Raw genomic sequence first — 111008 nt, forward strand, 5'->3', positions numbered from 1 at the left:
CGACGGCCTGCAGCCAGCCCGCGAGAGTGGAGCTCATGTCAGAACTTCTCCGGGTAGACCAGCGCGACGATGAGGTAGCCGACGAGGGCGACGGCCACGACCAGGCCGGTGATGTTCTCGGCGCTCACAGCTTCTCCACCCCCCGCGCGATCAGGGCGATGACGGCGAACACGGCGACCGTGACACCGACGTAGATGAGATCGGACATGGGCTCCACCAGCGTGGTTCGGGAGATGCCGCGGACGGGCCGGAGGGCCTCCGTGCGGCACCGGCGGGCGGCCGGCAGATGCAGCCAACCAGCCGTCAAGGGCGCGTTCAGGGGCCCTGACGCCCTCCATACGGGGGCGGGCCGGTCGTTGACGGGACCTTGACGCACGGGTGGTGGGACGACGAACGGCCCCGGACGGCGAGCTGCCGTCCGGGGCCGTACGCGTTCCCCCCGTCTCCTCCGCCGGTCACATCCGCATCCGCAGCCGGCAGACCACCGCGTCGGTGTGCCGGCGCAGGGCGCGGTCGATCACGGCGCCGCGGCGGTTCTGCAGCGCGCCCTGCCACCAGTGGGCGGGCTCGACCTCGGGGATCAGCACGGTGAGCCGGTCGTGGGCGTGCTCCTCGCCGAGCCGGTTGACGAAGGCGGCGATCGGCGGGCCGAGCCGCCGGTGGTCCTCCGGGATCTCCAGCAGGGGCACCCCCGGCTGCCACAGCTCCCAGTCCCGGCGCAGCGCCTCGGCGTCGGCCGGATCGTGCACCACGGTCACCGCGACCACCTCGTCGCCCAGCGACAGCGCCGCCGACAGCCCGTCCCGGGTCAGCCGGGTGATCGCCGTCACCGGGACCACCACCAGACTGCGCCGGCGGGTCACCGCGCCCGGCACCCGGCCGAGTTCCAGGCGTTCGCCGATCCGCCCGTAGCTGCGGTGGACCGCTTCGAACAGCACCACCAGCAGCGGCAGGGCCACCACGATGCCCCAGGCGCCCTCGGTGAACTTGGTGCCGGTCACCACGAGCGCGGCGACGCCGGTCAGCAGCGCCCCGAAGCCGTTCAGCGCGGCCTTGCCCCGCCAGCCGGCCGGGCGGTGCAGGTGCCAGTGCCGGACCATGCCGACCTGGCAGACGGTGAAGCCGACGAACACACCGATCGAGAACAGCGGCACCAGGCTGTTGACGTCGCCACCGGAGCCGACCAGCAGCGCGGCCGACACCGCGGCCAGGAACAGCACGCCGTACCGGTACACCTGGCGGTCGGCGCGCAGCGCGAAGACGTGCGGGAGGTGGTTGTCCCGGGCGAGCAGGTCCATCAGCACCGGCAGGCCGCCGAAGGAGGTGTTGGCGGCCAGGCCGAGCAGGACCACGGTGGCGAACTGGACGACGTAGAAGCCGATGCCGTGGCCCAGCGAGGCGTCGGCGAGCTGGGCGAGCACGGTGACGCCGTCGACCGGCTGGAGGTGGAAGCGGCCGATCAGCACGGCCAGACCGACCAGCATCACGCCGAGCAGCGCGCCGAGCACGACCTCGGTGTGCTGGGCCCGTCTCACCCGCGGGATCCGGAAGGAGGGGACGGCGTTGGCCACCGCCTCGACACCGGTCAGCGCCGAGCAGCCGGCCGCGAAGGCCTTGAGCAGCAGCAGCGCGCCCACCACGGTGGCGTTCCCGGCGAGCACCGAGGCGTGACCGGCGGCAGCCTCCGTACTGACCGGGGCGTCCCGGAACAGGCCGACCACGACGATCGCCAGGACGGCGAGCACGAACACGGCCGTCGGCGCCATGAACCAGCGCGCCGACTCGGCGATGCCGCGCAGGTTGACGGCGGTCACCAGGGCGAGCACGCCCAGGCAGAGCCAGACCCGGTCGTCGTACAGGCCCGGCACGGCCGAGGTCAGGGCGGCCACGCCGGCGGTCACCGAGACCGCGACGTTCAGGACGTAGTCGATCACCAGCGAGGCCGCCGCGGTCAGCGCCGTCCGACGGCCCAGATGGGCCTTGGCCACCGCGTAGGAACCGCCGCCGTCCGGGAAGGCCGCGATCACCTGCCGGTAGGAGGCCACCAGCACCCCGAGCAGCACGGCGATCGCCACCGTGACCGGCAGGGTGAAGCCCAGCCCGTACGAACCGGCGGCGGCCAGCACCAGCACGACCGACTCGGGGCCGTAAGCCACCGAGGCCATCGCGTCCAGCGACAGCGCCGCCAGCCCGCCGAGCGCACTCAGCCGGTGCCGCTCTCCACCCGCCCCGGTGTCCGGCGGTTCGGGCTCGGCCGTCACGGCCGGGGTGGAAGGGGCGCTGGGCATCGGACGGGACCTCCGCAGTCGGTAGTTCTCCGAATCCTGCGGTTCGCGCGCCCGGGCCCCGTCCGCCCCCTACGCGTTCCTGACGCCGCCACCACCGGCCTTGACGCGCCCTTGACGGGGCCGGGCGGCGGGAGGGGGCGTTGGCGGGGGTGGGTGAGCCGTTGTCCCGGCGGGCGCCGGTTGGGAAGACGATCAGCTCGAAGGACTCCCACCCCCGGCCTCCCACTCTGCTGCCTGCTGAACGTAATTGCAAGCAATGCGCAATAACTGTCGCACAGCGCCCGGAACGCACGAAAAGACCCCCGATCCGCGTTTCCGCAGATCGGGGGCCGTTTCTCCATCCGGTGGCTGGTGCAGGGTTCGAACCTGCGTAGCTTGCGCGACAGATTTACAGGCCGCTGACCAGGGGTGCTCTGACCTGCGGACTCTTGCTCGCGGCCCGGATCTGGTCCGCTACCGGTCCGGATCATGGTCCCGACGGCCCCCTGCCACCCCACCTTCGCGAGCACCCATAGGGCCGCGTCGGACAGCGCTCTCCGCTGCCCGACGCGGCCCTTCTGTGTTTCACCTCACGCCCCGCCGGCCGGACCGCCGACACCGAGGTCGCGCCGGGCCTCCGCGTGGTAGGCGTTCAGCAACTCGACCAGGACGGGGGTGGTCGACACCGCAGTGTGCTCGCGGGCGGCAATCTCGGACTCCCAGAGCGCGATGTTCACCGCCTTCGCCGCCTCCACGGCAGCCGGACTCGCGAGCAGCACGAGCGTCTCGAAGAGCGCCGATCGCTGGATCTCCGCCTGCTCCATCGTCGCCAGGAACTCCACCCGCACCGTCGAGCCCGCCTCAGCCTGCCTGGCCCGCTTGGCGACCGCGTCGATCTCCTTCACGCAGGTCGCGTACTGCACGTAGGTGTCGAGCTTCCGCTCATCCCACCGCGAGGCCATCAGCCGCTGGTGCTTGGTCCGCTCCGCCCACCCGGTTGCCACGAACGAGGTGAGCGCACCCAGCAAAACGCCCACCAGCGTGACGATCTGAGTAATCACTGCCCAGAACCTACCGAGCATGGCCAGTCTCGGGAAGAACTCCCTCGCATCCAGGTCGTCCTGGAAGTTCCCGGCTGCTGCCGGAGCCCATCCTGTGCCGCACGCCGCCACAGCCACACGCTCTGGAACAGATCATGCGGTCTGGCCCGGGCTGGGACGTAGTCCCAACCGGCCCATATAAGTCAGGTGGACGGAGGGCACATCAGTTGCATCTCAGCAGATCGCGGCTCACCTGACGGTCAGCCCAGGTTGACACGCCAGGGGTGTCGAGACCCCGGGTGAATTCGCCCGGGGCCCCGTCGTGCATCTACCCTATAAGGACTGCAAAACCCATTCGCTGACACATGAGTGAGTATCCGTCAGGAGGTCTGGCCGCAAGGTGCGGTCGGAATCACGGCGTCCGCTTGGACGGACGTCGCGATCCCGACCGCAAGGCGCGGCCGGGTCATCGCGAAGGGGTGGAGCATGACCGCGCTCAATCAGCAGCAGCCGGCAGATGAGGATCCGGATGCAGAGCCGAAGAACGCGGTGAGGCCCCACAGGGATGGGATGCGCCGACTGCTTGCCGTGTGGCGAGGGGTGAAGGTTGCGTACGACATCTGGCAGTTGCTCCAGGATCTATGGAGCTAGCTGCTTAGCACGATGGCCCAGCCGCTCCAACGGCCAGGCCATCGCTAGTGCGACTGTAGAGCCACACCTTGCTACGGAGGGTCCGTCTCGAAACCCCTGGTGTTCGTAGCACCAGGCGGGGCGGGCCCTTCTCTGCACATCCGCTTGTACTTTCACGGTGTCAAGCGTTGCGCTGCCATCGACGATACCAGGATTGATGTGTTTGATGTGGTATCGATCTTCCCGTCGGAACCGTAAATGCATCATTTACTCCGCCGACTTCGCGACCAGCCAAGATGCTGCCGAACGTCTCAACACCCAGCCCCTGGACAGGTCTTGAGGGGTCGCTCCCATCAACGCCAAGATGCTGAAGATCGACCCAGCGGCAGGTTAGGCACCGGGCGCCGACCTCCCTTACAGTGAGGGTGGGCTCGCCTTCAGATGCGAGGCCCAGCGCGAGAAAGTCGCCCGGCCCACTTTCCTAGGGCAAGCCGGACGACCTTCTTCAACCAGTCACTTGGGGCCTGGTCCTGCTACATGGGGCCGGGCCCCAAGTGGGTGTCAACGCCAAACACGGCCGCGACCAAGGCCACCACGATCTGCACGAGCAGGGTGACGGTCGTCGGAGCGAGCTGCGGCATCTTGCAGGACATGCGCTTGGTGACCGGGGCAGTGCCTACCGTCTTACGACGGCGGGAACGACGCGAGCGGGACAAGATGACCTCCACTGGCCAGGGGTGGCGGCCGTTCAAGCCGCCAGGGCACGGACATGAAGGTCCGTCCGACTCTGGTGACCCCGGAGGTTCTCTGCGCTTGCGTCAGATTGAGTTTACGATCGCGCACCCCGCCCACGGCAAGCTGATCATGCGACGTGACCACTAATACTGGGCACAGTGAGGACTGTAGCCACTAGTTCTAGGCCTTGCGGCTACACGCGTAGCTGCTCTACGCCCAGCGCTCTAGCTGGACGCAAGCGGTCCGGCCGTCCCATCCGCAAACACTCGATCAAGTCTCCAAACAGGCAGATCTTTCACCTGATCCAGGCTTGCTTGCCTCATTTCCGGGAGTCAGGCGAAGGACGAGCCAACATCGCCGATCAGACGAGGGCATCGGCGATGAGCTGCATCGAGTCCACGATCACCACTGCGCCGGCGGCAGCCAGCTTGATCCCCTTCCCCGGCTTGTTGGCGTAGCCGATCGTCGGGATACCGGCGGCCTCCCCGGCCTCGACGTCGCGGGCCGCGTCGCCGATGAAGATGCAGTGCTCCGGCCCGGCACCCGCGGCTTCCATCGCTTCGAGCAGGAGGCGCGGGTTCGGCTTCATGGACGAGGGGTCGCCCGGGGCGCGTCCGAAGACGCTGGCCACGTAGTCGCTGAGGCCATGAGCGGCGAGGTAAGCATCGATGGCCGCGCCCGCGTTGTTACTGACCACCGAGACCAGCCGACCGGAGAGGACAGCAGCGTGCAGAACCGATTCGCCGCCTGGGGTCGGGCGAGCGACCCGGACAGCTTCGATCTCCAGCATGGCCAGCGCGATGTCCGTGCTCGCCGTGAGGTCGGGGCGAGCGTCCGCGACCAGCCGGAGCAGGGCGAGCGGGTCGTTCTCCTCCCCCGCTCCGGCTGGGACCGGCTCGCCGGTGGCGAGCAGGCCCTCACGGAGTCGCCGCGCGACCTCCGGAGCAGGAAGACCGGCGAAGACCGAGCACACCGGGCCGTCGAAGTCGAGGAGCACGTGCTTCACCGGCCGCAGGACGTCAGCGAGTTGCTGAGGGGTGGCGATCATGGCTGCCGCTCGTACGCGATCGTGCTCCACACGCTGTCGAACCACATCTGGGCTTGCTGGACATACTGCGATCCGAGCGAGGCGTCGTCCGGGCCAGCGGCGTGGTGGAACAGGGTGGTGTCCTTGCCGGTGACGTCGTAGAAGGTGTGGGCGGTGTCGTCGATCGTCACAGTGCGCTCACGGAGCGGGTAGAAGCCGAAGAAGGCCTCCGAGCGGTTCAGGATGTACAACTTGAACAGACTGGACGCCCGGTGGACCTTGACCTGGACACTCGCCTTCTGGACCAGGCCCAACTCGGCCAGCATCTCCACCGAGTGCGCGATGCCGCCGGCGTTCGTCAGCGCGATGTTGCGGGCGCGCTGCCGGAGGGCGGCCTCGTCCTGGAGCCCGTCGACCAGGACCGGCACGGCCATCGGCGCCGTGGTGTCCGGCAGCAGCAGCCGGACTGTGATGGATTCCGGCGCCAGCCGGCCGGAGCGGACCTTGTCAAGCGGCTCCTGCAGCGCGTTGTGCAGCGTCTCGCTGGAGAACCCGGCGAAGTCGAGCGTCACTTGCTGCTGCTCGAAGGCGGCCTCCAGGTGCGGCCGCAACCCGACCGGCCGAGAGGTGCGCTCCCGCACGAAGGAGCCACTCCCCTGCCGGGTCACGATCAGCCCCTCGGTGCGGAGCAGGTCGAGCGCCTTGTCCACGGTCCCCCGCGCCACGCCGAAGTGCTTCGCCAGCTCAGGGCCGGAGGGCAGCTTGTCGCCGGTCTCGAAGCCCGGCTTCTTCGTGAGGATCGAGGCCCGCAGAGAGCTGCTGACCTGCTGATACGGGGGGCGCGAGTCATCCGGGTCTAGGGCCATCCCCCAATGCTAGGGGAGGTGCCCAACAGACGCGAGAAACCCAACTCTCTTGACCTGCCTAAGCAGGTTGCCTATGTTGTGTGTGTCGCACCAAGTGAGACAAGGGCGACACAGAGAGGCCTTCTTTGGGCTGCTCTGAGCTACACAAATGCGCCTATGGGGATAGGCGAAGGGGCCCGGGACAGATCGGGCCGAGGTCACCGCGCCTTGTCAGTCGGATGGCATGGACCGAGAGGTCCGCGTCTGCCTTGAAAGACGCACCCCCGCCAGTTCGCCGCCGAGCTCCTCGGCCCCGGACCGGCGCGGTCTCAGCGAACGAGTGTCTTTGGTCCCCGATCCGCGCCACCTGGGCGGATCGGCGGCCATGGCTGCTCGTGACGAGTAGCCGGCCCTGAACTCGGGGCCGCCGCGCTTTCCTTGGCCGGGCGCGCGGCAGCCCCTGGGGCCCACCTCCCACTGGAAGAGGTAGACCCGTGAAGTCGATTGTTGCAGGTCAACACGCCATGGACTCCGAGGAGTTCGCGGAGCTGGCGTTGGGCGTGGACGAGGAGCTGTTCGCCGGTGTGCCCGGCGAGTCGGTCGTCGAGCGCCAGGCGCGGTTGGACGTGGCATACGACGTCCTGGCGGACCTGCGCCGCGAGGACCTGGAGCTGGCCGCGTACGCCGAGCGGCTGGTGCGGATGGCGCCGGTGCCGCTGCGGCGCCCGGCGGTCATCCACCGCACGGCGAGCGTCGAGCGGGTGGCCGCGTGACGACCATGTCCGCACCGGCGGCCGTTTCAACTCCGACCGTCAGCACTTCAACCCCGCGGCCCGCCGCTTCAACCGCGTCGGCGACCGCCCCGAGCGCGCTCATGCTGGGCCTGACCGTCCTGGCCGCGCTCGGCGGCGCGGCGCTGGCCGGCATCGGTTTCAGCGGCTCCTACAGCGCGCTGAAGGAGCTCGGTTTCAGGCACAGCTTCGGAGACTTCAGCTACGCGTTCCCGGTCGGCGTGGACGCCGGGATCGTGGCCCTGCTCGCGATGGATCTGCACCTGATCCATAAGGGCACCCCGTGGCCGATGCTGCGACTGCTGGCCCACGGCTTCACCGCCGCGACGATCTACTTCAACGCCGCCTCCGCCGGGCCGCTGCTGAAGAACCCGACCGGCACCGCGATGCACGCCGTCATCCCGGTCATGTTCATCGCGGTGGTGGAGGCCGGACGGCGCCTGGTCATCCGGATCACCCAGGTCGAGGCCGGACACCAGCAGGACGGCGTGCCGCTGCATCGCTGGATCCTCGCCCCGTGGCCATCGTTCCGGATGTACCGGCGGATGCGCCTGAACGGCATCGCCTCCTACGACCGGGCGGTCGAGCTGGAGCGTGAACGGCTCGTCTACCGGGTGATGCTGGAGCGCGAGCACGACGGCGACTGGCGCAAGGCCCCCGCTGACCAGCGCCTTCCCCTCACCATGGAACGCTTCGGGCTTAGCGTGGACGAGGCCCTGGCCCTGCCCCTGGAAGCCGAGGAACGCGCCCGGCTGCGGGCCGAACGCAGGGCCGCGTTCGAGGCCGAGGTCACCGCTCGCACCGAGGCCCGGACCGCCGATGCCCGGATCTCCAGCCTGCGCACGGCAGGCCGCATCGAGGCGGCCGGGTACGAGGTCGGCGCCGAGACCGCCGCCGCCCGTGCTCAGGCTCAGGCCCGGACGCTGGCCGCCGGCCGGGAGGCTGAGGCCGCCGAACGGCTCGACCAGGCAGAGGAGGAGCTGAGGGCTGCCGCCGCCGAACAGGAGGCCGCCGAGGCCCGCCGACGCGCCGCTGAAACCGACCGTGCCGCCGCTGAAACGGAGCAGGCCGCTGCTGAAACGCGGCGTCGTGCCGCTGAAACAGACCGTGCGGCGGCCGCCGTCGAACGGGCCCAGGCCGAGGACGAACAGGCCGCCCAGGCCGCCCGCCTGAGCGCGGCTGAAACCGCCAAGGCTGCGGCTGAAAAGGAGGAGGCCGCCGCTGAAGCAGGCCGCCGCACGGCTGAAGCCGAGCGCGACGCGGCCGCCGCCAAACGCGCCCAGGCCGACACCGAAGAGGCCACCGAGGCGGCCCGGCTGCGTGCTGCCGAAGCCCGCCGACGCGCGGCTGAAGCCGAGCTGCACGCGGTTGAAGCGGAGGACGCGGCGAAACTGACCCCCGCCGCCCGCGCCACCCGGCGCGTCGCCCGGATGATCCTCGCGGCCGGCGGCAACCCCGAGGCCGTCAGCCTCCAGTCCATCGCCGAGGCCCTCGACGTCTCCCTCGCCACCGCCTCCGGGCGCCGGGCCGAGGCCGCCGAGCTGATCGCCTCCGGCTACATCCCGAACGCTGCCTGACCTGCTCGAAGGCCCCGCTCCACCACACCGCACACGGAGATCAGTGTCATGGACCTGACGAACCCTCCAGCCGTCATCCCCCCGATCACGCCCGAGGACCGCATCCGCGCCGCCGCCGGCGCCGACCGCGTGCTGACCGTCCAGGTCGGCAAGAGCGGCGGTGCGCGGTGAAGCCGATCACCACCCTGCCGCTGGTCGGCATCGTGCGCCGTGACGACCGTGACGGCATCTCCTACCGCGCTGCCGCCCCGGTGCCGCTCGATGTCGTCAGCGGCCTGGTCCGCGAGCCGTGGTGCAGCCGGATCGTGGTCACCGACGCCTCCGCCGACGGCCAGCGGCCCGCCGAGTTCCGCGCCATGTGCGTGTTCGAGAGCCAGCCGTTCGTCCTCACCGGCCTGATCGGAGCCCGCCAGTGAGCCTGCTCCGCCGCAAGGCCCAGCCCCAGCAGTCCGGGCAGCAGCGGCGTGCCAAGGCCGTTCGCGCGGCCGACCAGGCCGGGCACGCCGCCATGAACGCCAAGTCCCGCCGCACCACGGCCCTGGAGGCCAACCCCGTCCGCGCCTGGTGGCGCTCCTCCTGACCGCACGCCTTGGGCCCGGCTCCCCAAGCCGGGCCCCCTACCTGGGAGTTCCCGTGGGCTACATGCTGTGCCTGCTGTTCCTGGCGGTCGACTTCGCGATCACGGTCGTGTGCGTCCGCGAGCTGATCCGCCGGGGGTGGAAGTGAGCTACGACCAGATCCCCGAGCTGCCCGCCGACCACCACAAGGCCGTCGACTGGGCCCGGGTGAAGCGCGCGACGCGCCTGCAGCACCCGGTCCGCACCGCCACGACCCTGGGCGTCGGCGTCATCCTCGCGCCGTGGTGGACCGACCACGCCACCCTGCCGCTGATCTCCACCTACGGCCCGCCGGCCGCGTTCGGCCTGGCCTTCATGGCCTGCGTCTCCGGCTCCGTCGCCATCACCAGCGGCCGCCTCCGCCCGCTCGTCCGCCGCGCGGTGGCCGTCGCCCTGGTCGCCGCCGTCACCGGCACCCTCTTCGCCGCCCCCGTTCGCGAGCTCATCGCCGCCTGGATCCTGGAGAGCTGAGATGGACCTGATCGACTTCACCCACGTCGTCACCCGCGCCGGGGCCGCCATGGGCTTCGCCACCATGGCCGTGACCGGCATGACGCTCTACTACTCCAACGGCCGGACGCTGGCCGTGCTCAAGCGCCGCACCACCTGGCTGCCCTGGGCCGGACCCGCCGCCACCATGGTCCTGGCCAGCTCGGTGACCGGCGGCGTGATCGGCAAGATCTCCGGCGGGTTCACCGGCACCGGCAACAAGGCCGGGCAGGTCATCGGCCACCTCGGCATCGGCCAGGACGGCGCCGGCGCCGTCGACGTCTCCACCAGCGAGGTCCTGTCCTACTCCGGCTCCTGGATCGTCCTGGTCCTGGTCGTCGGCGTCGGCCTGTTCATCTACTTCGCCAAGAGCTGGAAGGAACGGGCCCTCGCCCTCTCCGGCGCCCTGACCGGCGCCACCTGGGGCATCGCCTCTTCCATCGGCGGCTGGGCCGCGATGCTCGGCGTCCCGCTGGTCTCCTGGATCGGGGAGCAGGTGATCGGCTGATGCCCGGACCCGCCATCGTCCGCACCCAGCGCGGCGCCCAGCACATCGCGCTGTTCCTCGCTCACTGGGCCGGCGGCCACACCGTGTCCGAGGAAGAGATCGTCCGGCGCATCGTCAAGGCCCGTCAGGAGGCCCACGCCAGCGCTGTGGCCGAGGCCAGCCGCCAGGCCACCGCCGCCCACAAGAAGGCCACCCGGCTCCGCCGGTCCGCGGCCGAGAACGGCGGCCTGGTCCCGGCCGACAGCGTCCGGCTCGCAACCGCGGAGTTCGAAGCCCGGCGCCACGACGCCGCCCGGGACGCCCTGGGCGAGTTCGAGGTGCCGGTGCTCGACCCCGGCCACGTTAAGCACCGGCGCCACCGGATCGCCGCCTGGCGGTGCGTCATACTCGCGTCGCCGGTCGCCGGGATATTGACCGCCTCCTGGATGATCAGCGGCAACGTGTTCCTGTTCAGCGTGCTCGGGGGAGTCGGCGTCTGCCTGGCGCGTGGGGACAAACCGTTCGCGCTGAACGTCCGGGCCGTGCCGGCCGAACTCATCGCCGAGACACCGCTGGTGCTGCCGGTCGCGTCGGTCACCCTGGTGAAGCCCGGGGAGGAGCCGACGGCGGAGTCGGCACCGGTCCCGGCCGACTCAGGGCAGTGGCGCGAGGAGCTCCGCCTCTACGTCGAGCACACCGTCGCCCACGCCGACCTCGAAGGCCGGGCGGGCGTCCACGTGGTCGACCTCCTCAACGGCCTCCAGGAATCGGGCCGCTACCTCGGCTTCACGAAGGCGAGCTTCCCCGCCAAGCTCCGCGACGCGGGCCTGCCCGTCACCGGGATCAGCATCAAGGGCGACAACCAGCTCGGCGTCAGGTACGACCAACTCACCAAAGCTCTCGGCCACTCCCCGCGGCTGCCCGCCCACCTGGTCCCCGACCTCACCCAGGACGAGCCTTCGATCGCGGGGGAGGGCCACCCCTTCCAGAGCCCCTCCCCCGCCGCTCGGCAGACCGCCTAGACGCACTAGACGCGCAGGTCAGCCGTCTAGCGACTACGTCTAGCCCCACATCTAGCCCATCCCCGGAAGGGGATGTGGATCACCACACGAGCGCGCCCGCCTCGGGCCCTGACTCTCCCCGCCAACCCGGCGACGCTCCCCGCCAGGGCCGCCCAACCGGGCTCCCCGAAGAAAGGCACCACTGTGTACGACGACTACGACGCCGCCGACTGGGCGCCGGGCGAGTGCGACCACTGCACCGGCGGTGAGCCCGTCGAAACCCCGCTCGGACTCATCTACTGCGCCTGCCAGATCGGCCAGGGTGCCACCCCCGAGAACTGCCTCTGCGGTCCCGAGGACGACTGACCGACGCAGCACGAAGCCCCGCAGCAACCGTCGACCTTGCAGGGTGACGGGCGGTTGCCGCGGGGCCAATCCGATCCCTCTCAGAGACCAGAGGACTCCAGCATGCCCGGAAACACCACCTCGCCGCAGCCCCGCTGCGAGGCCGCCCACCTCGGCGACGCCAGCCCCTGCGAGGGCCCGCGCGACGCCGTGACCGTTGTGGACCGCCACGGCGACGCCGCCAAGGCCTGCGTGCACCACGGCACCCGCCTGTACGCCAGCCTGGTCGGCCCCCGGGTCTACCCCGGCAGCGTCCCCGGCGCGGCCATCGAGGTCTACAACCGCGCCCAGACCACCTCCGCGTTCGCCTGGCTCGACCACCACCAGCTCCCCACGGAGGACGAGCGGTGACCGAGTACGCCCCGAACGTGATCCCGTTCCGGCCCGAGCCCGCCGAGGTCAAGGCCGCCGAGCAGGCCGTCATCGGCGCTGCCCTGCTCGATCCCGCCCAGATCCCCGCGCTCGCCGCCCAGCTCGGCGACCCGAGCGCGTTCTACCACCTGGCGCACGAGACGATCTGGCGCGCCATCATCCGCATGGCCGACGGCGAGCGGCCGGTGGACCCGGTGCTGCTGGCCGGTGTCCTGCGCGCCCAGGGTGACCTGGTCCGCGTCGGTGGGCCCGGCTACCTGCACACCTGCATCGAGGCCACCCCTACCGCCGCCAACGGCGACTACTACGCCGAGATCGTGCGCGTGGCCGCCGAGCGGCGCCGCATCAACACCGCCACCAGCCGCCTCGCTCACATGGCCGGCGACGACCAGGCCGACCTGGACGCCGTCCGCACTGCCGCGCTCGCCGCCCTGGCGGACCTCGCCTCCGGCGAGACCTGGCTCGACCCCGTGCCGCTCGGCTCCCACGGCGCCCTGCCCACCTTCCCCGTCCGCGCCCTGCCCAACTGGGTGGGCGCGTACGTGGAGGCGGTGGCTGAGTTCACCCAAACACCGGCCGACATGGCCGCCACCATGTCCCTGGCCGCGCTGTCGACCGCCGCCGGCGGCCGGGTGAACGTGGAGATCCGGCCCGGCTGGCGCGAGCAGTCGAACCTTTACCTGGTCTGCGCGATGCCGCCCGCCAGCCGCAAGTCCGACGTGTTCGCGTTCCTGACCGGCCCCGTCTACCGGGTCGAGGACGAGCTGCGGGCCGAGGCCCGGGCCCGGATCATCGAGGCCGAGACCGCCAAGGACGCCGCGCTGGCCGAGGTCGAGGCGCTCATGGCCAAGGCCCGCAAGAACCCCGACCTCGACCGCGTGCACCTGGTGGCCGAGATCTCCGCCGCCCGGATGCTGGCCGACGAGATCGTCGTCCCGCCGAGCCCGCGGCTGACCCTCTCCGGGGACATCACCCCCGAGACCGTCACCCACCAGCTCGGCGTCCACCGCTGCCTGGCCGCCCTCTCGCCCGAGGGCGACCTGTTCGACAGCATCGTGGGCCGCTACAGCAGCAAGCCGAACCTCGGGGTCTTCCTCCAGGCGCACAAGGGCGAGCGGCTCCAGGCGGACCGGATCACCCGCGAGCAGCCCACCGTCGACAAGCCCGCGCTCACCATCGGCGTCACCCCGCAGCCCGCCGTCCTCCAAGAGCTCGGCGCCGCTCCCGGCGCCCGGGACCGCGGTCTGCTCGCCCGCTTCCTGTACTCCCTCCCGCCCTCCAACCTCGGCTACCGCAAGATCCGTACGACCCCCGTTCCGGACGCCGTCGCCACCACCTACGACGTCCGGCTGTCCGCCCTTCTGCGCACCCTGACGGCCTTGGACGAGCCGGTCACCGTGACGATGACCGAGGCCGCCGACCTAGCCGTCGAGAAGCTGCAGGAGAAGTTCGAGGTCCAGCTCCGCCCGGACGAGCCACTCGCCCACATCAAGGACTGGGCCGGGAAGCTCGTCGGCCACATCGCCCGCATCGCGGTCCTCCTCCACCTCGCCGACCACGTCGCCAGCGACTGGCGCGCGCCCGTCGAGGCCGCCACCGTCGACCGCGCCGCCGAGATCGCCGAGTACTACACCGCCCACACCCTCGCCGTCTTCGACCTCATCGCCGCCGACCCCGCCACCGAGGACGCCCACGCCCTCCTCCAGTGGCTCCAGCGGCCGAAGAAGGACGGCACCCACCGGACCCACATCAAGGCCCACGACGCCGTCGCGTCGTCCCGGCGGTTCAAGAAGGTCCCCGACGTCGAACCCGCGCTCGCGCTCCTCGAACAGCACGGCTGGCTCCGCGCCGACCAGCCCCCTGCCAGCGGCCAGCGCGGCCGGCCTCAGGCCGTCACCTACCGTGTCCACCCGCTCCTGAGCGCCCCTGCGGACACGAGCCTGATCACGTAACCGTCAGGAACGTCAGGACAAACCCCTGGCCTGGAGAAACGCCACCAGACGAGCAGTCAGGGCATGTCAGGGCCGTCAGGAGATACCGGCTACCCCTGACAGCCCTGACAACGCCTGACGTCCGGCCAGGGGCCGTATCGGCAGGTCAGCGAGTTCCCCTGACATGCCTGACGCCTTCCGTCCTCCGCCATCAACCGCGAGAGGACTCGTAACACTCCGCAGCCATCCTCCGCACCCACAGCAGGAGACTTCGCCATGCCCAAGCGCGAACTGCTCAAGCTCCCCGTCGTCCTCGCCGAACTCGGCATGTCCCGTGCCGCCTTCTACCGGATGCGCGCCCGGGGCAAGGGTCCGCGCCTCATCAAGCTCCCCAACGGTCAGGTCCGGATCGACCGGGCCGACCTGGACGCGTGGCTCGACTCCTGTGAGGTGGCCGCCTGATGCCTACCTCCTACAAGGTCACGTTCTGGGAGCACCGCCACCGTCCCGACCGCCGCAAGCCGTGGCAGGTGCGGTGGACCGTGAACGGCCTGGAGTTCTCCGAGTCCTACCTCACGAAGACCCAGGCGGACGGACGGAAGGCCGAGCTGCTGATCGCGGCGGCCTCCCACCAGCCCTTCGACACCGAGACGGGTCTCCCACTCGCCGAGCTTCGCAAGCGCCAGCAGGAACAGAACTCGGTCACCTGGTACCAGCACGGCCGGAACTACGTCGAGGCCCGGTGGGACGGCGCCCCGGCCAAGACCCGGACGACGTGGGCGGACGCCTTGGCCAGCGTCACGTTCGAGCTGGTCAAGGCCAAGACCGGCATGCCGGACAAGCTGCTCGTCCGGCGCGCGCTGTACGGCTGGGCCTTCAACGTGAACCGGTGGACCGAGGAGCCGCCGGCCGACGTCGCCAAGGCCTTGACCTGGGTGGCGCGGAACTCCGTCGAGGTGTCCGAGCTGGCGGACCCGAAGATGGTCCGGCGCCTGCTCGCCGCCCTCTCGGTGAAGCTCGACGGCACCAAGGCCGCCGCCTCGACCATCCTCCGGAAGCGCCGCATTCTGAACCACGTCCTGGGCCGCGCGGTCGAGGACGGACTCCTGGCCGCCAACCCGCTGCCGTCGGTGCAGTGGCAACCGCCCCGTACCGAGGAGGAGGTCGATCCCGAGTACGTCATGAGCCCGGAGCAGGCCGCCGCGATGCTGGATGCCGTCGGCCGGCAGGGGCGACGCGGTCCGCGGCTGGTGGCGTTCTTCGGGTGCATGTACTACGCGGGCATGCGTCCGGGCGAGGTCGTCCACCTCCGCAAGGACCGGTGCGTTCTGCCGGCGGAGGGCTGGGGAAAGCTCAACCTCAACGGGAACAGCCCCCGTGTCGGGTCCTCCTGGACCGACAGCGGGGGCTCGCACGACCCTCGGGGCCTGAAGCACCGGGCGGAGTCGGCCACCAGGCCGGTCCCGATCCCGCCCGAGCTGGTGAAGCTGTTGCGAGAGCACATCGAGCTGTACGGCACGGCGCCGGACGGCCGGCTGTTCCGGACGTTCCGGAACGGCATGGTGCAGGAGAGCGGGTACGGCGTCGTCTGGGCCGCCGCGCGGGCCGAGGTGTTCAGCGAGGCCGAGCGGGCCACCCCGCTCGCCAAGCGTCCGTACGACGCCCGGCACGCCGGGATCTCGCTCTGGCTGGCCTCCGGCGTCCCCGTGGCCGAGTGCGCGCGGCGGGCGGGGCACAGCATCGCCGTTCTGCTCCGGGTCTATGCCAAGTGCATTCACGGTGACGAGGACCACGCCAACCGACTCATCACCGAGCGGCTCCAGCGGCGGGCCGAACGGCCGCCGACGGACGAGGCTCCGTGATCCTGGTCCGCCCCTGGTCCGGAACTGCTGGTCAGGGCTGGGATCCGGGCGAAACGAGGTGAGACAAACCACCCAAAACGACCATCCGGCGTGACCGGTGTTCGAACACAACGAAACAGCCCCTGATCTGCGTTTCCGCAGATCAGGGGCTGTTTTCTATCCTGTGGCTGGTGCAGGGTTCGAACCTGCGTAGCTTGCGCGACAGATTTACAGTCTGCTCCCTTTGGCCGCTCGGGCAACCAGCCAGGATTTTTCGCCTCCCGGGGCTCGCCCCGTTCGACTTGGTAAACCATACCTGATCCCCGGGGGTGCTCCGCCACTCGATAGATCACGCGACGATCAAGGACCGCGCGCGGCCGTCACGGGCGGGGCCGGGGTGGCGCTGGATAGGCTTGGGCGGCGGGCGCCCGGTGGGGCGGGCCGTGCCAGTGAAGCCACAGCATCAAGGAGACCAACACCCATGGCCGACTCCAGTTTCGACATCGTCTCGAAGGTCGAGTGGCAGGAGGTCGACAACGCGATCAACCAGACCTCCCGTGAGATCGCCACCCGCTTCGACTTCAAGGGCGTGGGCGGCGAGATCAGCCGCTCCGGCGAGAAGATCGAGATGAAGGCCAACGGCGAGGAGCGCGTGCGGGCCATCCTGGACGTGCTGCAGACGAAGTTCGTCAAGCGCGGCCTCTCGCTGAAGGCTCTGGACGCCGCCGAGCCGCAGCTGTCCGGCAAGGAGTACAAGATCTTCGCGAACATCAAGGAGGGCATCACCACGGAGGATGCCAAGAAGGTCGCGAAGATCATCCGGGATGAGGGCCCGAAGGGCGTCAAGGCTCAGGTCCAGGGCGACGAACTGCGCGTCAGCTCCAAGAGCCGCGACGACCTCCAGACCGTCCAGGCCCTACTCAAGGGCAAGGACCTGGACTTCGCGATCCAGTTCGTGAACTACCGCTAGTCGACCCGCCGCTCCCCCGTCCGCGGGGACGCGACGGTACGGCCCCGCTCCCGGGTTCCGGGGGCGGGGCCGTACGCGTCGGCGGGGCGGGCCTGGGCGGCGGCGGTCAGCGCCTGCGCCTGGATGCGCAGCGCGCCGAGCTGCTCCCGGAGGCCCGCGGATGCGGAGCCGGGAAGCCCGGACGCGGAGCCGGCGAGCGCGGGCGCGGCCGATGCGGTCATCGGCGGCGCCACGGGCTCCCGCTGCCCTCAGCCCGCCGCCCAGCCCGCGGTGCTGCGGTGTGCCCCCAGCCCTAGCGAGTCGAACTCGTCCACCCGCCCAGGCTCGACGTATCCGCCGAGCCACCGCAGGGCCCGGGAGATCGGGGTGCCCTCGGCCGGCGCAGGCTCGAACTCGCCGCTGGTGAGCGGGCCCAGGACGACCCGCCCGTCCGACCAGACGGCGGCGCGCTGGGTCCCGCTACCGCCGAAGTACTCAGCCTCGACGCAGGCGATCGGACCGGCCTTGGACCAGGCGGCGAGCCGGAGTTCGAAGCCGTCCGGGTGCCAGCCGAATCCCGCCCCGCCGCCGGGCTTCGGCACGGCGGCGTCGCCCTGGAGCGCGGACAGCACGGCGGAGGTGACCGGAATCAGTGCCAGCCCCTGCGCCAGCGGCACCACCCGGGCCGCCGGCACCTCCGCGGCCGCCACCGTCAGCAGCTCCACCATGCCTATCAGCGCCTGGAGTTCATACGACATGCCGGCCATGGTGTCCCACGCCACTGACAGTCGGCCCGGAATTTATGATTCCGTGCCCGGCCGGAGACCGTAGAGCAGGGTGAAGAGGGTCACGTCCACGGCGTCGTCGGCCGTACTCGGACCTTCCGCGGCCAGCTCGTCGAGGAGCTCCTTGAGCCGGGCCTGCAGCCGGGCCAGCCGCTCCGGTTCGAGCCGCAGCGCGAAGTCCGCGAACAGGCCGGACCGGGTGCCCGAACCGTCCTGTGGGCGGCCCAGGTCCAGCCGCCCGTCGGCGACGTGGGCGCGGAACTCGCCGCGGACCCGGTCGAGCGCGGCCAGCATGGCGTCGTACGCCTCGAAACGGGCCGGGGAGTCGGCGGTGAACATCTCCGGGGCGAGCCGGATGGAGTCCTGGGCGACCTGGTAACGGCTCTCCACGATGCCCGAGACCAGCCGGGTGCCCGCCACCAGGATCAGCCCGGCCTTCTCCAGCTGCTTGATGTGCCGGTAGAGCTTGGTCTGCGGTTCGCCGAGCCGGGCGGCGAGTTCCTTGGCGGTCAGCGGGCGGTCGGCGGCGGTCTTCAGCGCGCCGAGGATGGCGAGGCGCAGCGGGTCGGCCAGCGCTTTGAGCACCGCGACATCGCCCACCTGGCGCTCCTTGATCCAGGTGGTGGGCTGCTGTTGCTCGTCCCCGTCGACGGGTTCCCGTTCGTGCTCGGCCACGGGCCCACCCTCGCAGATCGACTGCTCCGCACGCAATCACTTCTCGGTGAGCGCTCACCCTTGCGCAATCAGTCACGCTGTCGGCATCATTCACTCAGACGTGAACAATTGCGGCGGCGCGAACGATGGGGGACGGAACATGACGGAGCACACCACGGCGACGGCCGAGCAGGCGGCCGACCGGACGGCAGAGCCCGTACCGGCGGATCCGCCACCGCCCGCACCGCTGCGGCGCAACCTGCGTTTCCAGGCCCTGTGGATCGGCCAGTCCTGCGCGACCCTCGGCATGCGCATCGGCGACACCGCCTTCCCCCTGCTGGTGCTCGCACTCACCGGCTCCTCCACCGCCGCCGGGGCCTTCGGCGCGGTGGAGATGACCACCACCCTGCTGCTCGGCGTCCACGGCGGCTCGATCGCCGACCGGCGGGACCGCCGCCGGGTGCTGCTCGTCGCCGACACCGCCCGGCTGCTGGCCCTCGCCAGCATCCCCGCCGCGCTGGCCCTCGGCCGGCCGTCCCTGGTCCACCTGCTGGTGGTCGCCGCCGTGGTCGGCGCGACCGTCGCCTACACCGGCCCGATCCGGATGCTGGCCCTGCGTTCGGTGGTCGCGCCGGAGCAGCTGCCGCAGGCGCTCGCCCAGGACGAGGCCCGGATGAGCGGCGCCGCACTGGCCGGACCGCCGCTGGCCGGGTTCCTGTTCGGGCTCGGCCGCTCGGTGCCCTTCCTCGGCGCCGCCTCCGCCTCGCTGGTCTCGTTGGTGTCCGCGCTGGTGGTGCGCTTCCCCAGCCCGGCCGCACCGCCGCAGCGGGAGAAGGGCGGCGCGCTGGCCGGCTTCCGCGTCCTCGCCGCCTCCCCGCTGCTGCGCCCCGCCCTGGCCGTGCTGCTGGTGATCAACCTGACCGGGGCCGCGTTGCTGCTGCCCGTCATGGTGCTGCTGCGCGAGCACGGCACCAGCAGCGGCGGCATCGGCCTGGCGCTGGCCGGCGAGGCGGTCGGGGCGCTGGCGGGAACGCTGCTGGTCTCCCGGCTGCACCGGCTGGCCGGCCCCGGCGTGCTGCTGCTGGCCGTGGCCTGGACCGCCGTGCCGGTGCCACTGGCGCCGCTGCTGCCCGGTGGGGCGGCCACCGTCTTCGTCGCCCTGTTCGCGGTCGGCGCGGGTGTCCCGTCCCTGCGGGTGATGCTCGACCTGTTGGTCTTCCGTCAGGTGCCGGACGAGCTGCGCGGCCGGGTGATCGCCGCGACCGTGACGCTGCTGACCGCCGGGATGCCCGCCGGGGCCTTCGCCGCCGGCCTGCTGCTGGACCACCTCTCCCCCGCCGTCGCCCTGGCCTCGATCGCCGGGGTACTCGCCGCCGCCCTGCTGCCCGCGACCGCGAGCCGCACGCTGCGCCGCGCCGCCTGGCCGGCTGCCGCGGCGACGGCACCCAGCTGACCGGCAATCACCCGCACGGCCGTACGCCGCATGCGGGAGACACGGCAACCGGGTGAACTGGCCGGGTACGGCCCGCCCCCGGCCTGCTTTCCCCCACCTCGTCCCGGCGGTGGCGTTCCCGCTGCCGACCGCACCGGTCTGCGCAGCCCGCAGGCCCGGGGGCGGTAGGCCGCCGGGTGGGTCGCCGTCGAGGCGCCGCCCCTTCGGCACTTCGCCAACACTCGTTGCCTGTAGTGCAGTTGGAATTTCGGAGACCATGGAGGGGCGTCGAAGGAAGCAGTCCGTCCGGCCCCGAGGAGGAAGAACCGTGCCCCGTCCGTTCACCACCGAGGACCACACCGCCCGGATGACCCGGGCCGCCGCCGAGGCCGCCGCCGCAGGACTGGCCGGCCTGGTGATCGCCCCCGGCCCCGACCTGACCTACCTGTGCGGCTACCAGCCCACCGCGATCACCGAGCGGCTCACCGCCCTCGTCCTCGTCGCCGGGCGCCGGCCCGCGCTGGTCGTCCCCAAGCTGGAGCGCCCGGATGCCGAGAAGGCGGTCGGCGCCCCGGCCGTCGACCTGCTCGACTGGTCCGACGGCGAGGATCCGTACGCCGCCGTCGGCCCGCTGTTCGACCCGGCCGGGCGGTACGGCATCTCCGACGACGCCTGGGCGATGCACCTGCTCGGCCTCCAGTCCGCCCTCCCCGGCGCCGCCTTCACCTCGCTCACCGAGACCCTGCCGATGCTGCGCGCGGTCAAGGACGCCGAGGAACTGGAACGCCTGGCCGCCGCCGGCGGCGCCGCGGACGCCGCCTACCGGGGCATCCTGGAGGTCGCCTTCGCCGGCCGCCGGGAGACCGACGTGGCCGCCGACCTCGGCGCGCTGCTCATCCATTACGGGCACAGCCAGGTCGACTTCACGGTGGTCGGCTCCGGCCCCAACGGCGCCGACCCGCACCACGAGGCCGGGGACCGGGTCATCCGGCCCGGCGACACCGTGGTGCTGGACTTCGGCGGGCTCAAGGACGGCTACGGCTCCGACACCACCCGCACCGTGCACGTCGGCCCGGACGCCCCGGACGAGGTGCGGAAGGTGCACGACCTGGTCCGGCTCGCCCAGCAGACCGCCTTCGAGGCGGTCCGCCCCGGAGTGAGCTGCCAGGAGATCGACCGGATCGCCCGCCGGGTGATCACCGAGGGCGGCTACGGCGAGTACTTCGTCCACCGCACCGGCCACGGCATCGGCATCACCACCCACGAGCCGCCGTACCTGGTCGAGGGCGAGGAGCGGCCGCTGGTACCCGGCATGTGCTTCTCGATCGAGCCGGGCGTCTACCTGCCGGGCCGGTTCGGGGTGCGGATCGAGGACATCGTGACCGTCACCGCGAACGGCGGGCGGCGCTTCAACAACACTCCGCACGAACTCTGCACCGTGGCCTGACCTGCCCGTCCTGCCCGTCCTGCCAGGCCACTCGCCTGACCCGTCCGCCCGCTTTGGGGACCTTTGACCAGATAGATTTGACCCAACCGTGGGATTTTCTTACGGGCCGGTCATAGTTCATCCAGAGTCCTTCAAGCTTCCGTTGCTAGTTTCGGTGAGCATGACGAAGCTGCTCAGTCCGGCCCCACCGTCCCCGGTGCGGGCCGGACGACTGCGCCCCGCGACCGCCCACGACCGCCGGACCGGCCTGTCGAGACTGCGGCTCCTGGCCTGGCCGGCCTACCTGACCGCCTTCGTCTGGTTCCTGGCCACCCAGGGCATGGCCTTCGCCAACGACGTGGTGTTCCTCTGGCTGATCGGCGCCCTGCTGACCGCCGCCGTCCACAGCGGCCACGGCCCGCGCGGCTTCCTGCTGGTGCTGCGCGACTGGGTCCCGGTGATGGCCGTGGTCTGGGTCTACTCCCTGCTGCGCGGCTACGGCGCCCACACCCCCTGGGCCCCGCACTGGCTGCCCCAGCTGCGCGCGGACGAGGTGCTCGGTTTCGGGGAGACCTGGACCGTACGGATCCAGCACGCGCTCTACACCCCGGGCTCACCGCACTGGTACGACTACGCGGCGACGGCCGTCTACCTCTCGCACTTCCTCGTGGTCTTCGTCCTGCTGGCCGTGCTCTGGCGGCGCGCCCACGAGCGCTTCCGGCAGCTGCTCGCCTGCTACTTCACCCTGACCTTCGCCGGCTTCGCCACCTACCTGCTCTACCCGGCCGACCCGCCGTGGCTGGTCGGCCAGCAGGGCAACATGCCGCCGCTGCACCGGGTGGTCTGGGAGACCATCTCCGCCATGGGCCTGCCGCAGGCCGACTCGCTGCTGGAGAACGGCAGCCAGTTCGCCAACGACGTCGCCGCGATGCCCTCGCTGCACTCCGCCTACCCGGCCATGCTGCTGTTCTTCTTCTGGCCGACCGCCGGGCCCAAGCTGCGGGCGCTGCTGGTCGCCTATCCGCTCGCGATGGCGTTCACCCTGGTCTACGGAGCCGAGCACTTCATCGTGGACGTCCTCGCCGGCTGGACGTACGCGGCCGTGGTGGTCTTCGGCCTGCGCCTGCTGGGCAACCGCCGTACGGCGCAGGTGGCGGCCAGGGCAGACTTGGCCGGGTGAAGCCGACTCCGCCACCGATGAAGCCGACCCCCGAACAGCTGCGGGCCGCCCAGGACACCACCATCCCGGACGTCACCGGCCCCGGGCTGCGGGTGCTGTTCTGCGGCATCAACCCGGGCCTGTGGTCCGGGGCCACCGGGCACCACTTCGCCCGCCCCGGCAACCGCTTCTGGCCCGCCCTGCACCGCTCCGGCTTCACCGAGCGCCAGTACCGCCCGGACGAGCAGGACGAACTGCCCGCCCTCGGCCTCGGCATCACCAACGTCGCCCCGCGCACCACCGCCAAGGCGGACGAACTCACCGCCGAGGAACTGCGCGCGGGCGGCGCGGCGCTGCGCGAACGGGTGCTGCGGCTGCGGCCCCGCGTCCTCGCGGTGCTCGGCATCGGCGCCTACCGGACGGCCTTCGGCAAGAGCCGGGCCTTGATCGGCCGCCAGCCGGAGGGCATCGGCGACACCGAGGTGTGGGTCCTGCCCAATCCGAGCGGCCTCAACGCCCACTACACCCCGGACGCTCTGGCCGCCGAGTTCCGCAAGCTCCGGGAGAGCGTCGAGGAGCAGGACGCGCCCACCGCGGGAGCCGGACCGGGCGGTCCTACAGCGGGGTGACGGCCTTCAGCACCACCAGCAGCGCCACCGCCGCGTTGAGCGCGCAGAGCGCCGATGCGGCCGTGCCGACCGCGGCGACCATCGCCGCCAGGCCCGCCGGGGTCTTGGCCGGCGGCCAGTTGCGGGCCGTCGGCACCGGGCCGAGCAGCGCCGCCACCCGGCGCGGCACCGGACCGGGCTGGGCGGCGGCCGGGGCCGCGAAGGCCGCGAAGCCCGGCGCCGGGGCGGCGTGCGAGACCAGGGCCGCCCGGGCCACCGCCCGGGCGGTGATCCGCCGGTCCCCGACCGCCTGGGCCGACTCCTCGTCCGCCCACCGCTCCGCGCTGAACGCCACCGCCTCCTGGAGCGGCCGCAGGAACGGGTTGACACAGGCCGCGAGCTGGGTGGTCAGCAGGTAGCGGTGGTGACGGTGGCGCAGGTGCGCCCGCTCGTGCGCGAGCAGCGCCTCGCGCTCGTCCTCGGCCAGCCCCTCCAGCATCCCGGTGGAGACCACCACCCGCCCGGGCGAGCCGGGCAGCGCGTACGCGTACGGGCTGCGGTCCGGCAGCACCGCGAGGCCCTCCTCCCCGGCCGGCCCCTCGGGCAACCCGACCAGCGCCCGCCGGGCCCGGGAGCGGACCCGCAGGTGCCGCACGACCGTCCGGCAGCAGGTGAAGCCGACCAGCACCAGCAGCCACATCGCGGCCGTGCCGACCGTCTCGTGGTACGGCAGCGCGTGCCGCACCACCGGGTCGGACCAGCTGTCCGGCAGCGGGTTGCCGGGGATCTGCGCGGTGCCCACCACGCCGATCAGCCCCAGACAGAGCACGCTGCACACCGCCATCACGGCACTGATCACGGTCATCAGCCGGGCCGCGCCGCGCGGGTGCAGGTGCTGCTCGGTCAGCCGGGCGATCGGCACCGCCGTCAGCGGCAGGACGAGCGGGAGGAAGACGAAGAAGCCCACGGATCAGCTCTCACGGTCGGCCGCTGCCGGATCCGCGGACGCGGCGTCCAGCAGCGCCCGCAGCAGTTCCTCGTCGTGCGGCAGCAGCGCGCTGACGAAACTGGCGAGGACGGCGTCCCGGTCCGCCTCACCGTCGAGCATCCGGCGCATCCGCAGCGCGGCCAGCCCGGCGGCGTCGGAGGAGGCCTGCCAGAGGTACGAGCGACCGGAGCGGCTCCGGGAGACGGCGTTCTTGGCGTGCAGCCGGGACAGGATGGTCATCACCGTGGTGTACGCGAGATCGCCCTCCAGGCGTTCCTGGACCCATCCGGCGCTGGCCGGGCCAGGCGCCCGCTGGAGCACCGCCAGCACCTGCGCCTCCAGCTCGCCCTGGCCGCGGCGTCGGGCCGGCGCGTCCCCGGACGCCGGGGCGTGCCTCTCGTCTGCCATGACGGCCCACTCCCTCCGGATGCCGCGCCCCGGACCGACGCGGGGCGCGGGGGCCATCCTAACGAGCGGGAGGCTCCCCCGGACGGCTCAACGCGGGGGTTCGCAGGCGCACGACATCGCCGGGAGCCCGCCAGGGCCTGAGGACGCCCGAGTGGGAACGGCGGCGGGCCCTACCGCCGGTACCCCGCCATCCGCTCCAGCCGGGCGATCCGCTCCGCCATCGGCGGGTGGGTCGAGAACAGCCGCGCGCCGGCCTCGCCCGGGCGGAAGGGGCTGGCGATCATCATGTGGCTCGCCGTCTGCAGCTGGGGCTCCGGCGGGAGCGGCAGCTGGCGGGTGCCGGCGTCGAGCTTGCGCAGGGCGCCGGCGAGGGCGAGCGGGTCGCCGGTGATCCGGGCGCCGTCGGCGTCGGCCTGGTACTCGCGGGAGCGGCTGACCGCCATCTGGATCAGCCCGGCGGCGATCGGTCCGAGGATCATGATGGCGAGCATCCCGAACAGCCCGGGGCCGTCGTCGTCCTCGCTCCGGCCGAACGGGATCAGCCAGGCGAAGTTCACCAGGAACATCACCACCGAGGCCAGCGCCCCGGCGACCGAGGAGATCAGGATGTCCCGGTTGTAGACGTGGCTCAGCTCGTGCCCGAGCACCCCCCGCAGCTCGCGCTCGTCCAGGATCTGCAGGATGCCCTCGGTGCAGCAGACCGCCGCGTTGCGCGGGTTGCGGCCGGTGGCGAAGGCGTTCGGGGCCGGGGTCGGGGAGATGTAGAGCCGGGGCATCGGCTGGCGGGCGGAGGTGGAGAGCTCGCGCACGATCCGGTACAACCCGGGTGCCTCGAACTCGCTGACCGGGCGGGCCCGCATGGCCCGCAGCGCGATCCGGTCGCTGTTCCAGCAGGCGTAGGCGTTGGTCCCGAGGGCGATCAGCAGGGCGATCACGAAGCCGGTCCGGCCGAAGAAACTGCCGATCACCAGGATCAGCGCCGAGAGGCCACCGAGCAGGACGGCGGTCCTCAGTCCGTTGTGCCGACTGTGCACGTCAGGCCCTCCAGTGGTGCGGTGGGGAAGCCCTTTCCGCCTCGTCCCTCTTGCCCGGTCAACGGGTGGGGCCGGGGACCTTGTTCCCTTGTGACCGACGCGACACCGGCGCGACACCGCCGCGCCACCCGGACGGCCCCGGGCCGGAGGCCGTCCCGGAGGGCCCGCACCGTGCCCGGCGGCTCAGAACAGACTGCCGCCGGCGACCCGGAGGACCAGCTGCGGGGCGACCGAGAGCACCACCGCCGCCGAGGCGGTGAGGCCCAGCGTGGCGGTCAGGCTGACCGGCAACCGGGCCCCTGTGCCCTCCGCGACCGCGGCCTCCGGGTCCGCCGGGGCGAACAGCCGGGCCGTCCACAGCAGGTAGTAGTACAGGGCGACGACCACGTTGACGGCCATCACCACGGCCAGCCACCCCAGCCCGGCGTCCACCGCCGCGCGGAACACCACGACCTTGCCGAACAGGCCGATCACGCCGGGCGGCAGCCCGGCCAGGCAGAGCAGGAAGAAGGCCAGCGCGAGCGCCGTCCAGCGGTTGCGGGCGAACAGGCCGCGGAAGTCGTCCACCCGGGTACCCGCCCGGCGTCCGACGGCGGCGACCACCCCGAAGGCGCCGAGGTTCACCACGCCGTAGATCAGCGCGTACGCGGCGGTGGCGCCCAGCGGGTCGGCGCCGGTGGGCGCGTACCCGGCGGCGGCGAGCGGCACCAGCAGGTACCCGGCCTGGCCGACCGAGGACCAGGCGAGCAGCCGCACCGCGCTGTGGCGGGTGTCGAAGCGCTGCCGCAGCGCGCCGACGTTGCCGACGCTCATGGTGGCGGCGGCAAGCACGGCGAGCGCGAGGCCCCAGGTGTGGGCGTACGGGCGGAACGCGATCGTGGTGGCCAGCGCCAATCCGGACAGGCCGGCCGCCTTGCCGACCACCGAGAGGTAGCCGGCCACCGGCAGCGGGGCGCCCGTGTAGGTGTCGGGCACCCAGAAGTGGAACGGGACGGCCGCGACCTTGAAGGCGAAGCCGACCAGGGTCAGCACGGCCCCCGCCTCGGCCAGCGGCTTGAGCTGGCCCGGCGCGTGCTCCAGCCCCTGGGCGACGGCGCCGAGGTGCAGGCTGCCGCTCGCCGCGTAGACGAAGCCGACGCCCAGCAGCATCACGGCGGTCGCGGTCACCGAGGAGACGAAGAACTTGAGCGCGGCCTCCGCGCCCCGCCCGTCCCGGCGCAGCGCGACCAGGGCGAAGGCGGGCAGCGAGGCGACCTCCAGGGCGATCACCATGGTGGCGAGGTCGCGGGAGGCAGGCAGCAGGGCGGCCCCGGTGGCGCTGGAGAGCAGCAGGAACCAGTACTCGCCGCGCGGGAGCTTCTCGCGGTCGACGGTGTGCATCGACAGCAGCGCCGCGATCAGCGCGCCGCCGAGGGCGAGCAGCTGGAACACCAGGGCGAAGTGGTCGGCGACGTACGAGCAGCCGCCCGCGGCGGGGCCGCTCGTCACCGGAGTGTCAGTGCCCCCTGCTACGTTCCGGACACAGAAGGTCGCTCGGGGTGACCCACCGGTCAGCGGAAGGAGTGCGATGAGGGCGAGGGCGAGTCCGGCCGCGGTGAGGCGGCCGAGCCACTTCTTGTGCCGCTCGGGCAGGAACAGGTCGGTGACCAGCACCGCGAGGGCGGCCACGGCGGCGATCAGCGGGGGCGCGATCGCCACCCAGTCCACGGACTGGATCAGGCTGCCGGGGTTGGCTACGGCGAGGGAGGTCACAGTGTGCTGCCCCGTGGAGTGAGGTCCGAGTGCGGCGGTGTGGGCTGCGAGCACGGTCAGCCACCCCCGAGGAGGTGCTTGACGGCAGGGTCGGAGAGGCCGAGCAGGAGGGCCGGCCAGAGGCCGGCCACCAGCGTGAGCGCGGCCAGCGGCGTCCAGCTGACGGCCTCGTACCGGCGCAGGTCGGGCACCCGGTCCACCGGTGCGGGCTGCCCGGGATCACCCATGCAGACGCGCTTGACCACGATCAGCAGGTACGCGGCGGTGAGGAGGGTGCCGAGGCCGGCGAGGACCATGTAGGTGACGAAGGCGGGGCGCGACAGGCCTGCGGCCGGGTCGAAGGCGCCGAACATCGCGAGCAGCTCGCCCCAGAAGCCGGCCAGCCCGGGCAGGCCGAGGCTGGCGACGGCGGCGAAGGCGAGCAGCGCGCCGATCCTGGGTGCCCGGCCGTACAGGGCGGCGCCGGTGGCCCCGGAGAGGGTGTCGAGGTCCGCCGTGCCGTAACGGTCCTTGAGCGCTCCGACGACGAAGAACAGCAGACCGGTGATCAGGCCGTGGGCGATGTTGGCGAACAGCGCGCCGTTGACCCCCACCGGAGTGAGGGAGGCGATGCCCAGCAGCACGAAGCCCATGTGGCCGACGGAGGAGTACGCGATCAGGCGCTTGAGGTCGCCCTTGGATCCGGGGCGGGCCAGCGCCAGGCAGACCAGCGAGCCGTAGACGATGCCGACGGCGGCGAAGGCGCCCAGGTAGGGGGCGAGCGTCGCGGTGCCGCCCGGCACCACCGGGAGGAGGACGCGGACCAGACCGTACGTGCCCATCTTCAGCAGCACGCCGGCGAGCAGCACCGAACCGACCGTCGGGGCGGCGGTGTGCGCGTCGGGGAGCCAGCTGTGCAACGGCCAGGCGGGGGCCTTGACCGCCAGCCCGACCATGATCGCCAGCGCGGCGATCACCTGGGTGGTGTGGCTCAGGCCGTTGCCGTGCGCGGCGGCCAGCGCCTGCATGTCGAAGGTGCCGGCCTTGCTGCCGATCAGCAGGAAACCGAGCAGCATCACGGCCGAACCGAGCAGCGTGTAGAGGATGAACCGGTTGGCGGCCGGGGTCTTCGCGCCGCTCCCCCAGCGGGCGATCAGGAAGTACATCGGGATCAACACGATCTCGAAGGCCAGGAAGAACAGCAGGAGGTCCAGCACCGCGAAGGTGGCGAGCATGCCGACTTCGAGGAGCAGGAACAGCCCGACGAAGGCCTGCGCCGAGGGCATGTCCTCCCCGTCCGGCAGCCGCTTCTCCGAGTACAGCGCGCAGAGGAAGGTGAGCAGCGCGGTCAGCACGATCAGCGGCAGTGAGACGCCGTCCACCCCGAGGTGGAAGCGCACGTGCAGGGCCGGGATCCAGGACACGTCGGTGGTGGCCTGCATCCGGGCCGGCGAGCCGTGGTCGAAGCCGGCCGCGAGGGCGACGGAGACCAGGAACACCGCACCGGTGACCACGGAGTTCAGCCGCAGCGCCCGCCGGTCGGCGACGGCCCGGTCCGGTCCGAACACCGGCGCCAGGGTGAGCGCGGCGCCGACCAGCGGCAGCACCAGGAGGGCGATGAGGACCGCGTTCATCGGGGGCTCCTCGGGCGTTTCTCGTGGGTCTTGTCGGATGGGCCGCGGCGTTGGGGTGAGGACAGCAGCACCGGCTACACCGCCACCAGGACGGCGAGCAGGACGACCCCTGCGAGCAGCGCGCTGAGGTAGGTCTGCGCGTTGCCGGTCTGCGCGAGCCGGACGGCCCGGCCGAGCAGGTTGACGCCGATCCCGCTTCCCTGGACGTAGCCCTCGACCACCTCGCGGTCGAGGAAGCGGACCAGCCGGGCGGCGGCGACCACCGGTCGGACGAACAGCGCGTGGTACAACCGGTCGACGCCGAACCCGTGCCGGGCCGGGCCGAACAGCGGGCCGAGCAGGGTGCGCCCGGGGTCGGCGACGATCACCTCGGCGGCCGGGGCTCCGGCCTGTTCGGGCACCCGGCCGACGACGGCCGGGGCGGGGCGGCCGGTGGCCCGGCGCGCGGTGGCCGAGCGCCAGGCTCCGTACGCGGCGAGCACCCCGACCACGGCGAGCCCGACGCCGGTGACGGCGGTGACGCCGGTGGGGCGCAGCGAGCCGCCGTCCAGCAGCGCGGGCAGCCAGTCCGAGCGCAGCCCGGCGACGCCGAAGGCCATGGTCGGGACGCTCAGCACCCAGAGCGGCCAGCGCATCGCGGGCGGCTCGGCGGTGGCCGGGTCGGCCTCGTCCAGCTCCGGCGAGTACGGCGCGTCGGTCTCGTGGTCGGCCACCACCGTCGCCCGGTCGGCGGCGGGCAGCACCTCCGGTGCCGCCGCGGCCGCACCGGCCGGGCTGTGGAAGGTGACCAGGAACAACCGGGTGGCGTAGGCGCCGGTGAGCAGCGCGGTGAGCCCGGCCGAGATCAGCACGATCCAGCCGGCCGCCTGCGGCACCGCGGAGGCCGGGCCGAGCCCGTTGGTCAGCGCCTCGCCGTTGGCGGCGTGCTCGGCGGCGGTCAGCACCGCCTCCTTGCTGAAGAAGCCGGAGAACGGCGGCAGCCCGGCCAGCGCGACCAGCGCGATGCCCATCGTCCAGTAGGCGTCCGGCACCCGCGTGCGCAGCCCCGGGATGCGGGACATCGCGGAGATCGAGTTGGTGTGCGCGGCGTGGATCACCACACCGGCGGCCAGGAACAGCAGCGCCTTGAACGCACCGTGGCTGACCAGGTGGAACACCGAGGCCTCGCGGTCGCCGCTGGCCAGCGCTCCGGCCATGTAGCCGAGCTGGCCGACGGTGGAGTAGGCGAGCACCCGCTTGAGGTCGTCCTGGGCGAGCGCGCACAGGGCCGAGCCGATCATCGTCACGGCGGCCATCACGGCGAGCACGACCAGTGCCGCGCCCGACTGCAGGAACACCGGCATCAGCCGGGCCACCAGGTAGATGCCGGCCGCGACCATGGTGGCGGCGTGGATCAGCGCGGAGACCGGCGTGGGACCGGCCATCGCGTCCGGGAGCCAGGTGTGCAGCGGGAACTGGGCGCTCTTGCCGGCCACACCGGCGAGCAGCAGCAGCGCGATCAGCGTCGGGTGGCCGAGCCTGCCCTCACCCGCGGCCGTCAGCACGGCCGGGATCCGGAAGCTGTGGGCGTCCGCGCCGAGCAGGAAGATCCCGAACAGGAACGGCACGTCACCGAGCTTGGTGACCAGGAAGGCCTTGAGCGAGGCCGAACGGGCGTCCGCGGTCTCCCAGTGGTGGCCGATCAGGAAGTACGAGCAGACGCCCATGACCTCCCAGCCGACCAGCAGCACGATCAGGTCGCCCGAGAAGACCACCAGGAACATCGCCGCGGTGAACAGCGAGACCAGCGCCGCATAGGAGGGGTAGCGCGGGTCCTTCCTCAGGTACGCGGTCGAGTAGACCTGGACGCAGGTGGCGACCACGCCGACCAGCACGGAGATCAGCGAGCTGTAGCCGTCCAGGTGGATGGCCAGCGAGATGTCCGGGCCGCCGGTCGGGGTGAGCCGGGTCGCCGCGTCCAGCGTCTGGCCGGAGCCGAGCTGGAGGGCGACCACCAGGGCGAGCACGGCCGAGACGGCGACCGGGACGATCGCCAGCGGCCGGGCCAGCCCGGGCACCTTCTTGCCGGTGGCCAGGGTCGCGGCGGCGCCGAGTGCGGGCAGCGCGGGGACGAGGGCGGGCAGGGCGAGGTTCATGCGGTGGCCCGGCCCTTCAGTGCCTCGGCTGCGGCCGGCTCCTCCTCGACGGCGGCGTACGGCTCGGCCGGGTCGCCGAGCGCGGTGGCCCGGTCGATGTCCGCGGTGCCCCGGGCCCGGAACAGCAGCAGGACGATGGCCAGCCCCAGCCCGATCTCGGCGGCGGCGACGGTGATGGTGAACAGGGTGAGCGCCTGCCCGGCGTGCAGCGAGTCGCGCAGCCAGGCGTCGAAGGCGACCAGGTTGAGGTTGACGGCGTTGAGCATCAGCTCGACGGACATCAGCACCAGGACGGCGTTGCGCCGGGCGAGTACGCCGTACACGCCGACGCTGAACAGCAGCGCGGAGAGGACGACGGGGTAGGCGAGGTGCATCAGCTCTCCTCCGTCACAGACGGCTCGGACGGCGCGGCGGCCTCCGGCGCGGTGCGCGGCGCGGTCGCGGCGACGGTCCCGTTCGACCCGACCGGCCGTCCGGCCCGCAGCTTGCCCGCCCGCGGCGTCGGCACCCGGCGCTTGGACCCGCGGGACAGCACGATCGCGCCGACCAGCGCCGCCAGCAGCAGCACGGACAGCGCCTCGAAGGGCAGCACCCAGTTCCGGAACAGGCTGGCCCCGGTGACGGCGGCCGAGCCGCCGCCCGCGCCGAGGTCGATCCAGGAGGTCCGGAAGGCGTCGACGACCAGCGTCACCAGCGTCCCGGCCGAGGCCAGCGCGACGACCAGGGCGACCCAGCGGTTCTTGGAGTCGGCGTCCGGTGAGCGCCCGATCGGCGCCTTGGTGAGCATCAGCCCGAACAGCACCAGGACGACCACCGAGCCCAGGTAGATCAGCACCTGCACCCAGGCGATGAACTCGGCCGTGAGCAGCAGGAACTCCACCGCCAGCCCGCCGAGCGCGACCACCAGCCAGAGCGCGGCGTGCACCAGCTGCTTGGTGGTGACGGACACGACCGCCGAGCCGAGCACCGCGATGCCGACCAGCAGGAAGACGACCTCCTGGCCGGTCGGGGACAGGAACGAACGGGCGGCCGGCTCCAGGGAACCGGTCGCCGCGAGGAGCGTGGCAGCGCCCGTCATGCGTCGTCACCCTTCTCCTCGACGGCGGCCGCAGCCGCGGCCGCCAGCTTGTCCGCCGCCTTGCGCGCGGTGGCGATCTCCTTGGGCTCCTCGGCCGCCGGGTCCAGCGCCGGCGGCGCCGGAACGGTCCACATCCACTCGCGGAGCTTCTCCCGCTCGTGGGTCAGCTCGTGGATGTCGGTCTCCGCGTACTCGAACTCCGGAGACCAGAACAGCGCGTCGAAGGGGCACACCTCGATGCAGATCCCGCAGTACATGCAGAGCGAGAAGTCGATGGCGAACCGGTCCAGCACGTTGCGGGTGCGGGCCCGCGCGTTCGGCTCGGCGGCCGGCAGCGTCTCCTTGTGGGAGTCGATGTAGATGCACCAGTCCGGGCACTCGCGCGCACAGAGCATGCACACCGTGCAGTTCTCCTCCAACAGCGCGATGACGCCGCGCGAACGCGGCGGCAGCACCGGCTGCACCTCGGGGTACTGCGCGGTGACGCTCTTCTTCGTCATCGTCCGCAGCGTCACGGCCAGGCCCTTCGCCAGACCGACACCGGGAAAACTCATGAGATCGCCACCTTGATGATGCCGGTGAGGGCCAGCTGGACGAGCGCGAGCGGGATCAACCCGACCCACGCGAAGCGCATCAGCTGGTCCTCGCGCAGGCGCGGGTAGGTGACCCGCAGCCAGATGACCACGAAGGCCAGTGCGAAGGTCTTGAGGAGCATCCAGAGCCAGCCGAGCTGGTCCGCCATCGGCCCGTGCCAGCCGCCGAGGAAGAGCACCGCCGTCAGCGCCGACACCACCAGGATGCCCACGTACTCGGACAGCAGGAACAGCGCGAAGCGCAGACCGGTGTACTCGGTGTACGCGCCGAAGATGATCTCCGAGTCGGCGACCGGCATGTCGAACGGCGGCCGCTGGAGCTCGGCCAGACCGGCCGTGAAGAACACGAAGGCGCCGATGATCTGCCAGGGCAGCCAGTACCAGTGCCAGGCGTCCAGGATCCCGGGCAGCGACAGGGTGCCGGCGGCCATCGCCACCGAGGCCGCCGCGAGCACCATCGGCAGCTCGTAGGACATCAGCTGCGCGGCCGTGCGCAGACCGCCCAGCAGCGAGAACTTGTTCGCCGAGGCCCAACCGGCCATCAGCTTGCCGATCACGCCGACGCCCATCACGGCCAGCACGAAGAACAGCCCGGCGTCGATCGCCTGGCCGACGAAGCCGTCCGGACCGACCGGGATCGCCAGCAGCACGAACAGGTAGGGCAGCAGCGAGACGGCGGGCGCCAGCTGGAAGATCCGGCGGTCCGCCCCGGCCGGGACGATGTCCTCCTTCTGCGCGAACTTCACGCCGTCCGCGACGAGCTGCGCCCAGCCATGGAAGCCGCCCGCGTACATCGGGCCGAGCCGGCCCTGCATGTGCGCCATGACCTTGTGCTCGGTCTGGCCGATGACCAGCGGGAAGACCAGGGAGACGAGGAGGGTGGCGACGCAGCGGAGCACCGTGTCGAGCAGGTTCACGCGCCGTCTCCGTCCTGGTCGGCCGCTCCGGCCGAGTTCTCGTCCTTCGTCCCGCCGGGCTCCTCACCCGACGGTTTCCCGTCCGAGGGCTTCTCGTCGTGGGCGGGCACCGGGTGGTGCCAGGGCGCGTCGGACGACCGGGGCCGTACCGGGGCCGCGGGCTCGGCCGGAGCCCCGGCGGGCGCCGAAGCCTCGTCGGCCGCCTGGCTGACCGACCCCTCGGACACCGACCGCGTCCGCCGCGGCCGGTCCGCCCGCACCGGCGGGGCACCCTCGGCACCGGCGGCCGCAGCCGCAGCCGCAGGAGTCCCTTCGGCAGCAGGAACAGCAGGAGCCCCTTCGGCCCCCTGGCTCGCCGATCCCTCGGACACCGACCGCGTCCGCCGCGGCCGGTCCGCCCGCACCGGCGGGGCACCCTCGGCACCGGCGGCCGCAGCCGCGGCCGCTCGGGGCGTCCGCGCCGCCGCGCCCGCCGCCCGCGCACCGCGCGCGGGCCGCTCGGCGACCGGTGGCAGGGTGCCCTTGAGCGGCCCCCACTCGTTCGGGTCCGGCACACCGGCCGGCTGCATCTTGCGCCGGGCCGGCCCGCCGCCGTGGTCCGACTCGCCCGGCTCCTTGGCGCCCGGCCAGTCCTTGGCGACCCGCGCCGCGAGCACGAACTCCTTGCGCAGCGGGTGTCCCTCGAAGCCGTCCGGCAGCAGCAGGGTGGCCAGGTACGGGTGCCCGGGGAAGTCGATGCCGAACATCTCGTGCGTCTCGCGCTCGTGCCAGGCGGCGCCCGCGTACACCTCGACGGCGCTGGGCAGCGCGGCCCCGTCGCGCGGCACCCGGGTGCGCAGCGCGAGGTGGCGCACGCCCGGCGCCTCGACGGCGGCCAGGTGCGCGACCACGGAGAAGCCGTCGGCGAGTTCGTCGACGGCGCTCAGCCAGTCGAAGAAGCGCAGGCCCAGCACGTCCCGGGCGCTGGTGAGCGCCTCGATCCAGCGCTCGGCCGGCACGTCGACGGTGATCAGCCCGTACGCCTCGGCGCCGGTCGCCCACTCCCCGACCGACGCCGCGTACTGCTCGGGCGTGGTCACGAGACCCCTCCGTCGGACGAGCCGGTCGACGGCCCCGGAACCAGCGGACGGCGCAGCGCCGCCGCGGGCGCGGCGTAGCGGCCGGGCAGGGACTCCGCGGCGATCTTCTCCTGCAGCTTGAGGATGCCCTGGAGCAGCGCCTCCGGCCTGGGCGGGCAGCCGGGCACGTAGACGTCGACCGGGATGATCTGGTCCACGCCCTTGGTGACGGAGTACGAGTCCCAGTACGGACCGCCGGAGTTCGAGCAGGCGCCGAAGGAGATGACGTACTTCGGCTCGGGCATCTGCTCGTAGAGGCGCTTGACGGCGGGCGCCATCTTGTCGGTGACCGTCCCGGAGACGATCATCAGGTCCGCCTGCCGGGGGCCGGGCGCGAACGGGATGACGCCCATCCGGATGAAGTCGTGCTTGGCCATGGACGCGGCGATGAACTCGATCGCGCAGCAGGCCAGGCCGAAATTGAAGCACCACAGGCTGTAGCGGCGGCCCCAGTTGAGCACGACCTTGACCGGGTCGGGCGCGAGCCGGGCCAGCGGTCCGAGGCCACGGCGCTCGACGGCGCCGGGGCGGGCGGGGTCCGGCAGGCCGAGCGGGACGGGACCGCCCTGGGCGCCGTGCGAGTGGGTGTGCGTCACGTCCATTCCAGAACGCCCTTCTTCCAGGCGTAGAGCAGTCCGACCGCGAGGAAGCCGATGAAGAGGAACATCTCGACCAGCGTTCCGGCGCCGTACCCGGCGGAGGCGAAGACCGTCGCCCACGGGAACAGGTAGATCGCGTCGACCGCGAAGATCACGTACAGGAAGGCGTACACGTAGTAGCGGATCTGGGTGTGCGCCCAGTCCTCGCCCACCGGGTCCACCCCGCACTCGTAGGCGAGGAGCTTCTCGGGTGAGTACACCACCGGCCGCAGCAGGCGGTTGGCGGTGAACGCCGCGGTGACGAAGAGCACGCCGATGACGGCCAGCAGGCCCATCGCGGCGTACGCGTCGAAGTAGCCGCTGCCGACCGCCGGGTCGGCCGCGACGGCAGCCGCCTGCTGCCACTCCATGCCTTCGCCTCCACCTCGGCCGCGAACCCGCCCTCAAGACAGTTCTACGACTTTTACTCACACGGTCTTAACCATGGCCAATGCGTGAGTCTAAGGGGAGGGCTCCACTCCCCCCGAAACCTGCCCGCTCCGCAAGACGTCCCGTGGACACCCGGATGAACGTCCGGGGACCGGCCGGGGGTGGGGATAACCCCCGGCCGGGAAGATGTATCACCCCCATGGCACATCCCGCCCGCGATTCGGGATGCTGGGTCCGCCAGCTCGAACGAGGGGACGGATGATCCGATGAAGTCGCTGAACCGCGCCGTGGGCGCCATCAGGGAGCAGGACGCTCGGATGGAACGCCCGCCGCTGTACGGCGCGCGGATGTGGCGCCAGGTCGGACACCTGATGCTCAACCTCCCACTGGGCATCGCCGGCTTCGTGCTCTCGGTCACCGCGCTCTCGGTCGGCCTGGGCCTGTCGGTCACGGTGATCGGCCTGCCGGTGCTGGCCGCGGGACTGGCCGGCTCCCGCGCCCTGGGCGCCCGGGGCCGCAGCCGGGCCCGCTCGGCGTACGGCTCCCGGATCGACGAGCCCGCGCCGGTGAAGCCGCGCCGCCCCGGCGTGGTCGCCTACACCATCGCCCACCTCACCGACCTGCTGAACTGGCGCTCGGCGCTCTACAACGTGCTGATGCTGCCCTGGGGCATCCTGAGCTTCACCCTGGCCCTGACCTCGGTGGTCGTGCTGTGGCCGGTGCTGCCCGTGATGGTGCGCGCGATGGCGGCGGTCGACCGGATCCTGATCGAGTCGCTGCTCTTCCCCGGCGCGCTGGCCGAGCGGGTGCGCGAGCTGGAGGACGACCGGGGCACGGTGGTCGACACCGCCGCGGCCGACCTGCGCCGGATCGAACGCGACCTGCACGACGGCGCCCAGGCCCGCCTGGTCGCGTTGGCGATGGACCTCGGCATGGCCAAGGAGCGGCTGCGCGAGGTGGAGAGCCAGGAGGACGTGGTGGCTGCCACCCGGATGGTCGACAACGCGCACGGCGAGGTGAAGCTCGCCCTCCAGGAGCTGCGTGACCTGGCCCGCGGCATCCACCCGGCCGTGCTCACCGACCGCGGCCTGGACGCGGCGCTGTCCGCGGTCGCGGCCCGCTGCACCGTCCCGGGCGGGGTGAAGGTGAACGTCGACCTGGCCGGGCCGGACGGCGAGCCCGAGCGCCCGGACTCGGCGGTCGAGGGCATCGCCTACTTCACCGTCAGCGAGCTGCTGACCAACGTCTCCAAGCACGCGGGCGCCCGGAGCGCCTCGGTCGACGTCTGGCGCTCGGACAACCAGCTGATGGTGCTGGTCCAGGACGACGGCAAGGGCGGGGCCGCCCCCTACCCGGGCAGCGGCCTGGGCGGGCTGGCCGAGCGGATCCGGGCGGTGGACGGGGTGTTCCTGGTGGAGAGCCCGGAGGGCGGCCCGACCACCGTCACCGTCGAGCTGCCCTGGAGCACCCGCACCGCCCGCCGCTGACTCCCGGCACGAAGGGGCGCCGGGACCCCGTCGAGGCAGCGGACGGGATCCCGGCGCCGGTCCGGTGCGCCGGGGTCTCCGGCGGGAGAGCCGGGGGTCAGGAGCCGCTGCCCAGCGTGCCGAGCGTGACGTCGGCGGTCTTGCTGTTGCCGTCCCGGGTGTAGGTGACGGTCACCTTGGTGCCCGGGGTGAGCGAGGCGAGCGCGGTGGTGAGCGCGTTCAGCGAGTCGACCGGGGTGTCGCCGATCTGGGTGATGACGTCGCCGGGCTGGAGCCCCGCCGAGGCGGCCGGCCCGCCCTGGACGACCGCCACGATGACCGCGCCGGCCGGCTGGAACTGCTGGTTGAAGCTGGTCCGGGCGGTGATGCCGAGCGCCGCCCGGCCGGAGTTGGTGACCTTGCCCTGCTTGATCAGCTGGTCGGCGATGCTGGTGATGGTGGACGCCGGGATGGCGAAGCCGATGCCGGGCGCGGCCGCACCGTTGGACTGCGGCTCGGTCGCGGCGAGGGTGTTGATGCCGATCACCTGGCTGTCCAGGTTGACCAGCGCTCCCCCGCTGTTGCCCGGGTTGATCGCGGCCGAGGTCTGCACCATGTTGCCGATGGTGGCGCCCGACGACGCGCTGCTGCTGGGCTCGGAGACGGTCCGTCCGGTGGCCGAGACGATGCCCTGGGTGACGCTGCTGGAGAGCCCGAGCGGGCTGCCCATGGCCAGGGTGATCTGCCCGAGCTGGACCTTTCCGGAGTCGCCGAAGGTGGCCGGCTTGAGGCCGCCCGGCGGGCTGCTGAGCTTGATCACCGCGAGGTCGGCGTCGGGGTAGCTGGCGACCAGGGTGGCGTCCAGCGACTTGGTGGTGCTGGCCAGGGTGACGGTGAAGGTGGTCGCGGAGCCGACCACGTGGGCGTTGGTGACGATGTCGCCCTTGTCGTCGTAGACGATCCCGGAGCCGAGGCTCTCGCCGGTGGTGATCTGGACCACCGAGGGCAGCACGTCGCGGATCACCTTCTGGTACGCGTCCTGCAGCTGGTTGTCACCGCCCGGCTGGGCGCCGGGGCCGGAGGAGGTCCGCTGGGTGGTGCCGGTCGGGGAGCCGGCCGACGGCGAGGCGGCCGAGGAGGAGGAAGGGGAGGCGGAGCTGCTGCACCCGGCCAGCGCCAGCGCGAGCGCCGTCGTCACCGCGACCGCGCCCGGCACCGGTAGCCGACCGTGCGCCGCCCTGGGACCGGTCGGCCGGGGGCCGGCCGACAGCGGTCGGTTGTGTTCCTTCGTTCGGCTCACCTGGCTGCCTCCGATTCGTCACCACGCCAGCGGGCGCGGGCATGAGAGCACGGGAATGCTTGTCAGCATTTCACCGAATTGTCCGAATTGCCGGGATGACTCGCCCGAACCCGGTGGCCCGAAATCGAACGCCTAGGATTGCCCCATGACTTGGTTGATCACCGGCGGTGCCGGTTACATCGGTGGGCACGTCGTCCGCCAGCTGCTCGACGCCGGTGAGCGCGTCGCCGTCCTGGACGACCTGAGCACCGGTGACGCCTCCCGGGTGCCGGCCGGCGTCCCGCTGATCGAGGGCTCGACCCTGGACCGCGCCGTCCTGGACGCCGCGATCCGCGAGCACGGCATCGAGGGCATCCTGCACTTCGCCGCCAAGAAGCAGGTCGGCGAGTCGGTCGAGCAGCCGTTCCTCTACTACCGCGAGAACGTGATCGGCCTGCAGACGGTGCTGGAGGCCGCGGCCGAGGGCGGCGTCAAGCGCTTCCTGTTCTCCTCCTCCGCCGCCGTCTACGGCATGCCGGACGTCGACCTGGTCACCGAGTCCACCCCCTGCGCTCCGATGAGCCCGTACGGCGAGACCAAGCTGGCCGGCGAGTGGCTGGTCGCCGCGGCCGGCAAGGCCCACGGGATGTCCACCGTGGCCCTGCGCTACTTCAACGTGGCCGGCGCCGCCTCGCCCGAGCTCTCCGACGCCGGGGTGTTCAACCTGATCCCGATGGTCTTCGAGCGGCTGACCGCCGGCGAGGCGCCGCGGGTCTTCGGCGACGACTACGCGACCCCGGACGGCACCTGCGTCCGGGACTTCATCCACGTCTCCGACATCGCCTCGGCCCACGTCGCCGCCGCCAAGCGGCTGGCCGCCGACCCGGCCGGCGAGACCGCGCTGGTGCTCAACATCGGCCGCGGCGAGGGCGTCAGCGTCAAGGAGATGATCGAGGTCATCGGCAAGGTCACCGGCTACGACACCACTGCCGAGGTGACCCCGCGCCGCCCCGGCGACCCGGCCCGGGTGGTGGCCGCCGCCGACCTGATCCACCGCGAGCTGGGCTGGAGCGCGAGCCACGACGTGGCCGACATGGTCTCCTCCGCCTGGGAGGGCTGGTGCAGCCGCCACCCCGGGGCCCGCAAGGCCTGACCTCCGGACGGTTCCACCGGCACGGCGGTGTCCGCCCCGCTCAGCGGGCGGGCACCGCCGTGCCGTAGTAGGCGTCCAGCGCGTACACGCAACGGTCCTTGGAACCGACGAAGACCCGCCCGCCGACCGCCACCGGGGAGCCGGTGACTTCGCCCTTGGTGCCGAGTTCCCAGCGCAGCTGACCGGTCGCCAGGTCCAGGGTGTGCAGGGAGTGGTCCCGGCTGCCCAGGTGCACCAGGCCGTCGGCCACCGCCGGGGAGCCGACGATCTCGCCGCGCGCGGTGTAGCGCCAGCGCTCCCGGCCGGTCGCCGCCTCGAAGGCGTACAGCACCTCGCCGCTGCCCACCAGCACCATGCCCTCCCCGACCACCACGGGCTCGGCGCCCTGGCGGCTGCCGGTGACCCCGCGCCAGCGGTCCAGGCCGGTGGCCGCGTCCAGCGCGTAGACGGTGCCCAGGTAGTCGGCCACGTAGACCGCGTCGCCGTCCAGCGCGGGCGGGGTGAACAGCACCACCGGGGCGTCGAAGCGCCAGCGCTCGGCGCCGCTGGCCGCGTCCAGCGCGTACACCCGGGTGCCCGCCGTCACGTACAGCACGCCGCCGCGCTCGACCGGGTGCGAGGGCACGTCCTCACCGACCTGGAAGGACCAGCGCAGGCCCGCGCCGCGCGGGTCCACGCAGCGCAGGCGTCCGGCGCCGTAGTAGTAGGCGCGGCCGCCGACCAGGACCGGGCCGGACTGCGGGTTCTCGTAGTCCTGCTGGGCGTCGTCGGCGCGCCACAGCTCGGCGCCGGTGGCGGCGGCGCGCAGCTGGACGCCGCCGCCCCGCACGCCGCAGCAGAGCACGCCGTCGGCGGCGGACAGCGAGTAGACCCAGCCGTCCAGCGACGTGCGCCAGCGCTCGGTGCCGTCCGCGACGTCCACGGTGTACAGGTGGGGGCCGTCGGCGGCGTGCACCCGTCCGGCGTCCACCGCGAGCGCCCAGGCGACGTCCCGGGTCTTGTAGCGGCGCTCGCCGGAGCCGATGTCCAGCGCGTGCACCTCGAAGCTGGAGACGAAGAGCGTGCCGTCGGCGACCACGGGGGTGCCCCAGACGTCGTTGGACATCCGGAACCGCCACGGGCGCCAGCGGGCGGCCGGAGCCGGGGAGGGCTGCGGGGCCTGGGTCAGCGGGGGGGCGGGAGGCGGGGTCGGCACCGCCCGGCGGACCCAGTCGGTCGCGGCCGGGGCGGTGCTGGGACCGGGCTGCTCGTGTTCGGCCCGCGGCCCCGGGCCTATCCGCACCGAGGCGCCGGACAACTGCACCTCGACGGCCACACCGCCGGTCGGCGCCCGGTGCTTGTTCTTGGAGGGGATCTTCGTGGTCGGGATCTCGCCGTCCTGGGCCCCGGGGCGCGGCCCGGCGTGCACCGGGCCGGCCGGCGGCGCCTGTCCGGCGCCCGGGTAGGTGCGCGGGTCGTCCGCGCCGGCGGGCTGCGGGGCGGACGGCGGCTGCGGCGGCACGGACGGCTGCTGCGGCGGGGCCTGGAGCGGCGGCTGCTGCGGCTCGGCCGGGCCGGAGTACGGGCGGGGCGCCGGTGCGCTCGGGCGGCGGCCGCGCTTGCGCTCGATCAGCTCCAGCGCGTGGGGGGGCAGCCAGTCGCCGGCCTCGCCCGAGGCGTCGTCCCGGGAGAACAGGTGCGGGGCCAGCTCGGCCTGGATCTGCGCCGGGGTGGGCCGGCGCTCGGGCGCCTGCTGCATGCAGGCGCGGACCAGGTCCATCAGCTCGGGCGCCATGCCGGTCAGGTCCGGCTCCTCGCGCAGCAGCTGGAACACCGTCTCGACCGGGTTGGAGCCGCGGTACGGCGGGTGTCCGGTGGCGCAGAAGACCATCAGCGAGCCGAGCGAGAAGACGTCGCTGGCGCCCCGGACGGTACGGCTGTCCCGGGCCTGCTCCGGGGACATGTAGGCGGGGGTGCCGACCGCGACGTTGGTCATGGTCAGCCGGGTGCTGGAGACCCCGGACGCGATGCCGAAGTCGATCACCTTGGGGCCGTCCTCGACCACCAGGACGTTGGAGGGCTTGAGATCGCGGTGGATCAGCCCGGCCGCGTGGATGGACTGCAGCGCCTCCGCGATGCCGGCGACCAGCCAGCGGGTGGCCTCCACCGGCAGCGGGCCGCACTCCTCGACCAGGTCCTCCAGCGAGGGCGCCGGGATGTACGCGGTGGCCAGCCAGGGCACCCGGGCGTCCGCGTCGGCGTCCACCACGGCCGCGGTGTAGAAGCCGCCGACCGTCTTGGCCGCCGCGATCTCACGGGCGAAGCGGACCCGGAACAACTCGTCCTCGGCCAGCTCCCCCCGGACGGTCTTGATGGCCACCCGGCGCCCCGAGGCGGAGCGCGCCAGGTAGACCAGCCCCATCCCGCCCGCGCCCAGCCGCCCCAGCACCTCGAAGGGCCCGATCCGCCTCGGATCGTGCGCCGTCAGCTGGTCCACTCCGCAGCCACCTCCCCGTTGTCCGCACCCGCCGCGTGGTGCCGGACCCGATTCTCCAATGCCGCCCGGCGCATCTCCAACCTCCCCCACCGGGAGACGGGCGCAGGACGGGCCGCTGGTCAGCGATGACGGAACGGCCGGATTCTGACGCCCGCTCCGGCCGCGACTTGCGCCGCGGGGCCCGGACCGTCGGTTCGTCACCCCGCTCAGCCGGTTACGCTCTGTCACCCGATCACCCCTCAGTGGACTCGCCGTCACGCTATGGGGTCAAAAGCACACGGGGGGGCTTCAAGAGCGGCTTCGGGACCCGGTGAATATCCGTCCGAAGTGGTTCGGAGCGCTATAGCAACCCCCCGTGCGGAGTAATAGTCGCATCACCGAATCGCGCCAAGATCGTGCCACGGTAAGCTGACGGCATGACAGGACAAGTTCGCACCGTCGACGGTCGCGTCGCCGGGCGACGCGGACAGGAGACGCGGCAGAAGCTGCTCGACTGCCTCCGCGAGATGCTCAGCACGTCGCCCTATCGGGACGTCAAGGTCATCGACGTCGCCCGTATGGCGGGTACCTCCCCCGCGACCTTCTACCAGTACTTCCCGGATGTCGAGGGCGCAGTCCTCGAAATCGCCGAGGAAATGGCCAAGGACGCCGACACCCTCAAAGAGCTGGTGGCCGGAAAGTCCTGGGCAGGGAAGTCCGGACCGACCACTTCGGAAGAACTGGTCGACGGATTCCTCGCCTTCTGGCGCAAGAACGACGCCATTCTCCGAGTGGTCACGCTCGGTGCCGCGGAAGGGGACAAGCGGTTCTTCAAGATCCGCATGACCGTCCTCAACTCGGTCGCCAAGCCACTCGCCGAGGCCGTCAGGGAACTCCAGGCGAAGGGTCAGGCCGACAAGACGCTCGACCCGAACGCCGTCGCCGGGGCCCTGGTCTCGTTGCTCGCCTCGGCGGCCGAGCACCAGAAGGCCTTCACCTCCTGGGGCGTCAAGGTCAAGGATCTCAAGCCCAACCTCGCTCCCTTGGTGTACCTGGGCGTCACCGGGAAGAAGGCGCCCAAGTAGCACCGTCCGTTCCATCCACCATCCGCTCCGCGCGCAGCCCCGGCCTCCTGTCCGGGGACGACGGACGGCGGCCGTGTCCTCGGGGGAGGTCCGCCGACGTACCGCACGCGCGCCAGACACGCCGGTGGGCGGGCACCCCTCACAGAGGGTGCCCGCCCACCGGCATGTGCGGCCCCAGCGGGCGCCTTCCCGCCCCGAGCCGAAGGAGCGCGGCGGTGCCGAAGGGGAGAAGGCGAATCACGGACAGCGGACGACCTGGCCGGCGTAGGCCAGGCCGCCGCCGAAGCCGAAGAGCAGGACGGGGTCGCCCGGGGAGAGCTCGCCGCGCTCGACCAGCTTGGAGAAGGCGAGCGGGATGGAGGCGGCCGAGGTGTTGCCGGATTCCACCACGTCCCGGGCGACCACCGCGTCGGCGAGGCCCAGCTTGGCGGCGATCGCGTCGATGATCCGCAGGTTGGCCTGGTGCGGGACGAAGCCCTTCAGCTCCGACGGGTCGAGCCCGGCCCGCTCACAGGCCTCGCGGGCCAGCGGGGCGAGCTGGGTGGTGGCCCAGCGGAACACCGACTGGCCCTGCTGGCTGATCACCGGGTCCCAGCCGGTGATCACCACGGCGTCGCCCCGTTCCGGCTCGGAACCCCAGACCACCGGCCCGATGCCCGGGTCGGCGCCCTCCTCCTGGCCCTCGACCACCGCGGCGCCCGCACCGTCGCCGAAGATCACGCAGGTGGAACGGTCGGTCCAGTCGAGGGTGTCGGACATCCGCTCGGCGCCGATCACCAGCGCGCGCCGTGCCGCGCCGGCCCGGATCGCGTGGTCGGCGGTGGCCAGCGCGTAGGAGAAGCCGGAGCAGACCGTGTTGATGTCGTACGCGGCGGGCGAGCGGACGCCCAGCCGGGCGGCCACCGCTGCGGCGGTGTTGGGGCTGCGCTCGATCGCGGTGCAGGTGGCGACGACGACCAGGTCGATTTCCGCCGCCGTCCGGCCGCTCCTGGCCAGAGCCTTCTGGGCGGCCTCGGTGGCGAGGTCGACCAGGGTCTCGCCCTCGGCGATGTGCCGGGTGCGGATGCCCACGCGGGTGCGGATCCACTCGTCGTCGGTGTCGACGAGTGCCGCCAGGTCGTCGTTGGAGAGGACCTTGGGGGGCTGGTAGTGGCCGAGTGCCACAATGCGCGAACCGCTCATGCTGCCATGGAACCGGGTTACCCGCTGGTCAGCCGGGCATGACCGGCTACAGGATCCGCCCCGCCGAACTGTAGGGGCTCCACAAGAGCCTTGGGGCGCCTGGGCCCGGACGTCCGCCGAGGTCAGGCGGCCAGCGAGGCGGCGTCACCCATCACGATCACCGGGTGGGCGGCCGGGTCCAGGGTGCGGATCAGCTGGGCCATCTTGTCCTCGGGTATCGACACGCAGCCGTGGGTCGGGCCGTCGTGGTCCACGTGCAGCCAGATGCCGCCGCCCTTCTTGGCGCCCATCGGGCGGCGCATGTCGAGCGGGGAGCTGCCGGCGACCCGGTTGTAGTTGATCGCGACCACGTAGTCGAAGGAGCCGGCCAGCTGGTCGCCGAAGAAACCCGTCCCGGAGACCACGAAGCTCGGGTCCTTGTCGTACGGGAGCTTGCTGCCGGGGTTGTCGTTGCGACCGCCGGCGTCGGTGAGGTCGAAGACGCCGATCGGGCTGCGCAGGTCGCCCTCGTTGTGGTCGGTGGTCCAACCGTTCTTGCCGTTGTGGCCCTGCCAGGTCTCCCCGGCCAGCCAGCGGCCCTCCGGGGTGCGGGTCCACAGGGTGACGCTGTTCTTGTCGGTGTCCTTGCCCTGGCCGGTGGCGACCACGACCTGGGTGGTCGCGGCGGGGATCTTCGCGGTGAAGGCGGCACCGAGGCCGGGTATCGCGGCCAGCGAGCCGTCCGGGCGGGTCTCGCCGCGGCCCGCGGCCGGGGCCGCGGACTGCCGGTCGGCGGCGGCCTGGACGGCGGCGGGAGCGGGAGGTGCGGGGTGGTCGGGCTTGCTGACGCCCTCCGGTCCGGGACCGTCGGCAGCGGTGGCGACGGACTTGACGCCGTCCTGGCCGACGGTGTACCAGCCGGCGGCGGCCGCGACCAGCAGGGCGGTACCGGCCATCACGGCCTTGCCGTGACGTTTCTGTTTGGCCTTGCGCCGCCGGCCCCGGGCGGCGGCCCGGCCACCCGGCGCGGGGGTCACGGCGGGGGTCACGGAGGCCAGGGGCACCACGGGGGCGAGTTCCTGGTGGGTCGGCTGCTGGTACGGCTCCTGAACCGGCTCCTGGTACTCCTGGTGGTCCTGGTACGCCGGCTGGGGCTCGACGGGGTACCCCTGGAACGGCTGGTCGTACGCCTCGAAGTACCCGTCGGCGCTCTGCCGGTACTCGCCGGAGTAGCTCTGCTGGTACGGCTCGTACGCGCTGTACGGCGCCTCGTACGACTGCTGCGGCACGCCGTACCCCGGCTCCTGCATCGGCTCGTACGGCGGGTACTCGGGGGCGCGATGAGAACCGGACATGCCGTCGATCCTGCCAAACGCCGTACCCGTTGGTAAACCCGGGTCGCGTGCGGGAGCCGTGAAGGCGCCGCCGCCCGGACCGCGGATGCGGTCCGGGCGGCGGGGAGTGCGCAGGTCAGAGGCGCATCGCCTGCGGGGTCTCGCGACGCGTCAGATCGGGGCCGTCGTACTCGCGGATGACCTCGTAGCGGGTGTTGCGCTCCACCGGGCGGAAGCCGGCGTCCCGGATCAGGCCGAGCAGGTCCTCGCGGCCGAGCTTGTTCGGGGTGCCGAAGTTGTCCGCGTCGTGGGTGATCTTGTACTCGACCACCGAGCCGTCCATGTCGTCCGCACCGTGGCTGAGCGCCAGCTGGGCGGTCGTGACGCCGTGCATCACCCAGAAGACCTTGACGTGCGGGACGTTGTCGAAGAGCAGCCGGGAGACCGCGAAGGTCTTCAGCGCCTCGGCGCCGGTGGCCATCTCGGTACGGGCCATCAGCTTGTTGCGCACGACGCCGTCCTTGGAGTCGTGGAAGTCGTGCTGGTAGCGCAGCGGGATGAAGACCTGGAAGCCGCCGGTCTCGTCCTGCAGCTCGCGCAGCCGCAGCACGTGGTCGACCCGGTGGCGGGGCTCCTCGATGTGGCCGTACAGCATCGTGCAGGGCGTCTTGAGGCCCTTGCCGTGCGCGAGGCGGTGGATCCGCGACCAGTCCTCCCAGTGGGTGTCGTGGTCGACGATGTGCTGCCGGACCTCCCAGTCGAAGATCTCCGCGCCGCCGCCGGTCAGCGACTCCAGCCCGGCGTCGATCAGCTCGTCCAGGATCTCGTCCGCGGACAGGCCGCTGATCTTCTCGAACCAGTGGATCTCGGTGGCGGTGAAGGCCTTCAGCGAGACGTTCGGCAGCGCCGCCTTCAGCTCCCGCAGCGAGCGCGGGTAGTAGCGCCACGGCAGGGTCGGGTGCAGGCCGTTGACGATGTGCAGCTCGGTGAGGGACTCGCTCTCCATCGCCTTGGCGAGGCGGACGGCCTCCTCGATGCGCATCGTGTACGCGTCCTTCTCGCCCGGCTTGCGCTGGAACGAGCAGTAGGCGCAGGACGCGCTGCACACGTTGGTCATGTTGAGGTGGCGGTTGACGTTGAAGTGGACGACGTCGCCGTTCTTCCGCGTCCGCACGTGGTGGGCCAGCCCGCCCAGCCAGGCCAGGTCGTCGCTCTCGTAGAGCGCGATCCCGTCCTCGCGGGTCAGCCGCTCACCCGCGTAGACCTTCGCCTCCAGCTCGCGCTTGAGCCCTGCGTCCATGCGGTGCCCCGCCTCCTCCGACATTCGATTCGTTGCCGGACTGAGCGTACGCCTATGCGGACAGCAGCTCGGCGAGCAGTGTCGGGTCGATGTTGCCGCCGCTGACCACGGCGGCCACGGTCTGGCCCCCGGTCTCGGCGGCGCGGTGGAAGTACGCGGCCGGGGCGACCGCGCCGGAGGGCTCGGCGACCAGCCGGCCGCGGCGGGCCAGCAGGGCGACGGTGGCGCGGATCTCGTCCTCCGTGACGGTCACGATGTCGTCCACGTAGGCGGTGATGTGCTCGTACGGCAGGACGCCGACCGAGGGGGTGCGCAGCCCGTCCGCGATGGTCCGGTAGGTGTCGGCGACCGGCCACTCCACCCGGCGCCCCGAGCGCAGGCTCGCCCGCGCGTCCGCGGCCAGCTCCGGCTCCACGCCGATCACCCGCACGCCCGGGCGGGTGAGCTTGAGCGCGGCCGCCGTCCCGCCGATCAGACCGCCGCCGCTGACGGGCACCAGGACGGTGTCCAGCTCGGCCGGGGCGTCCTCGGCGATCTCCAGGCCGACGGTGCCCTGGCCCGCGATGATGAACGGGTCGTCGTACGGCGGCACCCAGACGTAGCCGTGCCGGTCGGCCAGCTCGCCGGGCAGGTTGTCCCGCTCCGCCGGCGGCACCGGGATCACCTCGGCGCCGTACGAGCGGGTGGCCTCCACCTTCACCGCGGGCGAGGTGTCCGGCATCACGATCACGGCCTTGATGCCGAGCAGCTGCGCCGCGTACGCCACCGCCTGCGCGTGGTTGCCGCTGGACTGGGCGACCACGCCGCGGGACCGCTCGTCCGCGGTCAGCGCGGCCAGCCGGTTGTAGGCGCCGCGGGTCTTGAAGGCCCCGGTCGGCTGGAGGTTCTCGGGCTTCAGCCAGAGCCGCCGCTCGCCCTCGGACGCCCAGGGGGCGGGAACCAGCGGGGTGCGTACGGCCACCCCCGCGATCCGCTGCCGGGCAGCGCGCAGCTCCTCCAGACCGACCAGTGCCATGCGTCACTCTCCTACAGGAGGAAGCTCACTCACCCGGTTCTCCCACTTCGTGGAGAGTACGACGGTGGTGCGGGTCCTGGCCACGCCCTTCGTGCCCGAGATCCGTTTCACCACCGACTCCAGGCCGGCCACGTCGGCCACCCGGACCTTGAGCATGTAGGAGTCGTCACCCGCGATGAACCAGCAGTCCTCGACCTCGTTGAGGTCCTTCAGCCGGAACGCGACGTCCTCGTGGTCGGCCGCGTCGGTGAGCTGAAGGCCGATCAGGGCCGTGACGCCGAAGCCGAGCGAGGCGGGGTTGACCGTCGCGCGGTAGCCGGTGATCACACCGGCCTGCTCCAGGCGGTTGATGCGGTCCGTGACGCTCGGGCCGGAGAGGCCGACCAGCCGGCCCAGCTCGGCGTAGGACGCACGGCCGTTCTCCCGGAGCGCCTGGATGAGCTGTCTGTCCACCGTGTCCATATACCGTCCGCGTCCTTCCGAACCTCACCAGACCCACAGATCATTATCCGGATTCAAAGGCGCCGTGCGCCGACCGACCCGGATATCGCAGAGAAGATACTCTCCCGCCTTCGGTCTCCTTACTCCCCCTCAGCCCGATCGCCGTCCCCGGCGCCCGGCTTGCGGGCGGCGGCGCCCAACTCGCCCTCCCAGCGCAGGTACAGGGAATGCGGCACGTCGACCGCGTCCAGCACCCGGCCGGCCACGAAATCCACGAGTTCGCGCACGGTGGAGCCGCCGGCGTAGAAACCGGGCGAGGCGGGCAGCACGACCGCGCCCTGCGCGTCGAGTTCCACCAAGTGCTTCAACGTCACCCCGTTGAGCGGTGTCTCGCGCACGCACACGACCAGCGGACGGCGCTCCTTGAGGGTGACGCTGGCCACCCGTTGCAGCAGGTCCTTGCTGAGGCCGAGTGCGATCCCGGCCACCGCGCCGGTGGTCGCGGGGACCACCAGCATGCCCTTGGCGGGGTACGAGCCGCTGGACGGGCCGGCCGCGAAGTCCCCGGCGGACCAGTAGCGGACGTCGTCCAGGCCCTGGTCCGTCCCCAGCCAGGCGGCGAGGTCGGCGCGCCAGTGGGCGTCCCGGAAGGAGATCCCGGTCTCGTCCAGGATGGTGAGCCGGGCGGCCCGGCTGACGATCAGGTCCACCGCCTCACCGGCGGCGAGCAGCGCCCGGATCACCGAGGCCGCGTACGGCGTCCCCGACGCTCCCGAGACCCCGACCACCCACGGCTGACGCTTCGCAGTTCCCATGGGGCAATTCTGTCCCGCCCTCACCTGCGGCTCCGGCCCGGGGACGGCGGAGCGGGCACGCGGGGGCGCGCCCCCTGGGAGGATGGGCGCATGGCAGCGACCCTCGTCGACCTCACCCATCAGGTGACCACCGCGATGCCGGTCTACCCCGGCGATCCGGCCGTCCTGCTGGAGCCCGCCCTCACCACCGCCACCGCCGGGGTGAACGTGCTGGCCCTGCACCTCGGCTCGCAGTCCGGAACGCACGTGGACGCGCCGTACCACGTGGACGTCACCTGGCCGACCCTGGACGGGCTGCCGCTGGAGCGGTTCACCGGCCCGGCCGTGGTGGCCGACCTGCGCGGGCTGGAGCCCCGGGCGGGCGTCACCCCCGAACTGCTGGCGCCCGCGCTGGAGCGGTGCGGCGAGGGCTCCGTCCTGCTGCTGGCCACCGGCTGGGCCCGGCACTGGGGCACCGACGCCTACCTCGCCCACCCCAGTCTCACCCCGGCCGCCGCCGAGGCGATCGTGGCCGCCGGGGTGCGGACGGTCGGCGTGGACGCGCTGAGCGTGGACCCCACCCCCGATCCGGGCCCGGACGACCGGGCGGTGGCCGCGCTGCTCGCCGACCTCGCCGACGAGCACGACGGGCCGGACCCGGCGGCGGAGGAGGCGACACTGGCCGCCCACCGGGTGCTGCTGGGGGCGGAGGGCGGCGGGGTGATCGCCGAGAACCTGACCGACCTGCGGGCGCTGCTGGAGGCGCAGGAGGCCGGCCGGCCGGTCGAGGTCTCGCTGTTCCCGTTGCGGCTGGTGGCGGCTGACGGGGCGCCGGTGCGGGCGGTGGCGCGGCTGGGCTGAGGGCGGCCCCGGGCACCGCGCGGAGCCCCGTCCGGCAGCGGACTTGGTCTAGACCATCCCCCGGTGGCGCCACTAGGCTGTCCGGCCATGGCTGAGATCATCGGAGTGGTCGAGCGGCTCTGGCGCTACCCCGTGAAGTCCACCGGCGGTGAGCGGCTCGACGCCGTCGACGTGGACGTGCGCGGCCTGGCCGGGGACCGCCTCTACGCCGTCCGCGACGCCTCCGGCAAGCTCGGCTCGGGCAAGAACACCCGCCGCTTCCGCCGGATGGACGGCCTGCTCCGGCTCTCCGCCCGTCTCGGCCACCGGATCGACGGCCCCGAGCTGTTCGACCCGCTCGGCCACCCGGTCGACCGCCCGACCGCCTTCCTGCGCGCCTACCTCCAGCGCGAGGACGTCGAACTCACCCGCGAGGACGCCGTCCCGCACTTCGACCGGCTGCCGGTCAGCCTGCTCACCACCGCCACCCTGGACTGGGTGCGCGAGGCCGTCCCGTTCGCCGTGGTGGACGAACGCCGCTTCCGCCCCAACATCGTGCTGCGCACCCCGCCCGGCACCCCGCCCTTCGTGGAGGACACCTGGTTCGGCCGCCGGGCCGGCGGCGAGGCCCCGGACAGCGCCCGGCTCGCCTTCGTCACCTCCAGCGAGCGCTGCGCGATGTCCGGCGCCCCGCAACCCGGGCTGCCGCACGCCCCCGAGATCCTCAAGGCGATCGTGCACGCCCACGACGGCCGGCTCGACGCCCTCGCCGAGGTCGCCGCCCCGGGGCGGCTGCGGCTGGGCGACCGGCTGGTGCTGGACTGAGCCGCCGGGCGCGGCACGGCCCGAATCCGCAGGTCAGCCCCTGACGAGGCAGAACGGATGCCCGGCCGGGTCGGCGTAGACGCGCCAGCCGCCGGCGTCGTGCAGCCGTACGGCGCCGAGCGCGAGCACCGCGGGCTCGGCGGCGTCGAGGTCCGCCACGTCGATGTCCAGGTGCGCCTGCTGGGGGTGCTCCGAGCCGGGCCAGCGGGGCGGGCGGTGGTCGGTGACGGCCTGGAAGCAGAACACCGTCCCGTCGTCGAGGTGCAGGGTGGACCAGCTCGCGCCGAGCGACCAGCGCCGGTCCGGGCGGTCGACCTCGCCGCCCAGAACGGCGGCGTAGAAGCGGGCGAGCGCCGCCGGGTCCGGGCAGTCGAGCACGAGGCACTGCAGTTTGCCGATCACGGCTCTCCTCAGGGTTCTTCCGGGTCGGGGCCGGGCAGCGGCCGGACCAGCGCTCGCGGACCGGCCGTTCGGACGGGCGGCTTCCGGGGAACGACCACCGGCATGACGATCCCTCACCGCGTGACCGGCGCCGGCGACCACCACGTCCTCGTCCTGCACGACTGGTTCGGCACCAGCGCGGGATGGGGCCCCTTCCTCGACTACCTCGACGGCAGGACCTTCAGTTACGCCTTCCTCGACTACCGCGGCTACGGCGAACGCAAGGACGTCACCGGCGCGTACACCCTCGCCGAGATCGCCGCCGACGCGCTCTCCCTCGCCGACCAGCTCGGCTGGGACCGCTTCTCGCTGGTCGGCCACTCGATGGGCGGCAAGGCGGCCCAGCAGGTCCTCGCCGAGGCGCCGCCGCGGGTACGCAAGCTGGTCGGCCTGGCCCCGGTCCCGGCCGGGGCCTACCCGCTGGACGAGGCCGGCGAGGCGCTGTTCTACGGCGCCGCCGAGGACCGCGAGAAGCGGTACGCGATCCTCGACCTGGTCACCGGCCAGCGGGCCGGCCGGGTCTGGCTGGACCGGATGGTCGACCAGTCGCTGCGGCTGTCGAACGCCGAGGCCTTCGGCGGGTACGTCCGGGACTGGACGACGGCCGACCTGGAGCACCGGATCAGCGGGAACCCCGTACCGGTCAAGGTGATCGTCGGCGAGCACGACCTCGCCCTGACCGCCGACGTCATGCGGGGCACCTGGCTGGAGCACTACCCCAACGCGGAGCTGGAGGAGCTCGGCGGCACCGGGCACTACCCGATGTACGAGACGCCGGTCGCCCTGGCGTCGTCGCTGGAGTCCTTCCTGCACGACTGACGCGCCTGACGACCGACCCGCGGCTAGGTTCGACCGCCGCGGCCTCAGACCCCGAGGCCGCGGACGAGCAGGTCGACCAGGGCGAAGAAGAACAGGGAGATGCCGACGAAGCTGTTCGTCTGGAAGAAGGCCCGGTTGAGCTTGGACAGGTCGTTGGGCCGGACGATGGTGTGCTCGTAGACGAAGGCGCCGGCGACGACCACCAGGCCGGTCCAGAACGCCGGGCCGGCGTGGGTGAGGACCGCGAACCAGCCGAGCAGCAGGGTGGTGAGGAGGTGGCAGACCCGGGCGCCCCGGATCGCGGCCGGGACGCCGAAGCGGGCCGGCGGGGAGCCGACGCCGTTGTCCCGGTCGGACTCGACGTCCTGGCAGGCGTAGATCAGGTCGAAGCCGCCGATCCAGATGCCGACCGCGACGCCCAGGACCACGGCCTCCCAGGACCAGCTGCCGGTCACCGCGAGCCAGGCGCCCACCGGCCCCATGGCCTGGGCCAGACCCAGGATGGCCTGCGGGAAGTTGGTGAACCGCTTGCCGTACGGGTAGACCACCATCGGCACCACGGCCACCGGGGCGAGGGCCAGGCACAGCGGGTTGAGCATCGCCGCGGCGCCGAGGAAGACCACCAGGGCGACCGCCGATCCGACGTACGCGGTCCTCAACGACACGGCACCGGTGACGAGTTCGCGCCCGGCGGTGCGCGGGTTCCGGGCGTCGAGCTCGCGGTCGATGATCCGGTTGGCGGCCATGGCGAAGGTGCGCAGGCCCACCATGCAGACGGTGACGACGAACAGCTCGCCCCAGTGCACCCGACGGTCGGCCAGGAACATGGCGGTCAGGGCGGCGATGTAGGCGAAGGGCAGGGCGAAGACCGAGTGCTCGATCATCACCAGGCGCAGGAACGCCCTCGTACGGCCCGGGGTTTCGACGGCAGCCGTGCTCACAGTCCGTATTCCTTCCAGCGACGCGAGACCAGTGCGGCCGTGGTCGGGTCCGAGGTCACCATCTCCGGCCAGCCGCCGTCGCGGGTGTAGCCCTCCTCGGGGAGCTTGCGAGTCGCGTCGATGCCTGCCTTGCCTCCCCAGAACTGCTGGTAGGAGGCGTGGTCGAGGTGGTCGACCGGGCCTTCGACCACCGTGAGGTCGCGGCTGTAGTCGACGTTCCCGAACGCCCGCCAGGCGACTTCCTGGTAGTCGTGGACGTCGCAGTCGGAGTCCACCACGATGATCAGCTTGGTGAGCGACATCATGTGGGCGCCCCAGATCGCGTGCATCGTCTTCTGGGCGTGCTTGGGGTACTTCTTGTCGATCGAGACGATCACGCAGTTGTGGAAGCCGCCGGCCTCGGGCAGGTCGTAGTCGACGATGTCCGGGATGATGATCTTCAGCAGCGGCAGGAAGAACCGCTCGGTGAACTTGCCCAGCGGGCCGTCCTCCGTCGGCGGGCGGCCGACCACGATGGACTGGAGGATCGGACGGCGGCGCATCGTCACGCAGTCGATCGTCAGCGCCGGGAAGGGCTCCTGCGGGGTGTAGAAGCCGGTGTGGTCGCCGAACGGCCCCTCGGGGAGCATCTCGCCGGGCTCCAGCCAGCCCTCCAGGACGACCTCGGCGTCGGCCGGGACCTGGAGCGGGACGGTCTCGCAGTCGACCATCCGGACCCGCTCGCCCGCGATGAAGCCCGCGAACAGGTACTCGTCGATGTCGCCGGGCAGTGGCGCGGTCGCCGCGTAGGTGACGGCGGGCGGGCAGCCGAAGGCGATCGCGACCGGGAGGCGCTCGCCGCGCTTCGCCGCGACCGCGTAGTGGTTGCGGCTGTCCTTGTGGATCTGCCAGTGCATCCCGATGGTGCGGCGGTCGTGCCGCTGGAGCCGGTAGAGGCCGAGGTTGCGGATGCCGGTGTCCGGGTCCTTGGTGTGGGTCAGCCCCAGGTTGAAGAAGGAGCCGCCGTCCAGCGGCCAGGTGAAGAGGGCGGGGAGCTCGTCCAGGTTGACGTCGTCGCCGGTGAGCACGACCTCCTGGACCGGGGCGTCGCCGGACTTCACGTTCCGGGGCGGGACGTGCGCCATCGAGGCGAGCTTGCCGAAGGCGTCCCGGAAGCCGGTGAAGCCCTGCGGCAGTTCGGGCTTGAGCAGGCCGGCGATCTTCTCGGAGACGTCCTCCGGGCCCTTGAGGCCGAGCGACTTGGCGAGGCGCCGTTCGGTGCCGAAGACGTTCATCGCGAGCGGCATCGACGAGCCCTTGACGTTCTCGAACAACAGCGCCGGGCCCTTGGCCTTCTGCACGCGATCGACGATCTCGCCGATCTCCAGGTGGGGGTCCACCTCCGCCTTGATGCGCTTGAGGTCGCCCTCGCGGTCGAGGGCCCGGAGAAACGAGCGGAGATCGTCGTATGCCATGCCTGTCAGTATCCGCCACCCGATAGCCTGGCTTGCGTCAAGGGCCCGGGAAGGCGCCCGCCGCTACCGCCCTCGCCGGGGGGAGATCGCAGCCGTGCTGAGGATTCTTCTGACCATCGTCCTTCCGCTCGCGCTGTGGGTGTGGGCGTTCATCGACTGCCTGGTCGCGCCCGAGGACGAGGTGAGGCACCTGCCGAAGCCGATCTGGCTGATCATCGTGCTGCTCTTCCCGCCGCTGGGCCCGATCGCCTGGCTGGTGGCCGGCAAGCGGCGCGGCTTCCTGCGGACCGGCGCGCCGGACGGGCAGCCGGGGCAGCGGACCGCGGAGGGCCGGGCGGGCCACGGCGCCGCGCGGGGCGGGCGTCCGCTGGCGCCGGACGACGATCCGGAGTTCCTCGCGTCCCTCGGGAAGGGTTCGTTGAAGGGGAACGACAAGGATCACGAGGACATGCTCAGGCAGTGGGAGGCCGATCTGCGCCGCCGCGAGCGGGAGCTGCGGGGCGGGGACGAGCCCGAGGACGGACGAAAGAGCTGATCGGAGCGTTCCCCGCTCCCCCGGACAGCCCACCCGGCCACGCGCGGGTGGGCTGCGGTGTTTTTGGCGCTTCCCTACGACTGCGGACCCTCCGCCACGAATCGGCCCGTTCCCGGCGCCAGGGTTGAGCGGCGCTTCAGCCGGACTCCAGACGGCCGCCCTACAGTGCTGCGAGACAGCCCTGACCTGCGCTTTTCTTCATGCTCAGATCATCAGACCATCATCCGCCCAGCTACCACGAGTATTCGAACGGACACCGAGCGCACCCCCGTCACACCTGCCGCTTCTGTACAGGCCTGACAGCTAAACGAACTCGACCTTGTACGGAATCGACGCCGAAACCAGCGCGCGGCCCCTCGTACAGTCATAAGTGAAGAAATTGATTCGCAGCTGGGGGCACAGCAGACGTTGGCTGTCGGACAGTTCCCTCACCCTTGGAGTGGTTCGAGATGACGGTTGTGCATGAGGCGCCGGTCGGCGGCGAGGTCCCCGAGGTCCCGGTCGACGCCAAGGGGCGGGTCGCCGAGCTCCACGAGCTCCGCGAGAAGGTGCGTCGCGGCCCCAGCGAGAAGGCCACGGAGGCCCAGCACGCGAAGGGCAAGCTGACCGCCCGCGAGCGCATCGACCTGCTGCTGGACGAGGGCTCCTTCCGCGAGGTCGAGCCGCTGCGCCGGCACCGCGCCCAGGGCTTCGGCCTGGAGGCCAAGAAGCCGCACACCGACGGCGTGATCGTCGGCTGGGGCACCGTGCACGGGCGCACCGTGTTCACCTACGCGCACGACTTCCGGATCTTCGGCGGCGCCCTGGGCGAGGCCCACGCGCAGAAGATCCACAAGATCATGGACATGGCCATCGCGGCCGGCGCCCCGCTGGTCTCGCTGAACGACGGCGCCGGCGCCCGCATCCAGGAGGGCGTCACCGCCCTGGCCGGTTACGGTGGCATCTTCCAGCGCAACACCAAGGCCTCCGGCGTCATCCCGCAGATCTCGGTGATGCTCGGCCCGTGCGCCGGCGGCGCCGCGTACTCCCCCGCGCTGACCGACTTCGTCTTCATGGTCCGCGAGACCTCGCAGATGTTCATCACCGGCCCGGACGTGGTCCAGGCGGTGACCGGCGAGAAGATCAGCCAGAACGGTCTGGGCGGCGCCGACGTGCACGCCGGCGTCTCGGGCGTCTCGCACTTCGTCTACGACGACGAGCAGTCCTGCATCGAGGAGGTCCGCTACCTTCTGTCGCTGCTGCCGCAGAACAACCGCGAGATGCCGCCGTCCGTGGTCAGCGAGGACCCGGTCGAGCGCCGCAACGACAGCCTGCTGGACCTGGTGCCCGCCGACGGCAACCGCCCGTACGACATGCGCAAGGTGATCGAGGAGATCGTCGACCACGGCGAGTACCTGGAGGTCCACGAGCGCTGGGCGACCAACGTGCTGTGCGTGCTGGCCCGGGTCGACGGCCACGTCACCGGCATCATCGCCAACCAGCCGCAGTCGCTGGCCGGCGTGCTGGACATCAACGCGAGCGAGAAGGCCGCGCGCTTCGTCCAGATGTGCGACGCCTTCAACATCCCGCTGGTCACCCTGCTGGACGTGCCCGGCTTCCTGCCCGGCGTCGACCAGGAGCACGGCGGCATCATCCGGCACGGCGCCAAGCTGCTGTACGCGTACTGCAACGCCACCGTGCCGCGCATCTCGCTGATCCTGCGCAAGGCCTACGGCGGCGCCTACATCGTGATGGACTCCCGCTCCATCGGCGCGGACCTGTCCTACGCCTGGCCGACCAACGAGATCGCGGTGATGGGCGCCGAGGGCGCCGCCAACGTCATCTTCCGCCGCGAGATCAACGGCGCCGAGGACCCGGACGCCATGCGGGCCCAGAAGATCAAGGAATACAAGAACGAGCTGATGCACCCGTACTACGCGGCCGAGCGCGGCCTCGTGGACGACGTCATCGACCCGGCCGAGACGCGCCAGGTGATCGCCTCCGCCCTGGCCATGCTCCGCACCAAGCACGCCGACCTGCCCAGCCGCAAGCACGGCAACCCGCCGATGTAGCGGCGCGGTTCACCGCGAGCAGGCCGTACCGAGCACCACCACACACACCAGAGCACCAGCAACCGGGGGAGAAACCAGGACATGACCGCTTCCGCCGAACCCCTCGTCCGCATCGTCCGTGGCAGCCTCTCCGACGAGGAACTCGCCGCCCTCACCGCCGTTCTGGCGGCCCGCGCGGCCGTCGCCCAGCAGGCCGCGGCCGCCGCGCAGGTCGAGCCGATCGCCCGCTGGCAGCGGCTTGAGCGCCGCCCGGCCTACTACTCGCCGGTCAGCTGGCAGCAGGCCGCCTGACGGTTCCGGACCTCATCCGACGGCCGGTCACCCCCTCCGGGTGACCGGCCGTCGGGCCGTTCGGGCCGGGCCCTCGGGACGGAGCGGGGCGTACGCACACCGTTCGCACCCTTCCGATCGGGCACGGAGCGGCTCGGTAGGATACCTACCGGACGGTTTAGCGCCCGTCGCCCGTCGGCCCCCATAGGATCGGCCGCTGCCGAGGTACAGAACTTTCCAGGGAGGCTGCGATGGCCAGGCAGGCCCGCGCGCTGGCGACCCGCCAGGCGGTACTCCTCGCGGCGGCCGAGGTGTTCGACGAGCGGGGCTACGCCGCCGCCACGATGTCCGAGATCCTGGACCGCGCCGGCGTCACCAAGGGCGCGCTGTACTTCCACTTCCACTCCAAGGAGGAACTGGCCCTCGCCGTGATCGAGGGCCAGGGCGCCTGGATCGCCTCCTGGGTGCCGACCTCGGACAGCCCGGTGCAGACCCTGATCGACCTCGGGTACGCGTTCGCCCGCGCGCTCCAGGAGGACCCGCTGGTGCGCGGCAGCATCCGGCTGACGATCGAGCACGGCAGCTTCACCCAGCCTCAGATCGCCGCCTACCAGGGCTGGATGGACCTGGTCCGCGAACTGCTGGAGCGCGCCCGGGAGGCCGGGGACCTCCACCCGGGGGTCGACCTGGTGGCGGCCTCCGGGGTGATCACCGGCGCGGTGACCGGGATCCAGCTGAGCTCCCAGGTGCTGGCCGACCGGCAGGACCTGATCCAGCGGATGGCCGACCTGTGGACGCTGCTGCTGCCGGGGCTGGTCCAGCCTCACGCACTCGCCCGGCTGAGCGTCGCCGAGCGCCGCTGACCGCGACGCCCCGGTCAGACCCGGTAGCCCGCGCAGTCCTGCTGGCCCACCAGGGCCGGCAGTGCCGCCGCCCACAGCCGCCGGACGGCCTCCGGCGCCGGGCGCCCGACCTGGTCGGCGGCCAGCAGCACCTGCCCCGCCACCACCGCGACGAGCAGCTCGGCGCAGGCGCGCCGGTCCGCCCCCGGGCGCAGTTCGCCGGCCCGGTCGGCACGGTCCAGCAGGCGGTGGACGACGGCGGTGAGGCCGCGCCAGGCGGTGTCCGGTCCGGATGCTCCCCCGTCCGGCCGCGGCCCCCGGCGGCCGAGCCGGACGCCGGCCCGCACCACCACGTCCTCGCGCAGCAGCCGGGCCAGCTCGTGCGAGAAGTCGATCAGTCCCTGGACGGCCCGGCCCTCGGCGCGCAGGGCACCCAGCGCGGCCGACCCGATCCGCCGCCCTGCGGCGGCCCGCACCCCGTCGGCCAGGGCCTGCTTGGAGACGAAGTGGAAGTAGAGGGCGCCCTTGCTCACCCCGGCCCGGCGACTGATGTCGACCAGGCTGGCGGCCTCGAACCCGGCCTGCGCGAAGGTGTCCGCGGCCGCGAGCAACACGGCCTGCCTGGTCCGCCCCGCGCGTTCCTGCTTGACCACTGACCCCTCCGGACTCCGCCGGTCGCGCTCCCCGCCCCGCCCGGCTGTTGTCGGCGCGCCCTCGGTCGGTGGCTGCGCCTCGCATGCGGACGACACCCGCCGAAACCGCATGGTTGGTATCTAATCTAGCGCCTTTGTCGACCCCGCCGTCCAGCGGGGAGGGCCCCCGCCCAAGGTCTGTCCTCTTCGTTTCGGGCATCACCGCAGACCAGGGGCCAGGTAGCGTGGTCGCTCCGGGCACTGCGACGGGGCCACCCCCGATCACAGAACACAAACCGGGTGGTATGTATGTTTTGCTGTGGGGCGTCCGTAGCGGCCGCTCGACCGACACCCTGGAGCTGGGGCCAGTCATGCCATTGATCGTAGAGCCGGACGTTCACGGCCCCTTCGCCCACCCCGGCTCCGGCGTACACCCGAACGCGGGCCCGAACGGCTCCGGTTACGACTTCCACGACCGGACCGTCTCCCGGCACCTGGTGCACCGCGCCTCGGTCTCCGAGGTCTTCCTCACCGGTTGGCAGGCCACCGGCCCGTACGACTTCCTGCTCGGCGCCCAGTGGCCGCGGCTGCACGGCTTCTACCGGCTGCCCGGGGACCGCTACCACGACCCGGTGCTGATGGCCGAGACCATCCGGCAGGCCGGGCTGCTCGTCGGCCACGCCGGCTTCGGGGTGCCGCGCGACCACCACTTCGTCATGGAGGACCTCGGCTACGCGCTCGGCGAGGCGGGCCTGCCGGGCCTCGCCGTCACCACCGGCCCGGCCTCGCTGATGCTCACCGTCGGCTGTCAGGACGTCCGGATGCGCCACGGCCGGCTCGCCTCGCTGCGGGTGCACGCCGAGATCGCCCGGGACGGCCGGCGGATCGGCCACGGCTCCGGTCAGCTGCGGGTGGTCACCCCCGCCTCGTACGAGCGGCTGCGCGGCCCCGGACGGAGGGTCGCCACCCCGCCGCTGCCGCCGGAGCCCGCCGCGCCCGAACTCGTCGGCCGCGCGCAGCCCGCGGACGTGGTGCTCAGCCCGACCCTGCGGCCGGACACCTGGCTGCTGCGCGCCGACGCCGGGCACCCGGTGCTGTTCGACCACGAGCTGGACCACGTGCCCGGGATGCTGGTGCTGGAGGCCGCCCGGCAGGCCGCCCAGCGGCTGCACCACCCCGAGCCGGTGGTGCCGGTCGAACTGGTGACCTCCTTCGACCGCTACATCGAGCTGGACCGGCCCTGCTTCGTGCGGGCCGTCCGCGAGCCGTCGGCGGACGGCCGCCGCACCCCCGTCCTGGTCAGGTTGCTCCAGGACGGGCGGACGGCGGCCGAGTGCCGGCTGCTCACCGAGCCGGTCGACGGTCCGCGGGTGCCGGTCCGGCGGAACGCCTTCGACGGCCGCCCCGCCGTTCCCGGCCTGCTGCCGCTGGCCAGCTGAGCCCGTCAGGCGGGCCGGGGCCCCGTCAGGCGGCCACCAGGGTGGCCGGCCGGCCGGCGTGCATCACGCTGAGGTTGGCCGCCAGCCGGACCGGGTCCTGGGCCAGCCAGAGCCGCAGCGCCGCGCCCAGGGCCGCGCTGGCCGACTCGATCCGGACGTCGGTGATCTGGGCGATCCGGGCCGCGCCGGGCACCAGCAGGTCGGCCAGCGCGGTCGGCAGCCAGACCGTCAGCGCGCACGGCGCCGGCGTCGCGAGGGCGCTCAGCAGCCGGTAGGCGTCCCCCGGCGCGCTGAGCGTGGGGATGATGTCCAGCAGAGCGTCGGCCACCACTTCGGACACGTCGCTCCGGTGTCCCTGGGCGAGCCGTCGGAGCAGCAGTTGCTCGGCGGCGGTGATTCGGACGGTCAGCATGACCTCGTCGCACTCCATTGCGCGATTTCCTCCTCGTTCCTCCCCGTACCGGCACGGACGGCCGGCACGAACTACCCCTGTTGCACCGCGGCCCGGCCTCCTGCGGAAAGCCGGGCCGTTCGGTGCGCCGCCCCGGTCAGATACCCGCGTACGAGTGCTTGCCGGTGACGAAGATGTTCACGCCGTAGTAGTTGAAGAGCCAGCAGGCGAACGCCGCCAGCGCCAGGTACGCGGCCTTGCGGCCCTTCCAGCCGGCCGTCGCGCGGGCGTGCAGGTAGCAGGCGTAGGCGACCCAGGTGATGAACGACCAGGTCTCCTTCGGGTCCCACTCCCAGTACTTGCCCCAGGCGGCCTCGGCCCAGATCGCGCCCGCGATGATGGTGAACGTCCACAGCGGGAAGACCAGGGCGTTGATCCGGTAGGACAGCTTGTCGAAGGTGGACGCGGCGGGCAGCCGGCGCCAGATCGAGGGCGAGGTGCCCAGCGGGCCGGTGGTCAGGCCGGCCGCCATCCGCTTGTCGAAGGAGTCCTTGCCGAGGTACAGCAGGGTGGCGATGAACGCGGCGTAGAAGGCGCCGCCGCAGAAGATCGCGGTGGAGACGTGGATCGCCAGCCAGTACGAGTGCAGCGCCGGGACGAGCTGCTCGGAGTCGGTGTACAGCACCTGGGTCGCGATGCCGAGCGTCAGCAGCACCGCGACGGTGACCGGCAGGCCGAGCCAGCGGACGTTCTTCCGCGCGGCCAGCAGGACCACGTACGCGGCCGTCATCGCGAAGGCGAAGGCGCAGGAGAACTCGTACATGTTGCCCCACGGCCAGCGGGACACCGAGAGGCCGCGGGCGACGATGCCGCCACCGTGCAGCAGCAGGGCGAGGACGGTGAGCGAGATCGCGATGCGGCCGGCCAGGTCGGCCCGCTCGCTGGTGCCGGCCGCGCCCGGGCCGTCCACGTCCTCGTCGCCGCGCCCGCCGGTGACCACCGTCGCGCCATCGCCCGCCAGGACGGTGCGGGTGAGCGTGGTGGTGCCGCCCTTCGCCCCGGCCACGGTGACGGTGACCTTCTTGGCGGCCTTGGGCTCCGCGGCGGCGACGGTCTCGGCCAGGTTGCCCGACTGCTCCTTGGAGCGGACGGCGACCGCGCCCTTGCTGCCGAACGTCCACTCGAACATGTGGGCGAACATGGCGATCGTGTAGACCGCCATCGCCGAATAGATCAGGTAGTTGGAGAGGTCGGCCAGCTGTGGGTCGACTCCCGAGGCGGGATGCACCGTCTACTCCTTGGAGTTCTGGTCGGCGGGGACTGCGGGGTCCGAGGCCTCGGCCTCGGGGTCGTCGGGTAGTGCTTCCTCGGCCGGGGCCCCGGCGTCGGCCTCCGCGGTTCCGTCTTCCTCCTCCGACGCCGGGGCGTCGTCCTGGAGGTCCACCGCGAGTTCGGCCAGCTCCTCGGCGATCTTCGCCGACTCGCTGCGGGCCAGACCGGCCAGCTCCACCTGGGTGCCGCCGCCCGGCAGGGCCACCGCCCGCACCCAGATCCGGCGGCGCTGGATGAACAGCGAGCCGATCAGGCCGAGGATCGCCAGGACGGCGCCGGTCAGCGCGATCGCGTTGCCAGGGCGGTGCGAGACGTTGAAGCTCGCCCACTGCTTGTAGCCCTCGAAGGTGACGCTGCCGTAGCCGTTCGGCAGGTCCCAGGCCTGGCCGGGCTTGAGCAGGGCCTTGGCCGGCTGACCGTCCTGCTGCATCTGGGTGAGCTTGGAGGTGTTCAGCTGGTAGATGTTCTGCGGCAGGCCGGAGTCGGTGCCGAGGTCGCCGGAGAAGGCGTTCAGCACCAGCTCGGGGGCGGCGTCGCCGGGGAACAGCGAGATCGGGCCGGTGCCGGCGAAGCTCAGCGGGGCGGTCGGCAGGAAGAAGCCGGAGAAGCCCAGCTGGGTCCTGTTGCCGTCCGGGCCGGCGCCGTAGTCGGAGACCTTCACCACGCCGGTCGAGGTCAGGTTGGCGTCCTGCGGCAGGAACGGCACGACGTCGTGGTAGACCACGTCGCCCTTGCCGTTCTTCACGGTGATCACCGGGGCGTAGCCGTGGCCGATCAGGTAGACCTTGCTGCCGCCGATCTCCAGCGGGTGGTTGACCTCGATCGTGCCCTTCTTCAGCTTCGACTCGTCGCTGCCCTGGTAGTACTCGACGTTCGCGGTGAACTGCCGGGCGGCGCCCATCTGGTCACCGGTGTTCTGGAACTTGGAGGTGAAGTCGTCGAGCTTCAGGTAGAAGGGGTCGAGGTCCTGGTTCCCGTAGAACCGGGTGCCGGTGAAGTCGTCGAGCTGGGTGATGGTGTTGGAGTACCCCTGCCCCTCGACCATCAGCTTGCCGCCGGTGCCGGAGGCCAGGCTGGCCCAGGCGAAGCCGCCGAGCAGCGCGAACAGCGACAGGTGGAACAGTAGGTTGCCGACCTCGCGCAGGTAGCCCTTCTCGGCGGCCACCGAGCCGCCGGACAGGTTGGCGCGGAAGCCGCGCTTGCGCAGCAGCCGGTGGGCGGCGGCGTTCACCTGCTCCGCGTCCGCCCCGGTGCGCCAGGCCGCGTACACCGGCATCCGGGTCAGGTTGCGCGGCGCGGCCGGCGGCTGCGCGCGCAGCACGCCGACGAACTGCCAGGTGCGCGGGACGATGCAGCCGGCCAGCGAGACGAACAGCAGGATGTAGATCGCGGAGAACCAGACCGAGCTGTAGACGTCGAACAGCTGCAGCTTCTCGTAGATCGGCGCGACCGCGGTGTGCTGTGCCTTCCAGGTCTGCACCTTGAACTGGTTCTGGCCGTTCTGCGGGATCAGCGAGCCCGGGATGGCGGCCAGCGACAGCAGGAACAGCAGGATCAGGGCGACCCGCATCGAGGTCAGCTGGCGCCACATCCAGCGCGCCCAGCCGAACACCCCTATGCCGGTCGGCCCCTCGGACTCGACCGGTGCGGTGCTGAGCCGCTCGGCGGCGGCCTCGTCGTCCGGTGCCGGGGGCAGCTCGGTATCGGTCGTGGTCTTGCTCACGGTCAGATTCCGATCTGGGAGTCGGCGGTCCAGGACTGCAGTTCGCTCATCCAGGAATCCCAGATCCCGGTGACGAGCAGCAGACCGACCGCGACGAGCATGCCGCCACCGATCCGCATGACGAGCGGGTAGTGCCGTTTGACCCACCCGAAGGCACCCAGCGCCCGGCGGAACGCCAGCGCGGCCACGATGAACGGTACGCCGAGGCCCAGGCAGTAGAAGGTCATCAACAGGGCCCCGCGCGCCGCGTCCGCCTGGTTCAGGGACAGGGTCTGGACGGCGGCCAGGGTCGGGCCGATGCAGGGCGTCCAGCCGACGCCGAACACCATGCCCAGCAGCGGCGCGCCGAGCAGGCCGACGGCCGGGCGGCGGTGCGAGCGCACCTCGCGCATGCTCAGGCCGGGGACGAGGCCCATGAAGGCCAGGCCCATCACCACGGTGAGCGAGCCGAGCACGATCGAGATGACCCGCTTGTGCTCCTGGAGGGTGTTGCCGAACTGGCCGAACAGCGCCCCGCCGGAGACGAAGACCACGGTGAAGCCGAGGATGAACAGCGTCGCCCCGAGCAGCATCCGGCCGCGCCTGGTACCGCGGGCATCGGCGAGGTCGGCGGCGGAGAAGCCGGTCACGTACGAGAGGTAGCCGGGCACCAGTGGCAGCACGCAGGGCGAGAAGAACGACACCAGCCCGGCCGCCAGCGCGATCGGCGCCGCGGCCAGCAGCGCGCCGCTCTGCACGGTGGTGAAGGTGTCGGCCAGCGGGAGGCCGGCCGGCTGCAGTGGCCCACTCACTGCTGCTGCTCCGCGACCACCGGCTGGACGATCGACTCCAGCGCGTCCTGGGTCGTCCCGCCGACGGCACGGGCGGCCAGCTTGCCGTCGCGGTCGACGACCAGGGTGGTCGGGATGGACTGGGGGTTGAGGCTGCCCCTGGGGAACTTGAGCAGCTGGGTGCCGGCCGGGTCGAAGATGCTCGGGAAGCTGACGCCCTGCTCCTGCTCGAAGCGGACGGCGTTGGTCTTGTCGGTGTCCCGGGTGTTGATGCCCAGGAACTGGACGCCCTTGTCCTTGTACTCGTCCGCGACGGCCTGGAGGTTCTTCGCCTCGGCCCGGCACGGCCCGCACCAGGAGCCCCAGACGTTCAGCACCACGACCTTGCCGCGGTAGTCCGAGAGCTTGACCTGGTTGCCCTCCAGGGTCTCCCCGGAGATGTCCGGCGCGTCCCCGCGCTTGCCCGCGTCCGCCTTCGACAGGTTCGTCCCCTTGACGGTGACGAAGCCGACCTGGCCTTCGCCGCTGCTCGACGAGCCCGAGGAGGAACAGCCGGTGAGGACGAGCGCAGCGGCGGCGACTGTGGCGGCGGCTGCGGCGACACGGGGACGGGGGCGCGTCATGGCAGACATGTGAAAAGTTTCGCATGGAGTTCCAGGCGGGTTCGGGGGGGTCCTCCCTTGCGCGCCACACCCCATCTGACCTGCGACGACTTCGGGTCACCCGGCGATCGCCAGGTGACCCGAAGTCATACTTACGCACCCCTTACGGGCGTCAGGCGCCGAAGCTCTTGCCCACCGGTTTGTCGCCCTTGCGGCCCTTGCCCACCAGGTGCGCGGGCAGCAGGTCACGGGCCGGCTCGCGGTAGCCGACCGAGACGATCCTGTCGCCCTCGAAGGTGAAGCTGGTCAGCGAGGCCAGCGAGCACTGCCGGTTGCGCGGGTCGTGCCAGAGCCGGCGGCGCTCGACGAAGGAGCGGACGATCCAGATCGGCAGCTGGTGGCTGACGCAGACCGCCTCGTGCCCGCGGGCGGCGTCCCGGGCGGCACCGAGCGCGCCCATCATCCGCACCGCCTGGTCGAGGTACGGCTCGCCCCAGGAGGGCCTGAAGGGGTTGGTGAGGTACTTCCAGTAGCCCGGGTTGCGCAGCGAGCCGTCGCCGACGCCGAAGGTCTTGCCCTCGAAGACGTTCTCCGCCTCGATCAGTCGCCCGTCCGCCGCGACGTCCAGGCCGTGCGCCTTGGCGATCGGCGCGGCGGTCTCCTGCGCCCGCTCCAGCGGGGAGGCCACCACGTGGGTGATGTCCCGGTCGGCCAGGTCCTCGGCGACCCGGTCGGCCATCTGCCGGCCCAGCTCGGACAGGTGGTAGTCCGGCAGGCGCCCGTACAGGACGCCCTCCGGGTTGTGCACCTCACCGTGACGCATCAGGTGGACGACGGTGATCTCTTCGGCACTCACTTCTCAACTACTCCTGGGGTCGGTTCCGGCTAGGCCGTGGCGGCGGCAGCGGCGCGCGCGGCGGCCGGCAGGGCGGCGGCGATCCGCTCGATCGCCCGCTCGTCGTGGCTCGCCGAGACGAACCAGGACTCGAAGGCGGACGGCGGCAGGTAGACGCCGTCGGCCAGCATCGCGTGGAAGAAGGCGGTGAAACGGTACGCCTCCTGGGTCCTGGCCTCGTCGTAGTTGGTGACCGCGGCCTCGGTGAAGAACACCGAGAACATGTTCCCGGCGGTCTGCAGCCGGTGCGCCACGCCCTCCTTGGTGAGCGCCTCGGAGACCAGCCCGGAGATCTCGGCGGACACCCGGTCCACCGTCGCGTACACCTCGTCGGTGCAGCCGCGCAGCTGGGCCAGGCCGGCCGCGGTGGCGACCGGGTTCCCGGACAGGGTGCCCGCCTGGTAGACCGGGCCGGCCGGGGCCAGGTGGGCCATCACGTCGGCGCGACCGCCGAAGGCCGCGGCCGGGAAGCCGCCGCCCATGACCTTGCCGAAGGTCAGCAGGTCCGGGGCCCAGCCCTCGTTGGCCGCCTCCAGGCCGTACCAGCCGGCCTTGGAGACGCGGAAACCGGTCATCACCTCGTCGGAGATGAACAGCGCGCCGTTGTTCCGGCAGAGCCGGGCCAGGCCGGCGTTGAAGCCGGGCAGCGGCGGGACGACGCCCATGTTGCCGGGCGAGGCCTCGGTGATGACGCAGGCGATCTCGCCCGGGTGGGCGGCGAAGGCCTGCTCGACCGCGGCCAGGTCGTTGTACGGCAGCACGATGGTGTCGCCGGCCTGGGCGCCGGTGACGCCCGGGGTGTCCGGCAGGCCGAAGGTGGCCACGCCGGAACCGGCGGCGGCCAGCAGCGCGTCCACGTGACCGTGGTAGCAGCCGGCGAACTTGACCACCTTCGCCCGGCCGGTGAAGCCGCGGGCGAGCCGGATCGCGGACATGGTGGCCTCGGTGCCGGAGGAGACCAGCCGGACCTGCTCGACCGGGGCGACCCGGGCGACGATCTCCTCGGCGAGCTCGACCTCGCCCTGGCCGGGCGTGCCGAAGGAGGTACCGAGGGCGACGGCCCGCTGGACGGCGTCGATCACGGCGGGGTTCGCGTGGCCGAGGATCATCGGACCCCACGAGCACACCAGGTCGACGTACTCGCGGCCGTCGGCGTCGGTGAGGTAGGGGCCGGTGCCGGACACCATGAAGCGCGGCGTACCGCCGACCGCGCGGAAGGCGCGCACCGGGGAGTTGACGCCGCCGGGCGTGACCACGGAGGCGCGATCGAACAGCGACTGGGACTGGGGGGCTTCGTAGGGGTAGCTCACGTGAGACATGGTCTCAAATCGTGTCCTTGAGCTCTGCATGTCCGGCCCGATCATCTGGAACGATGATCCGGGCACCGTTGTCTGTACGGTTGTCCGTGACGGTCGTCCGTGACGGTCGCGTACGGGCGGGGCCGCTGGCTGTTCCGGAGCACGGACCAGTCAGACTGTGTGCACAGAGCGCGACGAGCGCTCCGGTTGTGTGCAGGGGTGTGGAGAGGACTGCCGCCTACCGCAGGTGGGTACGGCGGCGCATGACGGGTAAGGAGCACGTCCGGTGGGCGCCGGGCGTGCGGGGGTCTGTCGATTCCGGCGAATTCCGGTGAGGATGGTCCGAGTGTCCGAGGCGCAGGACGGCTTCGACGAGGCGGCGGGAGGCTCCCGCAGGCCCGCCGAAACGGCACGCGGGGGTACGGGAGCGGGTACGGGGCGTGGTCGTCGCGGCGGCGAGAGGCGGGGTGAGGGACGCGTGGGGGTGACCTACAAGTACTTCGGCGCACCGGACCGCGCGACCGCCGCCAGAGTCCCCACCGCCCTCGGTCCGGGCGGACTCGGCCTGGACGCCGGCGAACTCGGCGCCCTGGGGCGGCTCGGCGACCTGATGGAGACCAGCGGCTCCCCCACCGGCCACCTCTCCACCAAGATCAAGCCGGAGACCATGAGCGCCATGGTCCTCACCGGCATCCAGGGCGTCCCGCTGCACCAGGTGCCGCCGCTGGAACTCGTCGTCCTGCACCCGGACTACGCCGTCGTCCAACTCCCCCACAACGTGGTCGAACCGCTCCGCAAGGCGGACGAGACGGAGCTGGGCGCCGCCGCCTTCATCTGGTCCACCGTCCCCGACCGCCGCGGCCCCCGCGACGCCTTCGTGATCTACACCATGCTGCACGAGTGGCAGGACTTCGCCAACCGGCTGCACGAGGCCGGGCACCAGCTGTACTGCCTGGTCTGGCCGTAACAGGGGCGCACCACCGGGGGGAACCTCATGACGTACGCAGCACCGGCCGCGGGAGCGCCCTCCCGCGGCCGGTTCGAAGCCGCCTACCCCCTGCTGCCGATGGGCGTCGGCCTGGCGTGCACGTGGTGGTCCGCCGACCAAGTCGGCGGCGTGCGGCGCGCGTTGAGCGAGTGCCATGACAGTGACGGCGCTCCCGGGTACGTCCTCCCGCTCGGCTGGACCGGCGTGGCGCTGGGCGCCCTCGCGGTCGGCTGGGCCGTCTGGATCGTCGTGGCCGCGTTCCGGCGGCGGTCGGTGGTGCGGGTGGGCTGCCTGCACGGCGCGCTGGTGGCCCTGTTGCCGGTGCTGGTGCTCGCCGTCGCGGTCCAGGCCGTCAGCGCGGGGGACGACGGCGACTACACCCACCGCCTCCACCACTACTGCTCGGGCTGACGTCGGTCATCCTGGCCGGACGGCTGGTTGACGGACGGTCGGAGCACCACCGCCGCCAGCGCCAGGGCCGCCGCGAGCAGACCGGCGGCCACCGTGAAGGCTAGTCGGAAGCCGCCGGTGAGCGCCTCGGCCGCAGGCTGCCCCGCGGCGGCCAGGGCGCCGGCGCGGCCGTCGGCGAGGGTGGTGAGCACGGCGACGCCGAACGCGCCGCCGACCTGCTGGGTGGTGTTGAACAGGCCGGAGGCGGTGCCCGCGTCCTCCGGGCCGGCGCCGGACATGCCGAGCACCGCGAGCGCCGACAGCACCAGCCCGCCGCCGCCGATCAGCAGCATGGTCGGCAGCAGGTGGACGGGGTAGTCGGCGTCGGCCGGCAGCCGGGCCAGCAGGCCGAGCGCGACGACCAGCATCGCGAGGCCCGCGAGCAGCACCGCGCGCTCGCCGAACCGGGCGCCCAGCCGGGCCGAGAGCAGCAGCGACACCGCGCCGATGGCGACCGCCGCGGGCAGCATCGCGAGGCCGGTGGCGGCGGCGCCGTAGCCGAGGACCTGCTGCAGGTAGAGGGCGACCAGGATCTGGAAGGCGAACATCCCGGAGATGGTCAGGAGCTGCACGGCGTTGGCGCCGGAGACGTTGCGGGAGCGGAACATCCGCAGCGGCAGCAGGGGCCGGGCGGCCCGGGCCTGACGGAGCAGGAAGGCGGCCAGCAGGGCGAGGGAGAGCGCGCCGAGGCCGAGGGTGCGGGCGGAGGTCCAGCCGTGGACGCCGGTGCCGACGACGGTGTGGATGCCGAGCATCAGGCCGGCGGTGATCAGCGCGGCGCCCAGGGCGTCGGCGCCGACCCGCAGGCCCGGGCCTCGGTCGGTCTCCAGCACCCGGGCGGCCAGCAGGACGGCGGCGAGGCCGAGCGGCAGGTTGATCAGGAAGATCCAGTGCCAGCTGAGGGCCTGGGTGAGGACGCCGCCGAGGACCTGGCCGATCGAGGCACCGGCCGCGCCGACGAAGCTGAACGCGCCGATCGCCCGGCCGCGCTCGCCCGGCTCGGGGAAGAGCGTGACGACCATGCCGAGGCTGACCGCGGAGGCCATCGCGCCGCCGACGCCCTGGAGGAAGCGGGCGGCGATCAGCATCCCCTGTCCGGTGGCGGCGGCGCAGAGCAGCGAGGCGGCGGTGAAGAGGGCGAGTCCGGCGACGAACACGCGCTTGCGGCCGATCAGGTCGCCGAGCCGGCCGGCCAGCAGGAGCAACCCGCCGAACGCGATCAGGTAGGCGTTGACCGTCCAGGTGAGGTCGGCGGGCGAGAAGTGCAGGTCGTCCTGGATGGCGGGCAGCGCCACGGTGACGATCGAGCCGTCCAGGACGATCATCAGCATGCTGGCGCAGAGCACCGCGAGGGCCAGTGCGCGGGGGCGAACGGGGGCCGGGGGCACCGTGTCGGGCGCGGCCGGGGCGTGCGTGGTCATGGCGGATCTCCCGGTTCGTCGAGTACCGGGAAGGACGCTACCAGATTGTTTTGTTCGGGACTATCTATCTCGGGAGGAGATGCGGAGGGGTGTCAGCCACGGGAACGGCGGGCGCGGCGGACGGTGCGTTCGCTCTCGACCGGCTCCGCCAGGTGCCCCTCCACCAGGTGGGTCAGGGCGGAGACGAAGACCTCCCGCTCCGGCTGCGGCAGCGCCTCCAGCAGCTCGCGGTGGACCTGGTCGGCGATCGCGGTCCCCTGCACGACGGCGCGCTCGCCCGCCTCGGTGACCGAGATGATCCGGGCCCGGCGGTCCGTGGCGGACGGGCGGCGCTCGGCCAGGCCCGCCTTCTCCAACTCGTCGACGGTGACCACCATGGTGGTCTTGTCCAGGTCCGCCAGCTCGGCCAGCTGGATCTGGGTGCGCTCGGCCTCCTGCGCGTGGAACAGCACGCAGTACGCGCGGGGGGTGATCCCGAGCTCGGTGAAGGCCGCCGCCATCCGGGTCGCCAGCATGTGGCTCGCGTGGTCCAGCAGGCCGGAGATGTCGCGGATCTGGCGCACGGGCGGGGTCGTCGTCATACGTCCGAGGTTAGCAACGGCCCGTCTGCTGCCGGATGATCCCGTAGCCAACCAACCCGGGGTTACGGGATGCCCAACTCGAACAGCGCATAGCCCGCGTACCAGCCCGCCGCGATCACCGGCATCGCGAACATCCCGACCAGCGAGGAGGTCCGCACCCGGCGCAGCGCCACCGCCAGACCGATGAACAGCGGGAAGGCGGGCAGCAGGTAGCGCGAGATGTTGCCGAAGATCTGGTTGCTGCTCAGCGCGGTGAAGATGGTCAGCGCGGTGTACACCCACAGGACCAGCGGCGGGCGGGCCTGCCGGAGCAGCACCAGCAGGCCGGGCAGGGCGATCAGCAGGGCGATGGCGATCAGGTCCGGGACGGGGTTGGACTGCCAGAAGTCCCAGTGGCCGGTGATCACGTCCATGATCGTGCGCAGGGTGGAGGCGCCGAAGTCGAAGTAGCGGTTCCAGGCGCCGCGCTGGAGCTTGAAGTAGCCGCCCCAGTCGCCCATCCGCCAGCCGACCCAGGCGACGTAGCCGAACAGGCCCCACGGGGTGATCAGCATCGCGGTGAGCGGGCGGGCCACCCCGTCGGTGCGGCGGACCAGCGCGACCAGCGCGGCGATCGAGACGGCGGCGATCAGCGCGGCGGCGGTCGGCCGGTTGAGGCCCGCGACCAGGGCCAGCAGCCCGGCGGCGACCCAGCGGCGGGTCATCACGCAGTAGCAGGCCCAGGCGGACAGCGCGACGAACAGCGAGTCCGAGTAGACCGCCCACTCCACGCCGGAACCCGGGAACAGGCCCCAGATCACCGCGGCGATCACACCCGCCCGGAAGCCGCCGATCCGCTCGGCGATCGCGAAGATCCCGGCTGCGGCGACCAGCGAGGCCAGCACCGAGACCACGATCCCGGAGCCGTACGGGCCGAGCCCGGTCACCGCGCCGACCAGCCGCATCAGCCAGGGGTAGAGCGGGAAGAAGGCGGAGGAGTTCTCGTAGTAGGTGGCCAGCGGGAAGCCGTGCAGCGGGATCAGCTGCGGGTCGTACCCGTTCTCGGCGATCCGCTGGTACCAGATGCCGTCCCAGGTGCCCAGCACGTCCCAGGCGTGGGCGCCGCCGCCGCGGCCGACCTGCTTCTTCAGGTAGTCGCCGGTGTGCTCCAGCAGCACCAGGAAGACGGTCAGGCCGATCGCCTTGACCACCGCGTACGCGCCGAGCGCGGGCGCGAAGCGGTCCACCAGCGCCCGGAACCGCTCGGGCGCACGGCCCGTCCGCTCCTCCGGGCGCTGCCCCGCCGCGACCGGCTCGGTGCTGGACGGCTCAGTGCTGGACGACTCGGTGCTCGATGCCGTGCTCATCTGCTCTGGGTACTCCCCGCCCCGCTCATGGTGCGCGCGGCTCCGGCGCAACGACGTTCCCGTGAGCCTACGGCACGGCCCACCGGGCTCCACGCCCCGCAGCCCCTCGGCGGAGGACGGGTTCGCCGTCGCCGCCCGGTGGGGGCGGCGACGGCCTGAGCCACCTCAGCCGTGGACGTAGAGGATGCCGAGCTTGGTGAGTTGCCAGAGCTGGGCGGGGGCGCCGGTGTCGGTGGCGAGTTCGACGTAGGGGTTGCCCTTGGCGTCGAGGGTGGTGCCGGTGGCCAGGACCTTGGTCGGGTCCGCGGAGTCGGCGATCTTGTAGGTGCCGTTGCCGGCCGGCTTGAACACCCAGTGCTGGTTGGCGCCGCCGTTGCAGCCCCACTGCTGGATCCGGGTGCCGGGGGCGGTGGCGGCGGCGTTGGCGTCCAGGCACATGTCGCGGTTGCCACTGAAGTCCAGTTCGTAGCTGCCGCCGGACTTGGCCTCCAGGACGAAGGACTGGTTCAGTCCGCCGCTCGCCGGGTAGCTGATGGCGGCCCTGCCGTTGGTGGAGTCGCCGTAGGTGCCGCCGCCGGAGAGGTCGAGCGCGTTGCCGGTGGCCGCGTTGGTGAGCTGGTACCAGGAGCCGTCCTCGGGACCGTCACCGAAGGGCCTGCCGGGGGTGAGGGGCTGGATCGAGGTGGTGTTCTGCTGGTTGAGCGTGCAGTACGCCTCGGTCTGGTCGGGGTTGGCGAAGAACTGGCCGAGGCAGACGCCCTCACCGCGGTAGCCGGCCACCCGCAGGTGGTACGACTGGCGGACCATGTTCATGCACAGCCCGGGGATGCCGATCTGGGAGTCGCAGCCGTTGCGCGCCCACTCGGAGAGGTTGATGACGTCCCCGTTGGAGTACTCGTACGGCGAGGTCGTCCACTCCGCGCACACCTCGTGTCCGAAGGCGACCCGCCGCTGGTCCAGGTACCGCACGCCGGGCACCTGTTCGGCCGCGCCGCGGAGTGCGTCGCTCAACGTCGGGACGACCCAGTTGTGGCCCCAGGCGAGGTCCTCGGGGAAGGCCGGACAGCCGTCGGCGATCTTGCCGAGGTAGTCGTTGCGCCGGATGTCCGGCGTGATCGGGTTGAAGTACGACTGGTAGACCAGCTGGTACGCGGAGTCGGCGTAACCCGCCTTGCGCATGGTCTGCCGGATGTTCTGCAGTGCGGCGACGACCTTGGGCTGGACCCCCTTGGCCCGCCGGCGGATCTCGTCGCTGCCGATGGTGTCCCGGCAGCCCTGGTCCTTGGGGATCGGGAAGTACTGCGCGAGGCAGTGCATCATGATCCCGCTGAAGTCGAAGTCGTCGTTGGCACCGATCGTGACGACGACCATCTTGACGTCGTACTTGCTCGCCGTGTCGGCGAGTTTCACGTCCTGCTTGGGCTCGCCGAAGTCACCGCTGCCCGGGCCGGTGATCTTGGCCAGCTCGGGGTCGCTGACCAGGTCGCCGGTCTGGGCGCCGGAGCAGGCGAGGTCGATCGGGGTGACGGCGGGGATGTCGGTGACGAAGATCTCCGACTTGGGATGGCGGTGGCAGTAGTTGGTGGGGGTGTCCGTCTCCGGGAAGTAGCCGTCGCCGGTGTCGGTGCCGGCGCCCTCCCCGGAGATGGCACTGTCGCCGAGGGCGACGATCGCGGCCGGGCGGGTGGCGGCCTGGGCCGGAGCGGGGGCGTCGTCGGCGAGGGCGGCGGGGGCGCCGGCCAGGCCGAGGGTGGCCACGAGGACGCCGGTGGCGAGCAGTGCGGCGGACCGGGACGAGCCCGTTCGCGCTCCTCGCGCCGCGGACGTGCGGAACCTGATCACACGCGACTCCTTGCGGGGGCGGGGGAACCGTCCGGCCGGGGGTGCCGGGCGGTGCGGAGCAAGAGCGGTGCAGAAAGGTGAGCAGGTCTCAGATTCTAGGTACTGACAAGTAGTACAACAAGGCTCCTGACGACACCGCGCGCTGACGCGGCGACAGCGGAACGGACGCGGAAAAGCCGCCGCTCCGCGCCCCAGGAGGGAAGCGCGGAACGGCGGCTCTCACCGGCCGAACCGGGTGCGGACTCAGCCCACGTTGGCGCAGTGGTTGCCGAACGCAGGGTTCAGCAGGCCGGCGGCGTCGACGGTGTTGCCGCACAGGTTGAGCGGAATGTGGATCGGCACCTGGATCTGGTTGCCGGAGATTACACCGGGGGAACCGGCGGCGACACCCTCGGCGCCGGCACTGGCCATCGCGGTGCCGGCGCCGGCGGCCACGATGCCCACCACAGCCGCGCCGACGGCGGCGGTCTTCTTGATGCTCATGTGAGCCTCCTGACTGTTCAACAGAGATGCACGGGGAGTGCGACATCTAGAACGAGACCCGTCCGGACCGGTTGCGACGGTGCGCGCACTGTCACCCGTCCGGAGCAGCGGAGCCCCTGACCGGCATTCGGGTGATCGACGGGCCGGGCCGTTTCCCCCCGCGCGCCGCCTCGTTCTCCCTGGCGAAGACGATTCAACCGGCCCTACTCAATGAAATCGAGTACCGCCCATGCGCAGCTCGCCCACGGCCTCGTCGACACCGAGACCACCGGCAAGTCGGTCGACGTGGCGGGCCCCCAAGAACCCGGCGTTCGACGACACCGCCTGAACGCCTGACCGGGAATTCCTGGTCACGCCATTGTCCGAATCGTTCCCGGCCGCGCGGAAATCGTTCGCGAGGCACCGGGAACGACGCGGCGGCTGCGTCGACGCCCGAGCCATGGGCGGAACACGCCAGTGTGCGCCGTCGGAGTGACAATCACGGCGATCCCTGAAGCCATCGGGTGAGCATTCAATGCTCGCCCGGCTCCCGACATTTCCCTTCCGTCGGGCAGAAACTCGGAGGAAATTCATGCGTAACCTCAAGAAGGCCGCCGCGCTGTCGGTGGCCGCCACCGGCCTGGTGCTCGGTGCCGCCGGCGGCGCGTTCGCCAGCGCGGGCGCCGAGGGTGTCGCCGCCGGTTCCCCCGGCGTGCTCTCCGGCAACCAGATCCAGGTGCCGATCCACATCCCGCTCAACCTGTGCGGCAACACCGTCGGCGCGGGCGGCATCCTGAACCCGGCGTTCGGGAACCACTGCGCCAACATCGGCTGAACCGGCGGTCGCCGCACCGGCGACAGCTGATTCACCGAGCACGTGCCGCGGCCCGCAGCGCCGGGGGGCGGCACGCTCCAAACCATGTGTGATCGAGGAGATCAACCCCCATGCAGAACGTGAAGAAGGTCGCCGTCCTCTCTGCCGCCGCTGCCGGCCTGCTGCTGGGCGCGGCGGGCTCAGCCGCCGCCAGCGCGGGCGCCGAGGGCGTGGCCGCCGGCTCCCCCGGCGTGCTCTCCGGCAACCAGATCCAGGTGCCGATCCACATGCCGCTCAACCTGTGCGGCAACACCCTCGGCGCGGGCGGCCCGCTGAACCCGGCCTTCGGCAACACCTGCGCCAACGTGGAGATGCACCCGAAGCCCGCGGACGACTGCTGATCCCCGATCGGCACGCGTTCCGGCCGTCCTGCCCCCCGACCAGTCGGCCGGGGGGCAGTTCGGCATCTCCGCCCCGGACGTCCGGACCCCGGGGCCCGTCTCCCGGGTCCGACCGGACCCGGGCCCCACTCCACCGAAGGGTGATCCGCATGGTTTCGAAGAAGGGCGGGGCCGGCCTGGCCGCCGCCGTGGGCGCGGTGGTGCTGCTCGGCGCCGGTTCGGCGCAGGCCGCCACCACCTCGGGCGGGCAGGCCCCGGCAGGCCCCGCCTCGCTCGCGAAGACCGACGTCGGGCAGGCGCTGAACGGGACGACGGCCGGGCTCGGCTACGGCGTCGCGCCGATCAAGAGCCTGCGCCTGGACCCGTGGGCCAACTCCTCGGCCGACGTGCTCAACAACGGTGCGACCGTCCAGCCGGACCAGGGCCTGGCCCCGGTGGGCACCGGCACGCTGACCGGACCGCTGAGCGCGGGCGGCGGCGTCAAGGACCTCCCGCTGGTCGGCGGGCTGTCCGGCGTCCTGCCGGGCTGAGCGGTCGGACGCGCCGGAGCCCGGCACCCCGCCTGGTGGCCGGGGGTGCCGGGCTCCGGCGCGTCCGGGGTGGCCTCAGAGCCGGGCCGGACCGGCCAGGCCCGCCAGGCCGCCCTGCTGCACCAGGCCGGAGGCCGCCCCGGTCGCGCTGGTCCGGCTCAGCACGCCCCCGGCCGTCCCGGCGGTGGTGTCGGCCAGGTCGTTCACCGCGTCGGTGGCGGAGAGCCGTTCCTGGTCGCCGCCGAGGCTCGCGGTGGCCCCGGGGACGGTCTGCACGGCGCCGGGCACCAGCCGCGGGTCCACCTCGTCCACCCGGAGCCGGCCGTCGGCGAGCTGGCCGGTGCCGTCCTGCACCAGCGCCAGCGGCCTGCCCACGTCCAGGCCGGGGGTCTTGGCCTGGACCGGGGCGGCGGGGGCCTCCAGCAGCGCCTCGCCGAGGTCGGCGCCCCGGTCGACCAGCGGGAGCGGCAGCTGGGCCTCGGCGCTCGGGCCGATCCTGCCGGTGGGCAGCTGGGGCACCAGGTGGTCGGGGACCAGCCCGTTGTCGGTGGTCCGGCCGGGCACCGGCGGCATGACCAACGAGGTCGGGATGCCGGCCGTGACGTGGCTGCCCAACGGGGCCAGCGGTACGTCCGCCGGGACCTGCTGGGTGGACAGCCTGTCCTCCAGGGCTCCGACCTGGTCGGGGCTTACCGAGGCGGCGCAGGTCGGTCCCTGGGAGGCGAGCACGCCCGCGCCGACCGCCAGCAGCAAGGCGCCGGCCCGCTTGGAGAACTTCATGCTTTTCACCGTTCTGCCTGTCCGTACTGGGGACGTCCTGGGGTCCAGTACCGGATATCCATCGGGGAGGGCTGCGGAGCCGCAGCCGGAAAGCAATCTGCGCAACGAGTGACCGTGAGTTCGGATTGCGGGCGTTAGTCGATTCGGGCTAATAGTCCGACAGGAAACCATCTCCGGACGCGCCTCCCGGACTCTTTTCAGAAATCCCCGTAACCTTCCGTGCCGTCATTCTTTGATCTGGACATCAGTGACTGCAGACCGGGTCTGAGCGTTCGACCGCGTTGCTACGCACGGAAACCGAAAGCATTTCAGAGAGGGATCTCCCCATGATCCAGAAGTCCTTCGCCGCCGCCGGCCTGGCCGTCGCCGCGCTGGCCGGTGCCGCCGCCCCCGCCTCGGCCATCGGTGACGCGGACGGCGGTGCCGCCTCCATCCAGGGCAACGGCGGCAGCAACTTCACCGGGACGGTCGGGAACAACAGCCCGAACTTCCACTTCCTGGACAACCTGAACGTCTGCCTCCCGGAGATCCACAACATCGCCATCGCCGCGGCCGGGGGTGTGGCCGTCCCGATCGAGGTCCCGATCGCCAACAGCGGTGGCAAGCAGTTCTGCACCCAGGGCCAGGGCACCCAGAGCCACGGCGACGCGGGCGTGTCCCACCTGGTCGGCTGACGCTCAGCTTCGCTCGGTTCCCCCTGCACCACCCCCCTGATCCACCTTCGAATCGCTCCCCGATTCACCCCTGAGAGGAAAACCGGAAATGATCAAGAAGACCCTCGCTGCCGCCGGCCTGGCCGCCGCCGCCATCGCGATGTCCGCCGGCTCGGCTTCCGCCATCGCCGACTCGGACGGCGCGGCCACCACCGTCCAGGGCAACGGCGGCACCAACCAGACCGGCACCCACGGCAACGGCAGCCCGAACTACCACACCCTGGACAACGCGAACGTCTGCCTCCCGGAGATCCACAACATCGCCGTCGCCGCCGCGGCCGGACTCGCGGTTCCGATCGAGGTGCCGGTCCTGAACAGCACCCCGAAGCAGATCTGCAACGTCGGCCAGAACACCCAGTCCTCGGGCGACGCGGGTGTCTCGCACCTGATCGGCTGATCAAGGGACGTGGCACGGACGGAGGGCCCGGGGAGGAAGGTCTCCCCGGGCCCTCCGGGCTTGCGGGTCGAGGAATCCGACCGGGCCGACGGCTCGGCCGGGTGAGCACCCGTCCGGCCTGGTGCGTGGGACACCGGACCGGACGGGCGGCATGTGATCACGAGTCAGAGGAGAGCGCCCACGGGGGCGCTCCCACAGAGAGGGCAGATCCATGAAGAGCAAGCTGGCCAAGGCCGCCCTGACCACCACCGCCGCGCTGGCGCTCGCGGGTGCCGCCACCCCGGCGTTCGCGCACGTCGGCCTGGAGGGCGGCGGCGGCATCGTGGCCTCCGCCGACGAGCCGTTCCTGGCGGGTGGGGGTGGCGGCATCGCCCACACCTCCGACATCGTCGCCGGAGGTGGAGGTGGCGGCGCCGCCACCTCCACCCACCTGATCGGCGGCGGCGAGGGCTTCGCCCACATCAAGGGCTGGAAGTAACGAGAACCGGAAGGCCGGGTCCCCGCACCGAGCGGGGACCCGGCCTTCCGTCTGCGCCGCGGCGCGCTTACCGCTGCTTGAGCATCCGGGCGGCCTCGACCGCCCAGTAGGTGAGGATCTGCTCGGCACCCGCCCGGCGGATGGAGGTGAGCGTCTCCAGGATGGTGCGCTCCCGCTCGATCCAGCCGTTGGCGGCGGCGGCCTCCACCATCGAGTACTCGCCGGAGATCTGGTACGCGGCCACCGGCACCGGCGAGGCGTCGGCGACCTGCCGCAGGACGTCGAGGTAGAGCATGGCCGGCTTGACCATCACCAGGTCCGCGCCCTCGGCGAGGTCCAGCTCCAGCTCGCGCAGCGCCTCGCGGGCGTTCGCCGGGTCCTGCTGGTAGGTCTTGCGGTCGCCCTTGAGCGAGGAGTTGACGGCCTCGCGGAACGGGCCGTACAGGGCGGAGGCGTACTTGGCCGTGTAGGCGAGGACGCTGACGTCCTGGTGCCCGGCGTCGTCCAGCGCCCGCCGGATGACGGCGATCTGGCCGTCCATCATCCCGGACGGGCCGACCATGTGGACGCCGGCCTCGGCCTGGACCACGGCCATCTCGGCGTAGCGCGCCAGGGTCGCGTCGTTGTCCACGCTGCCGTCCTCGGCCAGCACGCCGCAGTGGCCGTGGTCGGTGAACTCGTCCAGGCAGAGGTCCGACATGACCACCAGCTGGTCGCCGACCTCCGCGACCACGTCGCGGATGGCCTGCTGGAGGATCCCGTCCGGGTTGGTGCCCTCGGAGCCGACGGCGTCCTTCACCTCGGGCAGGCCGAACAGCATGATGCCGCCCACGCCGGCCTCGGCGGCCTCCACCGCGGCCTTCCGCAGGCTGTCCCGGGTGTGCTGGAGCACGCCCGGCATCGAGGCGATCGGCCTCGGCTCGGCGATGCCCTCGCTGACGAAGGCGGGCAGGATCAGCTCCGCCGGGTGCAGCCGGGTCTCGGCGACCAGCCGGCGCATCGCCGGGCTCTGCCGCAGACGACGGGGGCGAACGTACGGGAATTCAGCGGACACGGCTTCTCTCTCCGAACGGTTGTGCAGCGCTGGAGGCGGCGAACCACCGCCTCCAGCACCGTAGTCGGTGACCCTCAGCGGGCCTTGCGGCGGGATCCCGGACGGCGCTCGCTGGGCCGGTAGACCGGCTCGCCCGCGGCCGTCGCGGTGTCACGGCGCTTGGCTCCGAAGTCTGCCAGCGCCTGGGCCAGCGCGGCCGCCGACGGCGCCGGGGCCATCACGTCGACCCGCAGGCCGTGCTCCTCGGCGGTCTTGGCGGTGGCCGGGCCGATGCAGGCGATGACCGTGACGTTGTGCGGCTTGCCCGCGATCCCGACCAGGTTCCGGACGGTCGAGGACGAGGTGAACAACACCGCGTCGAAGCCGCCGCCCTTGATCGCCTCGCGGGTCTCGGCCGGCGGCGGCGAGGCGCGCACCGTCCGGTACGCCGTCACGTCGTCGACCTCCCAGCCGAGCTCGACCAGACCGGCCACCAGGGTCTCGGTGGCGATGTCGGCGCGCGGGAGCAGCACCCGGTCGATCGGGTCGAAGACCGGGTCGTACGGTGGCCAGTCCTCCAGCAGCCCGGCCGCGGACTGCTCGCCGGAGGGCACCAGGTCCGGCTTCACGCCGAAGTCCACCAGGGCCTGCGCGGTGGTCTCGCCGACCGCCGCGACCTTGATCCCGGCGAACGCCCGGGCGTCCAGGCCGTACTCCTCGAACTTCTCCCGGACGGCGCGCACCGCGTTCACCGAGGTGAAGGCGATCCACTCGTACCGGCCGGTGACCAGGCCCTTGATGGCCCGCTCCATCTGCTGCGGGGTGCGCGGCGGCTCGACCGCGATGGTCGGCACCTCCTGCGGCACCGCGCCGTACGAGCGCAGCTGCTCGGACAGGCCGTGGGCCTGCTCCTTGGTGCGCGGCACGAGGACGTTCCAGCCGAACAGCGGCTTGGTCTCGAACCACGAGTGCGAGGCCCGGTGGGCGACCTGCTCGCCCACCACGGCTATCACCGAGGTCGCCGGGTCCACCGGGGCGGACACCGGCGAGGGCAGCACCCGGGCGGCCTTGAGGTCGGCCGCGATGGTGGACAGCGTGGACGTGAAGGTGCGCTGACGGGTGGTGGTGCCGGACAGGGTGGCGCTCAGCGCCGACTCCGGCTTGCGGCCGTTGGAGACCAGCGCGCTCGCGGTGGCCGGCAGCTGGCCCAGGGTGGTGCGCACCACCAGGGTGGTCTCCGGCGCGCCCAGGTCGACCGGGGCGCCGGACAGCAGCTGGGCGCCGTCCACGAAGCGGACGTCGGTGCCGGCCGCACCGCGCAGCGGGACGCCCGCGTAGGCCGGGACGCCGACCGACTGGGCGACGCCCGGGATCACCTCGAAGGGGATCCCGTCGCCCGCGCAGCTGAGCATCTCCTCGGCGGCACAGCCGTCCAGGCCCGGGTCGCCGTCGACGGTGCGGACCACGTGCTTGCCGGCCCGGACGGCCTCGGCGACCAGCTTGGCCAGGTCGAAGTCGGCGCCCTCGGCGGCCGGGGAGTGCACCTGCACGCCGACCGGGCAGTGGGTGCGCACGGCCGCGGCGGTCAGCGGGTCGGCGACCAGGACGTCGGCCGAGGACAGCACCTCGACCGCACGCAGGGTCAGCAGGCCCGGGTCCCCCGGGCCCGCCCCCAGGAAGGTGCACCGTCCGGTGGGCTGGCCGGCCGGGAACAGGGCGTCGGTGGCGGCGGTGGGGCTCATCGGGCTCGCTCCCCCATCAGGGTGGCCGCGCCCGCGTCGAGCAGCCGCGCGGCCAGGGCGTGGCCGAGGGCCCGCGCCTGCTGCTCGGCGGTCTCGTCGAGGACGATCGGACCGTTGGCGGACATCTTCAGCAGGGCGGCGCCGTCGGGGTCTCCGACCACACCGTCCAGCTGCAGTTCGGTCTCCCGGCCCCAGGTGGCCAGTGCGGCCACCGGAGCCGAGCAGCCGGCCTCCAGGGTGGCCAGCAGGGCGCGCTCGGCGGCCACGGCGACCCGGGTGGGGGCATGGTCCAGCACGGCGAGCGCGGCGGTCAGCTCGGTGTCGGCGGTGGTGCACTCGATCGCGAGCGCGCCCTGGCCGGGGGCCGGGATCATCAGCTCGGGGTCCAGGTGCTGCGAGATCTCGGCGCCGCGGCCGAGCCGGTTGAGGCCGGCCGTGGCCAGCACCACGGCGTCCAGCTCGCCCCCGGTCACGTAGCCGATCCGGGTGTCCACGTTGCCGCGGATCGCGACGGTCTCCAGCTGCGCCCCGCGGGCCCGGGCCCAGGCGTTCAGCTGGGCCATCCGGCGCGGCGAGCCGGTGCCGATCCGGGCCGGGCGGCCGGCGCCGGCCAGCTTCTCCACCAGCTCGTCCAGGGTCAGGCCCTCGGCCGCGACCAGGGCGTCCCGCACGTCCTCGCGCTCCGGGACGGCGGCCAGCGCCAGGCCCTCGGGCGCGGCGGTGGGCAGGTCCTTGAGCGAGTGCACGGCGAAGTCGATCCGGCCCTCCAGCAGGGCGTCCCGCAGCGCGGAGACGAACACGCCGGTGCCGCCGATCTGCGCGAGCGCCTCCCGGGAGGTGTCGCCGTAGGTGGTGATCTCGACCAGCTCGACGGGGCGGCCGGTGAGCCTGGTCACCTCGCGGGCGACCATGCCCGACTGGGCCATGGCGAGCGCGCTGCGCCGGGTGCCGAGGCGCAGGGCGGCGGCCGGAGCCTGCTCGGTGAGCGGTTGACCATTCATGAGGTGATCGTCCCGGTGGTACTCGTGGGATGGCTGACGGTTCATCTGGTGCCCCCGCCCGAAGGCTGGGGCCGGCCGCCGACGGGCGTGCCCGACACGGCGTGCACGGCCGCCGGGTCGAGGTCGAACAGCTCGCGCAGGGCGTCCGCGTAGGAGGCGCCGCCGGGCTCGGCGGCCAGCTGCTTCACCCGGACGGTCGGGGCGTGCAGCAGCTTGTCGACGACGCGGCGGACGGTCTGGGTGATCTCGGCGCGGGAGCGCTCGTCGAGGTCGGGCAGCCGGGAGTCCAGCCGGCCCAGTTCGGCGGCGACCACGTCGGAGGCCATCGCCCGCAGCGCGACCACGGTCGGCGCGATCCGTGCGGCCCGCTGGGCGGCGCCGAAGGCGGTCACCTCGTCGGAGACGATCCGGGCGACCTCGTCGACGTCGCCGGCGCCGGGGCTGGCGGCCTGCGCGTGCGACAGGCTCTCCAGGTCGACCAGCAGGGCGCCGTCGAGCCCGTGCACGGCGTGGTCGACGTCGCGCGGCATGGCGAGGTCGAGCAGAGCCAGCGGCTGGTCCGACGTGCGGACGGCGACCGCGGCGGCCACGTCCTCCGCCCGGACCACCACGCCGGCCGCGCCGGTGCAGGAGATCACCAGGTCGACGTCGGCCAGTGCCTCCGGCACCTTGGCGAGGTCCAGGGTGCGGGCCACGTCGGGGCCGAGGATCTCGACCAGGCGCTCGGCGCGGGCCGGCGTCCGGTTGGCGATCAGCAGGTCGGTGACGCCGGAGCGGACCAGGGTGGCGGCGGCCAGCGAGCTCATCGAGCCGGCCCCGACGACCAGCGCGCGCTTGCCTGCGATCTCGCCCGCGCCCGCGGCGACCTGCTCCAGGCCGAAGGTGACCAGTGACTGGCCGGCCTTGTCGATGCCGGTCTCGCTGTGTGCCCGCTTGCCGACCCGCAGGGCCTGCTGGAACAGCTCGTTCAGGTCGCGCCCGGCGGTGTGCTCCTCCTGGGCCTTGGCCAGCGCGTCGCGCAGCTGGCCGAGGATCTGGCCCTCGCCGACCACCATCGAGTCCAGTCCGCAGGCCACCGAGAACAGGTGGTGGACGGCGCGGTCCTCGTAGTGGACGTACAGGTGGGAGGTCAGCTCCTCCAGGTCCACCCCGCTGTGGTGGGCCAGCAGCAGCGACAGCTCGGCGACGCCGGCGTGGAACTTGTCCACGTCCGCGTACAGCTCGATCCGGTTGCAGGTGTTGAGCAGGGCGGCCCCGGCGACGGTCGAGGACGCGGCCGCGTCGTGCAGCAGCCGGGTCGGGACCTCACCGGTCAGCGCGGCGCGCTCCAGGACGCCGACCGGTGCCGTCCGGTGGCTCAGTCCGACGACGAGAAGACTCATGCCCGCCCCCCACAGCTCTCGGTGTTCATGCGGGCATCACCGCGGACAGCTCGCCCTCGCCGCCCTTGGCGGTCTTGCCCTTGGCGGCCTGTTCGGCCTGGTCCTTGGCCGTCGGCTCCGCGCCGCCGCGGCCCTTGCCGCTGCCGCCGGCCGCCCGGCGCAGCTTGGCCGCGGCCGCTCGGACCGGGCCGGGGGCGCGGTCCAGCACCGACTCGGTGCGGTCGGGCTCCTCCCCGGCCTTGCGCTGCTCGTGGAAGGCGAGGATCTGCAGCTCGATGGAGAGGTCCACCTTGCGCACGTCCACGCCGTCCGGAACGGTCAGCACGGTCGGGGCGAAGTTCAGGATGCTCGTGACGCCTGCCTCCACCAGCCGGTCGCAAACCTGCTGGGCGGCGCCGGGCGGGGTGGTGATCACACCGATCGAGACGTGCTGGCTCTCGACGATCGACTCCAGCTCGTCCATGTGGCGCACCGGCAGTCCGGCGGCGGTGGAACCGACCACGTTCGGATCGGCGTCCAAAAGGGCGGCGACCCGGAAGCCGCGGGAGGCGAAACCGCCGTAGTTGGCGAGGGCGTGCCCGAGGTTCCCGATGCCGACGATGACGACCGGCCAGTCCTGGGTCAGGCCGAGCTCGCGGGAGATCTGGTAGACGAGGTACTCGACGTCGTAGCCGACGCCGCGGGTGCCGTAGGAGCCGAGGTAGGAGAAATCCTTGCGCAGCTTGGCCGAGTTCACGCCGGCCGCGGCGGCCAGCTCCTCGGAGGAGACCGTCGGCACCGAGCGCTCGGAGAGTGCGGTGAGGGCCCGCAGGTAGAGGGGGAGCCGGGCGACCGTCGCCTCCGGGATGCCCCGGGCACGCGAGGGTCGGCGCGCGGCGCCCTGGTCAGGCGTCTGCGAACTGCTCTGTGGTGATCGGCCGATTGCCACGGTGCTCCTGTGGGTGAAGCTGGGCTTTGGCAGCCAGGCTAAGCGTTTGTGAACGTGTGCACAAAGATGGTGTCCGATTTGTCCCCGCACAGTGATGCGCATCACGCCGTCGAACACATAGCACCGGCCTGCGTCAGGACGAGCTCCGGGGCCGCCGAACCGGGCAGCCAGGGGCCGTGGGGCGCCTCCCGGCGCAGCAGCGGGACGGCGCCTCCGGACGGACGGGAACGGGCCCGGCCCAGCCGCGGCCAGGGCACCCGGGCCGCCTCGCGCAACGGGCCGGCCCAGTCGTCCGGCGGACAGGACGGGACACCCACGCAGTGCCGCAGCAGCTCGGCGGTCACCCGGGCGTCGCCCAGCGCGGTGTGTGCCGGGTACCAGCCCAGACCGGCCGCCTCGGCGCAGGCCGCCAGGCCGTGGCCGCGGACCTCCGGCAGGTGGTCGCGGGCCAGCCGCATCGTGCACAGCAGCGGGACGGGCGGCAGCGGCACCCCGATCCGGGCGAACTCACGGTCCAGGAAGGCGTGGTCGCAGCTGACGTGATGGCCGACCAGCACCCGGCCGGCCAGCAGTTCCAGCAGCCGGGGGGCGATCTCCCGGAACCGCGGGGCGCCCTCGACGTCCGCCTGGCGTATCCGGTGCACATGGGTCGGGCCGACCGGGCCCAGCGGATCCAGCAGGGTGGCGAACTCGCCCTCGGGGCGGAGCCGCTCGTCCAGCACCACCACCGCCACCTCGACCAACCGGTGCCGCCACGGGCTGCGGCCGGTCGCCTCGACGTCCACCACGGCGAAGCCCCGGCCACCGGGCAGGGCTTCGGACGTCGCGGGGGTCGGGCGGGGAAGCATGGCGGCACTCCTCGTGTGCTCAGCCCCCCACGGGCGCAAACGCGTTCGATCGTAAGCCGACCCACGTGCCCCGCCCCAAGCCGGAACGGAGTGTCTTTGGCAACGATTCGGCGAACCGCCCCCGCCGGTCGGCGGGGGCGGCGGCACACGGACGAACGGGCCCTCAGGCCCCCAGCGCCTTGCGCAGGCGGCTCTCGTCGACCCGCCAGAAGTCGTGCTGACGGCCGTCGATCAGGGTGACCGGGATCTGCTCCCAGTAGCGGCGGTACAGCTCCTCGTCCCGGGTGATGTCCTTCTCCTCGAAGGCCGCGCCCAGCTCCGCCGTCACCCGGACGATCACCTCCCGGGCCTCGTCGCACAGGTGGCAGCCGGGCTTGCCGACCAGGGTCACGGTACGGTCCGCCGGCTCGGGGCTCTTGCGTCGCAGCAGTGGGCTCACCCCGTCATTGTGGCCTCCCGCACGGAGCAGCTGTTCACCGCACCGGCACGGCTCCGTCACGGCCGCTCCCCGCCCGGCTGGATATGCTCGATGACATGGCCGTGCTCCGAAGGCTCACCCAGGCGAGACGCTCCACCACCGAGCGGAGCGCCCTGGCGGGCGAGGCCGCCGCCGCGGCCGCCGAGGCCGCCCTGCGCGCCGAGCCGCTGTCCCCCCTCGCGGCGAACGCCCACGAAGCGGACGTCCTCGAAGCGGACACCCCCGGCCCCGAGGCCGCGGCGGCCGTGAGCACGGCGCCCGGGGCCCCCGCGACGGGCAAGCCCGGGAAGGCCCCCAAGGCCCCGGCCGGGAACCACACCCCCGACCGGGACGACCCGCGCGCCGCCGCCTTCTTCGACTGCGACAACACCATCCTGCGCGGCGCGGCGATCTTCTACCTCGGCGTCGGCCTCTACCGCCACGGCTTCCTCACCCGCCGCGACATCGCCCGCTTCGCCTGGCAGCAGGCCATGTTCCGGCTGCACGGCACGGAGGACCCGGACCACATCTCGGACGCCCGCAACACCGCCCTCGGCATCGTCGCCGGAAAGCGCACCGCCGACCTGGAGGCGATCTGCGAGGAGGTCTTCGAGCAGGTCGTCGCCGACAAGATCTGGCCCGGCACCCGCGCGCTGGTCCATATGCACCTGGACGCCGGCCAGCGGGTCTGGCTGGTGACCGCCGCCCCGCTGGAGGTGGCCCGGATCATCGCCCGCCGGCTCGGCATGACCGGCGCGCTCGGCACCGTCGCCGAGGCCCGGGACGGCCACTACACCGGACGGCTGGTCGGCGACCTGCTGCACGGCCCGGCCAAGGCCGCCGCGGTGAGCGCGCTGGCCCGGCGGGAGCGGCTGGACCTCGACCGCTGCGCCGCGTACAGCGACTCGGCCAACGACATCCCGATGCTGTCGCTGGTCGGCCACCCGTACGTGGTGAACCCGGACGGCGCCCTGCGGCGGCACGCCCGGGCGCAGGGCTGGCGGGTGCGCGACTTCCGGACCGGGCGCAAGGCGGCCCGGGTGGGACTGCCGGCGGCGGCCGCGCTCGGGGTGGCGGCCGGTGCGACGGCGGCCGCGGTGGCGCTGCAGCGCCGCCGGCGGCACGGCTGAGCCCCGCTCCGAACGGGCCGGGATCCGGGCGGACGGCGTTCCGAGCCCCTTGCAGGGAACCGTTTCTGCTCCTCCCCCACGCGGGTGAGGAGGCGTCAATCACGGGCCTGACCTGGCCCCTCGTACGAGCGAACTGCCGCCTCCCTCAAGGCGGTCCGTGTCAGTTGCACGAACCTGTCGGCTGATGACCGGTTCTGATCGTTCGTCGGACCTGCAAAGTCGGGGGTTGCCGGGCCCCGAGGCTGGGAAACCGCCCGCAGTACCGCCGAACCGGTCACCCTGGGCGTCCGAACGGTCACGTTGAGCCGGATGAACGATGACATCTCCGGTCGGAGTCAGCCGAACATGCGCAGCAAATGGATCCCAAACGACCACTTCGACCACACGGTGTAGCTGTCATTGCACAAAGCGTTATTCTCTCCTGGATGCACGTCACCCATGCATCCCGCTCGAACGGGTGCCATGGGGAGTGCTCTCCGCGCAGGCGGAGGTGATCCGTCCACAGTTCTGCCTCTGGGAGTCCCGTGTACCCACCCGTCCGGAACGACGCGCCTGCACCCTCCCGCCCGTCGTCCGCGTCCCTGCGCCCCCTCACCGGCCTCCGCGGCCGCCCGGCCGCCGAGCGGCAGATCTCCACCGGCCTGGACCTGCTGCGCACCCTGCTCCGCAGCCAGCTCGCCACCTCGCCCCAACTCGTGCCCGCCGGCGTACCGTTCGGCCCCCAGCACGTCCCCGGGGCGGCGCTGCGCACCACCGCCGCCGGCTCCACCGGCACCGGCACCGGCTCGCGCGGCCGCACCGGCAGCACCGGCGTCGGCCGCAGCCGCGCCCGCACCGCGCCGAGCCCCGGCTACGAGACCGAGCACAACCCGATCATGGAGCTGGTCGAGCGGGCCCAGGCAGGCGAGAGCGAGGCCTTCGGCCGGCTCTACGACCACTACGCGGACACCGTCTACCGCTACATCTACTACCGGGTCGGCAGCCGGGCCACCGCCGAGGACCTCACCAGCGAGACCTTCCTGCGCGCCCTGCGCCGGATCGGCACCTTCACCTGGCAGGGCCGTGACTTCGGCGCCTGGCTGGTCACCATCGCCCGCAACCTGGTCGCCGACCACTTCAAGTCCAGCCGGTTCCGGCTGGAGGTCACCACCGGCGAGATGCTCGACTCCAACGAGTGCGAGCGCAGCCCGGAGGAGTCGGTGCTGGAGTCGCTCTCCAACGCCGCCCTGCTGGACGCGGTGCGCCGGCTCAACCCGCAGCAGCAGGAGTGCGTGACGCTGCGCTTCCTGCAAGGGCTCTCGGTGGCCGAGACGGCGCGGATCATGGGCAAGAACGAGGGCGCGATCAAGACCCTCCAGTACCGCGCCGTCCGCACCCTGGCCCGGCTCCTCCCGCCCGACGCGCGGTGAGGCGGCGGTGACCGAGGGGGCGACAGGGCCCGTCCGGTCCCGGCGACGGCCCAGGGGCTCGTCACTACTCGTACTCGACCGACACGTCCGGGTGAACGGTCGGTCCGATGATCAGCCGTGCGTAACCGACCGCCCGCACCGCTCGTTGGCCAGCGTGCAAGCCCCCACCAGGCGTACGGTCAAGCCGAATTGCGACCTATCACCCGATGGAGTGGCTTTGGCCCGCCGCGGCAACCGTCCGGCAGGCCGGGGTGTCGACAACGACGAAGGGAGGTGTGGCCCGTGACGGCAAACGTGCTGGAGCACCGGCGGGCGAAGGCCTTCGCCGAGGCGCTGGAGGCCCACCAGGCGGAGCAACGCCGCGCGGCCAACGCCGAATCGGCCAACACCGCTTCCGCCGAGGCGGGTTCGGTCGCGATGGCCGAACTGGTCGGCCTGGCCGACGCGCTGGGGGCGCTACCCGGACCAGCCCTGGACCAGGAGGTCCGGACGGTCCAACGAGCCCAGCTGATGGCCGCGTTCGAGCAGGCGTTCGCTGGCGGGCCGGGCGCCGCGGTGCCCCGCCAGCGCCGCCACCGGGCCATCAGAACGGCGCCGCGCGGACGGTGGAGCCGCCGCTTCGCGATCGGCGGGCTGGTCGCCGGGCTCGCCGTCGGCAGCCTGACCGGGGCCGCCGCCGCGAGCTCCAGCGCCCTCCCCGGGGACACGCTGTACGGCATGAAGCGCGGCCTCGAAGGACTCCGACTGGGCCTCGCGGACTCCGACTCGGAACGCGGCGAGCTGCTGCTCGGCAACGCCGCCACCCGGCTCGGCGAGGCCAACGCCCTGGTCGGCCAGGCCGGTTCGACCACCGGGCTCAGCCCGGCCACCGTCGACCGGGTCCGCCGGGCGCTGGACGACATGCACGCCGACGCCCTCAAGGGCCGCGACCTGCTGCGCTCGGTCTACCGCAGCAACGGCTCGCTGGACCCGATGCGCGCGCTGGCCGGCTTCGCCCACGACGAGGACGGCCGCTGGAGCGAGCTGCAGGGTCGGCTGCCGGTCCAACTGACCGAGCAGGCGCACCTGGTGGACCAGCTCTTCGACGACATAAGCGAGGACGTCGCGCCCCTGCGCCTGGCCCAGCCCCCCGCCAAGAGCGGTGGACCGGCCGACACCGGAGCGGGCGACGACTCCTCCTCGACCGCCGGCACCCCGGCCGGCCCCGGCGCGAACGGCTCCGGCGCCGCACCCGGCTCCGGGCAGTCCCAGGGCAACGCCGGCAACCGCCCCGGCGGCGGCCACGCCCCGGCCGATCCCGGCACCGGCAGCACGGCCGGCAGCGGGAAGGGCGGCGGCCTGCCGAGCACCCTGCCCAGCAGCGCCCCGGATGCCGTCAACGGGCTGGTCGGCGACCTCACCGGCGGACTCACCGGCGCGGGCAAGTCCTCGCCGGGCGCCGACGCGGCCCCGCCGCAGGTGCCGCAGCAGCCGTCCGGCCTGCCCAGCGCGCCGACGGACGCCCAGCCGGGGGTGGACGTGCCCCCGCTGGTCCCGGGCCTGCTGCCCGGGCTGCGGATCCTCGGCGGCAGCTGAGCGAGGCGGTGTGACCGTGCCCCGGCGGAGCGGACTCCGCCGGGGCACGGTCACGTCAGCGGACGCCGGCTCAGAAGAACACCGAACGCCGCTGCACCAGCAGCTGGTACAGGGTGTGCTGGATGGTCTCCCGCACCTCGTCGGCCAGGTCGAAGACCAGCATGGGATCGTCCGCCGCCTCCGCCGGGTAGCCGTCGGTGGCGATCGGCTCGCCGAAGCGGATCGTCCACTTGGTCGGCAGCGGCAGCAGCCCCAGCGGCCCCAGCCACGGGAAGGTCGGGGTGATCGGCACGTACGGCAGGCCGAGCAGCCGGGCCAGCGTCTTGACGTTGCCGATCATCGGGTAGGTCTCCTCCGCCCCGACGATCGAGCACGGCACGATCGGCACCTTCGCCCGCAGCGCCGAGGAGACGAAGCCGCCGCGGCCGAAGCGCTGGAGCTTGTAGCGCTCGGAGAACGGCTTGCCGATGCCCTTGAAGCCCTCCGGCCAGACCCCGACCACCTCACCGCGCTCCAGCAGCGCCTGGGCGTCCTCGTTGCAGGCCAGGGTGTGGCCGGCCTTGCGGGCCAGTTCGTTGACGCCCGGCAGCACGAAGACCAGGTCGGCGGCGAGCATCCGCAGGTGCCGGTGGTGCGGGTGGTGGTCGTGGATGACCACCTGGGTCATCAGGGCGTCCAGCGGGAGGGTGCCGGAGTGGTTGGCGACGATCAGCGCGCCGCCCTCGGCCGGGATGTTCTCGATCCCCTGGACGTCGATCCGGAAGTACTTCTCGGCCAGCGGGCGCAGCAGCGAGAGCAGCACCTCCTCGGTGAGCTCCCGGTCGAAGCCGAACTCGTCCACCTCGTAGTCGCCGGTGAGCCGGCGGCGCAGGAAGGCCAGCCCCTCGGTGGCCCGGCCCTCCCAGCCCTTGCCGAACAGCCGGGTGGCCGCCGGGCCGAGCTGCCCGGACAGCGCCCCGCCGACGGCGCCGGCGAGCCGGTCGGCCAGGCCGGGGCCCTCGGGCGAACTCCAGCTGGGGGCGGACTCGATCGGGATGACCTTGGCCTCACCCGGCGCGTTCTCGGCGGCGGCACTCATCGCGGGGTCAGCTCCTCGGGCGGTGGGGGCGGTTCGGTACGGCGTTCGGTACGGCGGCCGGGGTCTCCGGGCCGAACAGGGCGGTCAGCCGGTCGGTGACGGCGGCCAGCCGCTCGGGCGGCAGCAGTCCGGGGCCCTGGGCGGCGGCGAAGTCGGCGAAGGCCTCCGGAGTGCTGAACACCGGGCGGTAGCCGAAGACCTCCCGCAGCCGCGTGGTGTCCACCACCCGGCCGTGGGTGAGCAGCCGCAGCTGCTCCGGCGAGACGTCCACTAGCCGGGTCTGCCGCGCCAGCGCGGCCATCCAGCTGACCGCGGGCAGCAGCAGCGGCAGGGTGGGGCGGCCCAGCCGGCGGGCGCACTGGGAGAGCAGCAGCACGCCCTCCCCCGCCACGTTGAAGGTGCCGGTGTTGACGGTGCCCGGCGCGGGTTCGTCGACGGCCCGGCAGAGCACCGCCACGGCGTCGTCCTCGTGGACGAACTGCAGCCTGGGGTCGTAGCCGAGCACGGTCGGCAGCACCGGCAGCGCGAAGTACTCGCTGAGCGGGGTGTCCGCGTCCGGGCCCACGATGTTGGCGAAGCGCAGCACCGTCACCGCGACTTCCGGGCGGCGCCGGGCGAAGCCGCGCACGTAGCCCTCGACCTCGGCCGCGTCCTTGGCGAAGCCGCCGCCGGGCGGGTCCTTCGGCTGGATCCGCTCGCTGAACACCGCCGGGTCGCGGGGTGCGGAGCCGTAGACGCCGGTGGTGGACTTCACCACCAGCCGACGCACCCCGGGGGCCTTCTGGCAGGCGCCGAGCAGCTGCATGGTGCCGATGACGTTGGACTCCTTCACCGCGGAGCGGTTGGTGGAGCCCAGACCGGTGGCGCTGACGCTGAGGTGCACCACGGTGTCCACCCGGTGCTCGGCGATCACCCGGGAGACCGCCGGGCGGCGCAGGTCGAGCTGGTGGAAGGTGTACGGCGCGGCCGGGCCGTCCGGCTCCTCGACCGGCAGCCGCGGCGGCTGCACGTCCACTCCGACGACCCGGTCCACCCCCGGCCGGCGACGGACCTCGGCGGCGAAGCGGGCGCCCAGATGGCGGGCCACGCCGGTGACGAGCACGACCACGCCCACGGTGCTGCACCCCATTCCCTCGACCCGAGCGGCCTGCGTGCACCGTACCGCGCCGCCCCGCCGGGCGGTGAAACGACACCGCCCGCCCGGGCACGGGGCCTGGGCGGGCGGTGGAAGCGCTGGGCGCGCTGTGGGCGCGGCCGGGGGCGCTTACTTCTTGTTGCGACGCTGAACGCGAGTGCGCTTGAGAAGCTTGCGGTGCTTCTTCTTGGCCATACGCTTGCGACGCTTCTTGATGACAGAGCCCACGGAACAACCCTCGCTCACTGAGACTCTCGTCCGTGAGAGACGGAGTCCATACGACTGACGTGAGGGCCTAGCCTACCGTCCGCGTGGCCGGGGCTGTAAATCGCACTCCCGGCAGCCGGGAAACTCACGGGAAATCGGGGGCGAACGGGGGCGCGCCCACGGCTGTGGACCCGCCCCCGCCCGACCCGTCGGCTACGCGCTCTCGAGCCGCACGTACGACTCCTTGAGGTACTCGTGCACCGCCTGCTGGGGCACCCGGAAGGACCGTCCGACCCGGATGGCCGGCAGCTCTCCGCTGTGCACCAACCGGTACACCGTCATCTTGGACACCCGCATGACCGCGGCGACCTCGGCCACGGTCAGGAAGACGACTTCCTGCAGGGGGCGCTCGACGGAACTCATGACCATCACCCGACCCTTAACCCGTGTGCAAGGCACCGGCTTCCCCTCCGGTGACTCCACCGGCACACGTGTATCCCCAGAGTAGTTATGGGTGGTACCAGTGGGAAGAGGGGAGATGCAGTCCTCGTACTGTGGGAGATAGCACCGTTGCAGTACGTAGTCGCTCGGCGGATCGCACCAGTGGGCGTACGCACGGACCGCGCGGCGCGCGGCCGGGGCGGTGGTTTCAGGCCAGCAGTCCGTGGTGGGGGAACACCGCGCGGCGGCTGGCGAGGATGGCCTGATCGAGTCGGTCCGCCGGATCGTAACCCGAGTCGAAGTCGCGCCAGGCCGGGCGCGCGCCGTCGGTCATCCGCAGCGGGGCGGGGCGGCGGGTGCGGCGGTAGACCTCGGCGCGCCAGGCCTCGGGGGTCTCGGTGGCCGGGTCGACGGGCCGGCCGGCGGCGGTGGCGACCAGGTGGGTCCAGGTGCGCGGGACGACGTCCACCACCGCGTAGCCGCCTCCACCGGTGGCCACCCAGCGGCCGCCGGCGTGCCGGTGCGCCAGCTCGTGAAGCTCCTCGGCGATCAGCCGCTGGGCGTCCACGGTGACGGCGAGGTGGGCGAGCGGGTCCTCCAGGTGGGTGTCCGCGCCGTGCTGGGTGACCAGGACCTGGGGCCGGAAGGCTTCGAGCAGTTCGGGAACCAGGGCGTGGAAGGCGCGCAGCCAGCCTGCGTCGCCGGTGCCGGCCGGCAGCGGCAGGTTGGCGGCGGAGCCGGGGGCGTCCGGGCCGCCGGTCTCGGTGGGCCAGCCGGTCTGCGGGAAGAGGGTGGCCGGGTGCTCGTGCAGCGAGACGGTGAGCACCCGGGGGTCGTTCCAGAAGGCCTCCTGGACGCCGTCGCCGTGGTGGACGTCCACGTCGACGTAGGCGACCCGCTCGACACCGAGTTCGAGCAGCCGGGCGATGGCGAGGGCCGGGTCGTTGTAGACGCAGAAACCGGAGGCCTTGCCGGGCATCGCGTGGTGCAGCCCGCCGGCGAAGTTGACGGCGTGCGGGGTCTCGCCGCGCCAGACCGCCTCGGCGGCGGCGACCGACTGACCGGCGATCAGCGCGGAGGCCGAGTGGACGGCCGGGAAGGACCAGTTGTCGTCGGTGCCGAGCCCGTGCCCCGGGTCCGACTGCTCGGGGTGCGCGGCGGCGTGCTTGACCGCCTCGACGTACTCCCGGGTGTGCACCAGTCGCAGGGTGGACTCCCCGGCTGCCGGCGCGGCCCGGACGGTCACCCCGGGCCCGGTGGCCAGCCCGAGCGCCTCGACCAGGCGCATGGTGAGCGCCAGCCGGGTCGGGTCCATCGGGTGGCCGGGGCCGAAGTCGTAGGCGGTGACGGCCTCGTCCCAGAAGAGGTGCAGGCCGCAGGGGGTGTCACGCTCGGCTTCGGGCATGGCCTCCACCGTAGTGGGTGGGGGCGCACGGGCGGCGGCCAGGGCTCGCCGACCCACGGGAAGCCCGTTCGTCAGGCGGCGGCGGGCGCCACCACCGGGGCCGGGGCGAAGCGTTCGGCCAGCGGCAGCACGGCGAGCACCAGCAGCATCGGGGCGAGCAGCGCCCAGCGGTACGAGCTCGCGTCCGCGATCGCACCGACCAGTGGCGAACCGAGCAGGAAACCGACGTAGTTGAAGAGGTTGAGCCGGGCCACGGCGGCGTCCGAGTCGGCCGGGAAGAGCCGCCCGCCGGCCGCGAACACCTGCGGGATGATCGCGCAGATGCCGAAGCCGAGCACGGTGAACGAGGCGATGCCCGCCCAGGCCGTCGGGGCCACCGCGGCCAGTCCGAAGCCGAGTGCGGCCAGTGCGGCGCCGCCGCGCACCACCGCGACCGCGCCGAAGCGCTGGACGGCGCGGTCGCCCAGGGCCCGGCCGAGCAGCATCGCGACCATGTAGCCGAGGTAGGAGAGCTTGGCCAGGTCCTCGCGGCTCCCGAGGCCGTCGGTGAGGTACTTGACGCTGTAGTTGGAGACCGAGGCGTCCGCGATGTACGCGCAGGCCATCGCCAGGCACAGCGGCAGCAGCGGGCGCCAGGGGACGGACCGGGCGGCGGCCTCGGCGGCCTCCCGGACGGCGTCGCCGAGTTCGGCCGGTCCGGCGAAGCGGGTGCCGGTCAGCACCGCGAGCGGGGCGATCACCGCCCCGGCCGTGCCGAACAGCACCGGCAGTCCCAGGTCGTAGTGCGAGCCGAGACCCGCGACGGACGCGCCGAGGATGCCGCCGAGGCTGAACGCGGCGTGGAACCCGATCATGATCGAGCGGCCGTAGCGGTGCTGGAGGCCCACCCCCAGCATGTTCATGCTGGCGTCCAACGCGCCCACCAGCAGCCCGAACGCGCCCAACGCGAGGGCGAGTTGCCACAGCGATTCGCCCAGCCCGGCGCCCGCCAGGCTGAGGCAGACCGCCGGCTGGACCACCCGCAGCACGGCCCGGGCCCCGGTGCGCTTCACCAACTGCTCGGACAGGATCGAGCCCACCCCGGCCAGGATCGGCACCGCGGCCAGGAAGACCGGCAGCAGCCCGTCGCCGAGCCCGTACCGGTGCTGGATCTCCGGGATGCAGGTGACCAGCAGCGCGAAGGTGGTGCCCTGGAGCAGGAAGCTGACGGCGAGCGCGGCCCGCCCGACGCGCAGGCCGGGCGCCATCGGGGACGGGACGGGCTGCACGGACGGCGCGGCACTCATGCGGGAACCTCGCTACTGGCCGGTACGGACGACGGTGGCCGAGAGCGTAGGGGCTGCGCCGCGATTGCGGGAGGGGTCGCGCGCGATCACTTCCCGCCGGAGGCCAGCTCCCGGGAGCGGTCCCGGGCCGCCTCCAGGGCGCCCAGCAGCGCGGCCCGCACCCCGTGGTTCTCCAGCTCGCGGATGGCCGCGATGGTCGTACCGGCCGGGGAGGTGACCGCCTCGCGCAGCTTCACCGGGTGCTCGCCGGAGTCGCGCAGCATCACCGAGGCGCCGATCGCGGACTGCACGATCAGGTCGTGCGCCACCTGCCGGGGCAGGCCGAGCAGGATGCCCGCGTCCGTCATCGCCTCCACCAGGAAGTAGAAGTAGGCCGGTCCGGAGCCGGACAGCGCGGTCGCCGCGTCCTGCTGGGACTCCGGCAGCCGCAGCGCCTTGCCGACCGAGCTGAAGATCTCCTCGGCGCGCGCCAGATGCTCCTCCCGCGCGTGCGAGCCGCCGGAGATGACGCTCATCCCTTCGTCCACCAGCACGGGCGTGTTGGGCATCACCCGGACCACCGGGGTGCCGGCCGCCAGCCGCTCCTCGAACCAGGCGGTGGGGACGCCGGCCGCCGCCGAGATCACCAGCCGGTCGGGGGTGACGTGCGGGGCCAGTTCCTCCAGCAGGGTGCCCATGTCCTGCGGCTTGACCGCCAGGATCAGGGTGTCGGCCAGCTTGGCGGCCTCGGTGTTGGAGACGGCCACCACGCCGTACCGGGCGGCGAGTTCGGCCGCACGCTCGGGCCGGCGGGCGGTCACCAGGACGTCCGACGGGGCCTTGCCGGCCCGCAGCAGACCGGAGAGCAGTGCCTCGCCGATCTTGCCGGTGCCCAGGAAGGCGATCTTCTGTCCGTGTGCTGCGCTGCTGCCCATGGTCCGCTCCTAGCCTCGGTACTGCGGCCATCCTCGCACCGTGCGGCGGGGCCCGTCGGGACCGTCCGGTCCTTGGTCCGCCGGCTGGGGAGCAAGCCCCGTTGCCCCTGGACCGGCCGGGCGGAGGCCCCGTTGCCCCTAGGGAGAAAACTCGGGGGTTTCCCCTATGGCCTCCCGGCCCGGGCGGGCGCACCGTGGAGCCATGGCACACGACGGAATGTCCCGACGAGAGAACCGGCAACTCGCCGTCGCCTCGGCGACGGTGGGCCCGTGGCGGACGGCCGCGGGAGTCGGTGCGGTGGTGGGGGCGACGGCCCTGGGGATCGAGGCGATCTCCGGTGGCTGGTCGCTGAGCATGCTGGCCCAACCGGCCGGCTGGGGCCTGTTCTTCTTCTTCCTGGTCGGCTGGGCGGGCAACCAGCTGCGCGGGGACGGCGGCGACCGTCGGCTGAAGCGGTGGGCGCGGGAACACCCGTGGCAGTCGGCGCTCCCGGCGGCCGGCGGGCTGCTCGTGCTGAACACGGTGGCGCAGATGTTCCTCGGCGACGAGGGCCTGTTCGGCGCGCTCCTCCTGTCGCTCGTCCCGGCCGCCGTCCTGCTGGGGATCGCCGGCGTGGTGCACGGGGTGAAGCAGGCCCGCGGCAAGGGCTGACGGCGCCTTTCCGGACGAACGGCGGTGAACCCCGCGGCCGCGCACACGCCGCGAGTGGGGGTCAGCGCCTGCGCTTGGCGCCGGGCCGACCGCTGCGGCCGGCCCGGCGCTTGCCGTACTGCTCGACGGCCCGCTCGTGGGCGGCGCGCTTGGCCCCCTCGCCGGGGGCCTCGACCAGGCTGCGGGCGAAGTAGGCGGCCAGGCTGCCGGCCCCGCCGATCAGCCAGACGGCGCCGAGCGACTTCTCCTCGGCCATCCAGCCGGTCAGCTGGTCCTTGCCTTCCGTGAGCACCTTCCAGGTGCGCCGGACGGCCATCATCGAACAGACCGCGATCGCGGCGGTCAGCAGGCCGTTCAGGAAGCCTCCGCTGTCGGAGAGCGCGACGCCCTCGACGCCGAAGCGCAGCACCAGCACGGCGGCGGCGGTGGCGACCAGGGCGCCGGCCGAGACGCCGACCCGGCGCAGCCAGTAGCCGTTGTCCCGGTTGACCCAGGTGGTGCCGAAGAAGCGGATCGGCTCCGGCTCGGGGGCGCCGGCGGGCTCGGGGGTGGGGGGCTGCTCGCTCACGTCGTCGATTATCACCCGAGCGGCACGTCCGACGGAGGAGCCGTCCCGGACGGCGGGACGGCTCCTCCTGGGAGTGGTCGGGCTCAGCCGAGCTTGCTGACGTCCCGGACGGCGCCCTTGTCGGCCGAGGTGGCCATCGCCGCGTAGGCCCGCAGCGCCTGGCTGACCTGGCGCTCGCGCTTCTTCGGCCGGTAGCCGTCCGCGGCCTCCAGCGCGCGGCGGCGCTCGGCGAGGACCTCGGCCGGCACCTCCAGGGAGATCGTCCGGGCCGGGATGTCGATGGCGATGGTGTCCCCGTCCTCGACCAGGGCGATGGTGCCGCCGGAGGCGGCCTCCGGGGAGGCGTGGCCGATGGACAGGCCCGAGGTGCCGCCGGAGAAGCGGCCGTCGGTGATCAGCGCGCAGGCCTTGCCGAGGCCGCGGCCCTTGAGGAAGGAGGTCGGGTAGAGCATCTCCTGCATGCCGGGGCCGCCCTTGGGGCCCTCGTAGCGGATGACGACGACGTCGCCCTCCTTGACCCGCTTGGCGAGGATCGCCTCGACCGCGTCCTCCTGGGACTCGCAGACCACCGCCGGCCCGCTGAAGGTCCAGATCGACTCGTCGACGCCGGCGGTCTTCACGATGCAGCCGTCCTCGGCGAGGTTGCCGTACAGCACGGCGAGGCCGCCCTCGACCGAGTAGGCGTGCTCGACGCTGCGGATGCAGCCCTTGGCGGCGTCGGTGTCCAGCGACTCCCAGCGCTCGGACTGCGAGAAGGCCTCGGCGGAGCGCTTGCAGCCGGGTGCGGCGTGCCACAGCTCGACGGCTTCGGCGGAGGGCGAACCGCCGCGCACGTCCCAGGTCTTGAGCCACTCGGCGAGCGAGTCGGAGTGCACGGTGTGGACGTCCTCGTTGAGCAGCCCGCCCCGGTACAGCTCGCCGAGGATGGCCGGGATGCCGCCGGCCCGGTGCACGTCCTCCATGTAGTACGAGCCGTTGGGCGCGACCTTGGAGAGGCAGGGCACCTTGCGGGAGATCGCGTCGATGGCCCGCATGTCGAAGTCCAGCTCCGCCTCCTGGGCGGCGGCGAGCAGGTGGAGGATGGTGTTGGTCGAGCCGCCCATGGCGATGTCCAGGGCCATGGCGTTCTCGAACGCGGCGCGCCCGGCGATCGAGCGCGGCAGCACCGAGGCGTCGTCCTGGCCGTAGTGGCGGTTGGCGATCTCGACGACCGTCCGTCCGGCGTTCTCGTACAGCGCCCGGCGGGCGGTGTGCGTGGCGAGCACCGAGCCGTTGCCGGGCAGCGAGAGGCCGATCGCCTCGGTGAGGCAGTTCATCGAGTTGGCGGTGAACATGCCGGAGCAGGAGCCGCAGGTGGGGCAGGCGTTCTCCTCGATGATCGCGATGTCCTCGTCGGAGACGTTCTCGTTGACCGCCTGGGAGATCGCGTCGATCAGGTCCAGCTTGCGCACGGTGCCGTCGACCAGGGTGGCCTTGCCGGCCTCCATCGGCCCACCGGAGACGAAGACGGTCGGGATGTTGAGGCGCAGCGCGGCCATCAGCATGCCGGGGGTGATCTTGTCGCAGTTGGAGATGCAGATCAGGGCGTCGGCGCAGTGGGCGTTGACCATGTACTCGACCGAGTCGGCGATCAGGTCGCGCGAGGGCAGCGAGTAGAGCATGCCGCCGTGGCCCATCGCGATGCCGTCGTCCACGGCGATGGTGTTGAACTCGCGCGGGATGCCGCCCGCCCGCTTGATCGCCTCGGAGACGATCCGGCCGACCGGCTGGAGGTGGGTGTGGCCGGGGACGAACTCGGTGAAGGAGTTGGCGACCGCGATGATCGGCTTGCCGAAGTCCTCGCGGGCTACGCCGGCGGCCCGGAGAAGCGCCCGGGCGCCTGCCATGTTGCGACCGTGGGTGACGGTACGGGACCTCAGCTCGGGCACTGTGCTCCACTCCTTCGGGGCTGTCGCCGGCGCCCCGCCGGCGAGGAGGGTGCGGGGGCCGTTGTGGCTTACGAGCCTACGCCCGCCGTCCGGCCGGCGGACCGCCCGTCCGCGATGCGGGCAGTCCGCGGGCCCGGTGGGTCAGCCCCGCTTGACGGCCACGGTGACGTCCAGGGTGAACGGCTCGACCACCACGCCGTCCGGGAACTCGGCGAGCATGGCCTCCCGTTCGACGGCCAGCACGGGTGCGCGCTCCTCGGGGCCGAGCGAGGCCAGGTAGGAGCGCGAGGTGAGGTCGGTCAGCACGTGCTCGACGGTGAGCTGCCGCTCCCAGCGCAGCACCGCCCGTTCGACGGCCAGGCCGGCCGGGGCGAAGTGGCTGGTGTGGGCGCTGATCCCGCCGTAGCCGTGGTAGCGGTCGGGGAGGGCGGCGGCCATCCGCTCGGCCCGGGCCCGGACCCACGGCACGGTCTCGTCCTGCACGTTCCACCAGGTGGCGAGGGCCCCGCCGGGCCGCAGCACCCGGATCGCCTCGGGGACGGACCGCTCGGGGTGGGTCCAGTGGAAGGCCTGGGCGTAGGTGATCAGGTCGGCGGACGCGTCGTGGAAGGGCAGGTCGTCGCCGTCGCCGCGGACCAGCGGCAGGGTGGGCGAGGAGAGCAGGAACTGGGCGGCCATGCCGTCGCTGGGATCGACCGCGACGACGTCCGCGCCCCGGGCGGCCAGCAGCCGGGTGGCGATGCCGGTGCCGGCGCCGACGTCCAGGACCCTGGCCTCCTTGAGGCTCCGGCCCCAGAGTCGCTCCACCGTGTCGAACAGCTCGTCGGGGTAGCCGGGACGGCCCCGGTCGTACTCGGCGGCGACCGCGCCGAAGCTCAGGGCGACCTCGCGGTGGTTCCGACTCCCCGTCATCCGTCCCCCTTGGTGCGGAAGTTGGGGCCCGGTCGGGCCCGCGGGTCAGCGTACGCGCGAGGGGGTGGCCAGGTGCAAGCGGGTGAAGGCGAGGGCCTCGGCGAGATCGGCCTCGCGTTCGGCGGGGGACGCGGAGCGGCGGGTGTTGACCTCCAGCACCACGTGGCCGTCGAAGCCGGTGCGGGCGAGGTGCTCCAGGAACTCGGCGCAGGGCTGCTTGCCCCGGCCCGGGATCAGGTGCTCGTCCTTGCCGGAGCCGCTGCCGTCGGCCAGGTGGACGTGGGCGAGCCGGTCGCCCATCCGCTCGACCATGGCGAAGGCGTCGATCCGGGAGGTGGCGACGTGCGAGAGGTCGATGGTGAAGTGCCGGTAGTCCTCGTCGGTGACGTCCCAGCCGGGCGAGTAGGCCAGCACCTCGCGGTCGCGGTAGCGCCACGGGTACATGTTCTCGACGGCGAAGCGGACGTCGGTCTCGCCCGCCATCCGGTTGATGCCCTCGACGAACTCCCGGGCGTACTGCCGCTGCCAGCGGAACGGCGGGTGGACGACGACGGCGCTCGCGCCGAGCTTCTCGGCCGCCGCCCGGGCCCGGACCAGCTTGGTCCACGGGTCGGTGGTCCAGACCCGCTGGGTGATCAGCAGGCAGGGCGCGTGCACGGCCAGGATCGGCAGCTGGTGGGCGTCGGAGAGCCTGCGCAGGGCCTCCAGGTCCTGGCTGACCGGGTCGTTCCAGACCATCACCTCGACCCCGTCGTAGCCGAGCTTGGCGGCCAGCTCGAAGGCGACGGCGGTGCTCGCCGGGTACACGGACGCGGTGGACAGCACCACCTTGGTGTCCGGGATGTGCAGGGCCGGGTGCCGGGGCAGCACCAGCCGGTCGGTGGTGCGCAGCAGCGGCGGGCGGGCGGCGTCGCGCTTGGCGGCCTTGACCGAGCGGACGGACTGGACGGCGGCCTTGGCGGCGCCGGCGGCCCGGGCGGTGCGGGTCTCCTTGGGCGGCTGCCGGGGGGTGTCGGGCGTCTTGGCGGCGGCGGGCTCCGCCGTCTTCCCGGTGGCCTTCGTGGCCTTCCCGGTGGCCTTCTTCGCGGTGCGCTGGGCCGCCTTGACCGCCTTCACGGCCTTGGTGGGCTTGTCGGCCTTGGCGGCCTTGGCGATGTGCGCCGCGGTGGCATCCTTGACCGCCTTGCCGAGCGCCGCCTTGCCGAGCCGGCCGCGCGGGCCCGTCGGCCGCGGCTGCCCGTCCGCTCCGGGAGCGCGGTCCTCCTGCGTTCCGTCCTCGCCCGCTGGTTGCACCACGGGAGACAGCGTAAGCGGAGCACGCACCGAACGGGGCGGGATGCCCGGCGGCGTGACCACCGGCACGCCCGGGTGGCCGTGCCCCCGGGGTCGGCCGCGCCTACGGAGTGAGCGCGGGTCGGCGCTCGCCGGGACTGTTCATGGCGTCCAGCTGGCGCAGGATGATGCCCTCGCGCAGCGCCCAGGGGCAGACGTCCAGCTCCTCCAGCCCGAACAGGTCCATCGCGGCGTCGGCGACCAGCGCCCCGGCCAGCAACTGCTTGGCCCGGCCCTCGGAGACGCCGGGGATCTGCGCGCGCTCGGCGACGGTCATCGCGGACAGCCGCGGCAGCCAGGCGGACAGCCCGCCGCGGGTGAGCCGGCGGTCGGCGTACGGCCCGGCGTCGGCGGGGGCGGCGCCGGTCATCCGGGCCAGCTGCTTGAAGGTCTTGGAGGTGGCGACGGCGTGCTGCGGCGGGCCGAGCCGGGAGATCTCGCTGACCACGTGGGCTATCTCGGCCCGGATGTGCCGCCGCAGCTCGCGCAGCCGGTCCGGCTCGGCGACGTCCCCGGGCAGCCAGCGGGCGGTCAGCCGGCCGGCGCCCAGCGGCAGCGAGCAGGCGACGTCCGGCTGCTCGTCCAGGCCGCAGGCGATCTCCAGCGAGCCGCCGCCGATGTCCAGGTTGAGCAGCCGGCCCGAGGACCAGCCGAACCAGCGGCGGACGGCCAGGAAGGTGAGCCGGGCCTCGTCCTGCCCGGAGAGCACCCGCAGTTCGACCCCGGTCTCGTCGGCGATCCGGCGCAGCACCTGTTCGCCGTTGGCGGCCTCGCGCACCGCGGAGGTGGCGAACGGCAGGATGTCGACCACGCCCTTGTCCTCGGCGACCCGCAGCGAGGAGTCGATGTGCCCGATCAGCCGTTCGACCCCGGCCTCGCTGATCGCGCCGGACTCGTCCAGCAGCTCGGCCAGGCGCAGCTCGGCCTTGTGCGAGTATGCGGCGATCGGGGCGGCACCCGGATGGGCGTCGACCACGAGGAAGTGGACCGTGTTGGAACCTACGTCGAGCACACCGAGTCGCATAACTCTCCACGCTACGCGATTCGGGCGGCCAGGAGATCGGTTGCGACGGCATTCGCGCTGGTCCTGGTCGTTTCCGACCGTTCCCAACCTTTCCGGGTGCGATCGCTGACCGTTGTTCGGTGATCGCCGGTCAGTGGCCGCGGGATCCGGCCCGGTGCTCGGTGCGGCAGTTGGCGTCCACCCAGCGGCGGGCCGGTCCCGGGGTGTCGGTGATCAGACCGTCGGCGTCCCGGGCGGCCATCAGCTGCCAGGCGTCCTCGCCGTCCAGCGTCCAGACGTAGACCTCGCGCCCGGCCCTGCGCTCGGCGGCGATGCGGGCCGCGGTGGCCAGACCGGTGTCCAGGGCGATCCCGTTCAGCTTCAGGTCCTTCGGGTCCTCGGCGATCCCGCCGCTCTGGATCAGCACCACCGGCAGGGCGGGCGCCACGGCGTGGGCCTGGCGCAGGTGGTCGACCGAGAAGGAGTACAGGACGACGTGCGCCTTGCTGCCGGCCGCGATCCGGGCGATCCGGGCGACGTCCTCGGCGCGCTGCCACTTGATCTCCATCAGCAGCGTGGCACTGCTGTCGGAGAGCCGCGTGAGCAGTTCCTCCAGGGTCGGGACGGACTGGGCCGGGCCGGGGCCGACGGTCACCCGCAGGGCGGCGACCTGGGCGGCGGTCAGGTCGGCGACCGCGCCCTTGCCGTCGGTGGTGCGGTCCACGGTGGGGTCGTGCATCAGCACCGGGACGCCGTCCCGGGTGGTCTGGACGTCGGTCTCCAGCCAGTCGGCGCCCTGGTCGAGAGCGGTCTCGAAGGAGGCCATGGTGTTCTCGGGCGCGTTGAACGGCGCACCGCGGTGGCCGATCACCACCGGGGCCCCGCACACCGCCGGCGCGACGGCCGAACGGGCCCGGAGCGCGGGGGCGCCGCCCTCGGCGCAGCCGGCGGCCAGGACCGCGAGCGCGGCGAGGACGGCCGTTCGGGCGGCGCGGGGCGGGGCGGTCACGGCTCGGTGCTCCAGCTGCTGCTTCGGTGGCTCGGGGCGCCCGGTTCCGGGCTCGCCTGGTTCGTGGTCATCTGACCGCTCTGACAACTCCGCGACGGTGTCCGGTTCCCGGAGCCGCTGCGTGAGGTCGATCAGAGCAGGCCGTCCCACAACTGTTCCACGATGACGGCCCACCAGTTCTCCGGATCGCCGTAGACCGTACCGTCCAGCTCCGCCAGTCCCCGCTGCAGGGCGTCCACCGCCGCGCCCGCGGCCGCCGGGTCCAGCCCGCGCAGGGTGGGCCACCAGCCGGCGAACAGCTCCAGGCAGCGGACGAAGGCGCGCAGGTCGGCGTTGCAGTGGCGGGCCGTCGCGTAGTCCGGGTCGACCGCCCGGACGGTGCCCGGTCCGGTGCCCAGGGTGATCAGCGCCCAGCCGTCCGTGCCCAGCACCAGCTGCCCGGCGAGCGCCGACCGTTCCCGCTCGGCCACCCGGGTGCCGCGGCCCAGCGCCGCGAGGTACGGGGCGAGCGGCGGCAGGACGGTACCGGGGCGGGAGCCGTCCGCGATCGCCTCCGCTCCCGGGTGGTGCAGCGCGAAGAACCCGTCCACCGCCTTCGGCACACCGGCCGCCAGCAGCAGCGCGGCCGCTTCCTCCGGCAGTTGCGCGCGCGCCGTGTCCGCCGGGTCGAAGCGCTGCACGCCCGCCGGCCCGAAGCGCCGGACCAGCCGCTCCGCCAGGGCGGCGTCCGGCTCCCCCGGCGCCGGCGGCACCGCGCGCGGGAACGGCACCCGGTTGCGGCCCGGCCCGTCCGGCACGGCGGGCAACCCCCGCACGGCGGCTGCCCGGTGGTCGAAGCGCGGCCCGTACGGGAGCTCGTACTCCAGTCGGGCGTGCGGCAGTTCGGCCGCCAGCAGGTAGGACCAGTAGCCGCCGGGCAGGGCGCTCAGCCGCAGGTCGGTCCGCACCGACAGCACGTCCTCGGCCGGGATCCCCTGCTCGCGCAGCCACCACCAGCCGCGCAGCGCCGGATGCGGCAGCCCGGCGGACGAACGCAGCGCCAGCGCACGGGTCGCGCCGGTGGCGTCCCGGTACGTCAGCTCGGCCCGGGCACCCCGGCCGGTGGCCGGCGGCCCGGTCGGGTCGTAGCCGCCCGCGCCCACGAAGTCCCGGTAGAGCCCGACCACTTCGTCCACCGGCACCGAGGGCCACACCGTGAACCGCCCGCTCTCCCGGTCCACCACGGCACATCCGGCCCCCACCTCCCCGGGCGCCCGCCGCTCCCCGGTCCGCGGATCCACCTCCACCCGCGGCGGCTCCGCCCACACCACCCACCCGAGCTCGAACTCGTGCGCGCACACCCGGCGCACCGCCCCGGCCCCCTGCGGCAGGTCCCCGTTGATCCACCGATGCCCCGCCTCCACCGCCTGCGCCCGCGAGATCACCCGTCCACCCCCCTCATCGATTCGGACCCCACGATCATCCGACCCCTGCCGGCTACCGGCGGAGTCCACCGGGGGAGGACGCCGGCACCGGTACCGGTCCCGTCCACCGGGAACCTCCGGCCCCCGGTCGACCTCCGCGAGGACGCCTTGCCGCCACCTGAGCGTGCCGGCACCGGACCGACCCGGTATGCACTCGGCGCCGCTGCGCCGTGATGCGGGACTGGTGGAGTACGCAGTGAACGAAGGGCAGGATCCGCTGCGGATCCACGTCTCCGGCATCCTTCGAGTGGACTGGTCGAAGCGCCTTGGCACGGTCGGTTCACCACAGTCACCCGACCGCCACCAGGTCCAGGGGGCGGCCCTCCGGAGTGAGGGCGACGGCCCAGAGGCCCTGGGTGGCGGGGTGGAGGGGGGTGGGGCTGTGGCGGGCGAGCTGGTGGTCGAGGTAGGTGACGGTGTCCTGGTGGTTGACGGCGTTCCAGGCGTGGGGGCGGCCGTAGGCGTCGAGGGTGAGGAGGACGGCCTGGGCACCGTGGCCGGCGCGGCGGAGCTCGTCGGCGAGACGGGTGAAGGCCTGGCCGCCGTCGCCGAGGTCGCGGAAGGGGGCGCCGAGTTCGCGTTCGGCGCGGTCACGGCCGCCCCGTTCGCCGGCGTCGCCCCCGGCGGGGACGCGCGGGGCCGCGCAGGTGGGGTGACCGGTGTAGGTGTCGACGGCGGAGAGGGCGATCTCCATGCTGTTGTTGGCCCGGCCGGGTTCACCGTAGCCGCCCGCGTTGACGGCTTCGGGCCAGCCGCCGGCGGCCGGGTCGGGGTGGCGGGCGGGCAGGCCGTCCTCGTCGCGCGGCACCCGGCGTTCGAGTTCGGCCTGGTGCTCGGGGTCGACCGGGCCGAGTCCGCCGGGCAGGCCGTACGGGCGGCTGTCCGCGATGGTGCGCAGCCGGAGTTCCGGGCCGTCGGCGATCGGGCCGCGCCGGGCGCGCAGGGCGAGCCGGAGGGCCGTGGCGTGCGCGGTGGCGACCGGGACGGCGCCCCAGGCGAGGGCCGGGTCGGCGAGGGCGGCGGCGCTGTCCCGGCGGCGGCCGTCGGTGTGGTGCGGCTCGGGTCGGCCGAGGACGGGGGCGGGGGCGACGATCGGCGGTTCGACCGGGCCCGGGGCCGGGGCGGCCGGGGCGGCCGGGCCCGGGGCGGCCGGGCCCGGGGCGGCACCCGCCGGGGTGCGGGGCACGCCCGGTCGGGGCTCGGGCCCGGGCTGGGGTCCGCCGGCCACGGGTGCGCCGGCGGTAGGGGAGCCGCCGACGGGCGTGCCCGCGCCGATGCCGCTGCCGAAGGGCGCGGCCACGTGCGCCGGGTACCCGGCGCCGGTCGCGAGCGGGCCGGGTCCGACGGTGCCCACGGCGCCGACCGTGCCGATCCCCGGGTAGCCGCCCGAGTAGGCCGGTGTCCCGAACTGGCCGGGCACGCCGACCGCTCCGACCGGCCGGACGACCGGGGGCGCGTCCGGGGTCGGACCGTACGCCGGACCGTACGCGGGGCCGTACGCCGGGCCGCCGACGGAGGGCTGGGCGACGGGCGCGGGCGGGGCGCTCACCGAGTCGGTCCGCACCGTCACCGGCACGCCGCCGCTGCCGCCGTTGTGGCTGGGAGCCTGGAGGGGGTAGTCCCCGTCGGACCGGCTCGCCGCCACCGGTCCGCCGCCCTGGTGCGCGGTCACCCGTACCGACGGGCCGTCGTCCCGCGCCGGCGGCGACCAGTCGGCGGCGGCCGTCACGGCCCGGTGCGAGCCGCCGTAGGAGGGGCCCGACGTCGCGGCCGGCGCGGTGTGGACCGCCGGATCGGCCGCCGGGGCCACGGAGGGAACGGCGGCCGGAACCGCCGACGGGTCCACGGCGGGGTCCACGGCGGGGAGCGAAGCGGAGACCGCGGAAGGGACCGCCGTCGGGTCCACCGGCGGCACCACGGCCGACGCCGGCACCGCTCCCGGCACCTTCGGACCGCCCCCGGCGTCGCGCGGGTCGGTGACGTCGGTGACGTCGGTGACGTCGGTGAGGTCGGCGAGCGGCAGCCCGTGCAGGTCCTCGCCCTTCGGGTCGGTGAGCACCGGCTGCCCGTGCGCGTCCAGCCGGACGGCCAGGTCGGCCACGCCGACCACCGGCTTGCCGTCCGGCCCGGTGACGACGAGCAGCCCGCCCGCGTCGGCCACCGGCGTGCCGTCGGGGCGCAGGATGACCGGCTTGCCGTCGGGGCCCAGGACGGGCTGCCCGTGGTCGTCGAGCTTGACGCTGAGCCCGGGCACGCCGACCAGCGGCTTGCCGTCCTGCCCGGAGAGGACGATCAGTCCGGTGCCGTCCCCGCCGAGCACGCCGGGCTCGCCGAGGGCGGCGGGCAGTCCGGCGGCGAGCGGGTCGAAGCCGCCCTTGGTGCGGTAGGAGGCGGTGGTGACGCCCGTGCCGGACGCGGTGCCGAGCCGCAGCAGGGCGACGGCGGCCGGTTCCTTGAGCGCGTCGGCCAGGGCGTCCTTCATGCTGCGGCCGAGTTCGACGAGCAGCCCGGCGATCTTCAGCGCGGCGGTCTCCACCGCGACGGCCTCGACGCCCGCGGCGACCTGCGTGGTGGTCGCGTTCTTCACGCCGTCCGCGAAGCCCGCGACGGACTTCTCCAGTCCGCCGAAGGCCCCGGTCCGCCCGGTCCGCCCGGCGTCCTCGGCGACCACGGCCGCGGTCTGCCGCACGTCGGCGGCCTGCTCCCGGGCCTGCTCGAGCTCGGCGGCCAGGTTCTGCAGGGTGGCGATGATCTCGGCCTTGCAGCCGTCGACCGACTGGGCCGCGGCGTCGAAGGCGGTGGCGACCAGCCCGACGGCCGTGTGCGCGTCCTCCAGGTGGCCCTTGCCGCCGTCGCTGTACGTCCGCCAGTACGCCGTGAAGGAGTCGACGGCGTGGCCGGAGTTGTCGGCGGCCACCCGCTGGACGGACTCCCCGCCGCGGCGGGTGATCCGCTCGGCCTCGGCGGCGAACTCCCGCCAGTGCGCGGCCGCCTTGCGCAGGGCCTCCTCGTCGGCCTGCGGCCACGGGTGGCCGGTCCTGGCCAGGAGCGGGACCAGTTCCTCGGGCAGTTTCCGGGACACGCGCTTCTCCCCCTTCGAGCCGGGCCGTTCAGACCGACATGTCCTGGGGGACGGCCGGTGCCGCCCCCGGGGTTGCCCCGGATCCCGAATACACCGCAGGCCGGGCGACGGACCCCGGCGTGCCGGTCACGGAGCCCGGGCTCCCGCCGAAGCCGTCCGCCGTCGAGGTGTCGGTGTCCGTGGTCCGCTCCGCCATCGTGTGCAGCCCGGTGCCGACCTGCCCGACCTGCCCGGCCAACGCCCTCAGCCCGCCGAGGAGCTCACCGTGCGCCGGGCCGTACACGGCGGCGAACGCGCCGCCCGGCTGGTCGGCGCCCCAGGGCGTGCCGAGCGCGCCGAGGCCCTTCTCCAGGGTGCTCACGGCCTTGCCGAGTTCGCGTCCGAGCTTCTCGAACTCCCGCCCCTCGCCGTGCAGTTCCCACGGCTTGATGACGAACGCGCCGCTCCCGCCGTCGGACGTCCCGGTGCTGCCGCCTGCCATCCCCGTACCTCCCCGTAGCGGACTGGCCGCCATCCTAGGCACCAGTCCGGCCGCGCCCGCACCGACAGCCGGACCTCTTCACCCCGCCTTCACCCCCGACCGGAGCCCGACCGGATCCGCTCGCGGCCCGCCCCACGCCCGCCCCACACCCGCCCCACGCCCGCCCCACACCCGCCCCACACCCGCCCCACGCCCGCCACCCGCAGCGCCCAACCGGCCCGTACGGCCCCGTGAAGCTCTACCCTTGCCGGGTGGCACCAGCAGAAACGTCCAAGAAGAAGGCCAAGGCGAAGCCCGAGGCCTCCCCCGCCCCCGTCGACCTCGCGATGCCGACCCTGCGCCGCGAGATCCCGCGCGACGAGGTCCCGCTCGACTTCCCGCGCGCCTGGGTCGAGTTCGCCGACCCCGCCGACGACGAGCAGGTCTTCCGCTGCGACCTCACCTGGCTGACCTCCCGCTGGTCCTGCGTCTTCGGCCAGGGCTGCCACGGCATCCGCGAGGGCCGCGGCGAGTCGGACGGCTGCTGCACCCTGGGCGCCCACTACTCGGACGAGGACGACGAGAAGCGCGTCCTGGAGCACGCGGCGCGGCTGACGCCCGAGCTGTGGGAGAACTTCGCCGAGGGCACCGACGCCAAGGGCCGGATCAGGTCCGACGGCGGCATCACCATGCTGGACGAGGACGGCGACCGCCAGACCCGCCGGGTCAACGGCGCCTGCATCTTCGTGAACAGCCCCGGCTTCGCGGGCGGCGCCGGCTGCGCCTTGCACGCGCTCGCCCTCAAGGAGGGCCGGGAGCCTCTGGAGACCAAGCCGGACGTCTGCTGGCAGCTGCCGATCCGCCGCACCTACGACTGGATCGACCGCCCCGACGACACCCGCTACCTCCAGGTCTCGATCGGCGAGTACGACCGCCGCGGCTGGGGCCCGGGCGGCCACGACCTGCACTGGTGGTGCACCGGCGCCCCGGCCGCCCACCAGGGCGCGGAGCCGGTGTACGTCAGCTACCGCCCCGAGCTCACCGAGCTGATGGGCAGGGAGGCGTACGAGGTGCTGGCCCGGCTGTGCGAGGAGCGGATCGCCACCAAGGGCGACCGCAAGGTGGCCCCGCACCCGGCGGACCCGGCCAGGAAGAAGAAGTAGCGGCCTACTTGTCGATGTCGCCGACCACGAAGAACATCGACCCGAGGATCGCCACCATGTCCGCCACCAGCGTCCCGGGCAGCAGTTCGGTCAGCGCCTGGATGTTGTTGAAGGACGCCGAGCGCAGCTTGAGCCGCCACGGCGTCTTGTCGCCGCGCGAGACCAGGTAGTAGCCGTTGATCCCGAGCGGGTTCTCGGTCCACGCGTAGGTGCTGCCCTCGGGTGCCTTGAGCACCTTGGGCAGCCGCTGGTTGACCGGGCCGGGGGGCAGGGTGGCGAGCTTGTCGAGGCAGGCGTCGGCGAGGTCCAGCGCGTTGAGCGTCTGCTCCAGCAGGCACTCGAAGCGGGCCAGGCAGTCGCCCTCCTCGCGGGTGACCACGGTGAGCACCTGCCGCAGTTCCTCGGAGCCGTACGCGAGGTAGGGCTCGTCGCGGCGCAGGTCGAGGTCGAGGCCGCTGGCCCGGGCGATCGGGCCGCTGACCCCGTACGCCTCGGCCTGGGCCCTGGTGAGGACGCCGACGCCGGCGGTGCGGGCGCGGAAGATCTCGTTGCCGAGGACGAGGTCCTCGAAGACCGGCATCTGCGAGCGGACGGTGGCGACCGCGGTGCGGACCCTGCCGAGCCAGCCGGCCGGGAGGTCCTCCTTGAGGCCGCCGACCCGGTTGAACATGTAGTGCATCCGGCCGCCGGAGGCCTCCTCCAGCACGTGCTGGAGGTCCTCGCGGCCGGTGAAGGCGTGGAAGATCGGGGTGATCCCGCCCAGCTCCAGCGGGTAGGAGCCGAGGAACATCAGGTGGTTGAGCACCCGGTTGAGCTCGGCGAGCAGGGTGCGGACCCACACCGCCCGCTCGGGGACCTCCATGCCGAGCATCCGCTCGACGCCGAGCACGACGCCGAGTTCGTTGGAGAAGGCGGAGAGCCAGTCGTGCCGGTTGGCCAGCATGATG

At 72.8% G+C, this 111008-nt stretch carries 112 protein-coding genes and 1 tRNA gene (1 of these 113 running past the window's edge); 42 read left to right on the top strand and 71 right to left on the bottom strand.

The window, feature by feature from the left end:
• Positions 1-38 precede the first annotated feature (38 nt).
• From kdpF to ACH4J0_RS26515, 5 genes are all read right to left on the bottom strand, one after another.
• Complete coding sequence (gene kdpF / locus ACH4J0_RS26495; protein ID WP_396243086.1) at positions 39-128, bottom strand: K(+)-transporting ATPase subunit F; 90 nt, start codon at positions 126-128, stop codon at positions 39-41.
• 327 nt (positions 129-455) lie between these two features.
• A complete protein-coding gene (locus ACH4J0_RS26500; protein ID WP_396243087.1) occupies positions 456-2288 on the bottom strand; it encodes an APC family permease in 1833 nt (610 codons plus the stop codon).
• A 569-nt stretch (positions 2289-2857) separates the two neighbouring features.
• The gene (locus ACH4J0_RS26505) at positions 2858-3304 is read right to left on the bottom strand and encodes a hypothetical protein (protein WP_396243088.1); all 447 of its coding nucleotides are present in this window, start codon (positions 3302-3304) and stop codon (positions 2858-2860) included.
• A 1729-nt stretch (positions 3305-5033) separates the two neighbouring features.
• Entirely contained in the window at positions 5034-5669 is a 636-nt protein-coding gene (locus ACH4J0_RS26510; protein ID WP_396243089.1) for an HAD family hydrolase, read from the bottom strand.
• A 47-nt stretch (positions 5670-5716) separates the two neighbouring features.
• The gene (locus tag ACH4J0_RS26515; RefSeq protein ID WP_396243090.1) at positions 5717-6565 is read right to left on the bottom strand and encodes a GntR family transcriptional regulator; all 849 of its coding nucleotides are present in this window, start codon (positions 6563-6565) and stop codon (positions 5717-5719) included.
• A 473-nt stretch (positions 6566-7038) separates the two neighbouring features.
• On the opposite strand from ACH4J0_RS26515, the gene ACH4J0_RS26520 reads away from it, so the two are divergent.
• From ACH4J0_RS26520 to ACH4J0_RS26580, 13 genes are all read left to right on the top strand, one after another.
• Positions 7039-7317: a hypothetical protein gene (locus ACH4J0_RS26520; RefSeq protein ID WP_396243091.1), complete on the top strand. Its 279-nt coding sequence runs from the start codon at positions 7039-7041 to the stop codon at positions 7315-7317.
• A gap of 101 nt (positions 7318-7418) precedes the next feature.
• A complete protein-coding gene (locus tag ACH4J0_RS26525; protein WP_396243092.1) occupies positions 7419-8912 on the top strand; it encodes a DUF2637 domain-containing protein in 1494 nt (497 codons plus the stop codon).
• 48 nt (positions 8913-8960) lie between these two features.
• A complete protein-coding gene (locus tag ACH4J0_RS26530) occupies positions 8961-9083 on the top strand; it encodes a hypothetical protein (protein ID WP_396243093.1) in 123 nt (40 codons plus the stop codon).
• Entirely contained in the window at positions 9080-9328 is a 249-nt protein-coding gene (locus ACH4J0_RS26535; protein ID WP_396243094.1) for a hypothetical protein, read from the top strand. Before ACH4J0_RS26530 ends, ACH4J0_RS26535 begins: the two co-directional genes overlap by 4 nt.
• On the top strand, positions 9325-9492 hold the full coding sequence (locus tag ACH4J0_RS26540) for a hypothetical protein (RefSeq protein ID WP_396243095.1): 168 nt from the start codon (positions 9325-9327) through the stop codon (positions 9490-9492). The genes ACH4J0_RS26535 and ACH4J0_RS26540 overlap by 4 nt, the downstream gene beginning before the upstream one ends.
• A 142-nt stretch (positions 9493-9634) precedes the next feature.
• A complete protein-coding gene (locus ACH4J0_RS26545) occupies positions 9635-10000 on the top strand; it encodes a hypothetical protein (protein ID WP_396243096.1) in 366 nt (121 codons plus the stop codon).
• Between the two features lies 1 nt (position 10001).
• Positions 10002-10526 (top strand): hypothetical protein, encoded by a 525-nt coding sequence (locus tag ACH4J0_RS26550; RefSeq protein WP_396243097.1) that lies wholly within the window; start codon positions 10002-10004, stop codon positions 10524-10526.
• Positions 10526-11527, top strand: a complete 1002-nt coding sequence (locus ACH4J0_RS26555) for a hypothetical protein (RefSeq protein WP_396243098.1) — start codon at positions 10526-10528, stop codon at positions 11525-11527. The genes ACH4J0_RS26550 and ACH4J0_RS26555 overlap by 1 nt, the downstream gene beginning before the upstream one ends.
• 183 nt (positions 11528-11710) lie before the next feature.
• Positions 11711-11872 carry a hypothetical protein gene (locus ACH4J0_RS26560; RefSeq protein ID WP_396243099.1) on the top strand — a complete coding sequence of 54 codons (162 nt, stop codon included), beginning with the start codon at positions 11711-11713 and terminating at the stop codon, positions 11870-11872.
• Between the two features lie 102 nt (positions 11873-11974).
• Positions 11975-12262, top strand: a complete 288-nt coding sequence (locus ACH4J0_RS26565; protein WP_396243100.1) for a hypothetical protein — start codon at positions 11975-11977, stop codon at positions 12260-12262.
• Positions 12259-14235, top strand: coding sequence for a DUF3987 domain-containing protein (locus ACH4J0_RS26570; RefSeq protein WP_396243101.1), 1977 nt, complete (start codon positions 12259-12261; stop codon positions 14233-14235). Before ACH4J0_RS26565 ends, ACH4J0_RS26570 begins: the two co-directional genes overlap by 4 nt.
• A 255-nt stretch (positions 14236-14490) precedes the next feature.
• Complete coding sequence (locus ACH4J0_RS26575) at positions 14491-14676, top strand: AlpA family transcriptional regulator (RefSeq protein WP_148644327.1); 186 nt, start codon at positions 14491-14493, stop codon at positions 14674-14676.
• Complete coding sequence (locus ACH4J0_RS26580; protein WP_396243102.1) at positions 14676-16076, top strand: tyrosine-type recombinase/integrase; 1401 nt, start codon at positions 14676-14678, stop codon at positions 16074-16076. The genes ACH4J0_RS26575 and ACH4J0_RS26580 overlap by 1 nt, the downstream gene beginning before the upstream one ends.
• A gap of 164 nt (positions 16077-16240) precedes the next feature.
• Here the strand turns inward: ACH4J0_RS26580 and ACH4J0_RS26585 are convergent.
• Positions 16241-16321: transfer RNA gene (locus ACH4J0_RS26585), tRNA-Tyr, on the bottom strand.
• 215 nt (positions 16322-16536) lie between these two features.
• Between ACH4J0_RS26585 and ACH4J0_RS26590 the strand changes: the two genes are divergently transcribed.
• Positions 16537-17025: a YajQ family cyclic di-GMP-binding protein gene (locus ACH4J0_RS26590; RefSeq protein ID WP_030284153.1), complete on the top strand. Its 489-nt coding sequence runs from the start codon at positions 16537-16539 to the stop codon at positions 17023-17025.
• Here the strand turns inward: ACH4J0_RS26590 and ACH4J0_RS26595 are convergent.
• Genes ACH4J0_RS26595 through ACH4J0_RS26605 form a run of 3 tightly spaced genes read right to left on the bottom strand, consistent with a single transcriptional unit; the run spans position 17022 to position 18464 of the window.
• Entirely contained in the window at positions 17022-17246 is a 225-nt protein-coding gene (locus tag ACH4J0_RS26595; protein ID WP_396243103.1) for a hypothetical protein, read from the bottom strand. The genes ACH4J0_RS26590 and ACH4J0_RS26595 overlap by 4 nt on opposite strands.
• Positions 17247-17273: 27 nt before the next feature.
• On the bottom strand, positions 17274-17762 hold the full coding sequence (locus ACH4J0_RS26600) for a hypothetical protein (protein ID WP_396243104.1): 489 nt from the start codon (positions 17760-17762) through the stop codon (positions 17274-17276).
• Between the two features lie 42 nt (positions 17763-17804).
• Positions 17805-18464, bottom strand: a complete 660-nt coding sequence (locus tag ACH4J0_RS26605) for a helix-turn-helix domain-containing protein (RefSeq protein WP_396243105.1) — start codon at positions 18462-18464, stop codon at positions 17805-17807.
• 139 nt (positions 18465-18603) lie between these two features.
• On the opposite strand from ACH4J0_RS26605, the gene ACH4J0_RS26610 reads away from it, so the two are divergent.
• From ACH4J0_RS26610 to mug, 4 genes are all read left to right on the top strand, one after another.
• Positions 18604-19896 carry an MFS transporter gene (locus ACH4J0_RS26610; protein WP_396243106.1) on the top strand — a complete coding sequence of 431 codons (1293 nt, stop codon included), beginning with the start codon at positions 18604-18606 and terminating at the stop codon, positions 19894-19896.
• A 256-nt stretch (positions 19897-20152) separates the two neighbouring features.
• Positions 20153-21322, top strand: a complete 1170-nt coding sequence (locus tag ACH4J0_RS26615) for an aminopeptidase P family protein (protein WP_396243107.1) — start codon at positions 20153-20155, stop codon at positions 21320-21322.
• A gap of 160 nt (positions 21323-21482) precedes the next feature.
• On the top strand, positions 21483-22481 hold the full coding sequence (locus ACH4J0_RS26620) for a phosphatase PAP2 family protein (RefSeq protein WP_396243108.1): 999 nt from the start codon (positions 21483-21485) through the stop codon (positions 22479-22481).
• 17 nt (positions 22482-22498) lie between these two features.
• A complete protein-coding gene (gene mug / locus ACH4J0_RS26625; protein ID WP_396243223.1) occupies positions 22499-23089 on the top strand; it encodes a G/U mismatch-specific DNA glycosylase in 591 nt (196 codons plus the stop codon).
• Here the strand turns inward: mug and ACH4J0_RS26630 are convergent.
• The 13 genes from ACH4J0_RS26630 to ACH4J0_RS26690 all read right to left on the bottom strand — a co-directional run bounded on the left by ACH4J0_RS26630 (position 23076) and on the right by ACH4J0_RS26690 (position 35713).
• On the bottom strand, positions 23076-24035 hold the full coding sequence (locus ACH4J0_RS26630) for a M48 family metalloprotease (RefSeq protein ID WP_396243109.1): 960 nt from the start codon (positions 24033-24035) through the stop codon (positions 23076-23078). The genes mug and ACH4J0_RS26630 overlap by 14 nt on opposite strands.
• A gap of 3 nt (positions 24036-24038) precedes the next feature.
• Entirely contained in the window at positions 24039-24464 is a 426-nt protein-coding gene (locus tag ACH4J0_RS26635) for a BlaI/MecI/CopY family transcriptional regulator (protein ID WP_396243110.1), read from the bottom strand.
• 170 nt (positions 24465-24634) lie between these two features.
• Entirely contained in the window at positions 24635-25498 is an 864-nt protein-coding gene (gene htpX, locus ACH4J0_RS26640; protein WP_396243112.1) for a zinc metalloprotease HtpX, read from the bottom strand.
• A 183-nt stretch (positions 25499-25681) separates the two neighbouring features.
• Complete coding sequence (locus ACH4J0_RS26645) at positions 25682-27250, bottom strand: NADH-quinone oxidoreductase subunit N (RefSeq protein ID WP_396243113.1); 1569 nt, start codon at positions 27248-27250, stop codon at positions 25682-25684.
• A 56-nt stretch (positions 27251-27306) separates the two neighbouring features.
• Positions 27307-28863, bottom strand: a complete 1557-nt coding sequence (locus ACH4J0_RS26650; protein ID WP_396243114.1) for a NuoM family protein — start codon at positions 28861-28863, stop codon at positions 27307-27309.
• Positions 28864-28937: 74 nt separating this feature from the next.
• Positions 28938-30998: an NADH-quinone oxidoreductase subunit L gene (locus ACH4J0_RS26655; RefSeq protein ID WP_396243115.1), complete on the bottom strand. Its 2061-nt coding sequence runs from the start codon at positions 30996-30998 to the stop codon at positions 28938-28940.
• Positions 30995-31372, bottom strand: coding sequence for an NADH-quinone oxidoreductase subunit NuoK (gene nuoK, locus ACH4J0_RS26660; protein ID WP_396243116.1), 378 nt, complete (start codon positions 31370-31372; stop codon positions 30995-30997). Before nuoK ends, ACH4J0_RS26655 begins: the two co-directional genes overlap by 4 nt.
• Complete coding sequence (locus ACH4J0_RS26665; RefSeq protein ID WP_396243117.1) at positions 31372-32076, bottom strand: NADH-quinone oxidoreductase subunit J; 705 nt, start codon at positions 32074-32076, stop codon at positions 31372-31374. Before ACH4J0_RS26665 ends, nuoK begins: the two co-directional genes overlap by 1 nt.
• Positions 32073-32630, bottom strand: coding sequence for a NuoI/complex I 23 kDa subunit family protein (locus ACH4J0_RS26670; RefSeq protein ID WP_396243118.1), 558 nt, complete (start codon positions 32628-32630; stop codon positions 32073-32075). The genes ACH4J0_RS26665 and ACH4J0_RS26670 overlap by 4 nt, the downstream gene beginning before the upstream one ends.
• Positions 32627-33586 (bottom strand): NADH-quinone oxidoreductase subunit NuoH, encoded by a 960-nt coding sequence (gene nuoH, locus ACH4J0_RS26675; protein WP_396243119.1) that lies wholly within the window; start codon positions 33584-33586, stop codon positions 32627-32629. Before nuoH ends, ACH4J0_RS26670 begins: the two co-directional genes overlap by 4 nt.
• The gene (locus tag ACH4J0_RS26680) at positions 33583-34665 is read right to left on the bottom strand and encodes an NADH-quinone oxidoreductase subunit C (RefSeq protein ID WP_396243120.1); all 1083 of its coding nucleotides are present in this window, start codon (positions 34663-34665) and stop codon (positions 33583-33585) included. Before ACH4J0_RS26680 ends, nuoH begins: the two co-directional genes overlap by 4 nt.
• Positions 34662-35306: an NADH-quinone oxidoreductase subunit B gene (locus ACH4J0_RS26685; RefSeq protein ID WP_396243121.1), complete on the bottom strand. Its 645-nt coding sequence runs from the start codon at positions 35304-35306 to the stop codon at positions 34662-34664. Before ACH4J0_RS26685 ends, ACH4J0_RS26680 begins: the two co-directional genes overlap by 4 nt.
• A complete protein-coding gene (locus tag ACH4J0_RS26690; RefSeq protein WP_396243122.1) occupies positions 35297-35713 on the bottom strand; it encodes an NADH-quinone oxidoreductase subunit A in 417 nt (138 codons plus the stop codon). The genes ACH4J0_RS26685 and ACH4J0_RS26690 overlap by 10 nt, the downstream gene beginning before the upstream one ends.
• Before the next feature lie 336 nt (positions 35714-36049).
• Between ACH4J0_RS26690 and ACH4J0_RS26695 the strand changes: the two genes are divergently transcribed.
• Entirely contained in the window at positions 36050-37219 is a 1170-nt protein-coding gene (locus ACH4J0_RS26695) for a sensor histidine kinase (protein WP_396243224.1), read from the top strand.
• A gap of 97 nt (positions 37220-37316) precedes the next feature.
• Here ACH4J0_RS26695 and ACH4J0_RS26700 read toward each other — a convergent pair whose 3' ends face one another.
• Positions 37317-38414, bottom strand: a complete 1098-nt coding sequence (locus ACH4J0_RS26700; protein ID WP_396243225.1) for a S1C family serine protease — start codon at positions 38412-38414, stop codon at positions 37317-37319.
• Positions 38415-38643: 229 nt separating this feature from the next.
• On the opposite strand from ACH4J0_RS26700, the gene galE reads away from it, so the two are divergent.
• Entirely contained in the window at positions 38644-39630 is a 987-nt protein-coding gene (gene galE / locus ACH4J0_RS26705) for a UDP-glucose 4-epimerase GalE (RefSeq protein ID WP_396243123.1), read from the top strand.
• A gap of 40 nt (positions 39631-39670) precedes the next feature.
• Here the strand turns inward: galE and ACH4J0_RS26710 are convergent, their stop codons facing one another.
• On the bottom strand, positions 39671-42106 hold the full coding sequence (locus tag ACH4J0_RS26710) for a PQQ-binding-like beta-propeller repeat protein (protein ID WP_396243124.1): 2436 nt from the start codon (positions 42104-42106) through the stop codon (positions 39671-39673).
• A gap of 416 nt (positions 42107-42522) precedes the next feature.
• On the opposite strand from ACH4J0_RS26710, the gene ACH4J0_RS26715 reads away from it, so the two are divergent.
• Positions 42523-43170 (top strand): TetR family transcriptional regulator, encoded by a 648-nt coding sequence (locus ACH4J0_RS26715; RefSeq protein ID WP_396243125.1) that lies wholly within the window; start codon positions 42523-42525, stop codon positions 43168-43170.
• A gap of 237 nt (positions 43171-43407) precedes the next feature.
• Here the strand turns inward: ACH4J0_RS26715 and ACH4J0_RS26720 are convergent, their stop codons facing one another.
• The 6 genes from ACH4J0_RS26720 to ACH4J0_RS26745 form a co-directional block, all read right to left on the bottom strand.
• Positions 43408-44352 carry a beta-ketoacyl-ACP synthase III gene (locus ACH4J0_RS26720; RefSeq protein ID WP_396243126.1) on the bottom strand — a complete coding sequence of 315 codons (945 nt, stop codon included), beginning with the start codon at positions 44350-44352 and terminating at the stop codon, positions 43408-43410.
• A gap of 122 nt (positions 44353-44474) precedes the next feature.
• Complete coding sequence (locus tag ACH4J0_RS26725) at positions 44475-45686, bottom strand: L,D-transpeptidase family protein (RefSeq protein ID WP_396243127.1); 1212 nt, start codon at positions 45684-45686, stop codon at positions 44475-44477.
• A 115-nt stretch (positions 45687-45801) separates the two neighbouring features.
• A complete protein-coding gene (mqnE, locus tag ACH4J0_RS26730) occupies positions 45802-46965 on the bottom strand; it encodes an aminofutalosine synthase MqnE (protein WP_396243128.1) in 1164 nt (387 codons plus the stop codon).
• A 52-nt stretch (positions 46966-47017) separates the two neighbouring features.
• Positions 47018-47980 carry a threonine/serine dehydratase gene (locus ACH4J0_RS26735; protein WP_396243129.1) on the bottom strand — a complete coding sequence of 321 codons (963 nt, stop codon included), beginning with the start codon at positions 47978-47980 and terminating at the stop codon, positions 47018-47020.
• Positions 47981-47983: 3 nt separating this feature from the next.
• Positions 47984-48442 carry an Lrp/AsnC family transcriptional regulator gene (locus ACH4J0_RS26740; RefSeq protein WP_030055719.1) on the bottom strand — a complete coding sequence of 153 codons (459 nt, stop codon included), beginning with the start codon at positions 48440-48442 and terminating at the stop codon, positions 47984-47986.
• Positions 48443-48561: 119 nt separating this feature from the next.
• Positions 48562-49236, bottom strand: coding sequence for a UbiX family flavin prenyltransferase (locus ACH4J0_RS26745; RefSeq protein ID WP_396243130.1), 675 nt, complete (start codon positions 49234-49236; stop codon positions 48562-48564).
• A gap of 90 nt (positions 49237-49326) precedes the next feature.
• Between ACH4J0_RS26745 and ACH4J0_RS26750 the strand changes: the two genes are divergently transcribed.
• Positions 49327-50076, top strand: a complete 750-nt coding sequence (locus ACH4J0_RS26750; protein WP_396243131.1) for a cyclase family protein — start codon at positions 49327-49329, stop codon at positions 50074-50076.
• Positions 50077-50163: 87 nt separating this feature from the next.
• Entirely contained in the window at positions 50164-50880 is a 717-nt protein-coding gene (locus ACH4J0_RS26755) for an MOSC domain-containing protein (RefSeq protein ID WP_396243132.1), read from the top strand.
• A 33-nt stretch (positions 50881-50913) separates the two neighbouring features.
• Here the strand turns inward: ACH4J0_RS26755 and ACH4J0_RS26760 are convergent, their stop codons facing one another.
• Positions 50914-51282 (bottom strand): VOC family protein, encoded by a 369-nt coding sequence (locus tag ACH4J0_RS26760; protein WP_396243133.1) that lies wholly within the window; start codon positions 51280-51282, stop codon positions 50914-50916.
• Between the two features lie 102 nt (positions 51283-51384).
• Between ACH4J0_RS26760 and ACH4J0_RS26765 the strand changes: the two genes are divergently transcribed.
• Positions 51385-52140, top strand: a complete 756-nt coding sequence (locus ACH4J0_RS26765) for an alpha/beta fold hydrolase (RefSeq protein WP_396243134.1) — start codon at positions 51385-51387, stop codon at positions 52138-52140.
• A 44-nt stretch (positions 52141-52184) separates the two neighbouring features.
• Here the strand turns inward: ACH4J0_RS26765 and mqnP are convergent, their stop codons facing one another.
• Positions 52185-53081, bottom strand: a complete 897-nt coding sequence (gene mqnP / locus ACH4J0_RS26770; protein ID WP_396243135.1) for a menaquinone biosynthesis prenyltransferase MqnP — start codon at positions 53079-53081, stop codon at positions 52185-52187.
• Complete coding sequence (locus tag ACH4J0_RS26775) at positions 53078-54535, bottom strand: menaquinone biosynthesis decarboxylase (protein ID WP_396243136.1); 1458 nt, start codon at positions 54533-54535, stop codon at positions 53078-53080. Before ACH4J0_RS26775 ends, mqnP begins: the two co-directional genes overlap by 4 nt.
• A gap of 94 nt (positions 54536-54629) precedes the next feature.
• Here ACH4J0_RS26775 and ACH4J0_RS26780 point away from each other — a divergent pair, with 94 nt between their 5' ends.
• The 4 genes from ACH4J0_RS26780 (at position 54630) to ACH4J0_RS26795 (ending at position 58254) form a co-directional block, all read left to right on the top strand.
• Positions 54630-55070 carry a PLD nuclease N-terminal domain-containing protein gene (locus tag ACH4J0_RS26780; RefSeq protein WP_396243137.1) on the top strand — a complete coding sequence of 147 codons (441 nt, stop codon included), beginning with the start codon at positions 54630-54632 and terminating at the stop codon, positions 55068-55070.
• Between the two features lie 449 nt (positions 55071-55519).
• Positions 55520-57121, top strand: a complete 1602-nt coding sequence (locus ACH4J0_RS26785) for an acyl-CoA carboxylase subunit beta (protein ID WP_380460444.1) — start codon at positions 55520-55522, stop codon at positions 57119-57121.
• A gap of 81 nt (positions 57122-57202) precedes the next feature.
• Positions 57203-57412 carry an acyl-CoA carboxylase epsilon subunit gene (locus tag ACH4J0_RS26790; protein WP_396243138.1) on the top strand — a complete coding sequence of 70 codons (210 nt, stop codon included), beginning with the start codon at positions 57203-57205 and terminating at the stop codon, positions 57410-57412.
• 230 nt (positions 57413-57642) lie between these two features.
• Positions 57643-58254, top strand: a complete 612-nt coding sequence (locus ACH4J0_RS26795; protein ID WP_396243139.1) for a ScbR family autoregulator-binding transcription factor — start codon at positions 57643-57645, stop codon at positions 58252-58254.
• Between the two features lie 14 nt (positions 58255-58268).
• On the opposite strand, the gene ACH4J0_RS26800 is transcribed toward ACH4J0_RS26795, so the two are convergent.
• Positions 58269-58886 (bottom strand): ScbR family autoregulator-binding transcription factor, encoded by a 618-nt coding sequence (locus ACH4J0_RS26800; RefSeq protein ID WP_396243140.1) that lies wholly within the window; start codon positions 58884-58886, stop codon positions 58269-58271.
• A gap of 350 nt (positions 58887-59236) precedes the next feature.
• On the opposite strand from ACH4J0_RS26800, the gene ACH4J0_RS26805 reads away from it, so the two are divergent.
• Positions 59237-60304 (top strand): ScbA/BarX family gamma-butyrolactone biosynthesis protein, encoded by a 1068-nt coding sequence (locus ACH4J0_RS26805; RefSeq protein WP_396243141.1) that lies wholly within the window; start codon positions 59237-59239, stop codon positions 60302-60304.
• Between the two features lie 25 nt (positions 60305-60329).
• Here the strand turns inward: ACH4J0_RS26805 and ACH4J0_RS26810 are convergent, their stop codons facing one another.
• The 7 genes from ACH4J0_RS26810 to hemL form a co-directional block, all read right to left on the bottom strand.
• The gene (locus ACH4J0_RS26810; RefSeq protein ID WP_030284256.1) at positions 60330-60734 is read right to left on the bottom strand and encodes a hypothetical protein; all 405 of its coding nucleotides are present in this window, start codon (positions 60732-60734) and stop codon (positions 60330-60332) included.
• 118 nt (positions 60735-60852) lie between these two features.
• Entirely contained in the window at positions 60853-61983 is a 1131-nt protein-coding gene (gene ccsB / locus ACH4J0_RS26815; RefSeq protein ID WP_396243142.1) for a c-type cytochrome biogenesis protein CcsB, read from the bottom strand.
• Between the two features lie 3 nt (positions 61984-61986).
• Positions 61987-63750, bottom strand: coding sequence for a cytochrome c biogenesis protein ResB (locus ACH4J0_RS26820; protein ID WP_396243143.1), 1764 nt, complete (start codon positions 63748-63750; stop codon positions 61987-61989).
• Between the two features lie 2 nt (positions 63751-63752).
• A complete protein-coding gene (locus ACH4J0_RS26825) occupies positions 63753-64541 on the bottom strand; it encodes a cytochrome c biogenesis CcdA family protein (protein WP_396243144.1) in 789 nt (262 codons plus the stop codon).
• Positions 64538-65152, bottom strand: a complete 615-nt coding sequence (locus ACH4J0_RS26830) for a TlpA family protein disulfide reductase (protein WP_396243145.1) — start codon at positions 65150-65152, stop codon at positions 64538-64540. The genes ACH4J0_RS26825 and ACH4J0_RS26830 overlap by 4 nt, the downstream gene beginning before the upstream one ends.
• A 142-nt stretch (positions 65153-65294) precedes the next feature.
• Positions 65295-65945, bottom strand: a complete 651-nt coding sequence (locus ACH4J0_RS26835) for a histidine phosphatase family protein (RefSeq protein WP_396243226.1) — start codon at positions 65943-65945, stop codon at positions 65295-65297.
• 62 nt (positions 65946-66007) lie between these two features.
• Positions 66008-67336 carry a glutamate-1-semialdehyde 2,1-aminomutase gene (gene hemL, locus ACH4J0_RS26840; RefSeq protein WP_396243146.1) on the bottom strand — a complete coding sequence of 443 codons (1329 nt, stop codon included), beginning with the start codon at positions 67334-67336 and terminating at the stop codon, positions 66008-66010.
• Between the two features lie 463 nt (positions 67337-67799).
• Between hemL and ACH4J0_RS26845 the strand changes: the two genes are divergently transcribed.
• Positions 67800-68282 (top strand): hypothetical protein, encoded by a 483-nt coding sequence (locus tag ACH4J0_RS26845; protein ID WP_072655062.1) that lies wholly within the window; start codon positions 67800-67802, stop codon positions 68280-68282.
• 27 nt (positions 68283-68309) lie between these two features.
• Positions 68310-68714: a hypothetical protein gene (locus ACH4J0_RS26850; protein ID WP_396243147.1), complete on the top strand. Its 405-nt coding sequence runs from the start codon at positions 68310-68312 to the stop codon at positions 68712-68714.
• Here the strand turns inward: ACH4J0_RS26850 and ACH4J0_RS26855 are convergent.
• From ACH4J0_RS26855 to ACH4J0_RS26875, 5 genes are all read right to left on the bottom strand, one after another.
• A complete protein-coding gene (locus tag ACH4J0_RS26855) occupies positions 68699-70174 on the bottom strand; it encodes an MFS transporter (protein ID WP_396243148.1) in 1476 nt (491 codons plus the stop codon). The two genes, ACH4J0_RS26850 and ACH4J0_RS26855, sit on opposite strands and share 16 nt — an antisense overlap.
• Positions 70175-70266: 92 nt before the next feature.
• Positions 70267-70755: a MarR family winged helix-turn-helix transcriptional regulator gene (locus ACH4J0_RS26860; protein ID WP_396243149.1), complete on the bottom strand. Its 489-nt coding sequence runs from the start codon at positions 70753-70755 to the stop codon at positions 70267-70269.
• A gap of 62 nt (positions 70756-70817) precedes the next feature.
• A complete protein-coding gene (locus ACH4J0_RS26865) occupies positions 70818-72101 on the bottom strand; it encodes a glycosyltransferase family 39 protein (RefSeq protein ID WP_396243150.1) in 1284 nt (427 codons plus the stop codon).
• Positions 72102-72266: 165 nt separating this feature from the next.
• A complete protein-coding gene (locus ACH4J0_RS26870) occupies positions 72267-73943 on the bottom strand; it encodes an RICIN domain-containing protein (protein WP_396243151.1) in 1677 nt (558 codons plus the stop codon).
• A gap of 243 nt (positions 73944-74186) precedes the next feature.
• A complete protein-coding gene (locus ACH4J0_RS26875) occupies positions 74187-74426 on the bottom strand; it encodes a chaplin (RefSeq protein WP_396243152.1) in 240 nt (79 codons plus the stop codon).
• Between the two features lie 571 nt (positions 74427-74997).
• Here ACH4J0_RS26875 and ACH4J0_RS26880 point away from each other — a divergent pair.
• The 3 genes from ACH4J0_RS26880 to ACH4J0_RS26890 all read left to right on the top strand — a co-directional run bounded on the left by ACH4J0_RS26880 (position 74998) and on the right by ACH4J0_RS26890 (position 76150).
• Positions 74998-75240 (top strand): chaplin, encoded by a 243-nt coding sequence (locus tag ACH4J0_RS26880; RefSeq protein ID WP_396243153.1) that lies wholly within the window; start codon positions 74998-75000, stop codon positions 75238-75240.
• A gap of 110 nt (positions 75241-75350) precedes the next feature.
• A complete protein-coding gene (locus ACH4J0_RS26885) occupies positions 75351-75620 on the top strand; it encodes a chaplin (protein ID WP_396243154.1) in 270 nt (89 codons plus the stop codon).
• A gap of 149 nt (positions 75621-75769) precedes the next feature.
• Positions 75770-76150, top strand: a complete 381-nt coding sequence (locus tag ACH4J0_RS26890) for a hypothetical protein (RefSeq protein ID WP_396243155.1) — start codon at positions 75770-75772, stop codon at positions 76148-76150.
• Positions 76151-76225: 75 nt separating this feature from the next.
• On the opposite strand, the gene ACH4J0_RS26895 is transcribed toward ACH4J0_RS26890, so the two are convergent.
• The gene (locus ACH4J0_RS26895) at positions 76226-76930 is read right to left on the bottom strand and encodes a hypothetical protein (RefSeq protein WP_396243156.1); all 705 of its coding nucleotides are present in this window, start codon (positions 76928-76930) and stop codon (positions 76226-76228) included.
• Between the two features lie 326 nt (positions 76931-77256).
• Between ACH4J0_RS26895 and ACH4J0_RS26900 the strand changes: the two genes are divergently transcribed.
• From ACH4J0_RS26900 to ACH4J0_RS26910, 3 genes are all read left to right on the top strand, one after another.
• The gene (locus tag ACH4J0_RS26900) at positions 77257-77604 is read left to right on the top strand and encodes a rodlet layer protein (RefSeq protein WP_396243158.1); all 348 of its coding nucleotides are present in this window, start codon (positions 77257-77259) and stop codon (positions 77602-77604) included.
• 88 nt (positions 77605-77692) lie between these two features.
• Entirely contained in the window at positions 77693-78040 is a 348-nt protein-coding gene (locus ACH4J0_RS26905) for a rodlet layer protein (protein WP_396243159.1), read from the top strand.
• A gap of 211 nt (positions 78041-78251) precedes the next feature.
• Positions 78252-78518, top strand: a complete 267-nt coding sequence (locus ACH4J0_RS26910) for a hypothetical protein (RefSeq protein WP_396243160.1) — start codon at positions 78252-78254, stop codon at positions 78516-78518.
• Positions 78519-78585: 67 nt separating this feature from the next.
• Here ACH4J0_RS26910 and hemB read toward each other — a convergent pair whose 3' ends face one another.
• The 7 genes from hemB to ACH4J0_RS26945 form a co-directional block, all read right to left on the bottom strand.
• The gene (hemB, locus tag ACH4J0_RS26915; RefSeq protein ID WP_396243161.1) at positions 78586-79572 is read right to left on the bottom strand and encodes a porphobilinogen synthase; all 987 of its coding nucleotides are present in this window, start codon (positions 79570-79572) and stop codon (positions 78586-78588) included.
• 74 nt (positions 79573-79646) lie between these two features.
• On the bottom strand, positions 79647-81293 hold the full coding sequence (locus tag ACH4J0_RS26920; RefSeq protein WP_396243162.1) for a uroporphyrinogen-III synthase: 1647 nt from the start codon (positions 81291-81293) through the stop codon (positions 79647-79649).
• The gene (hemC, locus tag ACH4J0_RS26925; RefSeq protein ID WP_396243163.1) at positions 81290-82294 is read right to left on the bottom strand and encodes a hydroxymethylbilane synthase; all 1005 of its coding nucleotides are present in this window, start codon (positions 82292-82294) and stop codon (positions 81290-81292) included. Before hemC ends, ACH4J0_RS26920 begins: the two co-directional genes overlap by 4 nt.
• A gap of 41 nt (positions 82295-82335) precedes the next feature.
• The gene (locus ACH4J0_RS26930) at positions 82336-83676 is read right to left on the bottom strand and encodes a glutamyl-tRNA reductase (RefSeq protein WP_396243164.1); all 1341 of its coding nucleotides are present in this window, start codon (positions 83674-83676) and stop codon (positions 82336-82338) included.
• A gap of 25 nt (positions 83677-83701) precedes the next feature.
• Positions 83702-84598 carry a redox-sensing transcriptional repressor Rex gene (locus tag ACH4J0_RS26935; protein ID WP_396243227.1) on the bottom strand — a complete coding sequence of 299 codons (897 nt, stop codon included), beginning with the start codon at positions 84596-84598 and terminating at the stop codon, positions 83702-83704.
• 107 nt (positions 84599-84705) lie between these two features.
• Positions 84706-85452, bottom strand: coding sequence for an exonuclease domain-containing protein (locus ACH4J0_RS26940; protein ID WP_396243165.1), 747 nt, complete (start codon positions 85450-85452; stop codon positions 84706-84708).
• Positions 85453-85615: 163 nt separating this feature from the next.
• A complete protein-coding gene (locus tag ACH4J0_RS26945; RefSeq protein WP_396243166.1) occupies positions 85616-85891 on the bottom strand; it encodes a glutaredoxin family protein in 276 nt (91 codons plus the stop codon).
• A gap of 95 nt (positions 85892-85986) precedes the next feature.
• On the opposite strand from ACH4J0_RS26945, the gene ACH4J0_RS26950 reads away from it, so the two are divergent.
• The 3 genes from ACH4J0_RS26950 to ACH4J0_RS26960 all read left to right on the top strand — a co-directional run bounded on the left by ACH4J0_RS26950 (position 85987) and on the right by ACH4J0_RS26960 (position 90023).
• The gene (locus tag ACH4J0_RS26950; RefSeq protein WP_396243167.1) at positions 85987-87039 is read left to right on the top strand and encodes an HAD family hydrolase; all 1053 of its coding nucleotides are present in this window, start codon (positions 85987-85989) and stop codon (positions 87037-87039) included.
• 581 nt (positions 87040-87620) lie between these two features.
• Entirely contained in the window at positions 87621-88448 is an 828-nt protein-coding gene (locus ACH4J0_RS26955) for an ECF subfamily RNA polymerase sigma factor, BldN family (protein ID WP_396243228.1), read from the top strand.
• 282 nt (positions 88449-88730) lie between these two features.
• Entirely contained in the window at positions 88731-90023 is a 1293-nt protein-coding gene (locus ACH4J0_RS26960; protein WP_396243168.1) for a DUF5667 domain-containing protein, read from the top strand.
• Positions 90024-90093: 70 nt separating this feature from the next.
• Here the strand turns inward: ACH4J0_RS26960 and ACH4J0_RS26965 are convergent, their stop codons facing one another.
• The 7 genes from ACH4J0_RS26965 to proC all read right to left on the bottom strand — a co-directional run bounded on the left by ACH4J0_RS26965 (position 90094) and on the right by proC (position 96489).
• A complete protein-coding gene (locus tag ACH4J0_RS26965; RefSeq protein ID WP_396243169.1) occupies positions 90094-91101 on the bottom strand; it encodes a lysophospholipid acyltransferase family protein in 1008 nt (335 codons plus the stop codon).
• 7 nt (positions 91102-91108) lie between these two features.
• Positions 91109-92215, bottom strand: coding sequence for an NAD-dependent epimerase/dehydratase family protein (locus ACH4J0_RS26970; protein ID WP_396243229.1), 1107 nt, complete (start codon positions 92213-92215; stop codon positions 91109-91111).
• 150 nt (positions 92216-92365) lie between these two features.
• Positions 92366-92464 (bottom strand): 30S ribosomal protein bS22, encoded by a 99-nt coding sequence (locus tag ACH4J0_RS26975; RefSeq protein ID WP_003948845.1) that lies wholly within the window; start codon positions 92462-92464, stop codon positions 92366-92368.
• A gap of 192 nt (positions 92465-92656) precedes the next feature.
• The gene (locus tag ACH4J0_RS26980; protein WP_045699258.1) at positions 92657-92866 is read right to left on the bottom strand and encodes a helix-turn-helix domain-containing protein; all 210 of its coding nucleotides are present in this window, start codon (positions 92864-92866) and stop codon (positions 92657-92659) included.
• Positions 92867-93092: 226 nt separating this feature from the next.
• Complete coding sequence (locus ACH4J0_RS26985; protein WP_396243170.1) at positions 93093-94289, bottom strand: acetoin utilization protein AcuC; 1197 nt, start codon at positions 94287-94289, stop codon at positions 93093-93095.
• 71 nt (positions 94290-94360) lie between these two features.
• Entirely contained in the window at positions 94361-95575 is a 1215-nt protein-coding gene (locus tag ACH4J0_RS26990) for an MFS transporter (protein ID WP_396243171.1), read from the bottom strand.
• Positions 95576-95661: 86 nt separating this feature from the next.
• Positions 95662-96489 carry a pyrroline-5-carboxylate reductase gene (proC, locus tag ACH4J0_RS26995; protein WP_396243172.1) on the bottom strand — a complete coding sequence of 276 codons (828 nt, stop codon included), beginning with the start codon at positions 96487-96489 and terminating at the stop codon, positions 95662-95664.
• A gap of 202 nt (positions 96490-96691) precedes the next feature.
• On the opposite strand from proC, the gene ACH4J0_RS27000 reads away from it, so the two are divergent.
• Positions 96692-97141, top strand: coding sequence for a hypothetical protein (locus ACH4J0_RS27000; RefSeq protein WP_396243173.1), 450 nt, complete (start codon positions 96692-96694; stop codon positions 97139-97141).
• 61 nt (positions 97142-97202) lie between these two features.
• Here the strand turns inward: ACH4J0_RS27000 and ACH4J0_RS27005 are convergent, their stop codons facing one another.
• The 9 genes from ACH4J0_RS27005 to ACH4J0_RS27045 form a co-directional block, all read right to left on the bottom strand.
• Entirely contained in the window at positions 97203-97709 is a 507-nt protein-coding gene (locus tag ACH4J0_RS27005; RefSeq protein WP_396243174.1) for a hypothetical protein, read from the bottom strand.
• Positions 97710-97792: 83 nt separating this feature from the next.
• Positions 97793-99637 carry a dihydroxy-acid dehydratase gene (ilvD, locus tag ACH4J0_RS27010; protein ID WP_396243175.1) on the bottom strand — a complete coding sequence of 615 codons (1845 nt, stop codon included), beginning with the start codon at positions 99635-99637 and terminating at the stop codon, positions 97793-97795.
• Positions 99638-99778: 141 nt separating this feature from the next.
• Positions 99779-100549, bottom strand: coding sequence for a class I SAM-dependent methyltransferase (locus ACH4J0_RS27015; RefSeq protein WP_396243176.1), 771 nt, complete (start codon positions 100547-100549; stop codon positions 99779-99781).
• A 45-nt stretch (positions 100550-100594) separates the two neighbouring features.
• Positions 100595-101398 (bottom strand): sugar phosphate isomerase/epimerase family protein, encoded by an 804-nt coding sequence (locus ACH4J0_RS27020; RefSeq protein WP_396243230.1) that lies wholly within the window; start codon positions 101396-101398, stop codon positions 100595-100597.
• A 547-nt stretch (positions 101399-101945) separates the two neighbouring features.
• Positions 101946-102905: a Ppx/GppA family phosphatase gene (locus tag ACH4J0_RS27025; protein ID WP_396243177.1), complete on the bottom strand. Its 960-nt coding sequence runs from the start codon at positions 102903-102905 to the stop codon at positions 101946-101948.
• A 130-nt stretch (positions 102906-103035) separates the two neighbouring features.
• The gene (locus ACH4J0_RS27030; RefSeq protein ID WP_396243178.1) at positions 103036-103893 is read right to left on the bottom strand and encodes a glycerophosphodiester phosphodiesterase; all 858 of its coding nucleotides are present in this window, start codon (positions 103891-103893) and stop codon (positions 103036-103038) included.
• Between the two features lie 131 nt (positions 103894-104024).
• Positions 104025-105317, bottom strand: coding sequence for an SUKH-4 family immunity protein (locus tag ACH4J0_RS27035; RefSeq protein WP_396243179.1), 1293 nt, complete (start codon positions 105315-105317; stop codon positions 104025-104027).
• Between the two features lie 328 nt (positions 105318-105645).
• Positions 105646-108438: a toxin glutamine deamidase domain-containing protein gene (locus ACH4J0_RS27040; RefSeq protein ID WP_396243180.1), complete on the bottom strand. Its 2793-nt coding sequence runs from the start codon at positions 108436-108438 to the stop codon at positions 105646-105648.
• Positions 108439-108466: 28 nt separating this feature from the next.
• Complete coding sequence (locus tag ACH4J0_RS27045) at positions 108467-108919, bottom strand: hypothetical protein (RefSeq protein ID WP_396243181.1); 453 nt, start codon at positions 108917-108919, stop codon at positions 108467-108469.
• Between the two features lie 326 nt (positions 108920-109245).
• Here ACH4J0_RS27045 and ACH4J0_RS27050 point away from each other — a divergent pair, with 326 nt between their 5' ends.
• Positions 109246-110061 (top strand): hypothetical protein, encoded by an 816-nt coding sequence (locus tag ACH4J0_RS27050; protein ID WP_396243231.1) that lies wholly within the window; start codon positions 109246-109248, stop codon positions 110059-110061.
• 4 nt (positions 110062-110065) lie between these two features.
• Here the strand turns inward: ACH4J0_RS27050 and ACH4J0_RS27055 are convergent, their stop codons facing one another.
• Positions 110066-111008, bottom strand: partial view of an NADH-quinone oxidoreductase subunit D gene (locus tag ACH4J0_RS27055; protein ID WP_396243182.1) — the 3' portion only. 227 nt of this gene lie beyond the right edge of the window; 943 of the gene's 1170 nt are visible here — the last part of the coding sequence; its start codon lies off the right edge, out of view — the gene reads right to left on this strand; its stop codon occupies positions 110066-110068.

Origin of the sequence: Kitasatospora sp. NPDC017646, assembly GCF_044329365.1 — a bacterium.
Lineage (GTDB): Bacteria > Actinomycetota > Actinomycetes > Streptomycetales > Streptomycetaceae > Kitasatospora.

What these genes read in the sequence shown, in the direction of transcription:
- ACH4J0_RS26500 (WP_396243087.1), bottom strand. Translation starts at nt 2,288, where the DNA reads ATGCCCAGCGCCCCTTCCACCCCGGCCGTGACGGCCGAGCCCGAACCG.
- ACH4J0_RS26515 (WP_396243090.1), bottom strand. Translation starts at nt 6,565, where the DNA reads ATGGCCCTAGACCCGGATGACTCGCGCCCCCCGTATCAGCAGGTCAGC.
- ACH4J0_RS26525 (WP_396243092.1), top strand. Translation starts at nt 7,419, where the DNA reads ATGCTGGGCCTGACCGTCCTGGCCGCGCTCGGCGGCGCGGCGCTGGCC.
- ACH4J0_RS26530 (WP_396243093.1), top strand. Translation starts at nt 8,961, where the DNA reads ATGGACCTGACGAACCCTCCAGCCGTCATCCCCCCGATCACGCCCGAG.
- ACH4J0_RS26550 (WP_396243097.1), top strand. Translation starts at nt 10,002, where the DNA reads ATGGACCTGATCGACTTCACCCACGTCGTCACCCGCGCCGGGGCCGCC.
- ACH4J0_RS26555 (WP_396243098.1), top strand. Translation starts at nt 10,526, where the DNA reads ATGCCCGGACCCGCCATCGTCCGCACCCAGCGCGGCGCCCAGCACATC.
- ACH4J0_RS26565 (WP_396243100.1), top strand. Translation starts at nt 11,975, where the DNA reads ATGCCCGGAAACACCACCTCGCCGCAGCCCCGCTGCGAGGCCGCCCAC.
- ACH4J0_RS26575 (WP_148644327.1), top strand. Translation starts at nt 14,491, where the DNA reads ATGCCCAAGCGCGAACTGCTCAAGCTCCCCGTCGTCCTCGCCGAACTC.
- ACH4J0_RS26580 (WP_396243102.1), top strand. Translation starts at nt 14,676, where the DNA reads ATGCCTACCTCCTACAAGGTCACGTTCTGGGAGCACCGCCACCGTCCC.
- ACH4J0_RS26590 (WP_030284153.1), top strand. Translation starts at nt 16,537, where the DNA reads ATGGCCGACTCCAGTTTCGACATCGTCTCGAAGGTCGAGTGGCAGGAG.
- ACH4J0_RS26595 (WP_396243103.1), bottom strand. Translation starts at nt 17,246, where the DNA reads ATGACCGCATCGGCCGCGCCCGCGCTCGCCGGCTCCGCGTCCGGGCTT.
- ACH4J0_RS26600 (WP_396243104.1), bottom strand. Translation starts at nt 17,762, where the DNA reads ATGTCGTATGAACTCCAGGCGCTGATAGGCATGGTGGAGCTGCTGACG.
- ACH4J0_RS26610 (WP_396243106.1), top strand. Translation starts at nt 18,604, where the DNA reads ATGACGGAGCACACCACGGCGACGGCCGAGCAGGCGGCCGACCGGACG.
- ACH4J0_RS26615 (WP_396243107.1), top strand. Translation starts at nt 20,153, where the DNA reads ATGGAGGGGCGTCGAAGGAAGCAGTCCGTCCGGCCCCGAGGAGGAAGA.
- ACH4J0_RS26620 (WP_396243108.1), top strand. Translation starts at nt 21,483, where the DNA reads ATGACGAAGCTGCTCAGTCCGGCCCCACCGTCCCCGGTGCGGGCCGGA.
- mug (WP_396243223.1), top strand. Translation starts at nt 22,499, where the DNA reads ATGAAGCCGACCCCCGAACAGCTGCGGGCCGCCCAGGACACCACCATC.
- ACH4J0_RS26635 (WP_396243110.1), bottom strand. Translation starts at nt 24,464, where the DNA reads ATGGCAGACGAGAGGCACGCCCCGGCGTCCGGGGACGCGCCGGCCCGA.
- ACH4J0_RS26650 (WP_396243114.1), bottom strand. Translation starts at nt 28,863, where the DNA reads ATGAACGCGGTCCTCATCGCCCTCCTGGTGCTGCCGCTGGTCGGCGCC.
- ACH4J0_RS26655 (WP_396243115.1), bottom strand. Translation starts at nt 30,998, where the DNA reads ATGAACCTCGCCCTGCCCGCCCTCGTCCCCGCGCTGCCCGCACTCGGC.
- nuoK (WP_396243116.1), bottom strand. Translation starts at nt 31,372, where the DNA reads ATGCACCTCGCCTACCCCGTCGTCCTCTCCGCGCTGCTGTTCAGCGTC.
- ACH4J0_RS26665 (WP_396243117.1), bottom strand. Translation starts at nt 32,076, where the DNA reads ATGACGGGCGCTGCCACGCTCCTCGCGGCGACCGGTTCCCTGGAGCCG.
- ACH4J0_RS26670 (WP_396243118.1), bottom strand. Translation starts at nt 32,630, where the DNA reads ATGAGTTTTCCCGGTGTCGGTCTGGCGAAGGGCCTGGCCGTGACGCTG.
- ACH4J0_RS26685 (WP_396243121.1), bottom strand. Translation starts at nt 35,306, where the DNA reads ATGGACGTGACGCACACCCACTCGCACGGCGCCCAGGGCGGTCCCGTC.
- ACH4J0_RS26690 (WP_396243122.1), bottom strand. Translation starts at nt 35,713, where the DNA reads ATGGAGTGGCAGCAGGCGGCTGCCGTCGCGGCCGACCCGGCGGTCGGC.
- ACH4J0_RS26695 (WP_396243224.1), top strand. Translation starts at nt 36,050, where the DNA reads ATGGAACGCCCGCCGCTGTACGGCGCGCGGATGTGGCGCCAGGTCGGA.
- galE (WP_396243123.1), top strand. Translation starts at nt 38,644, where the DNA reads ATGACTTGGTTGATCACCGGCGGTGCCGGTTACATCGGTGGGCACGTC.
- ACH4J0_RS26715 (WP_396243125.1), top strand. Translation starts at nt 42,523, where the DNA reads ATGACAGGACAAGTTCGCACCGTCGACGGTCGCGTCGCCGGGCGACGC.
- ACH4J0_RS26720 (WP_396243126.1), bottom strand. Translation starts at nt 44,352, where the DNA reads ATGAGCGGTTCGCGCATTGTGGCACTCGGCCACTACCAGCCCCCCAAG.
- ACH4J0_RS26725 (WP_396243127.1), bottom strand. Translation starts at nt 45,686, where the DNA reads ATGTCCGGTTCTCATCGCGCCCCCGAGTACCCGCCGTACGAGCCGATG.
- mqnE (WP_396243128.1), bottom strand. Translation starts at nt 46,965, where the DNA reads ATGGACGCAGGGCTCAAGCGCGAGCTGGAGGCGAAGGTCTACGCGGGT.
- ACH4J0_RS26735 (WP_396243129.1), bottom strand. Translation starts at nt 47,980, where the DNA reads ATGGCACTGGTCGGTCTGGAGGAGCTGCGCGCTGCCCGGCAGCGGATC.
- ACH4J0_RS26740 (WP_030055719.1), bottom strand. Translation starts at nt 48,442, where the DNA reads ATGGACACGGTGGACAGACAGCTCATCCAGGCGCTCCGGGAGAACGGC.
- ACH4J0_RS26745 (WP_396243130.1), bottom strand. Translation starts at nt 49,236, where the DNA reads ATGGGAACTGCGAAGCGTCAGCCGTGGGTGGTCGGGGTCTCGGGAGCG.
- ACH4J0_RS26750 (WP_396243131.1), top strand. Translation starts at nt 49,327, where the DNA reads ATGGCAGCGACCCTCGTCGACCTCACCCATCAGGTGACCACCGCGATG.
- ACH4J0_RS26755 (WP_396243132.1), top strand. Translation starts at nt 50,164, where the DNA reads ATGGCTGAGATCATCGGAGTGGTCGAGCGGCTCTGGCGCTACCCCGTG.
- ACH4J0_RS26765 (WP_396243134.1), top strand. Translation starts at nt 51,385, where the DNA reads ATGACGATCCCTCACCGCGTGACCGGCGCCGGCGACCACCACGTCCTC.
- ACH4J0_RS26775 (WP_396243136.1), bottom strand. Translation starts at nt 54,535, where the DNA reads ATGGCATACGACGATCTCCGCTCGTTTCTCCGGGCCCTCGACCGCGAG.
- ACH4J0_RS26785 (WP_380460444.1), top strand. Translation starts at nt 55,520, where the DNA reads ATGACGGTTGTGCATGAGGCGCCGGTCGGCGGCGAGGTCCCCGAGGTC.
- ACH4J0_RS26790 (WP_396243138.1), top strand. Translation starts at nt 57,203, where the DNA reads ATGACCGCTTCCGCCGAACCCCTCGTCCGCATCGTCCGTGGCAGCCTC.
- ACH4J0_RS26795 (WP_396243139.1), top strand. Translation starts at nt 57,643, where the DNA reads ATGGCCAGGCAGGCCCGCGCGCTGGCGACCCGCCAGGCGGTACTCCTC.
- ACH4J0_RS26805 (WP_396243141.1), top strand. Translation starts at nt 59,237, where the DNA reads ATGCCATTGATCGTAGAGCCGGACGTTCACGGCCCCTTCGCCCACCCC.
- ACH4J0_RS26810 (WP_030284256.1), bottom strand. Translation starts at nt 60,734, where the DNA reads ATGGAGTGCGACGAGGTCATGCTGACCGTCCGAATCACCGCCGCCGAG.
- ACH4J0_RS26830 (WP_396243145.1), bottom strand. Translation starts at nt 65,152, where the DNA reads ATGTCTGCCATGACGCGCCCCCGTCCCCGTGTCGCCGCAGCCGCCGCC.
- ACH4J0_RS26835 (WP_396243226.1), bottom strand. Translation starts at nt 65,945, where the DNA reads ATGCGTCACGGTGAGGTGCACAACCCGGAGGGCGTCCTGTACGGGCGC.
- hemL (WP_396243146.1), bottom strand. Translation starts at nt 67,336, where the DNA reads ATGTCTCACGTGAGCTACCCCTACGAAGCCCCCCAGTCCCAGTCGCTG.
- ACH4J0_RS26850 (WP_396243147.1), top strand. Translation starts at nt 68,310, where the DNA reads ATGACGTACGCAGCACCGGCCGCGGGAGCGCCCTCCCGCGGCCGGTTC.
- ACH4J0_RS26855 (WP_396243148.1), bottom strand. Translation starts at nt 70,174, where the DNA reads ATGACCACGCACGCCCCGGCCGCGCCCGACACGGTGCCCCCGGCCCCC.
- ACH4J0_RS26860 (WP_396243149.1), bottom strand. Translation starts at nt 70,755, where the DNA reads ATGACGACGACCCCGCCCGTGCGCCAGATCCGCGACATCTCCGGCCTG.
- ACH4J0_RS26865 (WP_396243150.1), bottom strand. Translation starts at nt 72,101, where the DNA reads ATGAGCACGGCATCGAGCACCGAGTCGTCCAGCACTGAGCCGTCCAGC.
- ACH4J0_RS26875 (WP_396243152.1), bottom strand. Translation starts at nt 74,426, where the DNA reads ATGAGCATCAAGAAGACCGCCGCCGTCGGCGCGGCTGTGGTGGGCATC.
- ACH4J0_RS26880 (WP_396243153.1), top strand. Translation starts at nt 74,998, where the DNA reads ATGCGTAACCTCAAGAAGGCCGCCGCGCTGTCGGTGGCCGCCACCGGC.
- ACH4J0_RS26885 (WP_396243154.1), top strand. Translation starts at nt 75,351, where the DNA reads ATGCAGAACGTGAAGAAGGTCGCCGTCCTCTCTGCCGCCGCTGCCGGC.
- ACH4J0_RS26890 (WP_396243155.1), top strand. Translation starts at nt 75,770, where the DNA reads ATGGTTTCGAAGAAGGGCGGGGCCGGCCTGGCCGCCGCCGTGGGCGCG.
- ACH4J0_RS26895 (WP_396243156.1), bottom strand. Translation starts at nt 76,930, where the DNA reads ATGAAGTTCTCCAAGCGGGCCGGCGCCTTGCTGCTGGCGGTCGGCGCG.
- ACH4J0_RS26900 (WP_396243158.1), top strand. Translation starts at nt 77,257, where the DNA reads ATGATCCAGAAGTCCTTCGCCGCCGCCGGCCTGGCCGTCGCCGCGCTG.
- ACH4J0_RS26905 (WP_396243159.1), top strand. Translation starts at nt 77,693, where the DNA reads ATGATCAAGAAGACCCTCGCTGCCGCCGGCCTGGCCGCCGCCGCCATC.
- ACH4J0_RS26910 (WP_396243160.1), top strand. Translation starts at nt 78,252, where the DNA reads ATGAAGAGCAAGCTGGCCAAGGCCGCCCTGACCACCACCGCCGCGCTG.
- ACH4J0_RS26920 (WP_396243162.1), bottom strand. Translation starts at nt 81,293, where the DNA reads ATGAGCCCCACCGCCGCCACCGACGCCCTGTTCCCGGCCGGCCAGCCC.
- hemC (WP_396243163.1), bottom strand. Translation starts at nt 82,294, where the DNA reads ATGAATGGTCAACCGCTCACCGAGCAGGCTCCGGCCGCCGCCCTGCGC.
- ACH4J0_RS26930 (WP_396243164.1), bottom strand. Translation starts at nt 83,676, where the DNA reads ATGAGTCTTCTCGTCGTCGGACTGAGCCACCGGACGGCACCGGTCGGC.
- ACH4J0_RS26940 (WP_396243165.1), bottom strand. Translation starts at nt 85,452, where the DNA reads ATGCTTCCCCGCCCGACCCCCGCGACGTCCGAAGCCCTGCCCGGTGGC.
- ACH4J0_RS26950 (WP_396243167.1), top strand. Translation starts at nt 85,987, where the DNA reads ATGGCCGTGCTCCGAAGGCTCACCCAGGCGAGACGCTCCACCACCGAG.
- ACH4J0_RS26965 (WP_396243169.1), bottom strand. Translation starts at nt 91,101, where the DNA reads ATGAGTGCCGCCGCCGAGAACGCGCCGGGTGAGGCCAAGGTCATCCCG.
- ACH4J0_RS26980 (WP_045699258.1), bottom strand. Translation starts at nt 92,866, where the DNA reads ATGAGTTCCGTCGAGCGCCCCCTGCAGGAAGTCGTCTTCCTGACCGTG.
- ACH4J0_RS26985 (WP_396243170.1), bottom strand. Translation starts at nt 94,289, where the DNA reads ATGCCCGAAGCCGAGCGTGACACCCCCTGCGGCCTGCACCTCTTCTGG.
- ACH4J0_RS26990 (WP_396243171.1), bottom strand. Translation starts at nt 95,575, where the DNA reads ATGAGTGCCGCGCCGTCCGTGCAGCCCGTCCCGTCCCCGATGGCGCCC.
- proC (WP_396243172.1), bottom strand. Translation starts at nt 96,489, where the DNA reads ATGGGCAGCAGCGCAGCACACGGACAGAAGATCGCCTTCCTGGGCACC.
- ACH4J0_RS27000 (WP_396243173.1), top strand. Translation starts at nt 96,692, where the DNA reads ATGGCACACGACGGAATGTCCCGACGAGAGAACCGGCAACTCGCCGTC.
- ACH4J0_RS27015 (WP_396243176.1), bottom strand. Translation starts at nt 100,549, where the DNA reads ATGACGGGGAGTCGGAACCACCGCGAGGTCGCCCTGAGCTTCGGCGCG.
- ACH4J0_RS27025 (WP_396243177.1), bottom strand. Translation starts at nt 102,905, where the DNA reads ATGCGACTCGGTGTGCTCGACGTAGGTTCCAACACGGTCCACTTCCTC.
- ACH4J0_RS27045 (WP_396243181.1), bottom strand. Translation starts at nt 108,919, where the DNA reads ATGGCAGGCGGCAGCACCGGGACGTCCGACGGCGGGAGCGGCGCGTTC.
- ACH4J0_RS27050 (WP_396243231.1), top strand. Translation starts at nt 109,246, where the DNA reads ATGCCGACCCTGCGCCGCGAGATCCCGCGCGACGAGGTCCCGCTCGAC.